Raw genomic sequence first — 112,237 nt, 5'->3', positions numbered from 1 at the left:
CCAGTCACCGGGTCCTTCATCTGCTAGACCTGACCGTTATGGAGTTGCAGATGTTGGAGGCTCGCGTCGGTGCCATCGTTGAAGCCGTAATCGCGGGCCGACAAGTCGAAGACGACCGCATCGAACTCAAGGCCCTATGGCCATCCGCTAATCATGATGTTGCTCGCCGTATCGCCGGCCACGCGAACGCTGCTGGCGGTGAATCGATTCTCTGGGTCATCGGCCTCGACGAGCGTCGTCGGCGCATCGGAAGTACCTCGGGCGTCGAACCGGCGAACTGGTGGAATGCGGTTCGAAAGCACTTTGACGGTCCATCTCCCGAGCCGACGTGGTTGCGGGTACTGGTGTCTGGCAACGCCGACGTGATGGCTCTCCAGTTCACTACCGAACGCGCTCCCTATGTTGTGAATGTCGCCAAGCCGGGGCAGGTTCATCGAGAGGTCCCGTGGCGTTCGAGTACTTCAAGTGTCGCAGTCAGCGGTCCGGGAGAACTCCGTCTTCGCGGGGAACACGTACTTGACCCCGGTGAGGGGGACCCTCTCCTTCGAGCACGGAAGATCGATCTCAATCTTCAGCTTCCTATCGACGCCAGTGCCCGAGCATCTCGGCTAGACAGCCGCCTGTCCGTCGAACCGCCTCGCGAGTTCAGCGAACGCGACATTCCCGACCAGCATGACGAGTGGCACCTCGCTAGGCGATTCACGGTTGGATCAGCGCCTCAATGGTGGTCGTAACCCAACCCTCCGTCTGGACGCGCCCAGACGCGACAAATTAAGTGACAAACTTGACCCAGACCCGCTGGTCCAGCGATCCGTGACAACCAATCTGACAATCGCGGAGTCGGGGTCTAGACGTCACTGCGGGGAACTCGGACGACAGAACCCTGGCAAAAGTGACAACCCATCTGTCAACTGTCAAGTGCGCTCCTCCACTCCCGGGCGCACCCGAACCACCCAGCGAAGCCGTGCTCGCTCCGTCCAGGCGAGCCGAGGGACGATCCGGCCTCTAGAGTCGCACGATGTTCAGGGACAACGATCACCGTCGCGTTGCTGTCGCTCGCCCTCGCCGGCTGCACCGGGTCGAACGACCCGAGTGAGAGCTCCACCAACCAGCCCGCAGACGATGCGGTCGACCTGCGGTTCGCCTACTCCGGCGTCTCCGACGAGGGAACGATCGACCAGACGCTCACGATCACCAACACGTCCAGGACCCTCTCCGCAGCTCCGACCCTGTCCTTCGTGGCACTTGACTCGGACTCGGAGCCGATGACCGATGTCTCGGTGACCACGGTGTTCGGAAGCGATCGAGGTCTGGTCGTCGCGCCGGCGAACTACGAGGTGCTCGACATCCTGCGTTTCGAGGGCCCCGGGTCCGGCGACGTGGAGGACGTCGAGGTCACGGTCGAAGGGATGCGCACCGCCGAGGACGCCGGGACGGCCTATCCCGAGGTCGACTTCCTGGATGCCCAGGGAGAGCCGGTCGACCGTCCGTACGAGGCTCGCACGGCCAGGGTGAGCAATCCCGGCAGAAGCGACTACGTGGTCCGCCTCGTGGGGATCACCTGGAACCGCCCCGCCGAGGGGGAGTCGCAACAAGCTCTCACGGTCTCCCCTGTCGGCGAGCCGACACGTCTAGCGGCTCGCAGCGAGGCCGACGTGCGTCTCGCACCGACGGACGTGGCGACGTACGACAGCGTGAAGGTCTTCATCGCCGTGGAGCAGCGCGCCTCGACCTCGGCCGAGGACGCCTGAGTCGACTCCCGCGGCGACGACACCCGACGCCTCGTCTCCCCCGCGCTCGTGGCGATCCTGCGCCGCTATCCCCCGGCGCCGACGGGTCGCACTCCGGTCGCCCGACTCATGACCCGCCTCGACGTGAGCCTGAGAAGCGCGGACGGGTAGCTCCACTCCCCCCGATGCTTTTGGCACCGAGGCGAACGCGGCGAAACTCGGTGTCGGACGTCGAATCTATGTTCGTTACATGACCTCGACGGACTCTCTCCTCGGCCTCGCGACGGATGCGTCGCGGGTGCTGTGGCGGGCCGAGGCTGCGCAGGCTGCGACGGTGCTGGCGTTCGTGGAGGGTCGTCGGTCCGACGCGGTCGCGGCCGGGCGGAGCGCTGCTTCGGCCGAGGACGCCCGCCAGGTCGCGATCCTGGAGGTCGCGGTCGAGCTCGAGGTCGCGTCGGGATTCGTCGCGCACCTGGTCGCGACGACCAGGACCCTCACGGCGGACCTGCCGACGGTGTGGGCCGCCCACAGCGACGGTGAGCTCGATCGGGCGAAGGCCCGCGCGATCGCCTCGGCCCGGTGGCGCCTGCACGAGGTCGCGTCGGTGGAGCTGCTCGACGAGTCCGTGGTCCCCTACGCCACGACCCACACGCTGTCCCAGCTCAAGGGCTGGCTGCGCCGGTTCGTGGCACGGGTCGAGGCCGAGAACGTTGCACGGCGCCGCCGCGAGGCGACCGCCCAGCGCCACGTGACCATCACGGCGATGGACGACGGGATGAGCCTGCTCCAGGCGTTCATCCCGACCCACGACGCCCTGCTGATCGAGCGCAAGCTGTCCCTGGCCGCCAAAGCGCAACGTGCCGACGACCCCGACGACGACCGACGGTTGTCCCAGGCCCGCGCCGACGTCCTGACCGACCGGCTCCTGGGTCGCACCGCGGACGCCCCCGGCCGGGGCCGGTTCCACGTCGGGATCACCGTCTCCCTGGCCACCCTGCTGGGCCTGGACGACGAACCCGCCGTCACCGGCGACGGCCAGCACGCCATCGACCCCACACTGGTCCGCGAGCTCGCCACGCAGCCCGGCACGCTGTTCAGTCGCCTCCTGACCGACGAGGCCGGCGGCATCCTCGACGTCACCGAGCTCGGCCGCTTCCCCACCGCCCCACTCCGCCGCGCCCTCGAGCTCGTCGACGGCGTCTGCGACATCCCCACCTGCGACAAACCAGCAGAAGCGTGCGACCTCGACCACCAGCAACCCTTCGACCCCGACCACCCAGACCGCGGACCCACCACCGCAGGCAACCTCCACCCACGATGTCGCCCCCACCACGGACTCAAGACCCGCGGAGCACTCCCCGTCGACCACGACGAGGACGGCACCACCCGATGGCACCTGCCCACACGCGCCGTGCCCGGACGCACCGCCTTCACCCGCGCCTGGACGAGGAGGACCGAACCCGTCGTCGTGCTCGCCGAGCACTACCCAGCCACGGGGGCCTTCGAGTACGTCGCCGCCTGACGAGGCGTCTACAGCCGACGTCAGCGCCGATGCCGACCGACGCCGCGCCGCGCCTCGGGACGTGCCGGAGGACCCTCCCCCGGCGACGCCGCGTCCACGACTGCTGGGTGAGCCGTCAGCACGTGGTGCCGAAGGACCGCGACGTCGCTCTCGTCGCACTCCAGGCGCAGCACCAGGACGCCCTCGTCACCCTCGAGCCAGCACAGCTCGACCTCGGGGGCCCGCACGAGCAGTCGCGTCGACACGCACAGGCTCGCCCCGGAGTCCGCAGGCATGTCGAAGGTCAGGACGGGCACGACGACCTCCTCGCGACCCCCGATCGATGTCATCACCCCCAACGAGCGCGCAACCCCGGAGGTCACGACCCGACGGCTCGACTCCCTGACCTGGAACATCCTCCCGGTCCCGGCGACGCCGCACCCACACCGCGATGTGACGGGGGTCACGATAGGCTCGACCCACACCGACCGAGGCGTCTCGGGGGACGTCCGCACCGAGCGGGCTACGAGTCTGTCGGGTCGGCCGGGGGGACCACGTGCTCACAGACATCTTCCTGCCCGAGGTCATGGGCACCGCCACGCTCCTGCTGCTCGGCTGCGGCGTCGTCGCGAACGTCGCGCTGGCCAAGACGAACGGCAACGCCGGCGGCTTCCTGATGGTCAGCTTCGGCTGGGGCCTGGCGGTGTTCGCCGGCGTCTACGTCGCCTACAAGTCCGGCGCGCACATCAACCCCGCCGTGACACTGGGTCTCGTCGCGTCCGGCGACGACCTCGGCGGCAACACCGCCGTCAAGGTGCTGGTGTACCTCGCCGCCCAGCTGCTCGGCGCCTTCCTCGGCGCCACGCTGTGCTGGCTGGCCTACCGCGACCAGTTCGACGCCCCGGAGAGCGATCCGGACGACAAGCTCGGCGTCTTCTGCACCGCACCGCAGATCGCGCGCACGTCCTCCAACCTCATCACCGAGATCATCGGCACCTTCGTCCTCGTGTTCGTGATCATCGCGTTCGGCAAGACGCCCACCGAGCTCGGCCCCCTGGCCGTCGCGCTGCTCGTCGTCAGCATCGGCGCCAGCCTCGGCGGTCCCACGGGCTACGCCATCAACCCGGCGCGCGACCTGGGCCCACGCATCGCCCACTTCGTGCTGCCGATCAAGGACAAGCGCGACAGCAACTGGTCCTACTCCTGGATCCCTGTCGTCGGACCCGCCATCGGTGGCATCCTCGGAGGCCTCCTGGCCGCCGCCGCGAACTACGTCTGACCCGCACCCCGACCCCACACAGAATCGAGATTCGAGCATGGCCGACAACACGTACGTCCTCGCCATCGACCAGGGCACCACCTCGACCCGCGCGATGATCTTCGACCACGCAGGATCGGTGGTGGCCGTCGACCAGGTCGAGCACGAGCAGATCTTCCCGCGAGCCGGGTGGGTCGAGCACGACGCGCTCGAGATCTGGACCAACACGCGCGACGTCATCGGCGGCGCCCTGGCCAAGGCGAACTTCAACAGCAAGAACATCGCCGCCGTCGGCATCACCAACCAGCGCGAGACCGCCCTCGTGTGGGACAAGTCCAACGGACAGCCGATCTACAACGCGATCGTCTGGCAGGACACCCGCACCCAGAAGATCGTCGACGGCCTGGCAGCCGACGGCGGGCTCGACCGCTACAAGGAGACGGTCGGGCTGCCGCTGGCCACCTACTTCTCCGGGCCCAAGGTCCGCTGGATCCTCGACCACGTCGAGGGCGCCCAGGAGCGCGCCGAGGCCGGCGAGCTGCTGTTCGGCAACATGGACACCTGGGTGCTGTGGAACCTCACGGGCGGCGCGGAGAACGACGGTGTCCACGTCACCGACGTCACCAACGCGAGCCGCACGCTGCTGATGGACCTCGAGACCCTGCAGTGGGACGAGAGCATCGCCGCCGACATGAACATCCCGCTGTCGATGCTGCCGGAGATCAGGTCGAGCTCGGAGGTGTACGGCGAGTGCAAGCCCGGCATCCTCAACGGCACCCCGGTCGCCGGCATCCTCGGCGACCAGCAGGCCGCGACCTTCGGGCAGGCCTGCCTGGAGAAGGGCGAGGCCAAGAACACCTACGGCACCGGCAACTTCATGCTGCTCAACACCGGCACCGAGGCCGTCCCGTCGGAGAACGGGCTGCTCACCACCGTCTGCTACAAGATCGGCGACGAGCCCACGGTGTACGCGCTCGAGGGCTCCATCGCGGTCACCGGGTCCCTCGTGCAGTGGGTCCGCGACAACCTCGGCCTCATCGGCAGCGCGCCGGAGATCGAGGACCTCGCGAAGCAGGTCGACGACAACGGCGGGGCGTACTTCGTACCGGCGTTCTCGGGCCTGTTCGCCCCGCACTGGCGCCCCGACGCACGTGGCGCCCTGGTGGGCCTGACGCGCTACGTGAACCGGGGCCACATCGCCCGGGCGGTGCTGGAGTCCACGGCGTACCAGACGCGCGAGGTGCTCGACGCCATGAACGCCGACTCCGGCGTCCCGCTCACCGAGCTGCGCGTCGACGGCGGCATGGTCGTCAACGAGACCCTCATGCAGTTCCAGGCCGACATCCTCGGCGTCGACGTCGTCCGCCCGAAGGTCGCCGAGACCACCGCGCTCGGCGCTGCGTACGCCGCGGGTCTGGCCGTCGGCTACTGGGAGAACGAGGACGACATCCGCACCAACTGGGGCGAGGACAAGCGGTGGACGCCGCAGATGCCCGAGGACGAGCGCGAGAAGTACTACCGCAGCTGGAAGAAGGCCGTCACCAAGACCCTCGACTGGGTCGACGACGACGTCGACTGAGGATCGGCCGAGCGGCCGGTGTCGTTCCTCCTGCCTAGAGTGGTGGCAGGAGGAACGATGTCCGACGACCCGCGGCGCCGAGCGGCGCACTACCGCCTCGGTGACGACCCGGCGCCCGACACGTCGCGCGCTCCCGACCCGGACGCCGCTGACGAGGGCGACGAGGGCGCGGGCCCCGCACGCGGGCGGCGCCCCGAGGACCAGGCTCTCTACGTCGACGGCCAGATCCGAGCCGCGATCGCCCGCGGCGACTTCGACGACCTGCCGCTGGCCGGCAAGCCGTTGCCGCCCCGGGTCTTCCGCCACGATCCCGACTGGTGGCTCAAGCAGCTGATCGAGCGCGAGAACGTCTCCGGCGTCCTGCCGCCCGCCCTGGCGCTGCGCAAGGAGGACGCCGAGCTCGACGACCTCCTCGACTCCACCGGCTCGGAGGAACGCGTCCGCGAGATGCTCGCGGACTTCAACCGTCGCGTCGTCGAGGCACGACGCCAGCTCCAGGGCGGTCCGCCGGTCATCACCCCGACCCGCGACGTCGACGACGAGGTGCGCGCCTGGCGCGAGCGCCTGCGCCGGCGGGCTGCGGCACGCCCGACCCCTCCCCCGCCCCGGCGGGTGTCGTGGCGCGATCGCCTCCGCGCCCGACGCGGCGGCGCGTGACCGACGAGGGGCTGGGCCGCACCTGGCGCAGCACCGCACCCCTCGACGTCTGGCGCACGTTGTCGACCCTGCGTCGCGGCCCCGCCGACCCCGCCTTCCGCGGCCGGGGTGCCGAGATCTGGCGCGCCACGCGACCGCCGTCGGGCCCGGCCACGCTCCACCTGCGCCAGCTGGACGCTCACGTCGTGGAGGCCGTGGCGTGGGGTCCGGGTGCGGCCGAGGTGCTCGACGAGCTGCCTGCGTGCCTCGGCGGGGACCAGCCGCACCGCCCTCCCCTGGCCCACCCCGTGGTCGCCGACGCCCATCGACGACACCCCGGGCTCCGGGTACCCCGCACCCGTCGGGTGGTCGAGGCGCTCGTCCCGGCGATCATCGAGCAGAAGGTCCTGGGTGCCGACGCCTTCCTCTCGTGGCGCCAGCTGCTCACACGGCACGGTGAGGTCCCGCCGGGTCCGGCGCCGTCGGGCATGCGGCTGCCGCTGACGGCCGAGGCATGGGCGGCGCTGCCCTCGTGGGAGTGGCACCGGGCCGGGGTCGACCCCAAGCGGTACCGGACGGTGCAGGCCGTCACGCGTCTGGGCGAGTCCCTCGAGCGACTCGCCGACCGCGAGCCCACCGACGCCTCGGCCGCCCTGCGGTCGCTGCCAGGAGTCGGCGTCTGGACCGCGGCCGAGGTCGGCTCGCGGGCCTTCGGCGACACCGACGCGGTGCCGTTCGGCGACTACCACCTGGCCAGCACGGTCGGGACCGCCCTGCTCGGTCACCGGCTCGAGCACGACCACGAGGTGGCGGAGGTGCTGGAGCCGTTCCGGCCCCACCGCTTCCTGGCGCTGCGCCTCATGCAGCTGAGCCCACACGTCCGGGTCGAGCGGCACGGGGCCCGCATGTCACGCGTCGACCACCGCGCCCGCTGAGGGATCTCACCGACGCCGCGCGTAGCGTGGCGTCGTGCCGTCCTGGTTCCGAGCCGCGCTCGCGCTCTTCGCCGTGGGATGGGGCGCGAACCAGTTCGCCGCCCTGCTGCCGGTGTACCGGGAGGTCGACGGAGCCACCGCCGGTCAGGTCACCGCGCTGTTCGGCGCCTACGCGGTGGGGCTGGTCCCCGCCCTGCTGCTCGTGGCCCCGGTCTCGGACCGGATCGGACGCGGCCGCGTCCTGCGCCCGGTGCTCGTGCTGTCCTTCGTCGCCACCGTCGTCCTGATGGTGGGCGGGCACTCGCTCACCCTGCTGCTCGTCGGTCGCCTCCTGGCCGGCGTCGCGAGCGGCGCCGCGTTCGCACCCGGCACCGCGTGGGTCAAGGAGCTGTCCGACGCCGCGCCCGGCACCGGTGCGCGCCGGGCGGCGATCGCGCTGTCGGCCGGGTTCGGCACCGGTCCGCTCGTCACCGGGGTGCTGGCGCAGTGGGCACCGGCGCCCACGGTGCTGCCGTACGTGCCGCACCTGGTGCTCACCGTCGCGGTCGCGGTGCTCCTGCGTCCGGCGCCGGAGCCCGATCCGGACGACGTCGCCACCAGCGATCCCGACGCCGCGACCCTGCGTCAGGTGCTCGGCTCGCGCCGGTTCCTGACCCAGGTCGTGCCGACGGCCCCGTGGGTGTTCGGCACGGCGACCCTCGCCTTCGCCACGCTGCCTGCGGTCGTCGACGTCCCCGGCCCGGCCTACGCGCTGGTCGGGGCGCTCGTCTTCCTGACCCTCGGCACCGGGGTCGCGCTGCAGCCGTACGGCCGCAGGCTCGCCACCGGCGTCACGCTCGCCGTGGGCATGGGAGCGGGTGTGGCCGGGTTCGGCGTGGGGGCGCTCGCCGCCACCACCGGCGCGTCCTGGCTGGTCGTCCCGGCCTGCATGCTGCTGGGCACGGCCTACGGCTTCGTCCTGGTGGCCGGACTCCGGACGGTCGAGACGATCACCCCGGCACGGGACCTGGCCACCGTGAACGCCGTCTTCTACAGCCTCACCTACGTCGGCTTCGCGGCGCCGTACCTCGCGACCCTGCTGCTGTCGTGGCTGGACGGCACCCAGACGATGCTGCTGCTCGCCGGTCTCACCGCGGCCTCCGCGCTCGTCGCAATCGCCGGTCGCCGCACCTCAGCGACCCGCTGAGCGGGCGATCCTCACCAGCTCCTCGGCGAGCTCGCTCGGTCGGGTCAGGGCGTTGAGGTGGCCGCCCGGCACCTCGGTCACCCCCAGGCCGAGCCGCTCCTGTGCGACGCGTCGTTGGAAGTCGGGCGGGAAGAGCCGGTCGTCGTCGGCGACGAGCACGACCGTGGGGACGTCGGGCCAGGCGTCGGCCGGCCAGACGGACCCGAAGGAGGCGTCGGACTCGTCGCGGTCCTGGTCAGCGACCTCGGTCAGCAGGTCGTCGGCGGCGTCATGGAAGAAGACCGCGAGCGGGTCGAAAGGAGCCTGAGGATCGCGACCGGCCGCCGCCTCGGCCTCGCGCCGGGCGCCCGAGAGGCCCACGGCCGACCACCACGCGCCGCCGGACTCGCCCGGGGACGGGATCATCGCGTTCAGCAGCACCAGCAGGTCGACCGGCTCGCGCGCGGCGGCCGCCGACGTGCTGAACCCGCCGAAGGACTGACCGACGAGCACCACGGGTCCAGGCGTCTCCCGCGCCGAGTGGATGGCGTCGACGACCAACGCCACGTAGCCGTCGAGGTCGACCGTCGGGTCCGGACCGGGGAGGTCGACGACCACGCACCGGTGGCCGGCGGCCTCGAGCAACGGGGTGAGCCGGCTCCAGCTCCACGGTGCCCCTCCCGCGCCGGGGACGAGGACGAAGGTGGCCGGTCCGCTCATCGGAAGCGGTCGGGGTCGCCGGCGCCCTCGCGGACGATCTCGGGGACGCCGTCCACGAAGTCGACCACCGTGGTGGGCTCGGCGACCACGTCGCCGGACTCCACCACCGCGTCGACGAGGTGGTCCAGCTCCTCCTTCACCAGCCAGCCCTCGGTCATGGGCTCGTCGTGGTCGGGCAGGATCAACGTGCTCGACAGGATGGGCTCCCCCAGCGACTCCAGGAGCGCGCGCACGACCACGTGGTCGGGGATCCGCACGCCCACCGTCTTCTTCTTCGGGTGCAGCATCCGCCGGGGAACCTCGCGGGTGGCCGGCAGGATGAACGTGTACGGGCCGGGCGTCGCGCTCTTGACGGCACGGAAGATCGCGTTGTCGACGTGCACCAGCTGGCCGAGCTGGGCGAAGTCCTTGCACACGAGCGTGAAGTGGTGCTTGTCGTCGAGCCGACGGATGCTGCGGATCCGGTCCAGGGCCTCCTGGTTCCCGGGCGCGGCGCCGAGGGCGTAGCCGGAGTCCGTCGGATAGGCGATCAGACCGCCGTCGCGCAGGATCGCGGTGGCCTGCTCGACCGCGCGGGGCTGGGGGTTCTCCGGGTGGATCTCGAGGTAGCGCGCCATGGCTCGACCCTACGAGCCCGGTGGCGTCCGGTCACCCCCGTCACCGCGACCACGATTGCCAAGAGATCTTTGCAAAGACTCCTTTGTGATCTAGGCTCGCGTCGTGACCGACGAGCGCGACCTCCCGACCGCCGACAGCGTCACCCCGTCCCCCACGGGACTGCGAGCCCTCAGCCACCCGCTGCGCCTGCGCCTGCTCGGTCTGCTGCGGCTCGAGGGACCCGCCACCGCGTCCGAGCTCGCCGCGCGGACCGGGACGTCGTCGGGAGCGACCTCGTACCACCTGCGCCAGCTCGCGGTGCACGGCTTCGTCGAGGACGCCGGCGACGACGTCGACGCCCGGACCCGGCGGTGGCGTGCCTCGCACCGCAGCACGTCGACCGGCAGCCCCCGCGATGCCGACGAGCTCGCAGCCGTCGACGCCTTCGCCCAGGCGGTCGCGGTCGTGCACGCCGAGCAGATGCAGCGCGCCGTCGAGGAGTTCTCTCTGCTGCCCCAGGCCTGGCGCTCGGCCTCGACCCTGAGCGACTACGTGCGGCGCCTGCGCCCCGAGACGGCCCAGCGGCTCGTCGAACGGCTGGAGGCGGTGCTCGAGGAGGTGCAGGACGAGGACCACCCCGAGGCCCGTCCCGTCGTGGTGCGCCTGCACGCCAACCCCTGGCCCGGGAGCGTGACGGGAACGTGACCAGGCGTCCGCTCACCGACCGGGGTCGGCGGGTCCTGGCCGCCTGGCTGCTCGCCGACGCCCTCGCGCTCACCGGGACGCGGCTGGCCGCGGTCGCTCTCCCCTGGCTCGCCCTCACGACCACGGGCTCCGCCACCGCGGCGGGCGTGGTGGCCTTCGCCGAGCTCGCTCCCCTCGTCGTGGCGAAGGTGCTGTCGGGGCCGGCCATCGACCGCCTCGGCGCCCGGCGCGTGGCGGTCGGCTGCGACGCCGCGAGCGCGTTCACGGTCGCCGCCATCCCCGCGCTGCACCATCTCGACGCGCTCTCCTTCCCCGCACTCCTCGTGCTCGTCGCCGCCACCGGCGCCCTGCGCGGTCCGGCCGACGCCGCCCGGCACAGCCTCGTCCCGGTGCTCGCGGAGTCCACGCGACAGCCCATGGAGCGCGTCACGGGGCTGGCGTCCACGGTCGAGCGCACCTCGAGCCTCGTGGGCGCGGCGCTGGCAGCGGGCCTGGTCGCCCTCGTGGGCGCCGCGGACGCCCTGGCCGTGAATGCCGCGGGGCTCGCGCTCGCGGCTGTCGTCCTGGGCCTCGGAGCCCGCTCGGTCGGCCGTGGCGTGCCGGCCGACGACGATCCCCACTCCTACCTCGCGCGGCTGCGCGCGGGGTGGCAGTTCCTGCGCCGCGACCCCGTGATCCTGGCGCTCACGGTCATGATCGCGTTCACCAACCTGCTGGACGTCGCGTTCACCGCGGTCCTCCTGCCCGTCTGGGCCGTCGAGACCGGGCCCGGGGTCGGCGCGGTGGGACTGCTGCTCGCGGTCATGGCGGGGACGTCGGTCGTCGGCTCGCTCGTGGCGGCCGCGTGGGCCGACCGGATGCCCCGGTTCGCCGTCTACGTCGTCGCGTTCGTGGTGTGCGGCCTGCCCCGGTTCGCCGTGCTCGCCTGGTCCGACGTCACCTCGGCACCGGTGGTCGTCATGGCCGTGGCCGGACTCGCCTCCGGGTTCCTCAACCCGGTCGTGGGAGCCGTGTTCTTCGAGCGCATCCCGCGGCACCTCGTGGGCCGGGTCGGCGCGATGTCGACCGCCGTGGCCTGGGGCCTGATGCCGTTCGGGGGTCTCGTGGGCAGCGCCCTGCTCGCCCTGCTGGACCTGCGGGCCGCCCTCCTGGTGGCCGGCGTGCTCTACCTCGTGACCACGCTGGCGCCGGTCGTGGACCGTCGCTTCCGGGCCATGGACCGCGTGCCCGTCGAGGTGTCCTAGCGCACCTGTCCACGATGCGGCGACCGCTCTCACCGCTCGGGACCCCCGCCTACGCTGGGACCATGTCCGAGACCATCCCGCCCGCGGGACCGACGCTCGCCGAGCGTCGCGCCCGTCAGGTCGCCCACGACGAGGCCCGCGTGGAGCACCACCGCACCCGCGAGGCCGTGCTCGGCCCGCGACGCGACCCGGCCACCCTGCGCGCCGTCGCCGAGCAGGCCGAGGCCCGGTTCGCCGACCAGCCGGCCGGCCCGGACGGCACCCGCGCGGTGCTCGCCTGGGTCGCGGAGGAGTTCGGGTACCGCACGGCAGTCGCGTGCTCCATGGCCGACGCCGTGCTCCCCCACGTGGTCGCGCAGCACCTGCCCTGGGTCGACACGCTGTTCCTCGAGACGGGGTACCACTTCGCCGAGACGATCGGCACCCGCGACGCCGTCGAGTCGTCGATGGAGCTCACGATCGTCGACGTCAAGCCGCGCCAGAGCGTGGCCGAGCAGGACGCCGAGCACGGCAAGGACCTCTTCGCCCGCGACCCGGGCCTGTGCTGCCACCTGCGCAAGGTCGAGCCGCTCACCCGCACCCTCGGCGCGTACGAGGTGTGGATCACGGGCGTCCGCCGCGACGAGGGCCCGACGCGTGCCGACACGCCGCTCGTCACCTGGGACGAGAAGAACCAGCTGGTCAAGGTAAACCCGCTCGCGGCGTGGACCTTCGACGAGGTGCTCGCCTACGCCGACGAGCACGACGTGATCGTCAACCCGCTCGTCAACGACGGCTACCCCTCCATCGGGTGCGCGCCGTGCACCCGGCGGGTCGCCCCGGGCGAGGATCCCCGCGCCGGCCGCTGGGCCGGCGTCGACAAGACCGAGTGCGGCCTGCACACGTGAGCACCCCCGCGCGACCACCGAGATCGAGAAGGAACGCATGACCGTCGTCGACGAGGCGCCCGGCACGGCCGGCCGCCCGACCTACCGGCTCGACCAGCTCTCCTGGTTGGAGTCGGAGGCCATCCACATCATCCGCGAGGTGGCGGCGGAGTTCGAGCGGCCCGTGCTGCTCTTCTCCGGCGGCAAGGACTCGGTCGTCATGCTGCACCTGGCCACCAAGGCCTTCTGGCCGGCGCCGGTGCCGTTCCCGGTCATGCATGTCGACACGGGGCACAACTTCCCCGAGGTGCTCGCGTTCCGCGACGCCACGGTCGAGCGGCTCGGCCTGCGCCTCGAGGTCGCGTCGGTGCAGGACTACATCGACGACGGCCGTCTTCGCGAGCGCAGCGACGGCACCCGCAACCAGCTGCAGACCCAGCCGCTGCTCGACGGGATCACCGACCACAAGTTCGACGCGGTCTTCGGCGGCGGCCGTCGCGACGAGGAGAAGGCCCGCGCCAAGGAGCGGGTGTTCAGCCTGCGCGACGAGTTCGGCCAGTGGGACCCCCGCAACCAGCGCCCCGAGCTGTGGAACCTCTACAACGGCCGCCACCGTCCGGGTGAGCACGTGCGGGTCTTCCCGCTGAGCAACTGGACCGAGCTCGACGTCTGGCAGTACATCGCCGCCGAGGACATCGCGCTGCCGGAGCTCTACTACGCGCACGAGCGCGACGTCTTCGAGCGCGACGGGATGCTCGTCAGCGTCAGCGACGTCTCGCAGCCGCGGCCCGGCGAGACCGTCGAGCGCCGACTGGTCCGCTACCGCACCGTCGGCGACATGTCCTGCACCGGTGCGGTCGAGAGCGACGCCGCCACCGTCGACGACGTCGTGGTCGAGGTCGCGGCCACGCGTCTGACCGAGCGGGGAGCCACCCGGGCCGACGACCGCGCGTCCGAGGCCGCCATGGAGGACCGCAAGAAGGAGGGGTACTTCTGATGCGCACGCTTCCCACCAAGACGCTTCCCACCAAGACGCTGCTCAGGCTCGCCACGGCCGGCTCCGTCGACGACGGCAAGTCGACGCTCGTCGGTCGACTCCTCTACGACTCCAAGTCGGTGCTCGCCGACCAGTTCGACGCCGTCGAGCGGGTCAGCCGCGACCGCGGCCTCGCCTCCGCCGACCTGGCGCTGCTGACCGACGGCCTGCGCTCGGAGCGCGAGCAGGGCATCACGATCGACGTGGCCTACCGGTACTTCGCGACCGCCGAGCGGTCGTTCATCCTCGCTGACTGCCCCGGGCACGTGCAGTACACACGCAACACCGTCACCGGCGCCAGCACTGCCGACGTCGTGGTGCTGCTCGTCGACGCCCGCAAGGGGCTGCAGGAGCAGACCCGTCGGCACCTCGCGGTCGCGTCGCTGCTGCGGGTGCCGCACGTGGTCGTGGTGGTCAACAAGATCGACCTGGTCGGCTTCGACGAGGCCACCTATGAGCGCGTCGCGCACGAGGTCGTCACCTCGGCGGCGTCCCTGGGTCTCACCGACGTCACCACGATCCCGGTGTCCGCCCTCGACGGCGACAACGTGGTGGAGCGGTCGGTGCGCACCCCCTGGTACGACGGCCCGAGCCTCCTCACGTTCCTGGAGACGCTCTCGCCCGCGGGCGAGCCGCACTCCGAGCCCCTGCGCTTCCCCGTCCAGCTCGTCATCCGGCCTCAGGCGGCCGGCGGCGAGGAGCACCGCGACTACCGCGGGTACGCGGGGCAGATCGCGTCGGGTCTCGTCCGCCCGGGCGACCCGGTCACGGTGCTGCCGAGCGGCCGCACGAGCACCGTCGCCGCCATCGACACGGCCGACGGCGAGCTGACGGAGGCCTTCGCACCGCAGTCGGTCACCCTGCGGCTCACCGACGACGTCGACGTCGCGCGCGGAGACCTCATCGTCACCTCCCGCAGCGTCCCGTCGCTCACCCAGGACGTGGACGGCACGATCGCCTGGCTCGCCGACCACTCGCTGGCGCCGCGGACGAAGGTCCTCGTGAAGCACGGCACCAGGACGGTGCAGGCGATGGTCACCGAGATCACCGGCCGGCTCGACCTCGAGACCGCCAGCCTCGACGCGGCCGACCGCCTGGAGCTCAACGACATCGGCCACGTGCGCCTGAGGTTGGCCTCGCCCGTCCCGGCCGAGGAGTACCTGCACGCCCGCGCAGGTGGCTCGTTCCTGCTCGTCGACGCCCAGGACGGCACGACCCTCGCGGCCGGCATGGTCGGCGACGCGTTGCTCGCGACCGCCTCGGTCTGATCATGCCGCTGCCGCTGACCCTGCGCCCCGAGGGACGCCGTGTGGTGGTCGTCGGGGGTGGCAACGTGGCGACCCGACGGGTCCACGCCCTGCTGGCAGCCGAGGCCGACCTCGTGGTGGTCTCCCCCACGGTGAGCGCACGCATCCGGGAGCTCGCGGTCGAGGGCCGACTGGCCTGGATCGAGCGTGGGTACCGCCCGGGCGACCTCGACGGCGCCTGGCTCGTGCAGACCGCCACCGACACCCCGGTCGACGACCAGGTGGCCGCCGACGCCGAGCAGGCACGCGTGTGGTGCCTGAAGGGGGGCGACCCCGACGGGGCGACCGCCTGGATGCCGGCGGTCGCCGCGGTCGACGACGTGCACGTCGCGGTCAGCGGCGGTGGCGACGCCCGTCGAGCCTCCACGCTGCGCGACGCCGTCGCGGCGGCCCTGCAGTCCGGCGACCTCCCGCTGCGGCACCGGACCCACCACCCCGAGGGCTTCGTGGCCCTCGTGGGCGGGGGCCCCGGCAGCGCCGACCTCCTGACCACGCGCGGGCGGCGTCTTCTCGCCGAGGCCGACGTCGTGGTGGTCGACCGGCTCGCCCCGCTCGACGTGCTCGCGGAGCTGCCGGCCGACGTCGAGGTGATCGACGTGGGCAAGCTGCCCGACCACCACCCGGTCCCGCAGGACGAGATCAACCGGCTCCTCGTCGAGCGCGCCCGCGCCGGCAAGGTCGTCGTGCGGCTCAAGGGCGGGGATCCCTACGTGCTCGGTCGCGGCGGCGAGGAGCGCCTGGCGTGCGAGGCCGCCGGGGTGGCCGTGGAGGTCGTCCCCGGGGTCACGAGCGCGATCGCCGTGCCGGCGGCTGCCGGCATCCCCGTGACCCATCGCGGCGTGGCCACGGGGTTCAGCGTGGTCACGGCCCACGACGAGCTCGGTGAGCTGCCCGTGTCCCCGGGCCACACGATCGTGATGCTCATGGGCGTGCGCCGGCTCGCCGAGAGCGCGCACAGCCTCGTCGCGGCGGGGCACGCGCCCGGCACACCGGTGGCGGTGGTCGAGCGTGGCTTCGCCCCCGACCAGCGCACGACCGTCGGCACCCTCGGCACGATCGCCGACCTCTGCGTCCAGCGGGGAGTCCGCTCCCCCGCCGTCACCGTCGTGGGCGAGGTCGTGCGGCTCTCCCCCGACTGGGCCTCCTGACACGACCCCCACCACACGTCACCATGACGACATGAGGTCCGCCCGCGTCGTCGTCGTCGGTGGCGTCGCGCTGCTCGCCGCGCTCCTCCCGGCCTGCAGCCCGGACCCGCAGGACGCTCCACTGCCCGACGGCGTGAGCGCCCTCGTCGACCAGGGCCGCATGCAGCGTCAGGACCGTGGGGCGTTCGTGCGGATCAGCAACCGCAGCGACCGCGACCTGGTCGTCTCCGACCTGGTGCTGACCTCCAGCCGCTCCCGCGCCGTCGTCTGGACCGGCACCGAGACGGTGGGAGCGGGGTACGACACCGACGTGGTCGTCACGCTCCCCCGTGGGCGGTGCGGTGGCACGACGCGTTACACCGTGACCCTGACCTACCGGGTCGGTGACGGCGGCGAACGACGATCCACCCTCGCCGTCGAGGACCGCTACGGGGCCGTGACGCGGGTCCTGGACGGCGACTGCGCCCGCGCGACGCTGGAAGGAGCCGCGCGGCTGGACGTCGGCCTGCCGGTGGAGGACGGCGGTGCACTGCGCATCCCGGTCACGCTCACGCCGCGCGACCGGGCGAGCGCGGTCCGGATCGTGGGCTACCGCCCCACGCCGCTCGTCCGGCCCACCCGTGGGTCCGCGACCGACGTGGCGGTCGGTGGCGCTCCGGTACGCGCCGACCCCGTCCTCGAGCCGGCGCGCTGCGACCCGCACGCGATCGCCGAGGACAAGGTGGGTCGCCTCGTCCCCGTCGAGGTCTCCGCTCCCGGTCTAGCCGACGGGACCACCTTCGTCCTGCCGCTCGACCGGCAGCGCCGGACCGCGATCCTCGACTACGTGCGGTCGGCCTGCGGCCTGGACTGAGCCTGGCCCGCGGTGCGGTGCAGCCACCACAGGCCCACGAACGGCAGCACCAGGGGGATGTACCCGTACCCGGCACCGAAGTCGGACCACACCGTCTGGTCGGGGAACAGCGCACCGTCGACGAGCGACAGCACACCGACGCCGAGCACCCCCACCAGCTCGAAGCCCACGGCGGCGACGGCCAGCCGGTGCCGGTCCGTCGCGAGCGCCACGGTCGCCACGACGTAGACGACGCCGGCGACGGCGGAGAGGGTGTAGGCCACCGGGGCCTCGTCCGCCTTCACGAGGAGCTGGTAGACCGACCGTGCCGTGGCCGCGACGGCGAAGACCGCGTAGACGGCGACGAGGGCGCGGCCCGGCCCGGTGGACGTGCGACCCGGCGACGGGGCGGACGACTCAGACATAGGTTCCCTTCCAGATGCCCAGGAGCCGCACCATGAGGGCGGCCACGGTCAGGAGCGCCACCACGACGACCCCCGTGCCCCAGCGACTCTTCTCGGCGATCCCCCAGAGGACGGCCGCCGGCGGGATCACCACGACGGTCACGAGGTAGGAGACGAAGAGCCCACCCGCGACGTCGCGGTCCGTGCCGGCCAGCGCCACGAAGGCCCCGACCATCACCACGAGGAGCACGACCTCCAGCACGGCGACGGCGTAGAAGAGCGGGTTGCCGAACGGGGCGTCCCGGACCGTGTGGCCCGCCGCGAACACGGCCACCACGGTCGCGAGGAGTGCCACGCCGTAGGCGATCGTGTCGGTCACGTCAGGCTGGTCCTCTGGTGGCGTCGTCGTCGTGGTCGTGGCGGCCGTCCGCCCGTGCGCCGACGATCCGCAGGACCGAGTCTTCCACGAACGCGTTCCAGGCCCGCACCCGCCGGAACATGTAGTGCCCGGCGCCGGCGAGCGACTCCCAGGTGGCCTCGGTGGCCACCCGTCGAGCACGTTCCACGAAGTCGGCGCTGAGCCGTGCCGACGTCCACCGGTCCATCGTGCCGTGCAGGACGTGCAGGGCACGTCCGGAGAGCGCGCCCACGGGCTCACCCTGCGGCAGCCACGGCGCCAGGGCCACGACACCGACCACCGAGGGGTCGTCGGCCGCGCGGCACGCGGTGCGCCCACCCATCGAGTGCCCGACGAGGACGACCGGCAGGTCGCCGTGCCGCTCGCGGAGCTCGGAGAGAGCCGAGCGCGCGTCGGCCACGGGCCACGGGCGGGCCGCGTCGTTCCATCCGCGTGCGCGGTACTGCAGCAGGTGCACCGCCAGGTGCTCTCGGCGAGCGGTGCGCGCGAACGCCTTCGACAGCAGGGCCATCCGCCACCAGCTCGCGTGCCGGTTGCGCACCGGCTCCTCGCTCTGCTGCCGGCCTCCGTGCAGCATCAGCACGACGGCCCTCGGCCGCTGGGGGACGTGCACGTCGTCCAGGCGACCCGATCGCTGCTCGGCGTCCATGCGTCCACGGTGGCACAGCGGGACCACGGTCGCAGGGCGAGCAGAGGGTCCCGCCTAGGATGTTGTGAGAACTCCTCCCCTGCACCACCCATCCGACTCGAAGGCAGCCGCGAATGGCACGTAGAAGCTTGTTCGGGAAGGAGTCGCGCATGAGCCAGTCAGCAGCCGATCGGCTCGCCGCCGTTCCCGAGTCCCAGGAACCCGTCGAGCCCGACGACCTCTTGGTCCTCGTCGCACGAGGGGACGAGACGGCCTTCGCCGCTCTCTACGACGCCCTGGGTGCCACCGTGTTCGGGATGGCCCGCCGGGTCATCCGCGACCCCGCGCGGGCCGAGGAGGTCGCCCAGGAGGTCTTCCTCCAGGTCTGGCAGACCGCCGCCCGCTTCGACCCGGCCCGTGGCAGTGCCAAGAGCTGGGTGCTGACGCTGGCCCACCGCCGCGCGGTCGACGCCGTCCGGCACGACCAGGCCGCCACCAACCGCGAGAACAGCTACGACTGGTCCCCCGGCGTCGACCACGACCAGGTGCTCGAGACCGTCACGGTGCGGCTGGAGCACGAGCAGGTGCGTCGCTGCCTGGAGGGACTCACCGACCTGCAGCGCGAGGCCGTCAACCTCGCGTACTACCAGGGATACACGTACGCGGAGGTCGCCCAGGTGCTCGACGCCAACCCGGCCACCGTCAAGACCCGCATGCGCGACGGGCTGATCCGCCTGCGCGACTGCCTCGGGGTGGAGGCCTCATGACCACCGATCTGCACGGACTCGCCGCGCCGTACGCGCTCGACGCCCTCGACCCCCACGAGCGGGGCCGCTTCGAGGCCCACCTCGACCAGTGTGCCGAGTGCAGGCAGGAGCTCCGCGGCTTCCACCTGACCGCTGCACGCCTGGCCGAGGCCGAGGCCGACAGTCCGCCGCTCGCCCTGCGCGACCGGCTCCTGGCCGAGGTGGCCACCACCGCCCAGGAGCGGCCGGTGGTCACGTCGATCGCCCAGCACAGCCGGGTGCGGCGAGCCGTGCCCCGCCTGCTGGTCGCGGCGTCCTTCCTGGTGGCCGCGGTGTCCGTCGGTGGGTACCTCGTGGAGCACGACCGGGCCGAGGAGCTGCGGGCCGACACCGCAGGCATCAGCGCGGTCATGGTGGCCGACGACGCGACCATGCTGGACGGGAGCGTGCGCACCGGGGGCACGATGCGCATCGTCGCCTCCCCGTCGCACGACGCGGCCGTCGTCATGGGCACCGATCTCGAGACGCTCGACGACGACCACGTCTACCAGGTCTGGGCGATGCACGACGGGATCCCGCGCTCCGTCGGCGTCCTCGGACGCGGAGCCGGGATGATGTACGCGAAGTCGATCAGCGGTGCCGACGCGTTCGCCGTCACCGTCGAGCCCGACGGAGGGTCGCCGGCCCCGACGACCGACCCGGTCGCCGAGATGGACGCCTGAGGCTCGACGCCCCTGCTCGACCCTGGCGGTCGGCCGGTCGGCGCGGTACGTCACGATGACGTTCGTGTCCGACCCGATCGTGCTCGTCTCCCCCGCCATGGCCGTGCCGTCGCGCTTCTACCGGCCCCTCGTCGCCGCCTTCGAGGACGTGGGGTGGCAGGCGCGCGCGCTCGGCCGACGAGGTTTCGAGCCGGACACCCCGGTCGCCTCCCGCTCGGCCGACTGGTCCTACGGCGACGAGATCGCCGACCTCGCCGACGCGGTCTCGGCCGCCCGTCGTGAGGACCCCGAGCGCCCCGTCCTGCTGATGGGCCACAGCCTCGGGGCGCAGCTCGCGATCGGCCTGCAGAGCAGCGCCGACCCCGGACGCACGGCCGACGGCCTCGTGCTCGTCGGCGCCTCCGTCCCGCACCACCGGTACTACCCCTACGGAGGGCTGCCGATGCTGGCGTTCGCCTCGGCCATCCCCGTCCTCGCCCGGGTCCTGGGGCACCTGCCCAAGCCTGCGTTCGGCGCACCCGGTGCCGCCACGCTCATGCGGGAGTGGGCGCACTTCGTGCGCACCGGCGAGCCTCCGTTCGACGCCTCGTCCAAGGTGTCGACGCCGACCTTCGTCGTGCACCTCCAGGCCGACGCCTACGCCGTGTCGGCGGCCAACAAGCGCTTCATCGAGCTGTTCTGCGAGCCGTCGGCGGTCACCCGCTGGGTGTACACGCAGGACGCCACCCCCGACGGCGGGACCACCGACCACGTGCAGTGGGTGCGTCACCCCTCCGTCGTGGTCGACCGGGTCGTCCGTTGGTGGGGCGACGCGGCCGACCGACGCTGAGGTCCCGGCGCCGTCAGGCGAAGGCCTCGATCGGCGGGCACGAGCAGGCCAGGTTGCGGTCGCCGTAGGCCTGGTCGATGCGGCCCACCGGCGGGAAGTACTTGTCCTGGGTGCTGCCGGTCGGGAACACGCCCGTGGCGATCGGGTAGGCGTGCTGCCAGTCGAGCAGCTCACGTGCGGCGTGCGGCGCCTGGGCGAGCGGGTTGTCGCCCTCGGGCCACTCCCCTGCCGCGACCTGGTCGATCTCGGCGCGGATCGCGAGCATCGCGTCGCAGAAGCGGTCCAGCTCGGCCAGGTCCTCGGACTCGGTGGGCTCGACCATCAGGGTGCCGGCCACCGGGAAGCTCATCGTGGGGGCGTGGAAGCCGTAGTCCACGAGCCGCTTGGCCACGTCGTCCACGCTCACCCCGGTCTGCTTGGCGATGCCGCGCAGGTCGAGGATGCACTCGTGGGCCACGAGCCCGGACCGTCCGGTGTAGAGCACCGGGAAGGCGTCCTTCAGCCGTGCGGCGACGTAGTTGGCCGACAGCACGGCCACCGACGTGGCGTCGGTCAGTCCCTGCGCCCCCATCATCGACACGTACGCGAACGGGATCGGCAGGATGCCGGCCGACCCGTACGGGGCGGCACTGATGGCACCGATCCCCTCACGGCGTGCCGCGACCGGGTGCAGCGGGTGGCTCGGCAGGAACGGGACCAGGTGCTCGGCCACCGCGACCGGGCCCACGCCCGGTCCGCCGCCGCCGTGCGGAATGCAGAAGGTCTTGTGCAGGTTCAGGTGCGACACGTCGCCACCGAACGTGCCCGGCTCGGCGTGGCCCAGCAGGGCGTTGAGGTTGGCGCCGTCGACGTAGACCTGGCCGCCGGCTGCGTGGACCACGTCGCACAGCTCGGTGATGCCGTCCTCGTACACCCCGTGGGTCGACGGGTAGGTGACCATGATCGCGGCGAGGTCGTCCGCGTGCTCGGCACACGTGCGGCGCAGGTCCTCGAGGTCGACCTCGCCCACCTCGGTGGCCTTGACGATGACCACGCGCATGCCGGCCATGACGGCCGAGGCGGCGTTCGTGCCGTGGGCCGAGCTCGGGATCAGGCAGACGTCGCGGGCCTCGTCGCCGTTGCTGCGGTGCCACGCCCGGATGGCCAGCAGACCGGCCAGCTCGCCCTGGGACCCGGCGTTCGGCTGCACCGAGACCGCCGCGTAGCCGGTGACGCTCGCGAGCCAGGACTCGAGCGTCTCGACCAGCTCGATCATGCCGGCGGCGTCCTCGGCCGGCACGAAGGGGTGGAGGTCGGCGAAGCCGGGCCAGCTGATCGGCTCCATCTCGGCGGTGGCGTTGAGCTTCATGGTGCACGAGCCGAGCGGGATCATCCCGCGGTCGAGGGCGTAGTCGCGATCGCTCAGCGTGCGCAGGTAGCGCAGCAGCTGCGTCTCGCTGCGGTGCTCGGAGAACACCGGGTGCGTGAGGATCGCGTCGTCGCGCAGCAGGGCGTCGGGCAGGGCTGCCGGGGCGGGCGCCGTGTGCGAGGTGTCGGCCCCGAAGGCCCGCCAGACGGTCTGCAGGTGGCCGAGGGTGGTCACCTCCGACGTGCTCACCGCCACGTGGTCGGTGTCCACGCGGCGCAGGTGCAGCCCCTCGGAGCGAGCCCGGCCGACGACGGCGTCGGCCTCGCCCGGCACACGGGCCACGACCGTGTCGAAGAACGACTCGTGGAGCACCTCGACGCCACCGGCCACCAGACCCGCCGCGAGCGTGGCAGCCGTGGTGTGCACGTGGTCGGCGATCCGCCGCAGGCCCTCCGCGCCGTGGTAGACCGCGTACATCGACGCCGTGACGGCGAGCAGCACCTGGGCGGTGCAGATGTTCGACGTCGCCTTCTCCCGGCGGATGTGCTGCTCACGCGTCTGCAGGGCCAGCCGGTAGGCGGGTCGGCCCGCCTTGTCGACCGAGACTCCCACGAGTCGCCCGGGCAGGTGTCGCTCCAGGCCGTCGCGCACCGCCATAAAGCCGGCGTGCGGTCCGCCGTAGAACATCGGCACGCCGAAGCGCTGGGACGACCCGACGACGACGTCGGCACCCAGCGACCCCGGCGAGCGCAGCAGGACGAGCGCGAGCGGGTCGGCCACGACGACGGCGAGCCCTCCGGCGGCGTGCACCGCCTCGATGGCTCGGCTGGGATCGGTCACGGCACCGTCGGCCGCCGGGTACGCGATGATCGCGCCCGCCACGTCGGCCGGCACGTCGTCGACGCCCAGGTCGACGTCGAGCAGCTCGATGTCGAGCGCCTCGGCACGCGTGCGCACCACGGCGATCGTCTGCGGCAGCAGGCGCGAGTCGAGCACGAGGGGCCGCAGGTCCTTGCCCCGAGCGGCGCGGCGCACCAGCGTCATGGCCTCGGCGGCGGCCGTTCCCTCGTCGAGGAGGGAGGCGTTGGCCGTCGACAGACCCGTGAGGTCGGCGACCATCGTCTGGAAGTTGAGCAGCGCCTCGAGCCGTCCCTGCGAGATCTCGGGCTGGTAGGGGGTGTACGCCGTGTACCAGGCAGGGTCCTCGAGGACGTTGCGGCGGATCACGGCCGGGGTGACGGTCGGGTGGTACCCGAGCCCGATCATCGAGACGCCGGGGTTGTTGCGCGTCGCGAGGGCCTTGAGGGTCGCGAGCGCCTCCGGCTCCCCCAGGGCCTCGGGCAGCGCGGGCGGAGCCGAGGCGCGGATGCTCTCCGGCACAGCGGCCCGCATGAGCGAGTCGAGGGAGTCGTGGCCGATCCGGGCCAGCATGGCCTGCTGGTCGCTCGCGCGCGGTCCGATGTGACGGTCGACGAAGTGGTCGGTGTCGCGGCGCAGGGCCGCCGGGACCGACGGCGGCCGGTCGGGGGACGCGGTGCTGTCGAGGGCGGTGCTGTCGAGGGCGGGGCGGTCAGAGGACATGAGAGGGCTCCAGGGGTCGTCGACTGGGTCCCTCCCCACCTGTCACCCCCGATGGAACGGGTGCTTCAGGGTCGCCTTGTCCGCGTGGTCCGTGGTGCCTGAGAGGTTCCGGGGAGGAATTGCCCCTTCGGCGCCGCCTGGGCGATCTCTCCCACGCGTGCTCGACAGCACGCTCACGGTACCAGCGACGGCACGGGTGAGTGGCGAGGCGGGCCCTCAGCTGGTCAGACGGGCGCGGCGACGCGCGGCGAGCTCGTCGGCCGCGGTGTCGTCGGAGACGGAGACCTCGCTCGGCAGCTCGTGCAGCGTGCCCTCGATCTCCTTCCAGACACCACCGATGGCGATGCCGAAGACGCCCTGGCCACCCTGGAGAAGGTCGATGACCTCGTCGGCCGAACGGCACTCGTAGACGCTCGCGCCGTCGCTCATGAGCGTGACCTGGGTGAGGTCGTCGGTCCCGCGCTCGCGCAGGTGCTCGACGGCCGTGCGGATCTGCTGCAGCGAGACACCCGCGTCGAGCAGTCGCTTGATGATCTTGAGCAGCAGGATGTCCTTGAAGGAGTACAGCCGCTGCGTGCCCGAGCCGGTGGCCGACCGCACGGTCGGCTCCACGAGCTTGGTGCGTGCCCAGTAGTCGAGCTGGCGGTAGGTGATGCCGGCGGCGCTGCAGGCCGTGGGGCCGCGGAACCCGGTGTTGCGGGGCAGTGGCTCGAGGTCGTCGGTGAACAGCAGACCCTGGTCGCCAGCCTGCGCAGCGGCCTCGGCGGCCTCCGCAGCAGCCGGGGCGTCGTCGCGTCGCTCGATCATGGGTCTGGCCTTCCAGATGGGGAGAAGAAAGACCACCTCGGCGAAACTACAACGGTGTTCGCTTGCGGCAGTGGTCTCACGGTAGGCCCGCGGGTGTCCCCGGTCAATCACATCGGCGTTCACCGGCGTGTCGCAACCCTCACGCGAGGGTTGAGAGTTCATCCGGTCGTCCGACCGCTCAGGCGAAGTCCTCGGGCTCGACGTCGTCCAGGAACGCACGGAACCGCTCCACCTGCTGGTCCTCGTCGGTGGTCGAGGCGATGCCGGCCTTGTCCAGCACGTCCTCGGCACACACGATCCGCGCACCCGTCCGCAGGGCGAGCGCGATGGAGTCCGACGGCCTGGCGTCGACCGTCGCGCCCGAGCCGAAGACGAGCGAGGCGAAGAAGACGCCGTCCTGCACGTCGGTGATGCGCACCTCGTCGAGCTCGTCGCCCAGCACCTCCACCACCCGCTGCATCAGCTCGTGCGTCAGGGGGCGGGGCGTCGCGTCACCCTGCTGGGCGAAGGCGATGGCCGACGCCTCGACGGCACCGATCCAGATCGGCAGGTAGCGCACGCCGTCGCTCTCGCGCAGCAGCACGAGCGGCTGGTTCGTGGGCATCTCCACCCGGACGCCGACCACGTCGAGCTCACGCACGGCGTCAGTCCCGGAGGTGGTGGCGCAGGAGAACGGTGTGCAGGCGCATGGTGAGGGCCGCGAGCTCACCGAGCTGCTCGGCAGCGGCGGCCTTGTCCTCCCGCCGACGACGCTCGGGCACCACGCGGGCCAGCAGGTCGGACTCGCGCTCGGCGGCGGTGACGACCGCGCGCAGGTGGCGCGGCTCGACCCCGAGGGCCGCCAGCCGGACCACCGCGTCGACGACGACGAGGTCGTCGCCGTCGTAGGCGCTCTGGCCGGGTCGGCGGGCCAGCAGCCCGTGCTGCTCGACCTGCTCGAGCAGCTCCTCGGTGGCGCCGGAGCTCTCGAGCACCTCCGCCCGGCTCAGCCGCACCCGGCTGCGTCCCTCCAGGAACGCCGCGGGCGTCGGCAGGCCGTCGGCGTCGCTCGAGACGTCGGGCACGCGGATGTTGCCGTCGATGTCGGTCTGCGGGACCAGACCTCGGTCCATCTCGTCGAGGGCCTGACGGATCGCGCTCAGGGGCCAGTACCGCTTCTGCTGGCGCAGCACGAAGCGCAGCCGCTCCACGTCGTCGAAGGAGAACTTGCGATAGCCCGAGGGGGTCCGCTCGGGCTCCAGCAGACCCTCGCGCTCGAGGTAGCGGATCTTGCTGATCGTGAGCGACGGGAACTCCTCGCGGAGCTCGGCGAGGACCTTGCCGATGCCGAGCCGCGCGAGCTCGGGCAGCGGCTGGGTCACGCCTGGCCTCGCTGCGCGCCGGCGAAGTAGATGAGCCGGTACTTGCCGATCTGGACCTCGTCGCCGCCGCCGAGCGTGATGTCGCCGTCGATGCGGTCGCGGTTCACGTAGGTGCCGTTCAGGCTGCCGAGGTCGCTCACGACGTAGCCCTGGCCCGCGCGGGCGAACACGGCGTGACGCCGCGAGACGCTGATGTCGTCGAGGAAGATGTCGCTGTCGGGGTGACGCCCGACCGAGACCTTCTCGGTGTCGAGCAGGAACCGTGCACCGGCACCCGGACCACGCTGGACGAGCAGCATCGCGCTGCCCAGCGGCAGGTTCTCGACCGCGGCGACGTCGGTCGACGACATCTCCTCGGTGTCGGCGTCGATCAACGGGATGTGCGTCGTCTCGTCCGGGATGTTGCCGTGCTCGGGACCGGGCGAGGACATCGGATCACTCCTGGCTGTACGTGTGCTGGGCGTGGGCTGGACGGTGGGACCATGTCTGACCCCGAGGTCGAGGTTCAGGTGTCCAACCTAGCACCCGTGGACGGTCGCCCAGGGCCCCTCCGCGAAGGTCAGGACGAGACGAGAGCGGTGTACTGCTCGGGGCCGAGCAGGGCCTCGGTGGGGTCATCGTCGGCGGGGCGGACCTTGAACAGCCAGCCCTCGCCGTAGGGATCGGAGTTGATGACCTCCGACGCCCCGTCGAGGCTCTCGTTGCGGGCCACCACCTCGCCGTCGACCGGGCAGAAGATGTCGCTGACCGACTTCGTGGACTCGAGCTCGCCCACGACGGACCCGGACTGGACGTCGTCGCCGACGTCGGGGAGGTCGACGAACACGATGTCGCCGAGCTGGTCCTGCGCGAAGTCGGTGATCCCCACGACGAGGACGTCGCCCTCGACGCGCACCCACTCGTGCTCTTCGCTGTAGTACAGGTCCTCAGGGATCACGCGTCGCTCCTGGTCAGTGCTGTCGTGGTGGGGTGGGGTCGTGGGATCAGCTGGGGCCGGTTCACGAGCCGCCGACGTCGGGACGAGCGTACTCGGGGGTCTTCACGTCAGCCAGGGCCGTGATGGTGATGGTGTCGCGCCGGGCCACCGAGGCCTGGGCGCCGCGGGCGCGGAGGATGTCGATGATGCCGCCGCGGAACGACGCCGCCTCGTCCAGGGTGCCGGGATCCCCGATGACGTCGATCACGTACGGGCTGGTGACCTGGCGACCTCCGATGCGCAGGCCGTCCTCGTCGTCGAGCACGTAGGTCTGCGCCACGACGCGGGCGGTCTCGTTCACGACGATCGCCTCGGCCCCCGCCTCGCGCAGCTCCTGGAGCACGTCGAGCACCAGTCCCGCGTCGACCACGCCGTCGGCGTCGTCGATGCTGAGCCGGACGCCGGGGCCCGTGGCACCGATCGAGCCGGCGAGCACGGCGAGCTGCTCGGCCCGCTGGCGCGCCACGTCCTCGGCCTCGCCGGAGTCGCCGCGCGAGCTCAGGAGCCGGTCGCGGGTGGCGGTCAGGTCGTCGATCTGGGCCGCGAGGCGCTCGTTCGCGACGTCCACCGACTTGAGCAGCTCGACGAGCTCGATCCCCCGCAAGGACCCGAAGTCGGTCGAGTCGTCCTGACGGACCTGGACGGTGACACCGAAGGCGAGGGCGCCCACGAGCAGGGCCACCACGGCCTGCGACGCGAACCGGTTGCCGGACTCCTGGGCGACGGGCGTGGCGTCGTCGGACTCAGGCATGGAAGATCCTGCGCCGGATGGCCGCCGCGTTGGCGAAGATGCGGATGCCCAGCACCACGATCACGCCGGTCGACAGCTGCGAGCCCACGCCGAGCTGGTCGCCGAGGAAGACCATGAAGCCGGCGATGAACACGTTGGAGATGAAGGAGACCACGAAGACCCGGTCGTCGAAGCGTCGTTCCCCGAGCGCGCGCAGCGCGCCGACGACGGCGTCGAGGGCGGCGACGATCGCGATGGGCAGGTACGGCTGCAGCCACAACGGCACCTCCGGCTGCAGGAACAGCCCGAGCGCCACGCCCACCACGAGTCCGAGCACCGGGATCATGCTCAGCCCTCCCCTCGCGCGTCGTCCGCCGACGCCGGCAGTGGCTCGGCGCGGCGCAGGCCAGTCTGCTCCTCGGGCGCGGACGGCACCTCTTCGTCGTCCGATGGTGCCATGCCCACGGAGATGCCGACGCTGTCGGCCCGACCCGCGAGGTACCGTCCCGCCGGGTTGGACTCCAGCCGGGAGCGCAGGGAGGCCCCGTCGCCCAGGGCGACGATGCGCACCGGGACCTCGATGCGCGAGAAGTTGACGGTGAGGTTGCCGTCGATGCTGCTGATCGCCGACTCCGACGTGAGGCGCTGGCCACCCACCGAGATCGCCTCCGCACCGGCGTACCAGAGCCCGTTCACCACGGTCAGCAGGTCCTGCACCGTCAGGCGACCCGCGCGCTCGCCGTCCGGGCTGCCCGCCATGGTCACCACGAGCGCCGTGCCGCGCAGCGCCCTGCCCCCGGCGAGCACCGTGTCGGAGGCGACGTCGGTCGACGTCTCGGGGCCGGCGCCGCCCTGGAGCGCTGCGACCTGGTCGCGCAACGCCTCGGCGGCACCCTGGCGGGCGGCCAGGACGTCACGCCGGTCGGCCACGTCGGCGGCGAGGGTGCGCCGCTCGAGGTCGGACCCGGGCCGGTCGTTCTGCGTCTGGACCGCCGTGATGGTCAGCAGCGCCGCGAGGACCGCCACCACGACACCGACCGCGGGTGTCGTCGCGGAGCGGTCGCCGTACGGCTCCCCCGCCCGCACGACGTAGTAGTCGTCGTCGAGCGCGTTCTCGGCCACCTGCTCCAGCAGGTTCTCGGCGGGACGGACGGCGGACACCCAGCGACCTCAGCGCGGGACGCGCTCGGTGGTGGCCAGCAGCCGGCGCACCTGAAAGGCGTACAGCACCCCGCCCCACCAGTAGAGACCCACGCCCCAGATGGCGAAGGCCCAGCCGAAGACGTCGGCGAGGTCGGCGACCGTGCCGCTGCCGTCGCCCAGCAGCAGGAGCGGGAAGGCGTAGAGCAGACCCGCCGTGGCGGCCTTCCCGAGGAAGTGCACCGGCAGGGAGCTGTAGCCCCGGGTGCGCAGGAACGGCACCAGGCTGAACAGGAAGACGTCGCGCAGGGGCAGCATGACCGCCAGCCACCACGGGATGATGTCGCGCAGCGCGAGCCCGACGACGACGGCGAGGATGTAGAGCCGGTCGGCGACGGGGTCGAGGATCGCGCCGATCTTCGAGGTCTGGTTGAGGCGCCGGGCGAGCTTGCCGTCGAGGTAGTCGGTGATGCCGGAGACCACGAGCACGAGCAGGGCCAGCACGTCGGCCTCGGGCACGAGCACCAGCCAGAGGAAGACCGGCAGCAGGACGATCCGAACCACGCTGAGCAGGTTCGGGATCGTCAGAACCCTGTCCTCACCCACGTCGATCCTCCTGCTGCTCCGTCATCGCGGGGATCAGCCTAGGGCATCGCACCGCACGGACGGGGACGTCCCGGACCGGCGCGACGAAAGCTCCCCGCGTCCGCATGGCGGGCCGCTCTTGCGCGTGCGGGAGCGACTGACAGACTGAACGAGCACGACCAGATTCGAAACCGCGGGCACCACGTGTGCCCCGACCTAGGAGGACGCGTGGCCGACTACACCCTGCCCGAGCTGCCCTACGACTACGGCGCACTCGATCCGCACATCTCCGGCAAGATCATGGAGCTGCACCACAGCAAGCACCACCAGAACTACGTGAACGGCCTCAACACGGCCCTCGAGAAGCTCGAGGAGTCCCGCGCGGCGGGGTCGTACGACACGATCAACCTGCTCGAGAAGAACCTCGCGTTCAACCTCGGTGGTCACATCAACCACTCGATCTTCTGGAAGAACCTGTCCCCCGAGGGCGGCGACAAGCCGACCGGCGAGCTTGCCGCGGCCATCGACGACAACTTCGGCTCGTTCGACGCCTACCGGGCGCAATTCGAGGCCACGGCCCTGGGCATCCAGGGATCGGGCTGGGCCATCACGGCCTGGGACACGCTCGGTCAGAAGCTCGTCATCGTGCAGCTGTACGACCAGCAGGCCAACATCCCGGCCACGCTGATCCCGGTCTCCCAGCTCGACATGTGGGAGCACGCGTTCTACCTCGACTACCTCAACGTCAAGGGCGACTACGTCAAGGCGTTCTGGAACATCGCGAACTGGGCCGACGCCCAGGAGCGCTTCACGGCAGCCACGAGCGGCGGCCAGGTCATCTTCTGAGGACCTGTTCCCCCTCGTCACCGGGGCCCCGCACCGAGGTCGGTGCGGGGCCCCGGTGCGTCCGGGTCGGTGCGTCCGGGCCGAGCGCGGGGCGTCAGGCGTCCGGGTCGCGCCGCTTGCCGTGGGCGGCGAGGTCCTGGAGCCGGGCGTTGTACGCCGCGAGCTCGGCGTCGCCGTCGCGGTCGGCCGCCCGGTCGAGGCGCCGGGCCTCCCGCTGGTCGGAGCGGAACCACTGCGCGAGCAGGGCGATCATCACCAGGATCAGCGGGACCTCGCCGAGCGCCCACGAGATGCTGCCGCCGAGGTACTGGTCGGCCAGCAGGTCGGTGCTGTAGGGCCGCTCGAGCGTCGTCCAGTACGACTGGGCGAGGACGGTCGCCGACGACATGATCGCGATCGAGAAGAACGCGTGGAACGGCAGCGTCACGAGCATGACGCCGAACCGCGCGAGCGGCGGGAGGCGTCGCGGCGAGGGGTCGACGCCGATGATCACGTAGTAGAACAGCGAGCCCACCAGCAGGAAGTGCACCTCCATCGCCGTGTGACCCCAGTGCTCGCGCATGAGGAACCCGAACAACGGGGTGAAGTACAGCGCGTAGAGGCTGCCGACGAACAGGGCCGGACCCACGACGGGGTGGGTCAGGAACGCCATGAGCCGTGAGTGCAGGAACGACGTCAGCAGGGTGCGTGGCGAGACGTCACCCGGCTGGCGCGGGCCCGGGAGGGTGCGCAGGGCGAGGGTCACCGGCGCGGCGAGCACCAGGAAGATCGGCGCCACCATGGAGAGCAGCATGTGGGAGACCATGTGGGCGCTGAACAGCACGTGCGAGTACTCCCCCAGCCCTCCGACGGTGCTCCAGGCCACGACGAGCAGCCCGACGAACCAGGAGATCGTGCGGCCCACCGGCCAGTGGACCCCACGACGGCGCAGCGTCCACAGACCACGGAGGTACAGCGCGGCGCCGAGCGCGACGATCGTCAGTCCGAGACCGTTGGCGGACCACCCCCAGGCGAGGCGCAGCGCGTCGGGAGCCGGCGGCAGCGGTCCGCCGAGCAGCTCCTGCGCCGGGGAGGTCAGCACGTCTCCGACCGGGGTCGGGGTGCGCGACAACGCCACGGCCAGCCCGATCGTCGCCGCCATCAGCAGCACCTCGGAGGCGGCGATCGGCAGGAACCCCGCGTCGCGGTCCGCGAGGCGTCGCCGCTGGACCCAGCCGAACCAGCCGAGCAGCACGAGCGCCACGACCTTGGCGATGACGAGCTGCCCGTACCCGGTGCCGACGACGTCGGAGACGCTGCGCAGACGGACGGCGGCGTTCACCACGCCCGAGACCCCGACGATCACGAAGGCCCACAGCGCGAGGCTGGAGAAGCGACGGAGCGCGGGCGTGAGGCGCTTGCTCCCCCGCCACGCCACCCAGGTCAGGGCGACGAGGCCGCCGACCCACAGGCAGACGCCGACCAGGTGGAGCAGCAGGCTCAGGGCCGCGAGGTCGTGGGACCCCGACTGCGCCGAGTGACCCGCGAAGGAGACGGGCACGAGGGAGGCGAGGACGATGCCGAGGCCGACCGCCAGGGCACGGACGGAGATCGTCCACCGCAGGACGCCCCAGGCCACGGCACCGACCACCACCTGGAGCAGGACCACGCCGCCCGTGGACGTGGTCGCCAGCTCGGTGAGCAGAGGGAAGGTGATCGACCCGATCGTGCGGGCGAAGACGTCCGCGACGGTGAGGACGTACAGCGCGACACCCACGACCGACCACGCCGCGGCTGCGCGGGCGGCCCCACGGACGGCGTCGACGCTGAGGCCCTGCACGACGTCGCTCGACGACGGCAGGAGGAACACTGCGGCGAGCAGCAGGCCGATGAGCACGACCAGCAGGGCGTCGGAGACGACGCTGAGCAGCGGCAGGCCCCACCCGACCAGCTGCCCGGGGTCGGGCAGACCCTCGGGCACGGGCTGGGGCGCGCCGCCGCCCAGGCTCAGGGCGGCGACGCAGGCCGCGGCGGCGACGAGGAACGCCGCCGCGCTCGACCGCAGGACGCTCACGAGTCGACCTCGCTGCGTCGGCGGAGGAGCGGCCACAGGATGAGGCCGACGGCCACCAGGCCACCACCGACGGCCCACCAGAGGTGCTCGGCGTGACGGTGCAGGAACGACTCGTCGTCCTGCACCTGGTCCACCTGCTCGACGGCCCGGCCCGACGTGGTCTCGAACTCCGACGTCCCGGCGATCGGGTGCCCGTCGGCCGAGACCACCCGGAACGCGATGGTGTACGTGCCGCGCTGGGCCTCGGCGTCCGCGCCGACGCTGCCGGTCACCTCGCGGTCGCGCGCGGACACCTCGAGGGGCACGCGCGACCCGTCGGGCGCGGTCAGCACGAGCTCGGAGCGGGTCACCGGCTCGTTGAACTCGAGGGTGACCGACGCCGGCGCCGTCTCCAGCACGGCGCCGTCGCGCGGGTCCGTGCCGACGAGCGCGGCGTGCGCGCTCGCCGGCAGGGGCACCGCGACCACGAGGGCCGCGACGAGCGCCGCGAGGAGAGGACCGACAGATCTACGCACGGCGTCGATCCTGCCGCACGACACCCAGCAGGGCGAGCGCGGCGACGGCGAGCGCTGCAGCGGAGAGCACCCTGCTCCATGTGTCGGGGCCTCCCTGGTCGTCGCTCGCGCTCGAGGCCTCGTCGGTGTCTGCACCCGCCCCGTGGCCACCGGAGCCGTGGGCGTCGGCGGAGGCCGCGAGGAGGGTGAGGGTCGGGGCGGGCTTCTCGGGCTCCTCGTCGCCCTGCTGCACCTGGTCCCAGTCGACGACCTCGCCGTCGTCGTACGTCTGCTCGGCGGCGAACCGGACCGAGTCGGCGTCGGGGAAGGGGCCGCCGGAGAGGGCGAACTCGTCGAACTCACCGGGTGCGATGCCGTCACCCTCGGCGGTCCAGGTGACCGTGCGGACGGCCTCGGTGATCTCGGTGCCGTCGACCTCCACGGGCTCGGGCAGCGTGCCCTCCTGCATGGAGACCTTCCACCCCGGCTTGGGCTGCGCGGTGAGGTGGAGGAACGGGGTGTCGGCGGGGAGGGTGACGACGAGCTTCGTGGTGTCGGCCGTGTCGGACTCGGTGGGGACGCGGAACACGACCTTGCCGTACCCCTCGCGCGCGGCGTCGGGCGAGGAGACGGACACGTGGGCCGAGGCCGGTCCCGCGAGGGCGAGGACGGCGGCGGCGGTCAGGAGTGGAGCGGCGGTCAGCCGGGCAGGCAGACGCGAGTGGTGCATGGACATGAAGGAACCTCCGGGTGGTGCAGGAACGGGTGGTGCAGGACGGTCGGGTCGGTCACGCCGCCGAGGGCGGCGCGCGACTCCTGACCGTCCGGACCACCCGACGACCGCGGTGGACGGTCGTCGTCACCCGGACGACGTGGTCGACGACAGGCACGGGCAAGACCTGCGGGACGGCCAGCACGTCGCCGACGGCGTCGGCCAGACGCCACCAGAGGTCCTCGGCGTGGCGCAGCGCCAGCAGGCTGACGCCCGTGGCCACCACGTGCGTGAGGACCATCGAGGCGTCGTGCGGACCCGATCCGGACCCCAGGACGTGAAGGCCCACCTGGCCGAGCGCCAGCAGACCGACGAGCTGGCCGGTCGTGAGCCGACGTCCGGCCAGGAGTGCGGTGGTCGCCGAGGCGACGACCGCGACCGTGAGCAGGGCTCCTGCCCCGACCTCTCCCCCGGCACCCACGTGCGCCGTGGCGCCGCACAGGGCCACGGTCAGGCCCACCAGCACCGACCGGAGCGCACGCACGGCGGCGCCCCGCGGGCTGACGGTGGGCATCATCGACACGGCACGACCCTAGGCCAGGGGCATCGGCGACCTGGCGGCGGCCGTTACCGTGGTGGCCATGTCCGACACGCAGACCACCGCAGGGATCATCGCGCTCGACGACCAGTGGGGGGCGCACAACTACCACCCGCTGCCCGTCGTGATCGCCGAGGCCGAGGGCGCCTGGGTCACCGACGTCGAGGGCACGCGCTACCTCGACTTCCTCTCCGGCTACTCGGCTCTCAACTTCGGTCACCGTCACCCCGACCTCGTCCGGGCCGCGCACGAGCAGATCGACCGGCTCACGCTCACCTCGCGGGCCTTCCACAACGACCAGTTCGGGGCGTTCTGCCGCGAGCTCGCCCAGCTCACCGGCACCGAGATGGTGCTCACCATGAACACGGGCGCCGAAGCGGTGGAGTCGGCCATCAAGGTGGCCCGCAAGTGGGCGTACGAGGTCAAGGGAGTGGCCTTCGACGCCGCCGAGATCATCGTGGCCACGAACAACTTCCACGGTCGCACCACCACGATCGTCTCGTTCTCCGACGACCCGGCCGCGCACGACAACTACGGTCCCTTCACCCCCGGCTTCGTCACGGTGCCCTACGGCGACGCCCAGGCGGTGCGCGACGCGATCGGCCCGAACACGGCGGCCGTGCTCATGGAGCCGATCCAGGGCGAGGCCGGCGTGGTGGTCCCGCCCGAGGGATTCTGGGCCGACGTCCGCGAGGCGTGCACCGAGAACCAGGTGCTGCTGATCGCCGACGAGATCCAGTCGGGCCTGGCCCGCACCGGACGCCTGTTCGCGCTGGACCACGAGGACGTCCGCGCCGACCTCTACACGCTCGGCAAGGCGCTCGGCGGAGGGATCATCCCGGTCTCGGCCGTGGTCGGCCGCGCCGACGTCCTGGGAGTGCTCAAGCCCGGCCAGCACGGCTCGACCTTCGGCGGCTACCCGGTGGCCTGTGCCGTCGGGCGCGCCGTCGTGCAGCTGCTGGCGTCCGGGGAGTTCCAGGAGCGTTCCGCCGACCTCGGTCGCCACCTGCACGACCGCCTGCAGGCCCTCGTCGGCCAGGGCGTCGCCGAGGTCCGGGGCCGCGGACTCTGGGCGGGCGTCGACATCGACCCGATGGCCAAGACCGGACGCGAGGTGTCCATGGCGCTGCGCGACGAGGGCGTGCTGTGCAAGGAGACGCACGAGCGGACCCTGCGCATCGCTCCCCCGCTGGTCATCACGCGCGACGAGATCGACCACGCGGTCGACGCGCTCGAGCGCGCGCTCAAGGCCTGAGCGGACCGGCATGGACGTCCTGCTGACGGTGCTCGGCCTGGTGGCAGGTCTCGTCCTGCTGCTGGTCGCGGCGGCCGTCGTCCGCGTGGTGCGTCTGCGCCGCCAGCACCGGCGTCGGGTGGCCGAGCTCCGCCCCGAGCACACGGAGCAGGCCGTCCTCTTCGCCGTGGCGTCGGACCGTCAGACCCAGGTCCGTGGCATCGGCTCGCTGCTGCTCGGGCCCGAGCACCTGGCGTTCGTCACCCTCGTGGCCGGCCGCGACGTGGTGGTCCCGCGGGACACCGTCACGTCCGCGTCCGTCTCACGGACGTTCATGGGCCGCTCGTCCGGCCAGGACCTGCTGGTGGTCACGTGGGAGCGCGAAGGGCTCGGCGACGCCGCCGCCTTCCAGGTGGGCGATCCCGCCGCGTGGCGCGAGCGGCTCGTCTGAGCACTCCTCGGGGCGTCAGGAGAAGAACGTCGCCCCGCCGGGCGGTGCGGGTGAGGGCTCGGTGCGCTCGTCGGTGAAGGCCTCTCCCCCGGCGAGCCTGTCCCGGACCTGCGCGGTGTCGAGGACCCGGTAGGGGAACGGCGAGCTGGCCGCACGACGCGAGAGCGGGCCCGGATCGACCGGGCACCGGGACGCGACCACCAGCACGTTGCCGTGGCGTCGTCCCTTCAGGGTGGCCGGCTCGGCGCTCACGAGCAGGTGCGGGAGCGATGTCTCGATCGCCCGCAGCGCGTTGCGCACGAAGCCGAACGGAGCCCGGTCGGCGAGGTTCAGCAGGACGATCCCGCTGGAGCCCGCCACGCGCGCGACGTCGGCGTACCACTCGCGGGTCACCAGGTCGGCCGGCACGCGGGCGCCGTCGAAGGCGTCGACCACCACCAGGTCGTAGGCCTCGTCGCGCAGGCTGGCCACGCCGGCGCGACCGTCCTGCGGCCGCACGCGGATGCCGCTGCGCTCGGGCAGCGGCAGCTCGCGGCGCACCAGCTCGGTGAGGGCGGCGTCGGGCTCGAGCACCAGCTGGCGCGAGCGGGGGCGGGTGACGGCCACGTACCGCGCGAGCGTCATGCCCGCTCCCCCGACGTGCAGCGAGCGCACCTGCTCGCCGGCCGGCCACGAGGTGTCGACGACGTCGGCCATGCGACGCACGTAGTCGAACTCCAGGCGGGTGGGATCGTCCAGGTCGACGTACGACTGCTCCGTGCCGTCGACGCGCACGGTGGCGGCGCCGGGCCGGTCCCGGTCCGCGACGACCTCCACGGTGCGGCTCACCAGGGCACGTCGACGTCGCCGTCGCCGGAGCCCGTCTCGACACGCAGCACCCGCGCACCCTGCGGGGTCGCGATCGTCACCACCGAACCGGCGTGCAGCTGACGTCCGCGCCGGGTCTCGACCTCGCCGTCGACGCGCACGTCGCCCGAGGCGACCAGCTCACCGGCCTGGGCCCCCGACTCGGCGACGTCGGCGAACTTCAGCAGCTGCCCGAGCCGGATCATCTCGCCGGCGATCTCGATGGTCTCCGCCTCGTCGGGTCGTGTCATGGCTTTAGCCTAGATCCCGGGATCTACGCTGGACGGGTGGAGCCGACGAGCGTGCGCGCCGACGTGTGGGTGTGGTCGGTGCGGTTGTTCGCCTCGCGGTCGGCCGCCACGACCGCCTGCAAGGGCGGCCAGGTGCACGTCAACGGCAAGCGCGCCAAGCCGTCGCAGGCCGTGCACGTCGGTGACCGCGTCGAGGCCACCACGCCCGGCGGTCCCCGTGTCGTCGTGGTCCGCAGGGTGCTGCTCAAGCGGGTCGGTGCGGCCGTCGCCGTCGAGTGCTACACCGATCACTCGCCTCCCCCTCCGCCCCGCGAGGAACGCCTCGTGATGCCCCGACGTGAGCGAGGGGCCGGTCGCCCGACCAAGCGTGAACGCCGCGAGATGGACCGCTTCCGGGGCCGGTGAGCCCGACCGGCTCAGAGCCCCCGGACCAGCCACGGCAGGAGGTGGTCCGACGCCAAGGGAGCGAGCGCGACGTCCGGGTCGGCGGGGTCGACCCACCGCGCCTCCTCGATCTCTGCGGCCGCAGCGTGCCGAGGATCGTCCAGACGCAGCGTGAAGCAGTGCGCGAGGAGGTCGTGACCGGGCTCGTTGGCCGCCACGGTTCGGATCGTGGCGAGGGGAACGAGGTCGCCGGCGGCCACGTCGAGCCCCAGCTCCTCGGCCAGCTCGCGGCGCAGTGCCGCCACGTGCGCCTCACCCGGCTCGGGCTTGCCGCCCGGGTTCATGAACAGACCCGTGCCGCGCTTGCGCACGAGCAGGGTACGGCCGTCCGGACCGCTCACGAGCGCCGCGACGACCTCGATGACGGGTCGGTCGGGCGGTGACGGAGACAGGTCGCTCACGGCGTCGGGGTCGGCAGCGCGCCGCCCCACTTGTCGGTCCAGCCCGGCGGCTCGGCGAGGCGGGCGAGCAGGCGCTCCAGGTCGTCGTCGACCGTGACGATGTCCTGCTGCTCCGGGCGGACGAAGCCCTCGGCGACCATCCGGTCGAGCATCAGGCGGATCGGGGACCAGAAGCCGTTGACGTCGAGGAAGCCGCACCGCTTCGCGTGGATGGTGAGCTGGGCCCACGTCCACTGCTCGGCGATCTCCTCGAGCGTGCCGGCGCCGCCGGGGAGGGCGAGGAACGCGTCGGCCAGCTCGGACATCCGCAGCTTGCGCTCGTGCATCGTCTCGACCACGTGCAGCTCGGTGACGCCCGTGTGCGCGAGCTCTCGCGCGTGCAGCGACTGCGGGATGACGCCGACCACCCGGCCACCGGCGGACAGCGCGGCGTCGGCCACGACCCCCATGAGTCCCACCCGGCCACCGCCGTAGACCACCGTGACGCCGCGCTCGGCGAGCGTGCGGCCCACCTGGGCGGCCGCGTCGCCGTACGCCGCGTCGGACCCGAGGCTGGATCCGCAGAACACCGCGACGGCTCGCTCCGCACGGGCCCCGGCCGTCACGGCGCCGCCTCCAGCGCGTCTCGGAGGGCGGTCACGCTCCGGCGCCCACCGGCCACCGACCAGGTGAGCCCGTCGACCGCCACCTGCTCCGCCACGCCACCAGCACCCCTGGCGAGCGCGGCACCGGGCAGCCAGTCCCACGCGGGGGTGCTGTGCTGGAACCAGGCACCGAGTCGTCCGGTCACCACGCCGACGAGGTCCATCGACCCCGAGCCGTGCATGCGCAGGGTGGCCGGGAGCGCCGCGGCACGCAGGAACGGGTCGCGCACGTGCGCGTCGCCCACGTTCCCCGGGTGCAGGTAGGTGGCCGCGCCGACCAGGCGGATCTCGTCGTCGGCCATGGGTCCGACCTCGCGACCGTTCCAGGTGGTGGGCGTCCCGGGACCTCCGACGAGCACCCCGTCCCGCGCGTGGGCCACCGCTCCGAGGAGCAGCTCGTCGCCGTCGACGAGGGCGACGGCGGAGCACCAGTAGTCCGAGCCACTGGCGAAGTTGTAGGTGCCGTCCACGGGATCGATCACCCAGCGGCGGCCGGACGAACCGGTCTCGTCCGTGCCCTCCTCGCCCAGCAGCCCGTCGTCCGGCCGCTCCGCCCGCAGCGCCTCGACGACGAGCGCCTCGGCGGCGTGGTCGGCCGCCGTGACCACGTCGGAGACGGAGGTCTTGCTGCGCACGTCGAGGTCGGAGCCCGCCCGCATCCGGGCGGCCAGCGCGGCGGCCTCCGTGACGAGCCTGACAGCGAGGTCTGCATCGGCGGCGAGTTCACTCACGCGACCATCCTGCCGTCCGACGCCGCCCGGACGCGGCGCGGGTCAGGCTTCGCGGGGTGCGTACATGATCACCGCGACCCCCACGAGACAGACCGTGGCACCGAGCACGTCCCAGCGGTCGGGCCGGAAGCCGTCGACGAGCATGCCCCACAGCAGCGAGCCGGCCACGAACACGCCGCCGTACGCGGCGAGGATCCGGCCGAAGTTCGCATCGGGCTGCAGGGTCGCCACCAGGCCGTAGATCCCCAGCGCGACGAAGCCGGCACCGATCCACAGCAGGCCGCGGTTCTCGCGGACGCCCTGCCACACCAGCCATGCACCGCCGATCTCGGCGACGGCCGCCAGGACGAAGAGGACGACGGACCGGACGAGGTCGAGGCGCTCGGGCTCCATGCGCTCAGGCTCCCGCGGCCGCGCTCAGGCGCTCCCGCACGGTGCCGACGAGCCGCCGCAGCATCACGAGGTCGGCCTCGCTCATGTCGAGGATCTCGGCGCCGTGGGCGTAGATGCGCGCAGCGAGGGGCCTCAGCGCGGCGCCCTCCTCGGTGAGGGTCACGAGGGTGGACCGCTCGTCGGCGGGGTTGCGCGCGCGCACCACGCGTCCGTGCGCCTCCAACCGCTTCACCAGCGGCGACAGCGTGCCGTAGTCGAGGTGCAGACGCGCCGCCAGGTCCTTGACGCTCTGTCCGTCCCGCTCCCACAGCGCCAGCAGGACCAGGTACTGGGGGTACGTCAGGTGGTGCTCGTCCAGGATGGGCCGGTACGCGGCCGTCATCTGGCGCGAGGTGGAGTACAGGTCGAAGCAGAGCAGGTCGGACACCGTGGGATCGGTCATCGGGCCAGATTACATCGCGGACGATGCAATATGGGCCGTGCGCGCGCTCCGTCAGTCGAGCGAGACGCGCACCAGCACCGGGTTGTGGTCGGAGACCAGCGGCGCGGCGTAGCGGGTCCCCGCCATCGGCGCCGCGTTCTCCCAGCGGCTCACGACCGACCGACCGGGCACGACCCACACCTTGTCGACGTGGTCACCCCAGGTCACCGACGTGGTCGGGGAGGTCTCCCAGTCGTTGTAGCTGTTGTGGTGCTGACGGCCCACGCTGCGGGCGAGGTCGAAGGCGTCGCGATACCCCGCTGCGCGGAGCACCGAGGCCTGCCAGTCGTTCGACCGGTTGCGGTGGCTGTTCCAGTCACCCGCCAGCACGACGGGCAGACCGTCGGGATTGGCCTTCGCGACAGCGTCGACCAGCCTGGTCACCTCGGTCCGGCGCGTCCTCGCTGCCGCGTCGCTCTTGCCGCTCGTGAGGTGCACGCTCACGTAGATCACGTGCTGGCCCGTGGCCAGGTCCTCGACCTCGGCCCACACCGCGTACTTGCCTCCACCGAGCGAGAAGCAGCCGTACCGTCCGTCGTCGGCCTCGCGGCACTCGCGCAGGGTGCCATCGATCTCGTCGCGGGTGGTGTCGCCCTTGGTCACCACGCCGTAGACGGAGGAGTCCAGGAACAAGGACTTGCTGGAGTAGTAGGCCGCGCGGGTGTAGTCGGGCACGGCGGTCGGACGTCCGGAGGCGAGCACCTTGGACTCCTGGAGGGCGAGCACGGAGGGCTTGCGGGCCTTCACGAAGGCCTGGAAGGCCGCCTGGCGACGCGACCACGCTCCGCCTCCGGAGACACAGCCCGACTTCTCCGTGCACAGGTTCCACGTCGTCACGCTCCGAGGCGCGTGGGCGCCGGATCCCTGCGAGACGATCGTCGTCCGTCCCACCCGCGAGGCGCGGGCGCCCTTCGTCGAGCCGTTCACGCCGCGGACGGTGATGAAGTACGTCGCGCCCCGCTTCAGTCCCGCGAGGGTGATCGACGTCTTGCTGGTGCGCTTGTAGACCTTGGCCTTCAGCACGCCGCTGTAGGACGGCGAGATGAACAGCTCGTACGACCTGGCGTTGCGGGCCGCGGGCCAGCGCAGCGAGAGCGACGCCTTGGTCCCGCTGAGGCTCGCACCCGTGAAGGTGATGAGCCCGACCTTCGACGGCTTGGCGGCCGCCTCCGCGGGCACGCCGAGCAGTCCCACCACGAGCACGGCTCCCACGACGGCAGCGCTGACACGACTCCACACGATGATCTCCCGTGACGCCTCTCCCAGTGCCTCCCGGCACGACGTCGGTGCGAGCCTAGGCGAAGGTCCCGGGCGCTGCAGGACTTTCGTCACTTTCGCCGCGACGGTCGCCCCGCTGCGCCCCCGCGGTGACGTACCGCTCCCGCCAGTCGCGCCGCCGCACCTTCCCGGTGTCGGACCGGAGCGACTCCGTGACGACCTCCCATGAGCGTGGGCGCTTCTCCCGGTCGAGCCGACCGGCGACCCACCTGGTCAGCTCCGCGACGCTCGCGGTGGTCTGCACGACGGCATGCACCACCTCGCCGCGCTCCTCGTCGGGACGTCCGACGACCACGGATCCAGCCACGTCCGGGTGGGCATCGAGCACTTGCTCGACGTCGGCGGGCTGCACCGGTCCCCCGGCCGTCACGATGACGTCGTCCAGGCGGTCGCCGACGTAGAGGTACCCGTCGGCGTCGAGGTGGCCGCTGTCGCGCAGGGTGTGCCAGCCGTCGCGCACCTGCGGTCGGGCGCCGACGTACTCGTACGTGGGCGCGTCCCGACGCATGACGATCTCGCCGACCTCGCCGGGGTCGCAGTCCGACCCGTCCGGCCGGACCACGCGGAACCGGGAGCCGCCGCAGCCCCGACCGACCGACCCCGGGTGGTCGAGCCACTCCCGTCCCGAGATCGTCGCGATCCCCTGGGACTCGGTCCCGGCGTAGACCTCGACGACCCGGTCGGGCCCCAGCCAGTCGATCCAAGCGCGCTTGAGCCAGGGCGCACACCGCGCCCCGAGGTGCAGCACCGAGTCCAGCGACGAGACGTCGGCGGCGTCGAGACGGTCCTGACCCAGTCGGTGGATGCGGTGCATCATCGTCGGGACGAGCATCCCCCAGGTCACCCGGTGCTCGGCGACGAGGGAGAGCCACGCGTCGGGGTCGAAGCCCGACATCAGCACCACCTCGTGACCCGTCATCAGGCCCCGCATCGCGTAGACGAACGGGGCGGCGTGGGTCAGCGGGCCGGCGACCAGCTGCACGGCGTCGCGCGGGACGAACTCGGCGACCGGCCCGTGCGGGTCGACGGTGCCCGCTGCGGCGGCGCGCACGAGCTTCGGACGACCGGTGCTCCCGCTCGAGACCGGGGCCTTCCACGACGCCGCGACCCGGTCCGGCACGGGGGCGTCGTCGCCGTCCACGACGCCGATCGGCTGGTCGACCACGAGTGCCGGCCCGGCCAGCTCGAGGACGCGGTCACGCTCCTCCGCCCCGATCGTGGTCGACAACGGCTGTGGGGTCGCACCGAGCTTCCAGGCGGCGAAGCAGGCCCGCACGAAGTCGAGGCCGTTCGGCAGCGCGACGGTGACCAGGTCGTCCTGGCCCACCCGGTCGGACCACCGGCGCGCCAGGCGCGTGGTGTCGAGGTCCAGCTCGCGTCGGGTCATGGTGACGTCGCCGTGCCGGACGGCCACGGCGTCGGGTGCCTCCTGGGCCAGCACGTCGAGGGCGCGACCGATGCTGACCGTCATGCCCGCCCTGCGTGTCGCGCGTAGAGGTCGAGATGGGCGGACGCGGCCGCCTCCCACGACGACGAGCGCGCCAGGACCCGACCGGTCTCCGGGTCGGGCGGGTTCTCGAGCACGTCTGCGAGCGATCCCGCGATGCTCATCAGGTCCGAGGCGAAGACGACGGCGTCACCGAAGACCTCGCGGAGCACCGGCAGGTCGCGGGCGACGACCGGCACCCCGGCGGCCAGCGCCTCCATCGCGGCGAGACCGAAGCCCTCCTTGGTCGACACGAACGCCATGGCCGACGCCGCGGCCACCAGGGACGGGAGCTCGTCGTCGTCGACCACGCCGAGCAGGGCGGGCTGCAGGTGGAGCTCGGACGCCCGCCGGTCGAACGCGGCGCGGTAGTCGCGGTAGTCGAACAACGTCTCGCCGCCCGCGAACACCAGGCGCATCTCGGGGCGTCGGCGGCGGATGAGCGCGAAGGCCTCCAGCAGGTCGATGCTGCCCTTGCGGGGCTCGATGCCGCCGAGCGCGAGCACGTACGGTCCGAGCTCCTCCTGCCACCGACCTCGAGAGGCGGCGGCGTCCGGCCCGGCCGCGCGAGCGAAGCGCGCGGCGTCGACGCCGTTGGGGATGACCACCGGTCGCACGCCGAACTGCGCCGCGACCTCCATCGCCACCGTCTCCGACACGCAGACGTGCCCGCTCGGCTCGACGACGGCGCGGTCGTGGCAGGCCACCAGCTCGGGGGTGGTGAAGGTGTCGAGGTGGTGGATCGTGCGCAGGCAGGGCAGCCCGGCGGCCAGCACGGCGTTGGCGCTGATGCAGTCCTGGGCGTGGACCACGTCGTAGGAGACGTCGGCGAGCGCGGCGGCCAGCGTGTCGATCGAGCGGACGATGCGGGCCCCGACGCCCTCCGCCGGCACCTCCGGGAACGGCACCGCGTGGACGCCGACGGCCGGGTCGACGGATCGGAAGAAGGTCCGGTCACCTCCGCGCGCCAAGGTCCAGACGTCGACGTCGCAGCCCTGGCGGGCCAGCGCCTCGGCCAGGGCGAGGGTGTGCACCACGCCGCCGCGGGGCTTGGTCGAGTAGGTGAGCAGAGCGACGCGCATCAGCGTCCCCGACGATCGGTGACGTAGCTGCTCGGCGTCAGCTCCTCGAGGTGGTGGAGGATTCGGCGTGACCGGGCGATCTCGTGCTGGACGTCGACCTCGGCGACCGCCAGGGCACCCTTCGACCAGGTGCGGGCGAGCACGTCCCCGCCCGGGCCGACGACCTTGGCCTGGCCGAGGAACCGCAGGCCGCCCATGACCCCCGTCTGGTTCGAGGACACCCACACGACCTGATTCTCGGCGGCCCGCGCGCTGTCGTACAGGTCGAACAACCGTGACTGGCGGTCCTGAGGCAGACGGGACGCGCGGTCCGTGATGCTCGCCGGCCAGGCCGAGAGGCAGGCGACGACGTCGGCGCCGTCGAGGGCGAGCGACCGGGCCGACTCGGGGAACGTCTTGTCGTAGTCGATCACCATGCCGAGCCGGCCGACCGGGGTGTCGAACGCACCGAACCGCTCCCCCGCCCGGTAGGCCAGCGCCTCGCCCGCGGGCTGGTGCACCTTGCGGTGACGTCCGAGCACCCCGTCGCCGGTCACGCAGAGCGCCGCGTTGTGGTGGACGACCTCCTCGCCCCGCGTCGTCTCCTCGGTGTAGCCGAAGCAGACCACCATGTCGCCCGCCATCTCCACGACGCGGGCGATCTGCCAGGCGTCCTCGCGCAGGGCGGGCGGCATCGCGTCGGCGGACGGGTGCCGCAGGTCGGTGAGGTAGCCACCCAGGGTGGCGTCGGGGAACACGAGCAGCTCCACGCCGCTCGTCCGGGCGTCGTCGACGATCCGCTGCATCTTCTCGAGGCCCCGGTCGAGGTCGCGCCCGAAGTGGGCGGCGACCGCGCCGATCCGCACGTCAGGCCTCCTGCACCACCGGGCGGAGGGCACCCGTGATGCAGTCAGCCACGTGACCGGCGTCGGCCGCGACGCCGAGGAAGCGCCCGGACCCCCAGGTGTGCATCCACGGGAGGCCGACGAAGTGCAGGCCGGGCACCGACGTCACGCCCCGCGTGTGGGTGGGTCGTCCCGTGCCGTCGAACACCCCGACGCGGAGCCAGCGGTAGTCGGGCCGGTAGCCGATGGCCCACACGACGGACGTGATCCCCTCGGCGGCGAGGTCCAGGGACGTCGGGTCCTCGGCGGGCGCCCAGGGAGGCGCGTACGGATCCTCGACGGGGGCGTCGATGCCCTCGCGCTCGATGTAGCGATCGATGTCCCGCTGGATGGAGGTGTACACGGCGTCGGCCGCGTCGAGCGAGGCCGTCAGGGTCGGCGCGACGTCGAGGGAGGTGCCACGGGCGTCGACGACGGCACCGTAGAGACGCATGCCCTCGCGTGCGAAGACGCGCAGGTCGATGTCCCGCCCGCCGTCGCGTCCGGTGACGTAGTGGTTGGTCTTCTCGCGCGCGGCGAGCCCGCCCGGGTACTGCTGCACGGCCGTGTCGTAGAGCCCCATGTCGGCGAGCCAGGTCATGCAGTCGCGACCGCGGTAGGTCCGTGCCACCCGGGGTGCGTTGCCGAGTGCGAGGTGGACCTGGCGGCCCTCGAGGTGGAGGTCTTCGGCGATCTGTGCACCGGACTGGCCGGTCCCCACCACCAGCACGGCACCGGCCGGCAGCTGGTCGGCCCGCATGTACTCCTGCGAGTGCAGCTGGACGATGGACGGGTCGATGGCCCGGGCGAACGCCGGCTCGATCGGACGGTGGTAGCCGCCGGTGGCCACGACGACGTCCTGCGCCTCCATCGACTCCGGGCCGTCGGGGGTCTCGAGGTCGAGGACGAACCCGCCCCCTTCCCGCTCCCGGACCTCCACGACGCGGGTGTGGTCCCGGACGGGTGGGTCGAACGAGCGCACGTACCCGTCCAGCCAGGCGACGACCTCGTCGCGGGTCATGAACCCGTCCGGGTCGGGCCCGTCGTACGCGTAGCCCGGGAGACGGCAGTGCCAGTTGGGGGTCACCAGGGTGAAGTTGTCCCACCGGCTGTCCGCCCACTCGTGGGCGGGCGTGCCGGCCTCGAGGAGCACGTGCTCGACGCCCCGCGCCATGAGGTGGTGGCTGACGGAGAGCCCGGCCTGCCCGGCTCCGACGATCGCGACGGGGATGGTCATGCGGGTCCTCCTGGCAGGGGCGGGTGCATCGCGACGACCTCGACGCTCGCGTCGGGGGCGAACGCCGACGCGGCGTTCTCGATGCGCTCGCGCGAGGCGTCGGACGCGCTGCAGGCGAAGCCGTACCGCGCCCGGACCCGCTCGCTCGCGACCGAGAGCGCCTCGGAGGAACGTCGGACGAACTCCTCCACGGCGTAGGTCCGGCCGACCTCGAGGTGGTCGTGCACCACGAGCGAGGGCGAGTAGCACGGCTCGATCCGTCCGTCGGGCCAGCGCACCGAGAACGTCATCTCAGGCATGGACGGGCTCCCGGTAGGTCTCCGGACGCCGGTCACCGAGGTGGAACATGGCCCGTCGTGCACCCTCGAGCTCGGCACGGACGTCGAGACTCGCGACGGCCGTGCCGCCGTCCGTCCCCGTCGTCGCCCGGACGTCGCCGCCGGGACCGACGATCTTCGCGCTCCCGACGAACCGCAGCGAGCCGAAGGTGCCGACCTGGTTCGAGGCCACCCACACGATCTGGTTCTCCAGGGCCCGCGCGCTGTCGAACAGGTTGAAGCGGTGCGTCCAGCGATCGTCGGCGAGGTCGTCCGCCGTCGCCGTCCGGGAGGCCGGCCAGGCGGAGATGCAGGCCACGACCTCCGCCCCGTCGAGGGCCAGGGCGCGCGCCGCCTCGGGGAAGGCCTTGTCGTAGCAGATCAGGGCGCCGAGGCGGCCGACCGGCGTCGAGAACGCCTCGAAGGTCTCGCCCGCCGCGTAGAAGGAGCCCTCGCCGAGGGGTTGGTGCACCTTGCGGTGCACGCCGAGCACCCCGTCCCCCGTGACGATCGCCGCACTGTTGTACCGGGTGGCCCCGTCGGACTCGCAGAGGCCGACGACGAGGGTCATGTCGCCGGCGATCTCGGCGACACGACGCAGCTCGGGACCCTCCACGTCCATGACGGGCGGCAGCGACTCGGGCTGCTCGTCGTGGCTGCCGTCCCGGCCCCGGCCGAGCACGGACAGGTAGCCGCCGAGGCAGGCCTCCGGCAGGGCGAGCAGGTCGACCCCGCGTCCGCGGGCGGACGCTGCGAGCTCGGCGATGCGCCTGAGGTTCTGGTCGACGTCGCGCCCGAAGTTCTCCGAGACGGCTGCGAAGGTGGTCATGCTGCTCCCATTCCGGTGACGGGACCGCGGACGGCCTCCGTCACCACTCCGTCGGGCCAGCGCAGCCCGACCCCGGCCCCGGCGGTGATCTCGCCGCAGACCTCTGAGGTGACGAACCCGGGCAGGTCGCCCGCGTCCGCCGTCGGTCGATCCGTGGTGACCATCGCGAAGCCGGGGAAGCAGGTGAACCAGTCCCCGTGCGTGGCGCCCCGCGGTGTCGGCACGCGCTCGACGTCGACCAGGGCGCGGACACCGCTGGCCTCGGCGAGCATGCCCGTGCTGCCGACGAGGCCGGACATGCTGACGTCCTTCGCCGCCGTCGGCGCGAGGGAGCCGACGACGCCACCCAGGGCTCGCAGCTGCTCGCCGGTGCGGTGCGACGAGGAGTCCCACTGGGCTCCCGTGTAGCCAGGTCGCCAGCCTCCGCCGAGGTCGGCCGTCAGTCGCAGCGCCTCGCCGGGGCTCGCTCCCCCGCCGGGCACCGGGCGCGACGTGCGTCCGAGGGCGGTGACCGACAGGGCGGCCGGCACCCCGAGCTGGGTGTGGCCCCCGAGCACGGGCACCTCCCACGCCTGGACCGCGGAGCGGAGCCCGGCCACGATGCGTTGCGCGAACGAGGCGTCCCGGGCGCCCACGGCGTCGAGCAGACCGACCGGTGCGGCGCCCATCGCCGTCAGGTCGTTGAGGTTGACCAGCGCCGCACACCAGCCGGCCCACTCGGGGTCGCGCTCGACCATCGAGGGCAGGATCGCGTCGCACGCGGCGACCAGGTCCGAGCCCGGCACGGGGACGCCGTCGTCCCCGCGGAACCCGGCCGGCCCGTCGAGCCCGGCCAGGAGGGCACCGAGCGGCGCCTTCGTGGCGGTCGCGAGCCTCTGGACCCGACCGATGGGCCAGTCGACGAGGACGTGCGGCTGCCCCAGCAGGTCGACGTCGCCCCGGACCTCCCACCCGAGCCGCGTGAACAGCGCTGCGTGCCGGGCCTGGACCTGCGCGTCGAAGCGCAGGGCGCCTGCCGCCTCGGCGCGGGCACAGGCGGCCCGCACCAGTGCGGCACCGACGCCGACGCCGTGACGCGCCGCCGGCAGCACGGCGAGGCGGCTCCCGCGCCACCAGCCGATGTCGCGGCCGGCGGTCGACGCGTGCGGCGCCGGGTGCAACCGCACGCCGCCGAGCACCTCGCCGTCCGTCGTGCGGGCGACGAGGACGACGGTGCGGGGGTCGTCGTCGGCGTCGTCGCGGTCGTGGCCCTCGAACAGTCCCTGCTCGCGGACGAACACCTCGCGTCGCAGCCGTCGGTACGCGTCGATCTCCGGCGGGCCGGCCTCGACCACGATGAAGGCCTCCGTGGCCGCCACGGGGACACGGCGGATGCCGGTGAGGATCCCGTTGTCGACGGTCATGTCAGGCCCCCTCGCAGCTGAGGGCGGAGCACGCGCCGCACGCGGCGCAGCCTGCGGCCTGGTCGGACCCGGCCATCCCGGAACGACGCAGCGCCGCCGCCACGCGGATCGTCACCGAGCCGACCTTCGACGCGGCCGGTGCCGGGGCGTGGTCGACGTCGGTGGCGAGCGTGCCCGCGAGCGGACGGAACGGGACGACGAAGGGGTAGACACCCATGTCGATGAGCTCCTGCGCCGCGGCGACGAGCTCGTCGGGGTCCTCGCCGAGCCCCACGAGCAAGTAGGTGGAGACCTGGTTGTGCCCGAAGACGCGCACGGCCTCGCGCCAGGCTGCGCGGTACTCGTCGATCGACACCGTGGCCTTGCCCGGGGTCCAGCGCCGCCGCACCTCGTCGTCCATCGACTCGACGTGGATCCCGATGGACCGGGCGCCCGCGTCGTACAGCTGGGTGATCGACGCGAGGTCGGCCGGCGGTTCGATCTGCACCTGGATCGGCAGGTCCGGCAGGACCTCGCGGACCGCCCGGACGCAGCGGGCGAGGTGGGTCGCACCTCGGTCGCGTCCTCGGGAGGTGCCGGTGGTCATGACCATCTGGGTGATGCCGTCGAGGTCGTGGGCGGCCTTCGCCACCTCGGCGACCTGCTGCGGCGTCTTCACCGCGATCGTCGTGCCCTGCTCCAGCGACTGCTCGATCGCGCAGAAGCGGCAGCGGTCCGACTCGTCGTACCGCATGCAGGTCTGCACGACCGTCGTGGCGAGCACGTTCGCGGCGTGGAGACGGGCGATCTTCTCCATGCTTGTGCCGTCGGAGGTCGTCAGGTCGTAGAAGGCCGGCCTGGACACCGCCTCCACACCGAGCCCGGTGTCGGCGCCGTCGAGCAGCAGACGTCCTCCGTCGACGGAGTAGGGGCTGCGGGGGTTGAGCGGGATGGCCGCACCGATCCCGTCGAGGAGCACGTGCCCGTCGGCGCTCGGGCCCGCGCCGTTGGGGCGGGTGAGCGGGGCGTCGAGCAGGCGGATGCCCTGGATCGCGACGTCGACCCGCGTGCTGGTGCGCGTCTCCTCGGAGGACGGTGCGGTCATCCCGGCCGCCTCAGAGGTTGTACGTCGAGTTGATGATGGCGCCCTTGCGGGCGTAGTGGATCAGCGCGTCCTGCACGTCGAGCGGGTGCGCCGGGATGACGCCCTCGATCAGGTCCTCCTCGCGGAGTCCGTGCAGGGCCAGCCCGAAGCGACAGCAGTAGACCGTGCCGCCCTCCCCGATGAACGTCTCGAGCGAGGCGTTCATGTTGAGCTCGCCCGGGAAGCCGGCGTCCCCGGTCGTCGGGAAGCCGCGGGTGGCCATGCAGGCGAGCGTGCCGGGTCCGTAGAAGTACATCGCGGAGTCGAAGCCCTTCCGCAGGGCGCGCGTGGCCTGCAGGATCGCGACGAAGCTGACCGACGACTCGTGCGGGATGCCGTGCACGAGCGTGAAGTACGACTCGCCGTCCTCGGCCTGGTAGTCGGGGAACAGCTTGGTCGAGCCGTAGAGGTTCGTGCCCTTCGGCTGCGAGGGGTGCGGGATCTCGGCGAGCGACTTGGCGATGTTCTCGGCGATCTGGTCGTCGATGTCGGTCATGCGGGTTCTCCTGATGATCGGTGCTGCGGTCGGGTCCTGCGGTCGGTCGTGCACTGGCGCCACGTCGGTGTGGTCCAGGGACTGGGGGCTAGGTGCCGTAGAGCGCCTCGAAGTTGCGGCGGAAGAAGTGGTCGGCGAGCTCGCCGTCGCCGGCCGCGGCGGACAGGCGCGCGTGCTCGCCCTCGAAGTCGCCCCACGGGGCGTCGGTGGCGAACAGGATGCGGTCGTGGCCGACGCCGCGCCTCTCGATCTCCTGGACCAGCCAGGCGGGCGCGAAGCCGATGGTCCACGACGTGTCGGTGTAGACCTGCTTGCCCGCCTCGATCCAGTCGAAGAGACGACCGCCGATCAGCTTCATGTGGCCGCTCATGCCACCACCGAGATGGACCAGGTGGATCTTGGTGTCGTCGCCGTACCGCTCCACGAGCGTGCCGACCTCGTCGACGTCGGACGCCGCGCCCGGCGACGTGTGCACGTGGACCACGAGGTCGTGGGCCGCTGCCGTCGTGAAGATGCGGTCGATCTGCTCGGCGCAGTCGGGGTCGGACGGGCTGCCTCCGAGCAGGAAGCTCGTCTTGAGCGCCTTCACGCCCTGCTCCCCCACCAGCGCGAGCGCGGCGTCGTTGCGGGTGGCGTCCGAGGCCTTCGGCGAGACCCAGAGGCCGCAGCTGATGCGGTCGTCCTTCTGGGCGGCCTCGATCGCGAGGGGGTTGAGGTCGAAGGCCGCGTCGGGGACGGGGACGCCGTAGTTGGGCAGGACGAGCGCCCGATCCGTGCCCTCGGCGTCGAGGGTGGCGACGAACTCGGCGACGGTCGCCTTCGCCGTGACGTCGGCGCGGATCGCCGGGCCCCCGTAGAACGGGTAGGCCGGCAGCGCACCGATGTGGCGATGGGAGTCGAGCTGCGAGCGGGCCATGACTCAAGTCAGCCTGGCTGTCGTTTCAGGCTGGTCACGTCCGGAACAAAGCCGCGATAAGCGGTGATGTCGTTCCTGTTTCGACGCCCTCGCAGCTCCGTCGTGCGCGGAGTGCCCTCACCCGGGCCGGGCGTCACCGGGCGAGTGAATCACCCGTCGAGGAAGTCGTCCCGGCCGCTGGGATCGCCGGCGCGCTGCAGGTGGACGCGCCGCGCAAGTCGGATGAGCGGCCGCGCGAGCAGCTCCACGCTCCCGGCCACGAAGAACCAGGTCCCGATCGTGGTGGTGGACTCCCAGAGGAACAGGATGCTCCCGACCAGGAACCAGAGGGCGACGAGGACGTCGTTGACGATGCTCAACGTCTCGTAGCGCTGGCGGATCACCAGCGTCTCCCGGCCCACGGTCAGCGTGAGGTCGTCGTCCTTGGTCATCGTCCACTCCCTCTCGATGTCCCGTGCCGGCGCAGGAACGGGCTGAGAACGAGGCAGAGGCCGCCCCCGCGACGAGCGGGAACGGCCTCTGGCCTGCGGTTTCCTCGGTCGGGCTGACAGGATTTGAACCTGCGACCCCCTGACCCCCAGTCAGGTGCGCTACCAAGCTGCGCTACAGCCCGATGAACCTCCGCAACCCTACCCCACACGGCACGGCGCCCCGGCGCGAGGTCATCGGTCGCCGACGGTCAGCGGCAGGCTCCGGTGACTCGTGAAGGTCCGTGGCTGCTCGTCGACCGGGTCGTCGAAGGACAGCGTGTGGGCGAGGAGCTGCAACGGCGTGCTCATGTCGTCGACGGGCAGGTCGAGCACGTCGGGGTAGAGCGGGTCCCCGACGATCGGGACACCCAGCCCACACAGGTGCAGGCGCAGCTGGTGGGTGCGGCCCGTGGCCGGGCTCAGGCGGTAGACCGCGAGCCCGCCGCGGACCTCGTCGAGGTCGACGTGGGTCACCGCGTTCACCGGGGCGTCGGGCACCACCTCGGCACGCAGGGTGCCCCGGTCCTTGCGCACGTGGTTGCTCACGGTCAGCGGGAGCGAGAGCCCGGGGTCGTGCCGAGCGAGCGCCAGGTAGGTCTTCTGCACCTCCCGGCGGGCGAACAGCGACTGGTAGGCGCCCCGCCAGCGCCGTTCCTTGACCAGCACGAGGACCCCGGACGTCACCCGGTCCAGCCGGTGCGCGGGCGTCAGCTCGGGCAGGCCGAGCTGGTCGCGCAGTCGGACCACGACGCTCTGGCGCACGTGGCGCCCGCGCGGGATCGTGGCGAGGAAGGCCGGCTTGTCGACGACGAGCAGCCGGTCGTCCTCGTGGAGCACCGGCATGTCGCCCGGCACCTCGGGCTCGTCGCGCAGGTCGCGGTGGAACCAGACGAACGTGTGCGGGCGGTAGGGCTCGTCACCGACGAGCGGTGTGCCGTCGCCCAGCACGAAGCGACCCGCCTCGAGCATCGCCTCGACGTCGACCCGCTCGGGCAACCGGTCGCGCAACCACGCGCCCAGCGTCGGCGCGGGGGCCGGAGAGGTGCGGTCGTGGTCGGGCGTGCGCACCCAGGCCGCACCGAGCCCGTGGCGTGGCGGCAGGGGTGAGCGCGGCGGCACCTCGGGTCAGCGCCTGCCGCGCTTCTCGCGAGGACGCTGCTGGATGTGGATGGGCGTACCGACGAACCCGAACTCCTCGCGCAGCCGACGCTCGACGAACCGGAGGTAGCCGGCCTCGAGCTTGCCGGACGTGAAGAGGACGAACGTGGGCGGCGCCGTCGACGCCTGGGTGCCGAACAGGATCTTGGCCTGCTTGCCACCACGCACCGGGTGCGGGTGCTCGGCCACGAGGCGGCCGAGGAACGCGTTCAGCGCACCGGTGCCGATGCGGGTCTCCCACCCCTCCAGCGCGGCGTCGAGCGCCCGCACCAGACGGTCGACGTGCCAGCCCGTGCGGGCCGCGAAGTTGATCCGCGGCGCCCACTGCACCTGCACGAGCTCACGCTCGATCTCGCGCTCCAGGTAGTAGCGCCGCTCCTCGTCGACGAGGTCCCACTTGTTGAAGGCCACGACGAGGGCCCGGCCGGTCTCCGCCACCGACGTGACGATGCGGATGTCCTGCTCGGTGAACGGCTGGCTGGCGTCGACGATCACGACGGCCACCTCGGCGCGCTCCACCGCGGTGGACGTGCGCAGGCTGGCGTAGTACTCGTGTCCGGAGGCCTCGCGGACCCGACGGCGGATGCCGGCGGTGTCGATGAAGCGCCACTCGCGACCGCCCAGCTCGACGAGCTCGTCGACCGGGTCGACCGTGGTCCCCGACGCGTCGTCCACGACGACGCGGTACTCCCCCGCCAGCTGGTTCAGCAGGCTGGACTTGCCGACGTTGGGCTTGCCGACGATGGCGACGCGACGCGGGCCACCGAGCTCGGGGTCGCGATCCGGCGGCGCGTCGGGCAGGACGGCCAGGATGGCGTCGAGCATGTCGCCGCTGCCACGACCGTGCAGGGCCGAGACGGGGTAGGGCTCGCCCAGGCCGAGGTTCCAGAGCGATGCGGCCTCGAGCTCGCTGCGCTGGTCGTCGACCTTGTTCGCCGCGAGCACGACCGGCTTCTTGGCCGCCCGCAGGATCTTGACGACGGCCGCGTCGGCGTCGGTGATGCCGACCGTGGCGTCGACGACGAACAGCACGGCGTCGGCGGCCTGGACGGCCACCTCGGCCTGGGCGGCGATGCGCTCGGCGAGTCCGCGTGCGTCGGGGTCCCAGCCGCCGGTGTCGACGACCGTGAAGGCCTTGCCGTTCCACTCCGCGTCGTAGGGCACGCGGTCGCGGGTGACGCCGGGGACGTCCTCGACGACGGCCTCGCGGCGTCCGATGATGCGGTTGACGAGGGTCGACTTGCCGACGTTCGGACGGCCGATGATCGCGAGGACGGGCAGAGCGGGGTCGACCGGCTCGCGGGCGGGGGTGTCAGACATCGGTACTTCCTCGGGGCAGGGGGCCGGGCAGCTGCAGGTGCCCGGTGGCCGCGGCCCACTCGACGTGGTGCCGCAGGTGCTCGGTGATCCGACGCCCGACCTCGGCCACGTGGGCCCGCGTGCGGGGCCACGGGACGGGCGTGATCCGTAAGGGTTCACCGTAGACGACATCGATGCGAGAACCACGCTCGGGCCTGCTCTCGGAGGGCTCACCCGGGGCTCGGGTGCCGAAGATCGCGACCGGCACCACCGGGGCGCCGCTCACCATCGCGAGCCAGGCGACGCCGTCCTTCGTCCGGGCCACGTCACCGGCCCCGCGCAGGCCCTCGGGGTACACGACGACCGACTGGCCGCTCGCGAGCGCCTGCGCCGCGGTCCGCAGGGCCCCGACGTCGCGTCGGAACCGGTCCAGCGGGATCTGCCCGGCGAACCGCAGCAGGCGTCCGGTTCGACCTTCGAACGCCTCGACCTTCACCAGGGCGTGGGCCGGCCTGGGGGTGCACAGGATGAGCAGCGGACCGTCGAGCCACCCGATGTGGTTGCTCGCGTAGATCACGGGACCGTCGTCGGGCACCCGGTGCTCACCGCGCTGACGCACGTCCCACCGGCGGTCCAGGTACCGCCGCGCGAGCGGTCGGAGCACCCGCAGCCCGGTCTCCGGGAGGCCCTGTGGAGGGCGACTCCCCCGCGCTGCGGAGAGGAGGTGCTCGCTCACGCCGTCCGGGCCTCCTCCACCAGGGCGGCGACGGCGTCGACGACCTCCTCCAGGCTCAGGTGGGTGCCGTCGATCTGGACGGCGCCGTCGGCGCGGGTCAGGGGCGACGTGGCGCGCGTGGAGTCGATCCGGTCGCGGGCGGCGAGCGAGGCGGCCGTGGCCTCCTGGTCCGCGCCCCCGCGCTCCGCGGCCCTGCGGGCCGCCCGTGCCTCGGCGTCGGCCACCAGGTAGACCTTCACGGCCGCGTCGGGCGCGACGGTGGAACCGATGTCGCGTCCCTCGACGACGATGCCCTGGTCCGCCGACGCGATGACCCGGCGCTGCAGCTCGACGAGGAGCGTCCGCACCTGCGGGACCGCCGCGACGGGACTCACGTGCGCCGTGACGTCGTCCTCGCGGATGGCCTGCGACACGTCGGTCCCGTCGGCCGTGATGGTGGGGGCCTGCGGGTCGGTGCCCGAGACGATCTGGACGTCGGCCGCGTCGCGGGCGATGGCGTCGGGGTCACCGAGGTCGGTGCCGCGCTGGAGCAGCGCCCACGTGACGGCGCGGTACATCGCCCCGGTGTCGAGGTAGGCCAGCGACAGTCGCGTCGCGACTCCCCGCGCGGTGCTCGACTTGCCCGAGCCGGACGGTCCGTCGACGGCGACGACGAGGGTGCTGCTCACAGGGGATGACTCCTTGGGGTGCTGGTTCGTGGTGAGGGACGAGGTGGGACGGGTCAACGGTAGGCCGACCAACCCTGGTCGGCGAGGCGCTCCACCAGGGTGTCGGCCCGATCGGCCGCGACGGAGATCTCGACGAGGCCGACCGGACGACCGAGCTCGTGGTCGATGCGCAGGTCCTCGATGTTGACGCCCGACTCCCCCACGTGCGCGAAGAGCCGCGACAGCGCCCCCGGCGTGTCGGGGATCTGGACGTTGACCACGACGAGCTCGACGGGATCCCCGCCGTGCTTGCCGGGGATGGACCGGGTCCCGGCACGACCGGCCTCGAGCACCGTGCCGACGGCGTCGCGGTCGTCCAGCGCCGCGATCATGGCGTCGAGGTCGTCGCGCACGGCACCGAGGACCTGGCCGATCTCGGCGGCGTTCGTGGAGATGATGTCGCGCCACAGCGCGGGGTCGCTGCCGGCGATGCGGGTCACGTCGCGCAGCCCCTGGCCGGCGAGGGCCAGGTGCGCCGGCGGCGCGTCGACGAGGCGTGCCGCCGCCAGTGTCGACAGCACCTGGGGCACGTGCGAGACGAGCGCGACCGCACGGTCGTGGGCGTCGGCCTCCATGACGATCGGGACCGCACCGAGCATGACGGCGACCTCCTCGACCAGCCGGACGGCGGCGTCGCTCGCCCCGTCGACGGGGGTGATCACCCACGGACGGCCCTCGAAGAGCCGCGCCGAGGCGGCCAGCGGACCGGACCGTTCGCTGCCGGCCATCGGGTGGCTGCCGACGTAGCGGTCGATCCCACCCGTCCGGTCGAGCGCGCGGACGACGCTGCCCTTGACGCTCGCCACGTCGGTGACCACGGCCTCGGGGAAGGTCTCCAGCGCCTCGCGGACCGCAGCCGCGGTGGCACCGGGCGGCACGGCCACGACCACGAGGGCGGGGTCGCGCACGGGCTCCGGACTGCCTGCACCCCGCTCGACGGCGGCCGCGACGTGCTCGGGGTCGCGGTCGGTGAGGTGCACGTCGATCCCGTGCTCACGCAGCGCGAGAGCCACGGAGGTGCCGATGAGGCCACAGCCCACGACGAGGGTGGGGGGCAGCGACGTCATGGGGCCACGCTATCGAAGAGGTCCCCCAGCTCCTCGCGTGACAGCTCGCGCGACCGACCGACCGCCAGACCGCCCAGACGCACCGGTCCGAAGCTGGTCCGCGTGAGCTCCACGACCGGGTGCCCGACGGCGTCGAGCAGCCGCCGCACGATCCGGTTGCGCCCCATGTGCAGGTCGAGCTCCACGAGCGAACGGCCCCGCCCGCGGTCCTTCACCACGAAGCGGTCGACCGAGGCGGCCCCGTCGTCGAGGTCCACCCCGGCACGCAGCCTCCGACCCACGGAGTCGCCCACGGCGCCCTCGACGAGCGCCACGTAGGTCTTGGTGATCTCGAACGAGGGGTGGGCCAGCCGGTGGGCGAGGTCGCCGTCGTTGGTCAGCAGGAGCAGCCCCGACGTGTCCGTGTCGAGACGGCCGACGTGGAACAGGCGTTCCTCGCGGCCGGCCACGAACTCCGTGAGGTCCCGGCGCCCCTGCTCGTCGGCCATGCTCGAGACGACGCCGCGCGGCTTGTTGAGCACGAGGTACACGTGGTCCGACGGCGGAGGGATGCGTCGGCCGTCGACGCGCACCACGTCGGCGAGCGGATCGACGCGGACCCCCATCTGCGTCACGACCTCGCCGTTGACCTCCACCCGGCCGGTGGCCATGAGCTCCTCGCAGCGACGCCGACTGCCCACGCCGGCCTGCGCGAGCACCTTCTGCAGGCGCACGCCCTCGACCTCACCGCTGCTCATGCGGCACCTCGTCGGACTCGGGGGCGGGCGCGCCGTCCTGCTCCTCGGGCTGCGGGTCGTCGATCGCGTCCTCGGGTCCAGCAGCGTCCGCAGGGGCCGTCACGGACACGACCTCGTCGTCCATCTCCTCGATCTCGGGCAGCATGGGCGCGATGTCGGGGAGCTCGGCGAGGGAGGCCAGCCCCATCCGCTCGAGGAAGTAGCTGGTCGTGCGGTAGAGGAAGGCGCCGCTCTCGCTGTCGGTGCCGGCCTCCTCGAGCAGTCCGCGCGTCACGAGGGTGCGGACCACGCCGTCGACGTTCACGCCGCGGATCGCCGAGATGCGCGACCGGCTGATCGGCTGCCGGTACGCCACCACGGCCAGGGTCTCGAGCGCCGCCTGGGTGAGCCTGGCCTGCTGGCCGTCGAGCACGAAGCGCTCCACCGCGGGGGCGAACGTCTCACGGGTGAAGTAGCGCCACCCTCCGCCGACGTTGCGCAGCTCGAAGCCGCGCGCCTGCTCGTCGTACTCCGCGGCGAGCGCCCCCAGCGCCGCCTCGACCTCGGCCGGCGGGTGGCCGACGGCCTGCGCGAGCGTCAGGTGGTCGAGTGGCTGGTCGGCGACCATGAGCACGGCCTCCAGGGCCGGCCGCAGCTCCAGCAGCTCGAGCTCCAGCTCGTGCGGGCCTCGGGGCAGCGACGGGTCCGAGGCCGGGCTCCCCGGCTCCGGGGCCTCACGGCCCCCGTCGTCGGTCCCGTCCTGCGTGGAGGTCTCCAGCGGGGTCTCGGTCGTGTCCTCAGACATCGTCGTCCTCCGGGGTGGTCGGTGCGGTGGGCTCCTCGACCGGGCCGCCGTCGAACTCGTCGCCGACGTCGATGTCGACGTCCGCGTCGTCGGTGCCGGTCCAGCGCAGGTGCAGGTCGCCGAGCGGGGTGGCCTGCTCGAAGCCGACCACACCCTCGCGGAACAGCTCCAGCAGGGCCAGGAAGCGCGCCACGGTGGTCATCAGGTCGGCGTCGGCCGTCAGCGCTCGGAAGGTGGTGCTCCGCTCGCGGCGCAGCCGGTCGACCACGAGGTGGGCCTGCTCCCGCACGCTCACGGTGGGCGCGTGCAGGTGGGCGAGCGAGACGATCGGTTCGGGCCTCGGCTCGAGCGCCCGCGCGGCCAGGGCGGCCAGCTCGTCCGGCCCGACGGACACGATCACCTCGGGCAGCAGTGCCGCGAAGCGCGGCTCGAGACCGACCTGGCGGGGGTGGCGGCGCCCCTCGGTGGCCAGCCGGTCCGCGACGAACCGCGCCACCTGCTTGAAGGCCCGGTACTGCATGAGGCGGGCGAACAGCAGGTCGCGCGCCTCCAGGAGGGCGAGGTCCTCCTCGTCCTCCACGTCGGCCTGGGGCAGGAGTCTCGCGGTCTTGAGGTCGAGCAACGTCGCGGCGACCACCAGGAACTGCGTGGTCTGCTCGAGGTCGCCGCCCAGCTCGCGCACGTAGCCGATGAACTCGGACGTCACGGTCGAGAGCGCGACCTCGGTGATGTCGAGCTGGTGCTTGGAGATGAGCGAGAGCAGGAGGTCGAACGGTCCCTCGAAGACCCCGACGTCGACGTGGAAGCCCTTCCCCTCGTCGACCCCGTCCGTGCCGTCCGTGTCGAGGCCGGCCTCGTCGACCGGCAGGCTCATGCGGAGCCGAGGCGACGGGCGAGGTCGCTCTCCTCGCCCCGAATCTCGAGGTCCTCCAAGGCCAGCGCGATGGCGGCACGCACGAGTCGGCCGCGGTCGACGTTGCGCCCCACGGTGCCGCGCAGCCCGAGCCGCGCCTGCTCGATCGCCAGCAGCTCGGCCGACGTCACGTACACCGTCATCTTCTCGTCGTGCTTGACCCGCCCGCTGTCACGCGGCGCGGCCTGCGACGCGTCGTCCCGCCCCTGTGCCGGCGGGCCGTCCGCACCCCCGCCGGTGGGCTTGCGTGCCTGCGACGCGGGGGCGGTGGGGCGGAACAGCTCGTCCGCCCCGGGCATGCTCACGCGTCGGGGCATCGATGCAGCACCTCCTGGGCCAGCTGGCGGTACGACGCGGCACCCGGGGACCCGCCCGCGAACTCGGTGATCGGCAGACCCGCGACCGTGGCGTCGGAGAACTTGACGGTGCGCCGGATGACGGTGTGGAAGACCAGGTCGCCCCACCCCTGCACGAGCGTCTGCAGCACCTCGCGGCCGTGGAGGGTGCGCCCGTCGTACATGGTGCCGAGCAGACCGATGATCTTGAGGTCGAAGTTCGTGCGGTCGCGCACCTTCTCGATGGTCTCCTTGAGCAGCGCCACGCCCCGGAGCGCGAAGTACTCGCACTCGAGCGGGATGATCACGCCGTCGGCCGCCGTGAGGGCGTTCACCGTGAGCAGGCCGAGCGACGGCTGGCAGTCGATGAGGACCACGTCGTAGTCGTGCAGCACGGGGTGCAGAGCACGGGCGAGCACCTGCTCACGACCGACCTCGGTCACCAGGCGCATCTCGGCGGCCGAGAGGTCGATGTTGGCCGGGACGAGGTCGAGGCCGGGTACCGCGGTCTCGAGGACGATGTCCTTGAGCGTGAGCTCGCGGTCCATCAGCACGTGGTAGATCGACTGCTCGAGCTCATGGGCGTTGAAGCCGAGCCCGACGGTGAGCGACCCCTGCGGGTCGAAGTCGAGCAGCAGCACCCGACGGCCGGCCTCGACGAGGGCGGCACCCAGGTTGATCGTGGTCGTGGTCTTGCCCACGCCGCCCTTCTGGTTGCACATCGCGATGATCTGCGCAGGCTGCCCACCGCGGCGGGGGGACGGCTCGGGGAAGTCCGGTCGTGGGCGTCCGGTGGGCCCGAGGTCGTCGCTCATCTGTCTCCTTCACACCGCGTTGGTCGCCTGCCCGGCGATCGTCGTGTCACTGTATCGCGATCCGCGGGTGGCTCTCGGCAGCCGGCGCCCGAAGACCGGCGCACCGTGACCGGCACTCGGTCACCAGCACTCAGTAGCCAGCGCGGGGGTGCGACGTCGCGTAGACCTCGCGCAGCCGGTCGACCGTCACGAGCGTGTAGATCTGCGTGGTCGTCACCGAGGCGTGCCCGAGCAGCTCCTGCACCACGCGCACGTCGGCGCCCCCGTCGAGCAGGTGGGTGGCGAAGGAGTGGCGCAGGGTGTGCGGCGAGACGTCGACCCCGACGCCGGCCGCGCGGGCGGCGCGCACCAGGACCGTCCAGGCGCTCTGCCGGCTCAGCCGTCCACCTCGCGCGTTGAGGAACAGGGCTGCGCCACCGGTGCCCGTCACCGAGACGAGCCCCGGCCGCGCGACGGTCAGGTAGTCGGTGATCGCACCTCTGGCGAAGGATCCGACGGGCACGAGCCGCTGCTTGCCACCCTTGCCGCGCAGCAGGGCGGCGCCCTCCTCGAGGTCGACGTCGTCGACGTCCAGACCGACGGCCTCGGAGATGCGGGCCCCGGTCCCGTACAGGACCTCGAGCAGGGCTCGGTCGCGCTTGGCCAGGCTGGTGCCCGCCGCACCGGAGGCCTCGAGGATCGCCTCGACGTCGGCCAGCGGGAGCGCCTTGGGAAGCCTGGAGGCCGGTCGCGGCGGCTTGACCGCGGCCGTGACGTCCTGCGCCACCAGCTGCTCACGCAGGCAGAACTTGTGGAACCCCCGGACGGCCACCACGGCGCGCGCCGCACTGGAGGCGCCCAGGGGTGGATGCTCGTCGTTCCCGGTGCGCAGGGCCGCCAGGAAGGCCAGCACGTCGGTCTCGGTGACGTCGGCGACGTCGTGGACGTCGGCACCGTGGAGGTGCTCGCGGTACCGCCGCAGGTCACGGCGGTAGCTGGCCAAGGTGTTGGCGGCCAGGCCGCGCTCGACCCCCAGGTGGCTCACGTAGTCCAGGATCGAGCGGTCGAGGTCGCCGGTCCCGGTCGTGGACCCGTCGCTCATCGGGACCGACGGTGGGCGGCCTCGGCGAGCACCGCGGCGCACATCGTCGCGTCGCGCACGCTCCCGTCGAGCACGGCGTCGACGACCTTCTCGAAGGGCACCCACCACTGCTCCATGCCGGCCTCCTCGGCCCGCCGCTCGGTCCGCTCGTCCTCGGGGACCGCGCTGAGACCGCTGGCCCGGAAGATCTGGCAGGCCTCGCTCGTGTACCCGGCGCTCGACAGCAGCGAGATCAGCGGCGCCCACTCGGCGGCCACCACGTCGGCCTCCTCCGCGAGCTCGCGAGCCGCAGCCTCCTGGGGCTCCTCCCCCTCGACGTCGAGGGTGCCGGCAGGGAGCTCGACCAGCCGTGCGGCCACGGGGTGTCGGTACTGCACGACGAGCAGCAGTCGGTCGTCCTCGTCGAGCGCCAGCACGCCGACGGCGCCGTTCGGGCGCACGACGGCGCGTGAGTGCTCGTCCCCCTGCGGGTCGACGATCACGTCGACGTCGACGTCGAGGTACGCGCTGCTGTAGACCCGATCGCTGGAGGCCACCGGCCACGTGGCGGGTCGATCGGCGACGTCGTCGACCAGCTCTCCCGGCAGGGTCGGGTGCGCGCTCACGAGAGGGTCATCCGGTCAGGCCGTCGGGGCGCCTGCGTCGGCCTCGACGCCGTGCGCGGCGGGCTCGTCGACGGGCAGCCGGGTCTCGCGCTGGCGCTGGAGGGCGGCCTTCACGAGACCGGCGAAGAGCGGGTGCGGGCGGGTGGGACGCGAGCGCAGCTCGGGGTGCGCCTGCGTGGCGACGTAGAACGGGTGCACGTCGGCCGGCAGCTCGACGAACTCCACGAGCGTGCCGTCGGGCGAGGTGCCGCTGAAGACCAGTCCGGACTGCTCGAGCTGGTCGCGGTAGCCGTTGTTGACCTCGTAGCGGTGCCGGTGGCGCTCCTCGACCTTGTCGGCGCCGTAGACGCCCGCCACGATGCTGCCGGGCGCCAGGGCGGCCTCGTACAGGCCGAGCCGCATGGTGCCGCCCAGGTCGCCGGCGCCCTCGACGAACGCGTGCTGCTCGGCCATGGTGGCGATCACCGGGTCGCTCGCGTCGGGGTCGAACTCGGTGGAGCTCGCCCCGGGGATGCCGGCCACGTTCCGGGCGTGCTCGATCACGATGCACTGCAGGCCCAGGCAGAGGCCGAGGGTCGGGATGCCGCGGGTCCGGGCGAGGTGCAGCGCACCGATCTTGCCCTCGATGCCACGGATGCCGAAGCCGCCGGGCACGCAGATGCCGTCGACGTCGCCGAGGTGCCGTGCCGCACCCGACTCGGTCGCGCACTCGTCGGACGGCACCCAGCGCAGGTTCACCTTCGCGTCGTTGGCGAAGCCACCGGCCCGCAGCGCCTCCGCCACCGAGAGGTAGGCGTCGGGCAGGTCGACGTACTTGCCGACCAGCGCGATGGTCACCTCGTCGGCGGGCTGGTGGACCCGGCGCAGCAGCGCGTCCCACTCGGTCCAGTCGACGTCGCGGAACGGCAGGTCGAGACGGCGCACGACGTAGGCGTCGAGACCCTCGCGGTGGACCACCTTGGGGATGTCGTAGATCGAGGGGGCGTCGCTCGCGGTCACGACGGCCTCGGTGTCGACGTCGCACATGAGCGAGATCTTGCGCTTGACCGACTCGGGGATCTCGCGGTCGGAGCGGCAGACGATGGCGTCGGGCTGGATGCCGATCGAGCGCAGCGCCGCGACCGAGTGCTGCGTGGGCTTGGTCTTCAGCTCACCGGACGGGCCGATGAACGGCACCAGCGACACGTGCAGGAAGAACACGTGCCCGCGGCCGATCTCGTGGCGCACCTGGCGGGCCGACTCCAGGAACGGCTGGCTCTCGATGTCGCCGACCGTGCCGCCGATCTCGTGGATCACGACGTCGACGTCGGGCCCGCCCATGGCGAGCATCCGGTCCTTGATCTCGTTCGTGATGTGCGGGATGACCTGCACGGTGTCGCCGAGGTAGTCGCCGCGGCGCTCCCGGGCGATGACCTCGGAGTACACCTGTCCGGTGGTCACGTTCGCGCGACCCACGAGGTCCTCGTCGAGGAAGCGCTCATAGTGGCCGATGTCGAGGTCGGTCTCGGCCCCGTCGTCGGTGACGAACACCTCGCCGTGCTGGAACGGGTTCATCGTCCCGGGATCGACGTTGAGGTAGGGGTCGAGCTTCTGCATCGTGACCCGCAGACCGCGGGACTTCAGCAGTCGGCCGAGCGACGAGGCGGTGAGCCCCTTGCCGAGCGAGGAGGCGACCCCGCCGGTGACGAAGACGTGCTTGGTGACGGCGCTGCCCTGCAAGGTGACTCCCGTGGTCGTGGGCCTGGATGCGGCGCAGCGAGGGTGTCGGACGATCCGTGCGGGCCGGCCGGGGCCGTCACTGCTCCACGGGATTCCAGTGTAGCCGCTCCCGACCCCGCCCGTGACCAGCCCGGGCGCGACGCGCCGCGCGGGTCCGTGCTACTCGGGGACGGGTCCGTCGTTGCTGCGCGACGTGCCCCAGGAGCCCGTCTCGCCGTCGGCGGCCCGCGCCAGCGCGAGAGCCGTGACCGCGCGCCCGGCCGCGGAGTCGATCACGTCGATGGTGGAGACCTGCGAGGCCTCCCGCCGCACCACGTCGACGGCCCCGCCCTCGCGGCTCGCCGACGACGGGCCCGCGACGAGGGCACCGGAACCGGAGCCCGCGATCGACCGGACCAGTCCCGACAGGACCTCGGCGGCGTCACCGACGCGCGACGGACCGGTGACGACGACGGCCAGGTCGGCGAAGGCGTCGGGCGCCTCCTCGGCGGCCGTGAGTCCACCTTCGTCGAAGGCGGACGCCACGGTGCGCGCCGTCTCGTCGAGCTCGCCGCCGGCATCGCCCAGCACCGAGCTGCCGAGCGCCGCGCCTACCCGCGTGTACCCCTCGCCGCTGGCGTCGGGGGCCGCCTCCTCGGCGACGCTCTCGGCGAACTGGCGGTTGCCCGGGTCGATGAGCTTCGCGGTCAGGCCCACGGTCCCGGTCACCGTGGCACCGGCCCGCTCGAGGTCCCGGCGCACACCGGCGACCTCGTCGTCGCGTGCGCCGGGAAGCGTCAGCACGACCACCGAACGGTCGTCCAGCGACCCGTCGATGAGGCCGGACGAGGTCCGGGCCGCGTAGCCGTCCTCGAAGGAGGCCAGCGCGGCGTCGCCGCCGGTGCTCGCGCTGCCGTCCTCGGGTGCCGAGAGCGACTCGTCGAGCACGCCCGCTCCGAGTGCGACACCGGCGGCCAGTGCGAGGAGCACGGCCGCGATCGAGACGAGGTGGTACCGGAAGGTGATCATCTACAGCAGTCCTTCGAGCCAGGTTCGGAGATCGCCCAGGCTGTCGCCCAGCGCGTCGTACCAGTCGCGACCGGTCGGGGTGACGCCGATCGCCGCGACGACGGCCAGCACCCCCGCGACCAGGACGAGCAGCACGGGCCAGGCGGGCATGGTGCGTCGGGTGAAGTGGGCCACGGCACGCGCGTCGACGAGCGTGCTCGCCGCGCGCAGCCGGGTGACGAACGAGCTGGCGACCTCGGCGGTGCCCCGCTCGAGGAACTCCACCAGCCCGCGGGGTGCGCCGACCTCGACGATGACGGGTGCGTCGTTGGAGTCGGCCAGCAGGATCGCGAGGTCGCTCGGCGCACCGGAGGCGGTGAACGTCGCGACGTCGACACCGGCTCGCTCGAACCGCTCGTGCCCCTCGCTGCGTCCCGAGGACGTCACGACCACGACGTCGGCCCCGCTGCGCAGGGCCCGGTCGGAGAGGTCGTCGAGGTGGCCGATGACGACGTCGGGCGTGATCTTGGCGTCGATCAACGCGTCGGCTCCCGCCGTCACGCCGACGACGACGGCGCCGGAGTCCCTGATCCAGCGTCGGATCCGCTTGAGGTCGTCCTGCCATCCGTACGTGCGCGAGACCACCACGACCGGCCGACCGCGCAGGCGGGTCGGGAGTCGCGGGATGCGCGCACCCTCGAGCAGCAGCTCGCGCTCGCGCTCGAGGTGGTCCGAGGCGTTGGCGGTGAGGGACCCCAGGCGGGTGGCGAGGTCGCGCTCGGCGACGCCGAGCCGCTGGGAGCGGGTCGCGTCGTCGACCATGTGGCCCTGCGCGACGAGGACCTCGTCCTTGAAGACCTTGCCGTCCGCGATCCGCACCGTGTCGCCGCTGCGCAGACGCGACCAGATGCCGGCGCCCACGTGGTCGATGAGGGTGACGCCGGCGTCGGCCAGGACCTGGGGGCCGAGGTTCGGGAAGCGGCCCGTCGAGGACTCCGCCGCGTTGAGGACCGCGCGGACGTTGCGGGCCACGAGGGCCTCGGCCTGGCCGCGGTCGAGGTCGGGCAGGTCGACGACGGCGATGTCGCCGTCGCGCAGCGCCTTGGAGGAGGCGTCACCGGTGCGGGCGAAGCGCACGACGCCGACGATGTCGTCGGTCGTGTCGTCGGCTGCACCTTCGGAGGGGCGGGTTCGTCGAGACATCGTCGTCCATCGTGGCACGGGGACCCGCCTCGGCCGCGCAGCGCAGGCCCGGCGCGTCCCCGGCCCACCACCGCGTCGGCTACTGCTGCCGCGCCAGGTCCAGCAGCTCGCGTGCGTGGGCCTGGGCGGCCTCGGAGTCGTCCTGGCCGGCCAGCATGCGGGCGAGCTCGTCGACGCGCGCCTGGCCGTCCAGACGCACCACGCTGCTGGACGTGACGTTGCCGTCGTCGTCCTTGGTCACGTGGAAGTGGTGGTGGGCGAAGGCCGCCACCTGGGGCAGGTGGGTGACCGCGAGCACCTGGGGGCCGCGCGAGAGACGGGCCAGCCGGCGGCCCACCTCGACCGCGGCGCGACCGCCGATGCCCGCGTCGACCTCGTCGAAGACGAGCGTGGGGACCGTGGTCCGGTCGGCGAGCACCACCTCGAGCGCCAGCATGAGTCGCGACAGCTCACCGCCACTGGCTCCCTTGGCCAGCGGCCGCGGCGCGGCACCGTTGTTGGCGGCGAACAGCAGCTCGACCTCGTCGAGGCCGTGCGCGGACAGGACGGCGTCGTCGGCCACGCGGACCGCCACCTCGAGTCGGGCCGACGGCATGGCGAGCTGGGCGAGCTCCTCGCACACCAGGGCGCCCAGCCGCTCCCCCGCCTCGCACCGGACCTCGCTCATCCGCCGCGCGAGGTCGTGGACCTGCGGGGTCAGTCGTGCGATCTCGTCCTCGAGCTCGGCGATGGCCTGGTCGTCGTGGTCCAGGTCCTCCACGCTCGTGGCGGCCTTCTGCTGCCACGCGAGCACGTCGGCGACGCCGGGCCCGTACTTGCGCTGCAACGAGACGATCGCCGCCCGGCGCTCCTGGACGGCCGCGAGCCGTGCCGGGTCGACCTCCACCCCGTCGGCGTACGCACTCAGGTCGGCGGACACCTCGTCGAGCAGGATCCCGACCTCGCGCAGCCGCGTCGTGAGGTCGTCGAGCGTCGGGTCGTGGCCGGCGACGTCCTGGAGGGCCGCGGTGGCGACGGCCACGACGTCGCGCGCGGCCGTCCCGTGGTCGCCCGCCAGGCCTTCGTGCGCCGCGAGGGCGGCCCGGGCGAGTGCCTCGGCGTGGGCGAGGCGCCCCTCCTCGGCGACGAGCTGGTCGTCCTCGCCCTCGAGCGGCTCGACCGCCTCGATCTCGGCGAGCCCGTGGCGCAGGAGGTCGAGCTCGCGGGCACGCTCCTGGGCGTGCTCCGTGAGCTCGCGCACCCGAGCGTGCGCCGCCTTCAGCCGGGCGTGCTGCGGGGTGTACTCCGCGAGCAGGTCCGCGAGCGGCTCACCGGCGAAGGCGTCCAGAGCCGCGCGCTGGGCCGGTCCGCGCAGCAGGCGGTGCTGGTCCGACTGCCCGTGCACCGCGACCAGCTCGTCGGTGATCTCCGCCAGCAGGGCTGCGGGCACGGTCGCTCCGCCGGCGAAGGCCCGCGACCGTCCCTGCGCCGACAGCACGCGACCCAGGACGACCACGTCGTCGTCGACCGCTCCCCCGGCGTCGTCGACGATCCGACCCACCGTGGAGCCGGGCGCGACCTCCACGCTCGCCTCGACACGCGCCTGACGCTCTCCGTGACGCACGAGCCCGAGGTCGGCGCGACCACCACGCAGCAGGCCGAGTGCCGTGACGACCATCGTCTTTCCGGCACCGGTCTCACCGGTGATGACGGTGAAGCCGGAGTCGAGCTCGAGCTCGGCGGACTCGATGACGCCGAGGGAGCTGAGCCGCAGGTGCTGCCACATCAGCGACCCCCGCCCCGTCGCTCGACCCCGCGCTGCTCGGCGGCGCCGCGCCAGCCCGCGACCGGGAGGTCGAACTTGCGCACCAGCCGGTCCGCGAACGGCGCCTCGTGCAGCCGGGCGAGGCGCGCCGGCGTACCGCTGCGACGGACCTCGACCCGAGCGCCCTGCGGCAGGTCGGCGGCGCGGCGGCCGTCGCACCACAGCACCCCCGCGGTGGTCTCCCCCACGACCTCGATCGCCAGGGTCGAGGCGGGCGAGACGACGAGCGGGCGGGCGAAGAGGGCGTGGGCGCTGATCGGCACGAGCAGCAGTGCCTCCACCTCGGGCCACACGATGGGGCCCCCTGCGCTGAAGTTGTACGCGGTCGAGCCGGTCGGGGTCGCGCAGACCACGCCGTCACACCCCCACCGGGAGACCGGTCGGTCGTCGATCTCCACGACCAGCTCGAGCATGCGCTCCCGGGAGGCCTTCTCGACGGTGGCCTCGTTGAGGGCCCAGTTCGTGGCGACGACCTCGCCCCCGACCGTGACCTCGACCTCCACCGTCAGCCGCTCCTCGACCCGGTAGGACCGCTCGACGACGCCCTGGACCACGGCCTGGAGGTCCTCGACGTCGGCCTCGGCCAGGAAGCCCACGTGGCCCAGGTTCACGCCCAGGACGGGCGTCAGGGTGCCACGGCAGATCTCGGTGGCGCGCAGGATGGTGCCGTCACCGCCCAGGACGATCGCGAGCTCGCACCCGGCGGCCGCGCCCTCGGTGGCCGGGATCACTCCGACCTCCCCGATGCCGGCGGCCTGCAGCTCGTCGAGGTCGGACTCCAGCACGCAGACGGCCAGCCCGGCCCCTCGTAGGTCGGTCGCCAACCGGGCAGCGAGCGAGGTGGCCTCGGCGCGGGCGGTGTGCACGATGAGCAGGATGCGGCGCTCGCTCATCCGTCGACCTCGTCGCCGGGACGGGAGCCGAGCGGCCCGGCGGCGATCACGTCCATCACGTCGGAGCGTGCCGGCGCAGCGGCATCGGGGTCGTGCCGCAGCCAGCAGAAGTACTCGACGTTGCCGGCCGGACCGGGCAGCGGGCTCGCGGCGAGTCCCTGCGTGCCCCACCCCTGCTCGCGCGCCGAGGCGCTCACGCGCAGCACCGCGTCGGCGTGCAGGTCCGGGTCGCGGACGACGCCGTTCTTTCCCAGGTTCCCGCGTCCGACCTCGAACTGCGGCTTGATCATCAGCACGATGTCACCCTTCTCGTCGCACACGGCGGTCAGCGCGGGCATGACCACGGTAAGGGAGATGAACGACAGGTCCGACACGACCACGTCGACGGGGCCGTCGATGTCGTCGCGGGTCAGGGCGCGCACGTTGGTGCGGTCGTGCACCTGGACCCGTGGGTCGTCCCGCAGCCTCCAGATCAGCTGGCCGTAGCCGACATCGACCGCCACGACCTCCCGGACGCCACGTCGCAGCAGGACGTCGGTGAAGCCACCGGTCGAGGCACCGGCGTCGAGGCAGCGTCGACCTGCCAGCTCGAGTCCTCCGGGCTCGAAGGCAGCCAGGGCACCCAGGAGCTTGTGGGCTCCGCGGGAGGCCCAGCCGGCGTCGTCGCCGTCCTTCACCACGACGGGCTGGTCCGTGCCCACCTGGGTGGCCGGCTTCGTGGCGCGCTGACCGCCGACGCGCACGCGGCCGTCCTCGATCAGCTGCGCCGCGTGGTCCCGGGAGCGGGCCAGGCCGCGTCGCACGAGCTCGGAGTCGAGCCGGACGCGGCGGGTCACGATCGCGGGTCCGGCCGTCCCGCGCCGGCGAGCACCTCGCGCAGCGTGCGGTGCGCGGCGTCGAGCACCTCGGGTCGGCGTGACAGCTCGACCTCGTCGAGCCGGTCGAGGTGGTCCAGCTGCTCGAGGAGCTCGGGGTGGCCGGAGCACGCCTCGCGGGCCCGCGCGACGAGGTCCGCCACCGGATCGCCGGCGGGATCGACGTCGGGTGCCTCGTCGCCGTGGGACGCGACGGTCGGGCGGTCGCTGTGCTCGCTCACCTCGTCATCCTCCCAGACCGTCGACGAGTCGGAGGTCGGCGTCGCTCCCTCGGGTGTCGCGCGTCGCCCAGGCGAGTCCGAGGAGGGCGCGGACCGACGCGGTCTCGGCGGGGTCGCCGTCGGTCAGCCGGATCACGTCGCCGTCGAGGCGGGCCGCAGCCCGACCGCACCGCGCCACGTCACCGTCGACGGCCACGTGCTCGTGGGTCTCCACGAGACCCCGCAGGTCCGTCGCCACGTAGGTGGGACGACGCCGCGGGTCGAGGCCGGCGATCTCCTGGAGGTCGCTGACGCCGGTGAGCACGGCGAGGGACGGGATGTCGAGCGCGGTGGCGCCGTCGATGTCGGTGTCGATCCGGTCGCCGACCATGAGGGGTCGACGTGCCCCCGTCCGCCGGACCGTCTCGTCGAACAGGGGCCGCTCGGGCTTGCCGGCGACGACCGGCTCGAGGCCGGTCGCGTTGGCGACCGCCTGAACGAGCGAGCCGTTGCCCGGCGCGGTCCCGCGCGGCGTGGGGATGCTGAGGTCACGGTTGCTCGCGTACCACGGCAGGCCGCGGCCGACGGCGTAGGCGACCTCCGCGAGGTCCGACCAGCCGATGTCGGGGTGGAACCCCTGGACGACGGCGACCGGCTCGCCGTCGGGACCGTCGACCGGCACCAGACCCTCGGACTCCAGCGACTCCCTCAGCCCGGGGCCACCGACCACGAGGACCCGTGCTCCCGGCGCGAGATCGGCGGCCATGAGACGGGCCACCGCCTGTGCGGACGTGACCACGTCGGCGTCGTCCGGGACCGGCATGCCGATCCGTCGCAGGTGGTCGGCCACCACGGTGGCCGGCCGGGACGCGTTGTTCGTCAGGTAGGCCGGTCGGAGGCCCCGCTCGACGGCCGTCTGCAGGGCCGTGGCGGCGCCGTCGACCGCGTCGGCCCCCACGTAGACCACCCCGTCGAGGTCGAGCATCACGACGTCGTGCAGGTCGCAGAGCGGGACGTCGGTGCTCCGGAGCGGCATGGCACGAGCCTACTGAGCCGCCGGCGACCGGGAGCACGTGGTCAGCTCGACGGCGTACCAGCTCTGGGCGCCGCCGGACCCGCGCTGGAACCGGCGACGCAGCTCGCCCGTGACCGAGACGACCGCGCCGTCCGGCAGCCGCGCGCAGGTCCGACGCAGGCGCGACGACCAGGCCACGCACTCGATCGTGTCGACGGTCTGCGCCGACCGGGCCGTGCCGCGCCGCGGCCTCGTGCGACGGACGACGAGGCGGAAGGTGACGATCTCGTCGCCACTCGGCAACGTGCGTGCCTCCGGGGTCCCCGACACCCGCCCGGTCAGGGCCACGTGGTTGTGGTGCTGTGGTTCAGTCATCCCCCCAGCGTGGCCGCGTCGGCGTCGCGGGCCGAGCCATCCGGCGAGCCCTGTGGACGACGAAGGGCCGGGCGCATCGTCCCTGTGGACGACGGCCCGGCCCTGCGGTGCGCTCGCGCGCAGAGGTCACGACAGCGCGGAGAGGCGCTCCTCGGCATCGGTGATCTTGTTGCCGTCGACCGCCACGACCCGGTGGAACCACTCGACGGCCTCCTCCTGGCGGCCGGCCGCCAGGAGCGTGTCCGCGTACGCGTAGCGCAGGCGAGCGACCCACTCGGACCGGTTCTTGCTGTTCAGCGACTCGGTCTCGAGCAGACGGAGCGCAGCGTCGACCTGACCCAGGTCGCGTCGGGCGCCCGCGACCACGATGGTCAGCTCGACGCCGCCGGCGTCGTCCAGCGCGGCCCGGATGTCCGGGGTGTCGTAGGCCAGCGCCTTCTCCGGTCGTCCCATGGCACGCTCGCAGTCAGCCATCATGGGCGCGTAGAGCAGCTGTCCGTTCATGCGACGCGCAGCGCGCAGCTCCGACAGCGCCTCGGCGAACTTGCCGGCGGCGTACGCGGTCTCGCCGCACGCCTCGCGGACGAGGCCGTTGCGCTGCGCTCGGGCCCGAGCCGCAAGCGCGTGCTTGTAGGCCGTCTCCGGGTCGGTGGCGACGAGCAGCCCCGCCATCACGAGGTGGCGCGCGACCCGGTCGGCGAGCTTGGCCGGCAGGTTCTGCAGCTGGTCGCGGGCGTACCGGTCCAGGTCCTTCGCCGACACGTCGTCCGGGATCGGCGGACCGTCGTAGACGACCTGGTCGACCGTGCGCTCCTCGCGCTCGGGACGACGGCCGGTGCCGCCCGTCCCGGGTCGCCCCCGGGTGTCACGACGCTCCGGGCGCCCTGCACCGTCGCCTCGCCGCCCTCCGTCCGAACGCCCCTGTCCAGGACGCCCACCACGGGGGCTCTCGTCACGACCACGGCCGCCCGAGCCCGACCGACCGCCGGCACCGGGCCGACCGCTCGATCCGCCTCGACCACCGGTCGATCCACGTCGGCCGTCTCGACCTGCGCCCCCACCACGGGGGCCCTTCTGCTCACTCATTCCGACTCCTGCTGAAATGCAGCGAGGCCGCTCCCTGAAGGGAGCGGCCTCGCGCTAATGATTGTCCGGCGGCGTCCTACTCTCCCACGCAGTCTCCCACGCAGTACCATCGGCGCTGAAGGGCTTGACTTCCGGGTTCGGAATGTCACCGGGTATTTCCCCTTCGCCATGGCCGCCGAAACTCTATGGAGATATCAATCGATCTACCCGAACAAGCCCCGGCGGGGACCTGATCGAGCATGTTCCCGACTCATATCTCGGGAACCTCACAGTGGACGCGCAGTAATCTTGTAAGAAACAAGCCCTCGGCCTATTAGTACCGGTCAGCTCCATGCATTGCTGCACTTCTACTTCCGGCCTATCAACCCAGTGGTCTGCTGGGGGCCTTACCTGGATAAACCAGTGGGAAACCTCATCTTGAAACGTGCTTCCCGCTTAGATGCTTTCAGCGGTTATCACTTCCGAACGTAGCCAACCAGCCGTGCTCTTGGCAGAACAACTGGCACACCAGAGGTTCGTCCATCCCGGTCCTCTCGTACTAGGGACAGCCTTTCTCAAGTTTCCTACGCGCGCGGCGGATAGGGACCGAACTGTCTCACGACGTTCTAAACCCAGCTCGCGTGCCGCTTTAATGGGCGAACAGCCCAACCCTTGGGACCTGCTACGGCCCCAGGATGCGACGAGCCGACATCGAGGTGCCAAACCATCCCGTCGATATGGACTCTTGGGGAAGATCAGCCTGTTATCCCCGGGGTACCTTTTATCCGTTGAGCGACGCCGCTTCCACATGCCAGCGCCGGATCACTAGTCCCGACTTTCGTCCCTGCTCGACTTGTCAGTCTCACAGTCGCCTCCCTTGTGCACTTACACTCGAAACCTGATTGCCAACCAGGCTGAGGGAACCTTTGGGCGCCTCCGTTACATTTTAGGAGGCAACCGCCCCAGTTAAACTACCCATCAGGCACTGTCCCTGATCCAGATAATGGACCTAGGTTAGATATCTAGTTCAATCAGAGTGGTATTTCAACGATGACTCCACCCGAACTGGCGTCCGGGCTTCACAGTCTCCCACCTATCCTACACAAATTGAACCAAACACCAATACCAAACTATAGTAAAGGTCCCGGGGTCTTTCCGTCCTGCCGCGCGTAACGAGCATCTTTACTCGTAGTGCAATTTCGCCGAGTTCATGGTTGAGACAGCGCCCAAGTCGTTACTCCATTCGTGCAGGTCGGAACTTACCCGACAAGGAATTTCGCTACCTTAGGATGGTTATAGTTACCACCGCCGTTTACTGGGGCTTAAGTTCTGTGCTTCGCTTGCGCTAACACGTCCCCTTAACCTTCCAGCACCGGGCAGGAGTCAGTCCGTATACGGCGTCTTTCGACTTAGCACGGACCTGTGTTTTTAGTAAACAGTCGCTTGGGCCTGGTCTCTGCGGCCTTCAACGCTTCGTGGAGCAAGTCCACTCACGAATCCGGCCCCCCTTCTCCCGAAGTTACGGGGGCATTTTGCCGAGTTCCTTAACCATGATTCACTCGATCACCTTAGTATTCTCTACCTGACCACCTGAGTCGGTTTGGGGTACGGGCGGCTCTGAAACATCGCTAGATGCTTTTCTCGGCAGCATAGGATCACTCACTTCGACTAAATCGTCTCCCCATCAGCTCTCAGGCACATGAACGGCGGATTTGCCTACCGTTCGCCCTACGACCTTGGCCGCGGTCTACCATCGCCGCGGTTGAGCTACCTTCCTGCGTCACACCATTGCTTGCCTAGTACCAGTTCGGGTCATGCGCTCTGCTAGCCAATGCTCCCGAAGGAGCTGGAGGCTAGTTTCGGGCACTTAGCATCACTGGATTCAGCAGGGTCGCTTCAGTGCCGGTACGGGAATATCAGCCCGTTGTCCATCGACTACGCCTGTCGGCCTCGCCTTAGGTCCCGACTTACCCAGGGAAGATTAGCTTGACCCTGGAACCCTTGGTCATTCGGTGGAGGAGTTTCTCACTCCTCATTCGCTACTCATGCCTGCATTCTCACTCGTGTGGCGTCCACGGCTGGGTCACCCCGCCGCTTCGCTCGCCACACGACGCTCCCCTACCCATCCGCACACCTGGACCCCAAAGGGCCGGGTACATGTACGAATGCCATAGCTTCGGTGGATTGCTTGAGCCCCGCTAAATTGTCGGCGCGAAATCACTTGACCAGTGAGCTATTACGCACTCTTTCAAGGGTGGCTGCTTCTAAGCCAACCTCCTGGTTGTCTCTGCGACTTCACATCCTTTTCCACTTAGCAATCTCTTTGGGACCTTAGCTGATGGTCTGGGCTGTTTCCCTCTCGACTACGGAGCTTATCCCCCGCAGTCTCACTGCTGCGCTCTCACTTACCGGCATTCGGAGTTTGGCTGAGTTCAGTAAGTTGTAGGCCCCCTAGCCCATCCAGTGCTCTACCTCCGGCAAGAAACACGCAACGCTGCACCTAAATGCATTTCGGGAGAACCAGACTATCACGGAGTTTGATTGGCCTTTCACCCCTATCCACAGGTCATCCCCCAGTTTTTAACCTAGGTGGGTTCGGTCCTCCACGCGGTCTTACCCGCGCTTCAACCTGCCCATGGATAGATCACTCCGCTTCGGGTCTAGATGGTGCAACTCAAACGCCCTATTCGGACTCGCTTTCGCTACGGCTACGGCCCTCGCCTTAACCTCGCTACACCACGCTAACTCGCAGGCTCATTCTTCAAAAGGCACGCTGTCACCCTTCACAAGGAAGAGCTCCAACGGATTGTATGCACATGGTTTCAGGTACTCTTTCACTCCCCTCCCGGGGTACTTTTCACCTTTCCCTCACGGTACTAGTCCGCTATCGGTCATCGAGGAGTATTTAGGCTTAACGGGTGGTCCCGCTAGATTCACACCGAATTTCAGGGGTTCGGTGTTACTCGGGGTAACGCAAAAGAGCCATGAGCTTACGTGTACGGGGGTCTCACCCTCTACGCCACGACTTTCCAGTCGGTTTCCACTTCACTCATGGTTTGTGACTCTTCGCTGATTCGGCAGAACCAGCATTGCGGCCCCACGACCCCCCAGTGACAACGCCTGCCGGCTATCACATCACTGAGGTTTAGCCTCTTCCGGTTTCGCTCGCCACTACTTCCGGAATCACGGTTGTTTTCTCTTCCTGCGGGTACTGAGATGTTTCACTTCCCCGCGTTCCCTCCAGCTGCCCTATGTGTTCAGGCAGAGGTACCTGGACTTTCCTCCAGGTGGGTTTCCCATTCGGACATCCCCGGATCACAGGTCGGTTGTCACCTTCCCGGGGCTTTTCGCAGACTCCAACGTCCTTCATCGGCTCTCGATGCCAAGGCATCCACCATGTGCACTTAGTAGCTTGTTGTTGCTACAAGATGCTCGCGTCCACTGTGAAGTTCTCAAGATACGTTCGGTCCCGCACCCGAATCGACGCCTGCTCACCAACAGCGAGCGGTTCGTCGGTAGGTACGGTCCGAGGAATACAGCCGAAGCTGATCCCTCAGGACCCAACAGTGCGCCAAGCCAAACTGCGTCCTCACGTCGAGGTTCCGTTCTCCCAAGGGAGATGTACTGACGACGATCGATCCACAGCCGGCCAAATAGTCGACGTCCACTAGTGAGCTGCACTGCGCAGAACATTCGCCTGCGAACAGTGCAATGGACTCCCCCGGACAAGCCGGACAGCCAAGTGCTCCTTAGAAAGGAGGTGATCCAGCCGCACCTTCCGGTACGGCTACCTTGTTACGACTTCGTCCCAATCGCCAGCCCCACCTTCGACGGCTCCCTCCACAAGGGTTGGGCCACCGGCTTCGGGTGTTGCCGACTTTCATGACGTGACGGGCGGTGTGTACAAGGCCCGGGAACGTATTCACCGCAGCGTTGCTGATCTGCGATTACTAGCGACTCCGACTTCATGGGGTCGAGTTGCAGACCCCAATCCGAACTGAGACCGGCTTTTTGGGATTCGCTCCACCTTACGGTTTCGCAGCCCTTTGTACCGGCCATTGTAGCATGCTTGAAGCCCTGGACATAAGGGGCATGAAGACTTGACGTCATCCCCACCTTCCTCCGAGTTGACCCCGGCAGTCTCCTATGAGTCCCCACCATGACGTGCTGGCAACATAGGACGAGGGTTGCGCTCGTTGCGGGACTTAACCCAACATCTCACGACACGAGCTGACGACAGCCATGCACCACCTGTATACCGACCACAAGGGGGGCTACATCTCTGCAGCTTTCCGGTATATGTCAAACCCAGGTAAGGTTCTTCGCGTTGCATCGAATTAATCAGCATGCTCCGCCGCTTGTGCGGGCCCCCGTCAATTCCTTTGAGTTTTAGCCTTGCGGCCGTACTCCCCAGGCGGGGCGCTTAATGCGTTACCTGCGGCACGGAGACCGTGGAAGGTCCCCACACCTAGCGCCCAACGTTTACGGCATGGACTACCAGGGTATCTAATCCTGTTCGCTCCCCATGCTTTCGCTCCTCAGCGTCAGGTAATGCCCAGAGAACCGCCTTCGCCACCGGTGTTCCTCCTGATATCTGCGCATTCCACCGCTACACCAGGAATTCCGTTCTCCCCTGCATACCTCTAGTCTGCCCGTATCGGAAGCACGCTCAGGGTTGAGCCCTGAGTTTTCACTCCCGACGCGACAGACCGCCTACGAGCCCTTTACGCCCAATAATTCCGGACAACGCTCGGACCCTACGTATTACCGCGGCTGCTGGCACGTAGTTGGCCGGTCCTTCTTCTGCGGGTACCGTCACTTTCGCTTCGTCCCCGCTGAAAGAGGTTTACAACCCGAAGGCCGTCATCCCTCACGCGGCGTTGCTGGATCAGGCTTTCGCCCATTGTCCAATATTCCCCACTGCTGCCTCCCGTAGGAGTCTGGGCCGTGTCTCAGTCCCAGTGTGGCCGGTCACCCTCTCAGGCCGGCTACCCGTCGTCGCCTTGGTGGGCCATTACCCACACCAACTAGCTGATAGGCCGCGAGCCCATCCCTCTCCGCCGGAGCTTTCCACTTCCAATCATGCAAAAGGAAGTCATATTCGGCATTAGACGTCGTTTCCAACGCTTATTCCGAAGAGAAGGGCAGGTTGCTCACGTGTTACTCACCCGTTCGCCGCTCGTGTACCACCGAAGTGGCCTTACCGCTCGACTTGCATGTGTTAAGCACGCCGCCAGCGTTCGTCCTGAGCCAGGATCAAACTCTCCGTTGAAAATGCACCCCCAAAGGGAGCTACATCACTACATGGTTTGATTCCTGAGAACTGACTGCTGACAGTCAATTGTCGGAATTTCAAAACTCGCCACAGCATCAAGACCACAAGGGCCCCGACACCACAGACGAGGGTTACTACTGATTATCTCGTCGACTTTTGGCACACTGTTGAGTTCTCAAGGATCAGACGCACACCAGTGGTTCGGCCCGTGCGGGCCTGCCCCACCGGGGCAACTCGTCTAACTTACATGGCCCCGAACCGCGGGTCAAACCCGGGTCGTGCCACTCGCTCTCCGTTGTCGGCGGCCAGTCTCCGGGCAGTGATGCCCTGGCGTTGACCGTTTCGGTTCGAGCGGCTGCTCCGCCCCGGGCGCCCGGCCTGTCGGCCTTGCTCCCCGTCGTGCGGTGCAACATGAGAACCGTACAAAAGCGCGTCTCGACGGGTCAAATCGACGCCGTGTGACGAGGCCCACGTCGCTCAGGCGCGCAGCTTCACGCCTGCGATCTGGCGCTTTCCGCGTCGCAGGACGAGCCACGAGCCGTGCACGGTGGTCAGCTCGCCGAGGGCCTGCTCGGGGTCGGTGACGCGCTCGTTGTTGACGTAGGCGCCGCCGTCGGCGACGGCGCGGCGAGCGGCAGAGCGGGACTCGACGAGTCCCGCGGCCAGGAGCGCGTCCGTCACCGAGTCCGACGGGTCGTGCTCCACGACGCCGGCCTCCCCCAGGGCTGCGGCCAGCGTGTGCTCGGGAAGGTCGGCGAGCTCGCCCCGGCCGAACAGGGCCGTCGAGGCCAGCTCGGCGGCCGCCACCTCGTCGGGGCCGTGCACCAGCGCGGTCACCTCGGCTGCGAGCCGACGCTGCGCCAGCCGCAGCCCCGGTCGCTCGGCGTGCTCGGCCTCGAGCGACGCGATCTCCTCGACGTCCAGGAACGTGAACTGGCGCAGGTACTCCCCCACCTTGGCGTCCTCGGCCTGGATCCAGGACTGGTAGAAGGCGTAGGGGCTCATGAGCTCGCGGTCCAGCCAGACCGTGCCGCTCTCGGTCTTGCCGAACTTCGTCCCGTCGGCCTTCGTGATGAGCGGCGTGGCCACGGCGTGCACACGTCGCCCCTCGGACCGCCGCACCAGCTCCACCCCGGCCGTGATGTTGCCCCACTGGTCGCTGCCTCCGGTCTGGAGCACGCAGCCGTGCCGGCGGAACAGCTCGAGGTAGTCCAGCGACTGCAGGAGGACGTAGCTGAACTCGGTGTAGCTGATGCCGCTCTCGAGCCGGCTGCTCACGACGTCGCGGGCGAGCATCCGGTTGACCGGGAAGTGCTTGCCGACGTCGCGCAGGAAGTCGATCGTCCCGAGCGACTCGGTCCAGTCGAGGTTGTTGACGAGGATCGCGCCGCGATCACCGTCGAGGTCGACGAACCGGCTCACCTGCTCACGGATGCGCTCGACCCACCCGGCAACCGTCTCGCGGGGGTTCATGACCCGTTCCCCTGCCTCCTTGGGGTCCCCGATCAGGCCGGTCGAGCCGCCGACCAGCAGGATCGGCCGGTGGCCGGCTCGCTGGAGTCGCCGAGCGGTGAGGACCTGAAGGAGGTTGCCCACGTGCAGGCTCGGCGCCGTGGGGTCGAACCCGACGTAGTAGACGATCGGACCGGCGTCCATCTCGGCTCGCAGCGCCTCGAGGTCGGTCGAGTGCGCGACGAGGCCGCGGGCGATCAGGTCGTCGAGGACGGATCCTCCGGCAGTGGTCACGGAACAGCTCCTGGGAGGTCGAACGGGTGGGTCCGGGCCCATTGTCCCCGGCTCGCCGTCGTCGACTGCACCCGCGTCCGCCCTCGGCCGCCTGTGGGAGACTCGCGGCCATGGCTCAGGGACGCGTTCACTCCTTCGACCGACTCCGGGTCCTCGCCACCGTCGGCGTCGTCCTGCTGCACGGCGGAGCGGGCGTCATCGGCCCACGTCTGGGCGAGCAGACCGCGTTCCTCTCCGACGTCAACGCCGCGAACGTGTACGACTCGGCCGGGCGGTTCGCCGTCAACTGCTTCTTCATGATCTCCGCGGCCCTGCTCCTGGTGCCGGAGCGCTCCTTCGACCTGGTGCGCCAGACCCGCAAGGTCGCCGTGCCCCTGCTGACCTGGAGCCTGGTCTACGTCGGCTTCGCGGTGTGGGCCTCGCGAACCGGCGACGCCGAGCTGATCAACGGGTCGGCCGGCGAGCCCGACCCGTCCGCGCCCGTGCAGATCGTGCGCGACGCCCTGGGCGGACCGGTCGCCTACCACCTGTGGTTCGTGTACGTCCTCGTCGGCCTGTACCTGTTGACACCGCTCCTGCGACCGATCGCCGCCCGGCCGGCGGCCGAGCGCCGCCCCCTCCTGGTCTACGCGGTGGCGCTGATCCTCGGCATCGAGCTGCTCCAGCGGTTCCTCCCGCTGCTCTGGTCGGGCACGCCGACCGTGTACGGAGGCTTCATCGACGTCGTCCCCACGGGCTACGTCGGCGTGTTCCTGCTGGGTTTCCTGCTCTACCACCACGCACCCCGCGTCCCTGCCGTCGTGCCCGCGGGGGTGGCGCTCGTGGGATTCGTCTGGGTGGTGCTGGCGGTGTGGCGCCAGCAGGCCGAGCCCGAGCCGTCGCTGTGGGGCTACGACAACCTGAACCTGCCCGTCCTCCTCTTCTCGGCGGGCGTCTTCACCTTCATGACGCGTCCGTCCACGCGGACGAGGCCTGCGCCACGGTGGATCGGGATCTTCTCCGCGGTGAGCTACCGCATCTACCTGGTGCACGCCCTCGTCCTGCACCTGGTGCGCACCGAGGGACCGACGGGCCGTCTGTACCAGGACTCGCCGGTCATCGGCATCCCGGTGGCCGTCGTCATCACGCTCGTGGTGTCGTTCGCGATCGCCTGGCTGATGGACCGGGTCAAGCCGCTGCGATCGATCTGGTGAGGGAACATCCGACGCTCCGACGTCGTTGACGCGGCCATGACCGTGGACGTGCAGATCTGGTCCGACGTGGCGTGCCCCTGGTGCTACGTCGGGAAGCGCCGCTTCGAGCAGGCCGTCGAGCGCTTCCGCGCCGAGGGCGGCGACGTGTCGGTGACCTACCGCAGCTTCGAGCTCTCCCCCGAGACCCCCGTGGACTTCGAGGGCGACGAGGTCGACTTCCTCGCGCGGCACAAGGGGATGCAGCGGGACCAGGTCGTGGCCATGCTCGACCAGATGACGGTCGTGGCGGCCGACGAGGGTCTCGCCTACGACTTCGCCGCCCTGCAGCACACCAACACGGTCCTGGCGCACCAGCTCCTGCACCTCGCCTGGTCCCACGGGCAGCAGGCGGCCATGAAGGAGCGGCTGCTCGCCGCCTACTTCGTCGAGGGACGCCACGTGGGTCGGGTCGGCGACCTGGCCGACCTGGCGGCGGAGGTCGGCCTGGACCGCGAGGAGGTCGTGGCGGCACTGGAGAGTGGCGCCCACCTCGACGACGTCCGCGCGGACCAGCAGCGTGCCCTCGAGCTCGGCATCCGTGGCGTCCCCTTCTTCGTGCTCGACGACCGGCTCGGCGTCTCCGGCGCCCAGGACCCCGAGGTCCTCCTCGGCGCCCTGCGCCAGGCGGCGGAGGGCTCGGCGTGAGCGGGCCGCTGCAGATGGTGGGTGCCGACGACGCGGCGACCTGCGAGGACGGCGTGTGCGCCCTGCCGGACGCCCCCGTGGCCGACCCGTCGCACGAGTGACCCCAACGGGCCGCGCGCGTCGCGCCGTGCCGCGCGGTCCGCGACCAGGACCTTCTCCCGCAAGGTGAGCACGGGGCGCCGGACCTCCGGCGCCCCCGACCGCACACGCGGACCGACGGCTCAGTCGCGCGGCTTGACCGCCAGGACCGGGCACCGCGCGTCGAGCAGGATCCGCTGCGACACGCTGCCCATGAGGGCCTTGCCGACGGGCGAGCGGTGCCGGATCCCGACCACCACGAGCTCGGCGTCGCGCTCCTCGGCGACGCGGACCACCTCGCCCCCGACGTCGGAGACGACCTCCTGGAGCACCTCGACCTCGCCCAGCCGCTCCCGCAGGCGGGCGACGGTGTCGGCGTCGGCGAAGTGCGGGTCGACGTAGGCGTCGCCCCGCGTCGCGTTGACGACGACCAAGGGGACACCTCGCCGTCCCGCCTCCTCGGCGCCGGCCTCGAGGGCCGCCTCGCCGTACTCGTCCGGGCTGTAGGCCACCACCACGGTCGACGTCATGCCGACACCTCCTGCTTCTCGGGACGGCGAGCGGACCGGCCGCGGACGGTCGAGACCGCCAGGGCGACCAGCGCGAGCGCCAGGACCACGTACACGATCTTCGCGACGGGCTCGCTCCACAGCGTCGAGACCTCGCCGCCGGACAGGGCCAGCGCCTGCGTGAGCTGGTTCTCGAGCGACGGGCCGAGGATGACACCCACGATGAGCGGCAGGACCGGGAGCCCGAAGCGTCGCATGGCAACGCCGAGGAAGCCCAGCACGAGCAGGAGGGCGAGGTCGAACGGCTCGAAGCTCACGCTGTAGGCGCCCAACGAGGCGAAGAAGAGGATGCCCGCGTAGAGGTAGGGCCGGGGCACCCGCAGCAGCTTCGCCCAGACCGGCGCCAGCGGCAGGTTGAGCACGAGCAGCAGGGTGTTCGCCACGAACAGGCTGGCCAGGAGCGTCCAGACGAGCCCTGGTTCGTTGGCGAACAGCTGCGGTCCGGGCTGGATGCCGTAGGACTGGATGGCGTTCAGCATGATCGCGGCCGTGGCCGTGGTCGGCAGGCCGATGGCGAGCAGCGGCACCATGGTGCCGGCCGCCGACGCGTTGTTGGCGGCCTCCGGGCCGGCCACACCCTCGATGGCGCCCTGGCCGAACTCCTCCGGGTGCTTGGAGAGCTTGCGCTCGGTGATGTAGGACAGGAAGGTCGGGACCTCGGCGCCACCGGCCGGCAGGGCGCCGAACGGGAAGCCGAACGCCGTGCCGCGCAACCACGGCTTCCACGAGCGGCCCCAGTCCTTGCGGTCCATCCAGGGACGGCCGACGGGAATGACCTGCAGAGGACGTCGGCGCAGGTGCGCCGCGACCCACAGGGCCTCGCCGATCGCGAAGATCGCCACCGCGACGACGACCACGTCGAGCCCGTCGGCGAGCAGAGGACTGCCGAAGGTCAGGCGCGCCTGTCCGGTCGACGTGCCCACCAGGGCGATCGTGAGGCCGAGGAAGAGGGCGATGAACCCACGCATCTTCGACGAGCCGAGCACCGCGGAGACGGCGAGCAGGGCCAGCAGCAGGATCGCGAAGTAGGACGGCGCCCCGAGGTCGACGACCCAGGAGGAGACCTTCGGCGCGAACAGCACGAGCAGGGCGGTGGCGATGGTGCCGGCGACGAACGACCCGATGGCCGCGGTCGCGAGTGCCTGCGCGGCCCGGCCGCGCTTGGCCATCTGGTTCCCCTCGATGGCCGTCACCACCGACGAGGACTCCCCCGGTGTGTTGAGCAGGATCGAGGTCGTCGAGCCGCCGTACATGCCGCCGTAGTAGATGCCGGCGAACATGATCAGCGCGCTGTCGACCGGCACCGTGTAGGTGATCGGGAAGAGCAGGGCCAGGGTCATCGCCGGGCCGATGCCGGGCAGGACGCCGACCATCGTGCCGAGCAGCACGCCGATGACGGCGTAGAGCAGGTTCTCGGGCGTCAGCGCGTTGGCGAGCCCGTCCATGAACATGTCCATCAGAGCACCCCGTCCAGGACACCGGCCGGGATCGGCAGACCGAGGCCCACGTAGAAGCCGTACCAGGTGAGCAGCGACAGGGCGGCTCCGATCGCGACGTCCTTGAGGAGCGTGCGACTGCCGAGCGCCCAGGCGCAGCCGGCGAACAGCATGGCGCCGGTGATGGCCCAGCCGAGCACGCCGATCAGCAGGATGTTGGCGAGGAAGACGCCGGCGAGCTTGGCAACGGTCACCCAGTCGCTGGGCTCGGTGAGGTCGATGTCCTCACCGCCCTCCGGCTCGGCGACGGAGCCACGACTGGTGGCCACGGCCAGGGCGACGGCCAGCACGACCAGGGCCGTGCCGACCACGTAGGGGAACAGCGACGGCTGCACCGGCTGGTCGGCGAAGCCGGGTCGCAGGCCCGTGGCGTCGACCACGACGACGACACCGACGACGGCGAGGAAGGCCGCCAGCCCGTACTGGGCACGGTCGACGAGCCGGGGACCGTCGGGGCCCGTCGCCGTCTCATGGGTGGTGGTCATGACAGCCCCAGCTCCTTCAGCGTCGACTCGACGCGCTCGTCCTGCTCCGTCAGGAAGGTCTCGAAGTCCTCGCCCGTGGCGAAGGCGTCGATCCATCCGTTGCGCTTCAGCGCCTCGCGCCACTCCTTCGTGCCGTGCATCTCGGTGAGCAGCTCGGTCAGGAGAGCGCGGGTCTCGTCGTCGATCCCGGGAGGCGCGAGCATCCCGCGCCAGTTGGTGAAGACCAGGTCGATGCCGGACTCGGTGAGCGTCGGGGCGTCGATGCCCTCGAGCCGGTCGTCGCCGGAGACCGCGAGCACGCGCAGCGAGCCGTCGTCGATCTGACCCTGGAACTCGCCGAGGCCCGACGTGCCGACCTGGATCTTCTCGCCCAGGAGGGCGGTCGTGAGCGGGCCACCGCCGTCGTAGGCGATGTAGTTGACGTCGTTCGGGTCGATGCCCAGCTCCTGGGCCAGCTGCATCGGGAACAGGTGGTCGGGACCGCCGGGCGACGAGCCGCCGCCGACGGTCACGGACCGCGGGTCGGCCTTCCACGCCTCGACCAGGTCGTCGACGGTCTCGAACGGCGAGTCGGCCGGGACGAGCAGTCCCTCCTGCTCCTCGACGAGCTTCGCGATGGGCGTCGCGTCGGAGACGCGAGCACGCGAGTCGTTGGTGTAGGTCGCGCCCACCACGCCCAGCCCCATGAGCATCATGAGGTCGTCGGCACCGCGCTCGTTGAGCAGCCGCTGCATGGCGACGGTGCCGCTGGCGCCGATGACGTTGGTGATCTCGAACCGACCGGTGAGGCCGTCCTCCTCGAGGACCTGGGCCGCGGCACGGCCCGTGAGGTCGTACCCACCTCCGGGGCTGTTCGGGATCATCATGCGCAGCCGCCGGTTGTCGGGGTCGTCGCCGCCGCGCGTCACGCCGCAACCGCTGAGCGCGGTGACGATCGCGAGCACGAGGGCCACGAAGACCGCCGAGCGGCGGCGTCGGTCCGGTGTCCTGCGGGGGCGACGTGCGGGTCGTCGCTGACCTGTGTCGGCCATCACACCTCCTGGTGGGTCGACCCGAGCATGGACGCAGACGTGGCCTGCGTCACGATTGGGTGCGCAAAGGAGGTTGTGTTCGTTGTGGTCGCCGCGACCGGGTCGACGTACGTTGGCCGGTCAGTTCCTCGTCCTCCAGCTCGCCGTCGTCGCGCTCGTGCTGGTGATCGTCGGCGTGCTCTCCTTCCAGCAGGCCACCCGGTCCTTCGAGGACGACCGCGGGGCGCGGCTGCGGTCCGCCGCCGAGTACCTCGCCAACGTGGCGGTCGTGCGGGACCGGGTCGGGTCGACCGACGCGGCGCGCGAGCTCGCTCCGGCGGTCGACCGGGCGGTCTCGCTCTCCGGTGCCGACGTGGCCTCCGTGGTCGACCGGCGGGGGAAGGTGGTGGCGTCCACGCGACCGGCTCTCGTCGGGACGACCGCCGCGCTCGGCGACAGCAGGGTCCTCGAGGGACGCGGCTGGACCGGGTCGGTGACGACCGACCGTGCCCGCGTGCTGACCGGGCACGCACCCGTCCTCGACGACGAGGGGACCTTCGCCGGAGCCGTGCTGGTCGAGCAGACGTACCCCTCCTCCTGGCAACGGGCCAGCAACGCGGCACCGGACCTCGCGCTGTTCCTCGGCGTGGGCGCCGGCCTCGGCATCCTGGGGTCCTGGGCCGTCTCCCGCATCGTCCGTCGCCGCACGCGCGGACTCGGGACCCGCGACTTCGCGAGGCTCGCCGACCACCGCCAGGCCCTGCTGCACAGCATCCGCGAGGGTGTCCTCGGTCTCGACCCGGCCGGCCGGGTGACCATGGTCAACGACGCGGCCCTGGAGCTGCTCGGGCTGCACGATGCCTCCCTCGGCCGCTCGGTGGGCGACCTCGGGCTCGAGCCGCACCTCGCGCAGCTGCTCGTCGATCCCGCCGACGCCAGCGACCTCGTGGTGGTCACCGGCCAACGCGTCCTGGTGCTGAACCGACGTCGCGCGGCGACCCGTGACGAGGGGGTCGGCAGCGTCGTGACGATGCGCGACCGCACCGAGCTCGTGGCGGTGCAGCAGCAGCTGGGTTCCAACCTGTCGATCACGGACGCTCTGCGCGCCCAGACGCACGAGTTCGCGAACCAGCTGCACACGATCTCCGGACTGCTGGAGCTGGACGAGCCGGACGAGGCGCGGGCCCTGGTGACCCGCATCGTCGGCGTCCGCGCCGACCGCGAGAGCGACGTCGCCGACCACGTCGAGGACCCGGCGACGGCCGCGTTGCTCATCGCCAAGAGCAGCCAGGCCGACGAGGCGGGCGTGCTGCTCGAGATCGCGCCGGACTGCGAGGTCCCGCCGCTGCCTCCCGACCTCTCGGCCGACACGACGACGATCCTGGGCAACCTGGTCGACAACGCCATCGACGCCTGCCGGGGCCGGACCCAGGCCCGCGTCCGGCTCGACGCACGCGCGGACGACACCGCGCTCGTGATCGAGGTCGAGGACTCCGGCGACGGGGTCCCCCGCGACCTGCGCGAGACCGTGTTCGTCCGAGGGTTCTCGACGAAGCCGGAGGTCCTCGGCGGCCGCGGGATCGGCCTCGCGCTGGTGCGTCTGCTGTGCGAGCGACGGGGCGGGTCGGTGACCATCGACGAGGCGCGGCCTAGCCTGTTCCGCGTGGTGCTGCCCTGGGAGTCCTCGTGACGTCGGTCCTCGTCGTCGACGACGACTTCATGGTGGCCCGTCTGCACGCCCGGTTCGTGGAGCTGGCGGACGGGTTCGAGGTGGTGGGCGTCGCCGCCAACGGCCAGGAGGCGTTGCGGCTCGCCGCGGACCTGGACCCCGACCTGGTGCTGCTCGACGTCCACCTCCCCGACCTGGGCGGACTCGAGGTGCTGGCGCGGCTGCGCGAGGAGGGCAGTCGCGCCGGGGTCGTCATGGTGACGGCCGAGCGGGAGGCCGACACGGTGCGGGCCGCACTCGCCGGCGGTGCCATGCAGTACGTGGTCAAGCCGTTCGAGCAGCAGGACCTCGTGGAGCGCCTGCACCGCGTGCGAGGCGCACTGCGCGCTCTCGGCGACGGGGAGACCGACCAGGAGGCGATCGATCGGGCCTTCGGCGCGGCGCGCGCCTCCTCGGGCGCGGCCGCGCTGCCCAAGGGGCTGAGCCGCGAGACGGCCCGACTCGTGGAGGGGCTGCTCGACGGGAGCGACGACCTGTCCGCGACCGACGCGGCCGAGCGGCTGGGGCTCGCCCGCGTCACCGCCCGTCGCTACCTCGAGCACTTCGTCGGCACGGGCCAGGCGCAGGTCAGGTTGCGCTACGGCGGTGCGGGTCGGCCGGAACGCCGCTACCGGCGGGCCTGACGGCCTGCTCGAGGGTCGCACGCGGGACCTTCGACCCAGGTCAGTCGGGCCTTTCTCCTTCCCAATGCCGAGGACCTGTGGCAGGCTTCACCGCATGCAGCCCGTCGCCACGCTCCCCCGGACGCAGGTCGTCGCGCGTCCGCACGCCGGCTGGTCCGTCGTCAGCGCGATCTTCGTCGGGGCCTTCGTCGCCCTCGACCGGCTGCTCGAGCGCCTCGGTCACTGACGCGAGCAGAACCCGGCAGGACCGTCCTCGATCACGGCCGCGGGGCACGCGGGGAACGCCGGTAGGCCGAGACCGTCGGGTCCCCCGCGATCCAGAACCGCCACGGCACGTCGGCCGCCTTCGCCACGCCCACGCGCGGCCCCTGCGCCACGTCGATCTCGACGCCGCGCTCCGGCCCCAGGTGCACGCCCGACGACGGGTCCAGCAGGTCGCTGCCCAGGTCCGCGGCGCTGATGCCCAGGGCCCGGGCCAGGTTCCCCGGTCCGCGGGCGAGCCGATGATCGGCCACCTCGCCCCGTCGCCGTCTCGCCACGTCCGTGCCGTGGACGACCTCGCCGGCCCGCACCAGCACCGCGGCGGCCTGCTCCGTCGGACCGGTCACGACGTTCGCGCACCAGTGGATCCCGTAGGACCGGTAGACGTAGAGCCGCCAGGGCGGGCCGTACATGATCTCCGAACGCTCCGTCCGGGTGTAGGCGTGCGACGCGGGGTCCAGCACGCCCCCGTAGGCCTCGACCTCGGTGATGCGCACCGTCACGTCGTGCCCGTGGAGCTCACGTCCCAGCAGGCCCACGGCCCGTGCGCCGACGTCGTCCGTGCCGCTCACGGCAGGTCCGGGAGGTCGGTGCCTCTCACCCAGGCGTCGAACAGGTCGGTGCGGGGCGAGCCGGTGACGTCGGTGACGACCTGCTCGAGGTCGGCCGTGGTGGCGTTGGAGTACCGGAACCGGTCGGTCCAGGTGCGCAGGACGTCGAAGAACGCGTCGTCGCCGACGGTCCTGCGCAGGGCGTGCAGGGCGAGGGCGCCGCGCTTGTAGAGGCGGTCGTCGAACATGAGGTCCGGGCCCGGGTCGGCGAGCAGGAGGTCCTGGTCCTTCTCGGCGAGCCTCGCGTGGTGGTGCGCGGCCTGCTCGTCGGCGCTCTCGCGCCCGGACTCCTCCGACCACAGCCACTCGGCGTAGCAGGCGAAGCCCTCGTGCAGCCAGATGTCGTTCCAGTGGCCGAGGGTGACGCTGTTGCCGAACCACTGGTGGGCCAGCTCGTGCGCGATGAGCCGTTGGGCGTCCCAGCCGTCGTGCAGCAGGTTCGGCCCGAAGATCGAGAGTCCCTGCGCCTCGAGCGGGATCTCGAGGTCGTCGGGCGTCACCACCGCGAGGTAGCGGCCGAACGGGTACGGCCCGAAGACGCCGTGGAAGTAGGCCGCCATCGCCGGCTGGTCGGCGAGCGCGGCCACGGCCTGCTCGCGGCGGTCGGGCGGGACCACGATGCCCACGGGCACCGGCGACGTGGCCTGGTCGACCTGGACGAAGTCGCCCACGTGCACCGTGGCGAGGTAGGTGGCCATGGGCTCGGGCTGGTCGAAGACCTGGACCGTGCGTCCGGCGGTGCGGCGGGTCTCCCCCGGCAGGCCGTTGGCGACGACGCTGAAGGCCTGCGGCACCGAGAGCTCCATCCGGAACGGCGCCTTGACCGACGGCAGGTCGTTGCACGGGAACCACGAGGGCGCGCCGTGCGGCTGCGACGCCACGATCGATCCCTCCTCCAGCTCCTCCCAGCCGGCGTCGCCGTCGAGGCCTCGCATGGGGTGCGGACGGCCGCCGTAGGCGACGAGCACCTCGGCCTCCTCGCCGGCGGCCAGCTCGTGGCCGACCTCGACGGACACCCAGGCCCGGTGCTGCCGGTACGTGGCGCGGACGCCGTCGACCAGCACCTTCTGCACGCGCAGGTCGTTGAGGTCGAGACGCAGCCGCCGCAGCGGCTCCACGGCCCGGACCTGGAGGACGGCGGTGCCGGTCAGGCGGTTGGACTCGGGCACGTAGTCGACCACGAGGTCGTAGTGCGTGACCGTGTACGTCGGGTCGCCGTGGTGCGGGACGTAGCGCTCGTCGACGGATCCGTCGCCGGAGCCGCGCTTCACGCGGGTGCCGTCGCGTCGGTCCAGGGCCCGATCGGGTTGCCGACCCAGCTGGTCCCGGCCGGGACGTGCTCACCGCGCATCACCAGCGATCCCGGCCCGACGCGGGCGTGGCGCCCGATCCGCGCAGCAGGAAGCACCACGCCGTGGGGGCCGAGCGTGGCCCCTGCATCCAGCCGCACCTCGTCCATGCTGAGTATCCGATCATGGAAGAGGTGGGTCTGCACCACGCACCCCCGGTTGACCGTCGCACCGTCGCCGACCGTCACCAGGTCGGGCTCGGGCCACCAGTACGTCTCGCACCAGACACCGCGTCCGACCCGGGCGCCGAGGCTGCGCAGCCACCACGGCAGCGCCGCGGTCCCGAGGGCCCATCGGCAGAACCACGGCGCGGCCACGACCTCCACGAACGTGTCGGCCAGCTCGTTGCGCCACACGAACCCGCTCCAGAGCGGGTGCTCGGTGACCCGGACGCGGCCCACCAGGATCCACTTGGCCGCCGTCGCCACGGCGGCCGCGACGAGGCCCACGACCAGCAGCACCGGACCGGCCACCAGCACGGCCGGCCACCAGCCCGCGGTGTCGGCCACGAGCAGGAGGGCAGCGGCGGCGGTGAGGCCGAGCGCGGCCGACGCCACGACGGCCAGCACGCGGCAGAGCTCGAGGGCGCCCCGCGCGACGCGCAGACGTCGGCCCGGTTCGTAGGTGCGGCCCTCGTCGACGTCGCCGACGACCCGCCGCAGCTTGGTGGGCGGGCTCCCGAGCCAGGAGGACCCCTTCTTCGCCTTGGCGCGCCGCGGTGCCGCCGACAGCACCGCCACGAGGCCGCGGGCGGGGACCTTCCGGCCGGGTGCGGCCATGCCGGAGTTGCCGACGAAGGCACGCCGGCCGACCTTGACCTGCTCGACGCGCAGCCAGCCGCCTCCCAGCTCGTACATGCCGAGCATCGTGTCGTCGGCGAGGAAGGCACCGTCACCGACCGACGTGAGCGTCGGCAGCATCAGGACCGTCGAGGCCTCGACGTCGCGACCGACGTCGGCGCCGAGCGCCCGCAGCCACGCCGGGGTCAGGCTGCTCGAGTACAGCGGGAACAGCCACTCGCGGGCACTGTCCAGCACGCGCAGCACCGTCCAGGCGCTCCACGCGGCTCGGCCGTGGATCGGGTGCACCCCCGCGACCACCCCGCGCGAGGCCAGCCTGACGACGGCCCACACGAGTCCGGCCAGCACCGGGAGGGACAGCACCGCCACGAGCGGGAGCAGCAGGGCGAGCTGCGTGAGCGCCGCGACCAGGCCGTCCGGCCGGCCGCCGACCGTCCAGGCCGCACCCACGACGGCGACCGCGGTGAGCCCGACCGCGACCACCGGCACGGCCGACAGGGCCGCCCCGGTGAGCGCGTAGGCGGTGGGCCAGCCGCGCCGGCGCGGGGCCGTGTGACGCTCGGCCGGACCACGCGCCTCCCCGACGCGCACGGACGGCGCGCCCGAGACGTAGACGTCGTCGGGGACGTCCGCGAGCACCGTGGACCCCGCGCCGACCTCGGCGCCCCGTCCGACCACGACACCCGGACCCAGGGTGCTGCGGACGCCGACGCGCGCCTCGGCCCGCACGCGCACCGGGCCGACGACCAACCGGTCGCCGTCGACCCAGTGGCCCGACAGGTCCGTCTCCGGCTCGACGGTGGATCCGCGCCCCAGGGTCAGCAGCCCGGTGAGGGACGGCATGGCGTGCAGGTCGACGCCCTCCCCCACCTTGGCGCCGAGCAGGCGCGCGAACAGGCTGAGCGCCCCGACGCCGGCGAGCGACCCGACGCGCAGCTCCTCGACGACGAGCTCGGCGGCCCAGAGTCGACGGTGGACACGCCCGCCACGCGGATGGGTGCCGGGCGTGAGCGGACGCAGCAGGAGCCGCACCAGCCCTGCGGCCAGCAGCGCCCGCACGGGCGGGAGCAGCACCAGGACCGCGCAGGCCGCCGCCGGCCAGCCCGGCTCCGGCCACCAGGGTGCGCCGGTGCCGACCGCGAGCACCTGGACGCCGACGAGGAGCCAGGCGATCCAGACGAGCCCGCCTAGCGCCCGCAGGGGCAGCAGGAGCAGCAGCTGGGCGAGCGCGGACCGGCGCGGCACGGGACGCACCTCGCGCGCCTGCACGACCGCCGGGGTCGTCAGGGTGTCCAGCCGGGCGGCGAGCGCACCCACGGTCGGGGCCTCGTACACGTCGGCGACGGTCACCTCCGGGTGTGTCTCGCGCAACCGGGCCACGAGCTGGGCCGCCGTCAGGCTCGACCCTCCGGCCTCGAAGAAGTCGTCGCCGGGCCCGCCGACGGCCGAGCCGAGGATCCGGGTCCAGGCGTCGGCCACCAGCGCGGCCGTCCCGTCGAGGGCCGTGGTCGTCGTCGACTCCAGCGGCCACGGCAGCGCGTCGCGGTCGACCTTCCCCGAGGTGCGGACGGGGATCGCGTCGACGACGGCGATCCGCGGCACGGACGCGGCAGGGAGCCGCTCGCGCAGCAGCGGCCGGGAGGCCTTGGCGTCGAAGCCCGCGTCGGCCACCACGTAGCCCACGAGCACGCTGTTGCCGGCCTCCGAGCGGCGGACGGCCGCGGCCGCCGCCTCGACGCCGGGCAGGGCCAGCAGCGCGTTATCCACCTCGCCCAGCTCGATCCGACGGCCGCCGATCTTGACCTGGTCGTCGGCCCGTCCGGCGAAGAGCAGACCGTCCTCGTCGAGCACGACGCGGTCACCGCTGCGGTAGGCGCGCTCCCAGCCGAGCGAGGGCATCGGCGCGTAGGTGGCGGCGTCCTTCTCGGGGTCGAGGTAGCGGGCGAGCCCGACCCCACCGATGACGAGCTGCCCGGTCTCCCCCGGCGGCACGGGCTGCTCCTGGTCGTCGACGACCGCGAGGTCCCATCCCTCCAGCGGCAGTCCGATGCGCACGGGCTCGCCGGGCTGCAGGCGCGCGCCGCACGCCACCACCGTGGCCTCCGTCGGTCCGTACGTGTTCCACACCTCGCGCTCGGCGGTGGCGAAGCGCTCGCCGATCTCCGGTGGGCACGCCTCGCCGCCGAGGATCAGCAGCCGCACCGCGTCGAGGGCCGACGGCGGCCACATGAGCACGAGGGTGGGCACGGTGGACACCACGCTGACGTCGTTGGCGACCAGCCACGGGGCGAGGTCGGCGCCGCTGCGGACGAGCGAGCGCGGCGCAGGGACGAGGCACGCGCCGTGCCCCCACGCCAACCACATCTCCTCGCAGGAGGCGTCGAAGGCGACGGACAGGCCGGCCATCACGCGGTCGCCGGGACCGAGCGGGGCGTCCTGGCAGAACAGCACCGACTCGGCGTCGACGAACGCAGCGGCGGAGCGGTGCGTGACGGCGACGCCCTTCGGCGTGCCGGTGGAGCCCGACGTGAAGATGATCCAGGCGTCGTCCTCGAGCCGCGGCGGCTCGACCGCGCCGGACCCGCGCACCTCGTCCCGGAGGCGGCGCACGACGAGGCCGTCGGTCACGACCGCGTCGGCCTGGGCCTCGCGCAGCACCGTGGCCGCGCGCTCCGGCGGGTCGTCGACGTCGATCGGCACGTAGGCCGCCCCCGCGAGGAGGACGCCCAGGATGGCGACGTGCAGGTCCGTCGTCCCCGAGGACACGCGCACCCCGACCCGGGCTCCGCGGCCGACACCGACCGAGCCCAGCTCGTCCGCGAGGGCACCGGCGGTCTCGAGCAGCTGGTCGTAGGTCAGCACGACGTCGCCGCACGCGAGGGCGGGCTCGCTGCCGTGGGCGTCGGCCGTCGCGGTCAGGACGTCCACGAGGGTCCGAGGAGGTGCGGCGCGGCCCGACCGCAGGAACGTGGCCGGGACCCTCACGCTGTCGAGCACCCGCGCATGCTGCCGGACCCCCGTGAACGGTCGGTGAACGACGTGGACCCGGCGAGCGGGACCTCGATCAGGCGCGGGGCGAGCCCCGCTCCGCCCGGGCGTGCAGTACGTCGAGGTGGGCGTCCACGGCGCCCATGTCGTAGCCCTGGCGGAGTCGCACGGGGGTGAAGCGCGCCTCGCGGATCAGGGCGGCGACCGAGCCGTCCGCTCGGCCGGTCACCCTCGGCTCGACGTCGGCGAGGAAGGCGTCCACCTCCCCCGCGTCGTACCCCTCGCGGAACCGGACGAGCGGGAAGCGCGGGGCCGTCACTGCGCCACCCGCGCCCGGACCTCGGCGAGCTGCTCCGTGACCCGGACGAGCGCGGTGCCGCCGCGGCCGTCTCGCGAGGAGATGGAGCCCTCGAGCGACAGGACGCTGCGCACGCCGGGCGTGAGGTGGGGCGAGATGCGGGCGAAGTCGTCGTCACTGAGGTCCCACAGCTCGATCCCTCGGCGCTCGCACTCCTGCACGCACGCCCCCGAGAGCTCGTGCGCGACGCGGAACGGCACACCCTCACGGACGAGCCACTCGGCGACGTCGGTGGCCAGCGCGAACCCCTGGGGAGCCAGGGCGGCCATGCGCTCGGTGTGGAACGTGAGCGTGCGGACCATGCCGGTGAAGGCGGGCAGCAGGACCTCGAGGGTGTCGACGGAGTCGAAGACCGGCTCCTTGTCCTCCTGGAGGTCGCGGTTGTAGGCCAGCGGCAGGGCCTTCAGCGTGGCCAGCAGCCCGGTGAGGTTGCCGATCAGCCGACCGGCCTTCCCGCGGGCGAGCTCGGCGATGTCGGGGTTCTTCTTCTGCGGCATGATGCTCGACCCCGTCGAGTACCCGTCGTCGAGCGTGACGAAGTCGAACTCCTTGGTGTTCCAGAGGATGATCTCCTCGGCCAGCCGGGAGACGTCGACACCCACCTGGGCGAGGACGAAGGCCAGCTCCGCCACGAAGTCGCGTGCGGCCGTGCCGTCGATCGAGTTGGCGGTGGAGCCGGTGAACCCCAGGCTCGCCGCGACCTTCTCGGGGTCCAGCCCGAGCGAGGACCCGGCCAGCGCGCCCGACCCGTACGGCGAGTCGTCGGCCACGCGGTCGTCCCAGTCGGCGAGGCGGTCGAGGTCGCGCACCAGCGGCCACGCGTGCGCCAGGAGGTGGTGCGACAGCAGGACCGGCTGGGCGTGCTGCAGGTGGGTGCGTCCCGGCATGGGCGCACCGAGGTGCTGCTCGGCCTGGTCCGCCAGGGCGGTCACCAGGTCCCGGAGCAGGTCGCCGATCCGGTGGGCGTGCTCGCGCAGGTAGATCTTGAACAGCGTGGCGACCTGGTCGTTGCGGGAGCGACCCGCCCGCAGGCGTCCGCCGAGATCGGGCCCGAGTCGCTCGACGAGCCCGCGCTCCAGCGCCGAGTGCACGTCCTCGTCACCCGGGTCGGCCGTGAACGCGCCCGAGGCGACGTCGGCGTCGAGCGCGTCGATCCCCTGGAGCATCGCGGCCAGGTCGTCGTCGGTCAGCAGGCCTGCGGCGTGCAGCACCTGGGCGTGCGCCCGCGAGCCACGCAGGTCGTACGGAGCGAGCCGCCAGTCGAAGTGCGTCGAGCGCGAGAGCTCGGTCAGCTCCGGCGACGGGCCGCCGGCGAAGCGACCGCCCCACAGGCGGGAGTCTCCCGTTCCGGCGTCGTCGCCCGCGGCTGGGCGGGTCAGGTCGTCGTCGGTGTCGCTCATGGTGTCCCCTCGCTCGTGGATCGGGTGTCGGTGGGGAGCTCGGCGAGCTCGGTGAACCGGGCCGCGACGGCGGCGCCGCCGTCCGGGTCACGGCAGATCATCATGACCGTGTCGTCGCCGGCGATGGTGCCCAGCACGTCGGCCTGCCCGGTGTGGTCGACGGCGGAGGCCAGGAACTGCGCCGCGCCGGGCGGCGTGCGCAGCACGACCAGGTTGGCCGACGCCTCGGCCGACACGAGCAGCTCGCGCAGCAACCGCGAGAGGCGCTGCTGCGACGCCGGCCCGTCCTCGGCCGCGCGCGGTGTGCGGTCGCCCCCCTCGGCCGGCACGGCGTACACCAGCGCTCCCGCGGAGTTGCGCACGCGGACGGCGTCGAGGTCGACGAGGTCGCGCGAGACCGTGGAGGCCGTCGCCGTGACGCCGTGCTCCTGCAGCAGCGCGACCAGCTCGGCCTGCGAGCGCACCGCCGTCCGCCCGAGCAGGTCGATGATGAGCCGCTGGCGCGCGGGCTTGGTGTCGGGGATGCTCACGGCCACGCGCTCCTCAGGACCGCTCCAGCAGGAAGGCGAGCAGCGCCTTCTGAGCGTGCAGACGGTTCTCGGCCTCGTCCCACACGACGCTGCGGGGTCCCTCCAGCACGTCCTCGGCGATCTCGAGGCCGCGGTAGGCCGGCAGGCAGTGCATGACGATCGCGTCGGGGTCGGCGTGCTCGAGCAGCGCACCCGTGACGGCGTACGGACCGAAGATCGCCTGCCGCTCGGCCTTCTCTGCCTCGTGGCCCATGGAGACCCAGGTGTCGGTGATGACGACGTCGGCACCGGCGACGGCCTCGGCGGGGTCGTCGGTGAGCAGGATCGATCCCCCGGTGGACGCGGCGACCTTCTCGGCGTCCGCGACGACGTGCGCGGCCGGCGCGTACCCGTCGGGCGCACCGATCCGCACGTGCATGCCCGCCACGGCACCGCCCAGCACGTAGGAGTGGGCCATGTTGTTCTCGCCATCCCCGACGTAGGCCACCGTCAGGCCCGCCAGCGGACCCTTGTGCTCGAGCACGGTGAGCCAGTCGGCCAGCAGCTGGCACGGGTGGAAGTCGTCGCTCAGCGCGTTCACGACGGGCACGCCGGCATGCCGGGCCATCTCCTCCAGGCCCGCCTGCGCGTACGTGCGCCACACGACGGCGTCGACCATGCGGCCCAGCACCCGGGCGGTGTCCGCCACCGGCTCGCCCCGGCCCGCCTGAGTGGTGGCCGCGTCGAGGATGACGCAGTGCCCACCCATCTGGGCCACGCCGACGGAGAACGAGACGCGGGTCCGGGTGGACGACTTGTCGAAGACCACCGCGACGGACCGCGGGCCCTCGAGCGGTCGGTGGGCGAAGGGCTCGGCCTTCATCCGCAGCGCGAGCTGCAGCACCTCGGCCTGCTCGGCGGGCGTCAGGTCGTCGTCGCGCAACAGGTGGCGGGTCATGCCAGCACCTCCGCGAGCACCGCCGACAGCGTCGTCGCCGCGTGGGCCGCCTCGGCCTCGGTGAGCACGAGCGGCGGGACGATGCGCAGCCGGTCGGGCGTGGGTGCGTTCAGGACGAGCCCGGCGTCGAGTGCGGCCTTCTGCACGTCGGCCGCGCGGGGCTCGGTGAGCACCACGCCGCGCATGAGGCCGCGGCCGGTGACCTCGACGACCCGGGGGTGCTGCTCGAGCACGGACGCCAGCTGGTCGCCTCGCGCCACGGCGTGCTGGAGCAGTCCATCGGCCTCGATCGTGTCGAGCACTGCGAGCGCCGCGGCGCAGGCCACCGGGTTCCCGCCGAACGTCGTGCCGTGGTTGCCCGGACCGAGGAGCGTGGCGGCCTCGCCGACGCCGATGCACGCACCGATCGGGAACCCGCCGCCGAGACCCTTGGCCAGCGTCACGAGGTCGGGGACGATGCCGGACTCCTGGAACGCGAACCACGCGCCGGTGCGCCCGACACCGGTCTGCACCTCGTCGATCCACAGCAGCGCGCCGTGCTCGTGCGTGACGGCGCGGGCGTGCGCCAGGTACCCGTCGGGCGGCACGACGACGCCCGCCTCGCCCTGGATGGGCTCCAGGAGCACGGCGGCCACGGTGTCGTCGACCGCTGCGGACAGGGCCTCGGCGTCGCCGTAGGGCACCCAGCGCACGTCGCCGGGCAGCGGCTCGAACGGCTCGCGGTAGGCGGCCTTCGACGTGAGCGCGAGCGCGCCCATCGAACGGCCGTGGAAGCTGCCCTCCGCCACGACGACCGTGGTGCGGCCCGTGCGACGGGTCGCCTTGAAGGCGGCCTCGTTGGCCTCGGTGCCGGAGTTGGCGAAGAACGTGCGCACGGGAACGCCGTCGCCCGCGTCGAGCAGGGCGGCGAGGCGCTCGGCGAGGCGCACCTGCGGCTCGGTGGTGAAGAAGTTCGACACGTGGCCGAGGGTGCCCAGCTGCTCGGTGACGGCCTTCACGATCGCCGGGTGGGCGTGTCCGAGGGCGTTGACGGCGATGCCCGCGAGCAGGTCGAGGTAGTGGTTGCCGTCGACGTCCCAGACCGTGCTGCCCTCACCGCGCACGAGCACCCGCTGGGGGTCGCCGAAGGTGTTCATCACCGCGCCGCGGTAGCGCTCGGTCCAGGAGTCGCCGCTCTCGGGGCGACCCTGCGAGGCGAAGGGGAGGTCGGCCCGGGCCGACGTCTGGTCCTGCTGTCCGGTCACGAGGGCTCCTTCGGTGCGCTCGTGGAGTACAGCGCGGTACGGATGCGGGTCTCGACGCCGGGCAGCACCTGGGTGCCGACGCCCTCGTCGGTGAAGATCTCGAGCAGGACGGCGTGCGGCTCGCGGCCGTCGACCACGGTGGCGCCCTTGACGCCGCCCTCGACGGCCTTCAGGCAGGCCGTCATCTTGGGGATCATCCCCGACGCGAGCCCCGGGAGGATCTCGCGCAACGCCTCCGGGGAGATCTCGCCGATGACGTCGGTGCTGTCGGGCCAGTCCCGGTACAGCCCCTCCACGTCGGTGAGCACGAGCATCTTCTCGGCGCCGAGCGCGACGGCCAGGGCGGACGCCGCGGTGTCGGCGTTGACGTTGTGGACCTGGCCCGACGCGTCGGGCGCGACGGTGGAGACGACCGGGATCCGCCCGGCGTCGATGAGGTCCTGCACGGCCTCCGGGCGCACGTGGGTGACCTCGCCGACGAGTCCGATGTCGGTCTCGACACCGTCGATCACCGGACGGGTGGTCGTCGCGGTGAACAGACCGGCGTCCTCGCCGGAGAGGCCGACCGCGAGGGCGCCGTGCCGGTTGAGCAGGCCGACGAGCTCACGTCCGACCTGGCCCGTGAGCACCATGCGCACGACGTCCACGGACTCCGGCGTGGTGACCCGCAGGCCACCGCGGAACTCGGACTCGATGCCGAGCCGGTCGAGCATGGAGCTGATCTGCGGTCCGCCGCCGTGGACGACGACCGGCTTGAAGCCGGCGAGGCGCAGGAACACGATGTCCTCCGCGAACGCCTGCTTCAGGGACTCGTCGGTCATGGCGTTGCCGCCGTACTTCACCACCACGACCTTGCCGTGGTAGCGCTTCAGCCACGGCAGGGCGCCGGCGAGGGCGGCGGCCTTCTCGGTGTGCTCCTGCCACTCCTCGCGGCTGTGACCGGCCTCGGGCTCGGCGTCGGCCTGGGTGGCGTCGTCGGTCTGGGGGGTGTCGTCGGGTGTCGTCATGGTGGTCCTCAGGAGGAGTAGGCCGAGTTCTCGTGCACGTAGGCGTGCGTCAGGTCGTTGGTCCAGACCGTGGCAGTGCTCTCGCCCGACTTCAGGTCGATCGTGACCGTCACGGCGCGGTCCTCGAGCGAGACCGCGTCGGGGGACTCGCCCGGACCGCTGTCGCGGCAGACCCAGACGCCGTTCAGCGCGACGTCGAGGTCGGCAGGGTCGAACGCCGCGCCGGTCGTGCCGACGGAGGCGAGGATGCGGCCCCAGTTGGGGTCCTTGCCGAAGATCGCCGTCTTGAACAGGTTGCTGCGCGCCACCGAGCGCGCGACCTCGACAGCGTCGTCCTCGGTCGCGGCGTTGAGGACCTCGATGGCGATCTCGTGGTCGGCACCCTCGGCATCGGCCAGCAGCTGCAGCGCGAGGTCGTGGCACACCGCCGTGACCTGCTCGGTGAGCGCCTCGACGGAGGGCGTCGCACCCGAGGCGCCGCTGGCGAGCAGCAGCACCGTGTCGTTGGTCGACTGGCAGCCGTCGGAGTCGAGCCGGTCGAAGGTCACCCGCGTCGCACCGCGCAGCGCGGTGTCGAGCGTGGCGGCGTCGACGTCGGCGTCGGTGGTGACGACCACGAGCATGGTCGCCAGGGCCGGCGCCAGCATGCCGGCTCCCTTGGCCATGCCGCCGACCGTGAAGGTCCGCCCCTCGGCGTCGCTGCCCTCCGCCGCGGCCTGCTTCGAGACCGAGTCCGTGGTCATGATCGCCGTCGCGGCCGCCGCTCCCCCGTCGTCGGACAGCTCGGCGTGCGCCGCGCGCACGCCGGCCAGCAGGTCGTCGCGGTCGTTCAGCAGACCGATCAGGCCGGTCGAGCACACCTGCACGTCGATGGCCCCGACGGCGCCGTTCTCCGCCCGCGGCCCGGAACCCCCGTCGGACAGGAGCTCCGCGACCAGCTCGGCGGTGGCGTGGGTCAGCTGGAACCCCTCCGCGCCGGTGTAGCAGTTCGCTCCGCCGGAGTTGAGCACGACGGCCCGTGCCGACCCGGTGCGGATCGCCTCGGCGCTCCAGATCACGGGGTTCGCGCGGCAGCGGTTGCTCGTGAAGACGGCGGCAGCGGCGGTCGACGGGCCGTCGTTGACGACCAGCGCCACGTCGGGCGCGCCGGTGGACTTCAGGCCGGCAGCCACGCCGGCTGCCCGGAAGCCTTGCGCACGCGTCACGCTCATGCCGCCACCCCCGAAGGAAGAGCACGGTACGAGAGTGCCGGCATGAGGTGCTCCTCGTTCACGCCCCCAAGCACTCCGCTTCGCTCCGTGCAGGGTGGTGCCCCCAGCTGACGCTCGCTCATGGTGCGACCCCCGTGGTCGTCAGGCCCGTGGTCTCGGGGAGACCCAGGGCGAGGTTCATGGACTGGATGGCGCCGCCGGCGGTGCCCTTGACCAGGTTGTCGATGACGCTCGTCACGACGAGCCGGCCGGCTGCCTCGTCGACGGCGACCTGCAGCTGCGCCGTGTTCGCGCCGAGCGTCGCGGCCGTGGTGGGCCACTGGCCCTCGGGCAGCAGGTGGACGAACGGCTCGCCCTGGCCCGGGCCGCCGTAGGCCTCTTCGTAGACGGCCCGCACCCGAGCCGCGTCGACGCCGTCGGCGAGCCGCGCCGTGGACGTGGCGAGGATGCCGCGGGCCATCGGGACGAGCGTGGGGGTGAACGAGATCGTCACGCCCTCGCCGCCGGCCTTCGTCAGGTTCTGCACGATCTCGGGCACGTGCCGGTGCACACCGCCGACGCCGTAGGGCGAGGCGGCACCCAATCCTTCGGAGGCGAGCAGGTGGGCCTTGGGCGCCTTGCCGGCGCCGGAGAAGCCGTTGGCGAGCACCGCCACGAGGTCGTCGGCCGCCACGATCCCGGCGGAGACGGCCGGCTGCAGGCCGAGGGTCACGGCGGTGACGTTGCAGCCGGGGACGGCGATGCGGCGGACACCGGCGAGGTGGTCACGCTGGCGGCCGGTGCCCACGAACAGCTCGGGCAGGCCGTAGGGCCACGTGCCGGCGTGCTCGCTGCCGTAGAACGCGGTCCAGTCCTCCGCGCTCTCCAGACGGTGGTCGGCGCCGCAGTCGATGACGAGCACGTCGTCACCGAGCTCGGCCGCGATGCGTCCGGACTCGCCGTGCGGCAGGCCGAGGAACACGACGTCGTGCCCGCCGAGCGTGGAGGCGTCGGTCGGCTGGATCACGCGGTCGGCGAGCGACACCAGGTGCGGCTGGTGCTCGCCCAGGCGCGACCCGGCGCTCGACGCGGCGGTGACCGCACCGATCTCGACGTCGGGATGGGCGCTGAGGAGCCGCAGCACCTCGCCGCCGGCATAGCCGCTGGCTCCGGCCACGGCTGCTGTGAAGGTCGTCATCGGTCCACCTTGTCAGGTTCGATCGGTCGGGTGGGCGCGTCGGTCAGTCGGTGCCGAGCTCCATGGCGGCCGCGTCGAGCGCCTGCTCGGTGTCGGACCCGGCCGCCGGGTTGGCCTCGATCCGCATCGCACCACCGGCGGGGAGCTCGCCGAAGAGCGTGCCGTTCTCCACGAGCACCTGGCCCTGGTCGAGCGGCTGACCGGCGTACATCTCGAGCTTCGCGCGAGAGTCGGCGATGTCGAGGTTGCGCATCGTGAGCTGCCCGATCCGGTCGGTCGGACCGAAGACCGCGTTGTCGGTGCGCTCCATCGACAGCTTGTCGGGGTGGTAGGAGAAGTTCTCGCCCTGCGTGTCGAGGATCGAGTAGTCCTCGCCCCGGCGCAGCCGCAGGGTGACGCTGCCGGTGACCAGCGAGGCGATCCAGCGCTCCACCGACTCGCGCAGCATCATCGACTGCGGGTCGAGCCAGCGTCCCTCGTACATGAGCCGCCCGAGCCGACGTCCGTGCGCGTGGAAGTTGGCGATGGTGTCCTCGTTGTGGATCGCGTTCACGAGCCGCTCGTAGGCGATGTGCAGCAACGCCATGGCCGGGGCCTCGTAGATGCCGCGGCTCTTGGCCTCGATGATCCGGTTCTCGATCTGGTCGGACATGCCGAGCCCGTGGCGGCCGCCGATCGTGTTGGCCGCGTGCACGAGGGCCACGGGGTCGCCGCCGAAGGTGTCGCCGTCGATCGCGACGGGACGCCCGGCCTCGAAGGTGACGGTCACGTCCTCGGTGTCGATGTCGACCGACGGGTCCCAGAACTTGACGCCCATGATCGGCTCGACCGTCTCGAGCGAGACGTCGAGGTGCTCGAGCGTCTTGGCCTCGTGGGTGGCGCCCCAGATGTTGGCGTCGGTGGAGTAGGCCTTCTCCTGGCTGTCCCGGTAGGGCAGGTCCCGCTCGGTCAGCCACTGGCTCATCTCGGTGCGTCCGCCCAGCTCGTGCACGAACTCGGCGTCCAGCCAGGGCTTGTAGATCCGCAGCGCGGGGTTGGCCAGCAGGCCGTACCGGTAGAACCGCTCGATGTCGTTGCCCTTGAACGTGGACCCGTCGCCCCAGATGTCGACGCCGTCCTCGTGCATGGCGCGCACGAGCAGCGTGCCGGTGACGGCACGCCCGAGCGGGGTGGTGTTGAAGTACGTGCGACCGCCGGAGCGGATGTGGAACGCACCGCAGGCGAGCGCCGCCAGGCCCTCCTCGACGAGCGGCTTCTTGATGTCGATGGCCCGGGCCAGCTCCGCGCCGTACTGCATCGCGCGGCCGGGGATGCCCGAGATGTCGGGCTCGTCGTACTGGCCGATGTCGGCGGTGTACGTGCAGGGCACGGCGCCCTTGTCGCGCATCCAGGCGACCGCGACGGAGGTGTCGAGCCCTCCGGAGAAGGCGATGCCGACGCGCTCGCCGACGGGCAGGGACGTGAGGACCTTGGACATGCCTCACATTCTTGCACAGGTCTGCAAGGTCTTGCAGTGGGGGTGGGCGCGGTGCCGCTGCGGCTCTCACCGGCCTGCGGGTGCGCTGCCTCGACACTTCGTGGCCCGGTCTCCGAAAGGCCTCGACCGGACGGACGGTCTGGGGCCGTCCGAGCTCTCGGGCTGCGGGTCTCTCGGCCGTCAGAGGTAGGTGGCACGCGGATCCTGGTCGCCAGAGGTAGGTGGCGCGTCGATTGAAGGCCCCATTCGGCGCGTCACCTACCTCCGCTCCTACGATTCCGCGCGCCACCCACCTCCGCCCCATCCACCGCGCCCGGCCGGATCCCGAGAGCTCGATCGAGCACCGCCCAGCCATCGGTCGAGGCCTTTCGGAGGCCGGGCCCGGGCGAGGCCGTGCCGACGCAGCCGCAGGACGAGACCGACCCAGACCGACGCGACCGCAGGACGGGCCTCAGCGCAGCACGCCCCCCAGCGACTCCCCCGCCGCGACGAGCGCAGCACGGGCCTCGGCGATCTCGGCGTCCTTGAGGGTGCGGTCCGGGGCGCGCAGCCGCACTGCGAAGGCGAGCGACTTCTGCCCCTCGGGCACCGGTGCCCCGGTGTACACGTCGAACAGTCGCACCGACTCGACCACCTCGTGGGCCGCGGCGAGCGCGGAGCGCAGTGCCTCGGCCGTCACGCCGGCGTCGACGATGAAGGCGAGGTCCTCCTTGGCCACGGGGTAGGTCGAGAAGTCCGGGCGCGGGCCGACCTCGGGCGACGCCGCGAGCAGCGCGTCGAGGTCCACCTCTCCCGCCACCGATCGCGCCGGGAGTCCGTACTCCTTGAGCACCGACGGGTGGAGCTCACCCGCGTGCCCGACCACGCGACCGTCGAGCACCAGAGCAGCGCAACGTCCCTGGTGGAACGGCGCGACCTGGGCCTGCTCGACCGTGAGGTCGACGTGCAGGGCGTCCGCGAGTCGGCGCGCCACCGCGACGGCGTCCGCCCAGGTGGCCGCCCGCCCCGGTCCGGCCCAGCCGGAACGCTCCCGCTCCCCGGCCAGGACCCACCCGGCATGGAACGGCTGGTCGGGCAGGGCCGCGTCGAGCGCGGCGATCTCGTCGCTCGTCGGCCTGCGGTCCGTGCCGTAGATCGGCGCTGCGGGAGCGCCGGGGCGTGGGTGGAAGACACGGCCGATCTCGCTGATCTGCACGGCCTCGTGACCGCGGCCGACGTTGAGCGCGGCCGAGCGGAGCAGGCCGACGAGGAGCGTGGTCGTGAGGCCGGGCTCCTGCGCCGACAACGGGTTGGCCAGCCGCACCTGACGGCGACGGACGTCGTCGGCGGGGAGCGCCAGCCGGTCGAGGTCCGCCTCGCCCACGAAGGGCAGGGTGGTGACCTCCACCAGTCCGGCGCCGGCCAGCACGTGGCCCACGCGCCGACGCAGCTCCTGGTGGCGGGTCAGGCCACGACCGCCGGTGGGCGTCGGCAGGACCGACGGCACCTGGTCGTAGCCTGCGGTCCGCAGCGCCTCCTCGACGAAGTCGTAGGGGTCGTTCAGGTCGAAGCGCCAGCTGGGCGGGGTCACGTGGAGGACGTCGCCCTCCCGCTCGACCGTGCAGCCGTTGCGCTCGAACGTGCGCTGGGCGTCGTCGACCGAGATCGGCACGCCACTGATGCGGGCGGGCAGGTCGACGGGGACCGTGACGGCCGTGCGCGCCGGCGGCTCGCCGACCATGGTGGCGCCGGGCTCCAGGGTGCCGCCCCCGAGCTCCACCAGCAGCTCGGCCACGCGGGCCGCCCCGACGAGCGTGAGCTCGGGGTCGACGCCGCGCTCGTAGCGCTTGGCGGCCTCCGAGGGCAGGCGGTGCCGCTTGACGGCCCGGAAGATGGTCACCGGGTCCCAGTACGCGGCCTCGACGACGACGGACGTGCTCGTGTCCGAGAGCTCGGTCGAGGCGCCGCCCATGACACCGGCCAGACCGATGGGACCGGAGTCGTCGGCGATCACGAGGTCCTCGGGCGTGAGCGTGCGCTCGACGTCGTCGAGCGTCGTCAGCGTCTCGCCCGCCTGTGCGCGCCGCACGACGATGTCGCCGCGGACCGTGTCGCGGTCGTAGCAGTGGTTGGGCTGGCCCAGCTCGAGCATCACGTAGTTGGAGACGTCGACGGCCAGGGAGATGGACCGCATGCCGGCGTCGGTGATGCGACGGGCCATCCACGCGGGCGTGGGACGAGTCGGGTCGACGCCCGTGACGACCAGCGTCGTGAAGACCGGGCAGCCCTCGGAGTCCTCGACCCGCACGGGGTACGCGGGCACGTCGGCCGCAGGCATCGGGCGGTCGGCGGGGTCGGTGAACGGCACGTCGAACGCGAGCGCGGCGTCGCGGGCCACGCCGCGCAGGCTGAGGGCGTACGCGCGGTCGGGGTTGACCTCGAGGTCGAGGGTCTGGTCGCCCAGGCCCAGCAGCGCCACGGCGTCGTCGCCCGGCTGCGCCGACCCCTCGGCCAGGACGAGGATGCCGTCGGCGGTGGTCTCGTCGTCGGGCAGGCCGAGCTCCCTGGTGGAGCAGATCATGCCGTCGGAGACGTGGCCGTAGGTCTTGCGCGAGCCGATCTCGAAGCCCAGCTCGGGCAGGTAGGTGCCCGGCAGCGAGACGACCACCAGGTCACCCACGCCGAAGTTGTGCGCACCGCACACGATGCCGCGCGAGGGGACGTCCTCGCCCGGTGCGTCGGGCACCGACGGCTCGTTCCGCTCGGGGCCGACGTCCACGCGGCACCAGTTGATGGTCTTGCCGTTCTTCTGCTCCTCGGGACGCACCTCGAGCACGCGCCCGACCGTGAGCGGCCCGGTGATGCCGCCGCCCACGATCTCCTCGAGCTTGAGGTCGTACATCGTCAGCCGGTCGGCGATCTGCTCGGTCGTCACGGCAGGCGGCAGCTCGACGAGCGACCGCAGCCACTCCACAGGGACACGCATGTCTACAGACCAACTCCGAACGGCTGGGTGAAGCGGATGTCGCCGTCCCACAGGTCGCGCAGGTCGGCGATGTCGTACCGGCTGGTGATGGTGCGGTCCAGCCCCATCCCGAAGGCGAAGCCCGAGTACTCCTCGGGGTCGACGCCGCAGGCGACCAGGACGCGCGGGTTCACCACGCCGCAGCCGCCCCACTCGATCCAGCCCTCGCCGCGGCACGTGCCGCAGTCGGCGACGGCGTCCGCGGCGTTGTGACAGACGTAGCAGAGCAGGTCGACCTCGGCGCTCGGCTCGGTGAACGGGAAGTAGGACGGGCGGAACCGCGTGGTCATCCCCGGCCCGTAGACCGCGGCGGCGAAGTGGTCGAGCGTGCCCTTGAGGTGCGCCATCGACAGGCCGCGGTCGATCGCCAGGCCCTCGACCTGGTGGAAGACCGGCATGTGCGTGGCGTCGGCCTCGTCGGTGCGGTAGACGCGGCCGGGGCAGACGACGTAGATCGGCGGGGTGCGGGTGAGCATCGTGCGCGCCTGGACCGGCGACGTGTGCGTGCGCAGCACCAGCGCGGCACTCTCCGGCTCGACCCAGAACGTGTCCTGCATCGTGCGCGCCGGGTGGTTCGGGCCCAGGTTGAGCGCGTCGAAGTTGAGCCACTCGGCCTCGACCTCGGGGCCCTCCGCGACCTCCCAGCCCATCGCGACGAAGATGTCGGCGACGTGCTCCTGGATGGTGGTGATGGGGTGCCGGGCGCCGATCGGCTCGACGTCGGTCGGCAGCGTCACGTCGACGGTCTCCTCGGCGAGACGCCGCTCCTCCTCGAGCGACTCGAGCTCCGTGGAGCGAGCAGCCAGGGCCTGGTTGACGGCCCCGCGCGCCTGTCCGATCCGCTGCCCCGCGTCCTTGCGGGCCTGCGGCGGGAGCGCGCCGATCTCGCGGTTCGCGAGCGCGAGCGGGGAGCGGTCGCCGGTGTGGGCGATGCGCACCTGCTTGAGCGCGTCGAGGGAGTCGGCGGCGGCGATCGCGGCGAGGGCGGCGTCGCGCACGCGCGCGACCTCGGCCTCGCCCAGCGCGGCGACCTCGACGGGGTCGTAGTCGGAGTTCGGGGCGGACACGCGAGCAGTCTAGTGAGCCGGCCGTCCAGCGGGACCGGCCCGGGTCGCGGTGGCCGGGCCCGGATCGGTCGCGACGGGTCAGTCGGTCAGGGCGTCGGGCTCGTTCACGGGCACCCACACCCGGATGCAGGCGCCACCACCCTCGGCATCGCCGATCTCGATGCGGCCGCCGTGCTCCTCGACGATGCCGCGCACGATGTACATGCCGAGCCCGCTGCCCGCCCCGGGACCGGAGCGCCAGAAGCGGCTGAACACGCGCTGGCGCATCTCCTCGGGGATGCCGGGCCCCTGGTCGTGGATCTCCAGCACCGCTCCCCCACCTCCGGCGACGGCGTCGTCCTCGCCCAGGTGCTCGACCACGACCTTCCGGAGACCGTGCCCGTGCCGCATGGCGTTCTCGATCAGGTTGGTGGCCACCTGGGTCATCCGGTCGGCGTCGCCCCACACCAGGTGCGGCTCGCCGATCGTGGAGAGCTCGAAGGGCTCACCACCGGCCGAGGCGCTGCGCAGGACTCCCCTGACGACCTCGTCGAGCTTCACGGGTCCGCGACGCAGGGTGAGCCGGCCTGCGTCGATGCGGGCGGCGTCGAGGAGCTCGGTGATGAGTCGACTGAGGCGGTCCGCGTCGGAGTCGACCGTCTCGAGCATGAACTGGCGCTGCTCCTCGGAGAAGCGGTCCCACTTCGACAGGAGGGTGGCGGTGAAGCCCTTGATGCCCGTGAGGGGCGACCGCAGCTCGTGGGCGACGGTGGCCACCAGGTCCGACCGCTCACGGTCCCGCTGGTTGCGCACCTTCGCGTTGCGCACGCTCGCGATGACCTTGACCACCGTGCCGCCGGGCCGGTCACGCACCAGCCGGGCCGTCACGAGGTACTCGCTGCCCCGCGGCGAGTACCAGGACTGCTCGGAGAGCCGGTTCCGGATGTTCAGCCCGTCGTAGGGGTGGGTGGAGTCGTACCAGCTGTTGCCGTTCAGGTCGTCGAACGGCATGGCGTCGGACAGGTGCATCCCGAGCATCTCGCCCGGCGCGGCCCGCGCCATCTTCTCGATGCGTCCGTTGACGTACTCGACGATCCCGTCCGCACCGGCGATGACCACGCCGTCGGGGAAGTCGTCGAGGTCCATGGAAGGAATCTAGTACGAATGAACTACTCGCGACGAGCGCCGCGTGCCGACGCGAGCTCCACGAGCGCGAGGTTGCCGTCGACGTGCTCGCCGTCCGGGCCCTCGACGACGTCCTCCAGCCCGATGCGCGTGGAGACCCCGAGCTCGACCGCGAGGTCCAGCATCGGCCAGGCCGAGCGGCCCTCCCCGTGCAGCAGGACCGGGATGCCGGTCGGACGCACCAGCTCCAGGAGCGCCTCGGCCGTCTCGCGCTGGTCGGGGGCGTCGGCCAGCTCGAGCAGCACCACCGACGTGTGCTCGCGCCACGTGGAGGCGAGCCAGTCGCGGGCCGCGTCCTCGGTCCAGAGGCCGGCACTCAGCTGGACGCCGCGGTCGACGAGCGCCGCCGCGAGGTCGACGGCGTCGCGCTCGTGCCAGTTGACCGACGCGTGGTCGGGCAGCACCGTCCACGCGGCCACGGCGCGGGCCGGCGAGGTCCCACCGGTCCAGGCCCACGCACCCGTGGTGACCCCCACCGGGACGTCGACGACGGCGCGGACCGCCTCGACCCAGTGCGCGACGTCGGCCGGCTCGAGGCTGTCGCGTCCGTCGCCCGTGCGCGGGTGCACGTGCAGGTCCTGGGCGCCGGCGGCGACGACGGCGGCGGCGTCGGCGGCGCAGGACTCGGCGGTGACCGGCACCCCGGGGTGCTCGTCGACGTCGCGGGACCCGTTCAGGCAGCACTGCAGGACGGTGGTGGTCATCGATCTCCCTGGGCACGCGCACTGGCGTAGAGGCACACCGCGGCTGCGGTGGCCAGGTTCAGGCTCTCGGCGCGGCCGAGGATCGGCACGGCCACGGCGAGGTCGGCGGCGTCGCGCACCTCGGCGGGCAGTCCCTGGGCCTCGTTGCCCATGACCCAGGCCGTCGGGGCGGCCAGGTCGAGACCCGAGCCCTCGCGATCGGCGTCGAAGAGGTCGACGTCGGCGTCGCCGTCGGTGGCGAGCACCTGGAGACCGCGTGCCCGAAGCGCCTCGAGCACCTCGCCGTGGTCGCGGTGGACCACGACGGGGAGGTGGAACAGGCTGCCGGCACCGGCCCGGACGGCCTTCGGGTTCGTGGGGTCCACGCTGTCGGCCGACAGCACCACGGCGTCCGCGCCGGCGGCGTCGGCGCACCGGATGACCGCACCGGCGTTGCCGGGGTCGCGCATGTCGTGGCACACCACCACGAGACGCGCCTCGTCCGGCACGGCCTCGAGGCCCCTGACGACCGTGCGGCACACGGCCACGATGCCCTGGGGCGTGGTGGCGTCGGCGACCTCGGCGAGCACCTCGTCGTCGACCACCGTCCAGGTGACGGAGGCGGCGTCGGCCGCCTGGTGCAGGAGCGGGTGCCTCTCCTGCGCCGCGGCGGTGGCGAAGACCTCGAGCACCACGTCGGGCACGGCGAGGGCCTCGCGCACGGCCTGCGGGCCCTCGGCGAGGAACTCGCCGGTCTCGGCCCGGAAACGCCGCGTGGCAAGCCGTCGAGCACGCTTGATCCGTCCGCTGCGGACGGTCACGGTGTGCTCGGGGCTTGCCACGGGCGTCGGTGCGAGGGCGGTCAGGCCGTCGCGTCTTCCTTGGGCGCGTTCACGTCGGCCGGAAGGTTGTCCTTCGCGACCTGGACGAGGGCGCTGAACGCGGCCGGCTCGTTGACGGCCAGCTCGGCGAGCATCTTGCGGTCGACCTCGACACCCGCGGCCTTGAGGCCCTGGATGAAGCGGTTGTACGTGAGGCCCTCGGCGCGGACGGCAGCGTTGATGCGCTGGATCCAGAGACGACGGAAGTCGCCCTTCTTGGCCTTGCGGTCACGGTAGTTGTAGACCAGGGAGTGAGTGACCTGCTCCTTGGCCTTGCGGTACAGGCGCGAGCGCTGGCCACGGTAGCCGGACGCCCGCTCGAGGGTCTCGCGGCGCTTCTTCTGCGCGTTGACGGAACGCTTGACGCGTGCCATAGGGGTTCTCCTTCGGGTGGGGTGCGGTCAGCGACCGAGCAGCTTCTTGACCATCTTGGTGTCGGCCTTGGACACGTCGACCGTGCCGTCGAGACGGCGCGTGCGGGTGCTGGGCTTGTGCTCCAAGAGGTGCCGGCGGCCGGTCTGCTCGCGACGGAGCTTGCCCTTGCCGGTGATCTTGACGCGCTTCTTCATGCCCGAGTGGGGCTTGAACTTCGGCATCTCATGCCTCCATGTCTGGGTCGAGGTTCTCGCTTCGACGCCGGGGCTTCTTCGGCGTCGCAGTCTTCTTCTGGGCCTCGCGGTGCGCCTTGTCGGCGGCCGCCTCGGCTTCACGCTCCGCGGTCTTCTCAGCGGTGGTCTTGGCCTTCTCGGCCTTGACCTCGGCCTGGGCCTCGGACTTCTTCTTCAGCGGCGCGAGCACCATCGTCATGTTGCGGCCGTCCTGGCGCGGGTGCGCCTCGACGACGCCGAGGTCAGCCACGTCCTCGCCCAGCTTCTGCAGCAGGCGGTACCCGAGCTCGGGTCGGTGCTGCTCGCGGCCGCGGAACATGATCGTGATCTTGACCTTGTCGCCCGCCCTCAGGAACCGCACGACGTGACCCTTCTTGGTGTCGTAGTCGTGCTGGTCGATCTTCGGACGAAGCTTCATCTCCTTGATGATGGTGTTCGTCTGGTTGCGTCGTGACTCGCGTGCCTTCTGGGCGGCCTCGTACTTGAACTTGCCGTAGTCCATGAGGCGGCACACCGGGGGGCGGGCCGTCGGGGCGACCTCGACGAGGTCGAGGTCGGACTCGGCAGCGAGGCGCAGGGCGTCCTCGATGCGAACGATGCCGACCTGCTCACCGCCGGGTCCGACGAGCCGGACCTCGGGTACGCGGATGCGGTCGTTGACGCGCAGCTCTGTGCTGATGGATCCTCCTGTGGTCTGTGTCCAGGAGGCCCACGACAATGGCCCCCGTCCGACAGGACGGAGGCCACCGATGCACGCCGTCGGTGCGAACCGAACAGCGTCGCTCGGCCGGGCGTACCGGCCGAGGTACCCCCCGATCCGCGGATCGAGCAGGTGGGAGGTGGGCCTCCACTTCTCCCCCAGGATAGCAAACCCTCGCGCCCTCGTGAAAATCGGCGCGCCGGCACCCCTCGGCCGCGGTCCGGAACAGCCGACATCCGGGCGAAACACGGCGGACGTCGACGGGCAACACCGGCCGCCCAGCATGGGCGCAGGAGGTGTCGAGATGAGGTGGAGGGTCAGGGCCACGTTCCCGGATCGGCCCGGTCTGCTGGGCCGGATCGCACTGGCGTGCGGCGAGGCCGACGTGAACATCGTCGGGATGCAGGTCTTCTCGACCCGTCCCACGGTCACCGACGAGTTCGTCGTGGAGGCCGGCGACGACTGGACCGACGTCGGCCTCGCGGAGCTCTTCGTCGGGGCCGGGGGCACCGCCGTCGCGGTCACCCGTGCCGACGAGGACGCCGTGCTGGACACGCCGACGCGCTACCTGGACGCCGTCCACCAGGTCCTGGAGGAGGGACGTGACGTCGAGGACGTGCTCGCCGAGCTGCTCGCCACCGAGCCGCCCGACGTGGCCGACTACGCGGGCCACGACGTGCTGGACCTGCGGCGCCGCAACGGCAGCGCCCTGCGGATCAGCCGGGCTGTCCCCTTCACCGCGGTCGAGCGGGCGCGCGCGCAGGCCCTGCTGTCGCTCGTGAGCGACGCCGGCGTCGACGTGCCCCTCATCGCACCCTCGCCCCGCCACCCGATGCCGCTGGTCCGCCTGGCCGGACTCGCCGACATCGAGGCCGTGGCGGCACTGCACGAGCGGTGCAGCGTCGACACCCTCTACACCCGCTACCAGGTCCCTCTGCGCATGCCGATGACGACGCGGATGGCACGGCGGCTGGTGACTCCCGAGCGTGGCCTCGCGATCGTCGTCCAGGTCGGTCTCGACCTGGTGGGTCACGGGGTGCTCGAGCCGCTCGAGGACCGACTGGTCTTCCAGCTGCTGGTCGAGGACGCCTGGCAGGGGCGCGGCTTCGGCACGTTGCTGGTCAAGCACGCCGCACGGCACGCCAAGGCGCAGGGCGCCGAGCACCTCACGTTCGTGTCCGCGGGATCGAACGACATGCTGCTGCGTGCCGTGGGCGCGGCGGGCTTCGTCGCCCGGGTGGAGCGGCACGACGCCGCCGTGCACATCACCGTCCCGCTCGCCGGGGTTCGGGCGGCCGAGAGCGCGTGAGGAGGTCCTGCTCGCTGCTGCCCTGCCTCGGCTCGCCCCGCCGCTGCGCTGCCGCAGAGGTCTCGACCCACCGGGGCAGGACCCGTGCGACACCGCACCGGAGGATCAGTCGCCCGCGGCAGCGCACCACCAGGACGACAGCCGCCGCACCGGCGCACCGGCCGTCGCGACCTTCGTCAGCCTCCGGTCACCCACGCGTGGCCGACGTCGGTGGAGACCAACCGGTCCCCCGCCGCCAGGTGCCGCAGGTCGTCGGTCTCCACGACCTGGAAGTGCGGGGAGCCGAGGTCGAGCAGCAGCGCCGTGGCGCCCTCGGACTGCGCCGCCACGGCGGCCGCCTGGCCCCACACGGGAACCGGTCGGGCCTGCGGGTTCCACCGTGCCATCGCATCGAGGCTGCTGAACGTCAGAAGCGCCTGGCGGCCGTCGGCGCCGGTCATCAGCACCGCGGCCATGTCGGCGTCCTTGTCCCCGCTGGTCAGGGCCTCGGGGCCGGCGGCCTGGCTCGCGGCGCCGAGCGTGGCGACCACGGGCACGAAGACGCGCACGGAGCCGAGGACCGCCAGGACGGCCACCGTGTCGCCCAGGGCAGCGCCG

At 71.9% G+C, this 112,237-nt stretch carries 114 protein-coding genes, 1 tRNA gene, 3 rRNA genes and 1 riboswitch (1 of these 119 only partly in view); of the genes, 27 read left to right on the top strand and 91 right to left on the bottom strand.

Going from position 1 to position 112,237, the window contains the following annotated elements; all coding sequences use genetic code 11:
• Positions 1-1,046 precede the first annotated feature (1,046 nt).
• A complete protein-coding gene (locus NBW76_RS10590; protein ID WP_056554688.1) occupies positions 1,047-1,751 on the top strand; it encodes a hypothetical protein in 705 nt (234 codons plus the stop codon).
• Between the two features lie 229 nt (positions 1,752-1,980).
• Positions 1,981-3,252, top strand: coding sequence for an HNH endonuclease signature motif containing protein (locus NBW76_RS10585; protein ID WP_055968303.1), 1,272 nt, complete (start codon positions 1,981-1,983; stop codon positions 3,250-3,252).
• 20 nt (positions 3,253-3,272) lie between these two features.
• Here NBW76_RS10585 and NBW76_RS10580 read toward each other — a convergent pair whose 3' ends face one another.
• Positions 3,273-3,548 (bottom strand): hypothetical protein, encoded by a 276-nt coding sequence (locus NBW76_RS10580; RefSeq protein ID WP_156364793.1) that lies wholly within the window; start codon positions 3,546-3,548, stop codon positions 3,273-3,275.
• A 239-nt stretch (positions 3,549-3,787) separates the two neighbouring features.
• Here NBW76_RS10580 and NBW76_RS10575 point away from each other — a divergent pair, with 239 nt between their 5' ends.
• From NBW76_RS10575 to NBW76_RS10555, 5 genes are read left to right on the top strand one after another with little or no spacing between them, the layout of a single operon-like run.
• Positions 3,788-4,510 (top strand): MIP/aquaporin family protein, encoded by a 723-nt coding sequence (locus NBW76_RS10575; protein WP_255353967.1) that lies wholly within the window; start codon positions 3,788-3,790, stop codon positions 4,508-4,510.
• A gap of 37 nt (positions 4,511-4,547) precedes the next feature.
• Positions 4,548-6,068 carry a glycerol kinase GlpK gene (gene glpK / locus NBW76_RS10570; RefSeq protein ID WP_056554692.1) on the top strand — a complete coding sequence of 507 codons (1,521 nt, stop codon included), beginning with the start codon at positions 4,548-4,550 and terminating at the stop codon, positions 6,066-6,068.
• Between the two features lie 57 nt (positions 6,069-6,125).
• Positions 6,126-6,725, top strand: coding sequence for a DUF1992 domain-containing protein (locus tag NBW76_RS10565; RefSeq protein ID WP_056554695.1), 600 nt, complete (start codon positions 6,126-6,128; stop codon positions 6,723-6,725).
• Positions 6,722-7,639: a DNA-3-methyladenine glycosylase gene (locus NBW76_RS10560; RefSeq protein WP_056554698.1), complete on the top strand. Its 918-nt coding sequence runs from the start codon at positions 6,722-6,724 to the stop codon at positions 7,637-7,639. Before NBW76_RS10565 ends, NBW76_RS10560 begins: the two co-directional genes overlap by 4 nt.
• 34 nt (positions 7,640-7,673) lie before the next feature.
• Entirely contained in the window at positions 7,674-8,825 is a 1,152-nt protein-coding gene (locus NBW76_RS10555) for an MFS transporter (protein WP_056554701.1), read from the top strand.
• On the opposite strand, the gene NBW76_RS10550 is transcribed toward NBW76_RS10555, so the two are convergent.
• On the bottom strand, positions 8,811-9,524 hold the full coding sequence (locus NBW76_RS10550) for an alpha/beta fold hydrolase (RefSeq protein ID WP_056554704.1): 714 nt from the start codon (positions 9,522-9,524) through the stop codon (positions 8,811-8,813). The two genes, NBW76_RS10555 and NBW76_RS10550, sit on opposite strands and share 15 nt — an antisense overlap.
• Entirely contained in the window at positions 9,521-10,141 is a 621-nt protein-coding gene (locus NBW76_RS10545) for an L-threonylcarbamoyladenylate synthase (RefSeq protein WP_055968315.1), read from the bottom strand. Before NBW76_RS10545 ends, NBW76_RS10550 begins: the two co-directional genes overlap by 4 nt.
• 103 nt (positions 10,142-10,244) lie before the next feature.
• On the opposite strand from NBW76_RS10545, the gene NBW76_RS10540 reads away from it, so the two are divergent.
• From NBW76_RS10540 to NBW76_RS10510, 7 genes are all read left to right on the top strand, one after another.
• Complete coding sequence (locus NBW76_RS10540; protein WP_056554707.1) at positions 10,245-10,826, top strand: winged helix-turn-helix domain-containing protein; 582 nt, start codon at positions 10,245-10,247, stop codon at positions 10,824-10,826.
• Positions 10,823-12,070, top strand: a complete 1,248-nt coding sequence (locus NBW76_RS10535; protein ID WP_056554710.1) for an MFS transporter — start codon at positions 10,823-10,825, stop codon at positions 12,068-12,070. Before NBW76_RS10540 ends, NBW76_RS10535 begins: the two co-directional genes overlap by 4 nt.
• 62 nt (positions 12,071-12,132) lie before the next feature.
• Positions 12,133-12,957 (top strand): phosphoadenylyl-sulfate reductase, encoded by an 825-nt coding sequence (locus tag NBW76_RS10530; protein ID WP_082481945.1) that lies wholly within the window; start codon positions 12,133-12,135, stop codon positions 12,955-12,957.
• A gap of 37 nt (positions 12,958-12,994) precedes the next feature.
• Positions 12,995-13,933: a sulfate adenylyltransferase subunit CysD gene (gene cysD, locus NBW76_RS10525; protein ID WP_055968321.1), complete on the top strand. Its 939-nt coding sequence runs from the start codon at positions 12,995-12,997 to the stop codon at positions 13,931-13,933.
• Positions 13,933-15,240 carry a sulfate adenylyltransferase subunit 1 gene (locus NBW76_RS10520; RefSeq protein ID WP_055968323.1) on the top strand — a complete coding sequence of 436 codons (1,308 nt, stop codon included), beginning with the start codon at positions 13,933-13,935 and terminating at the stop codon, positions 15,238-15,240. The genes cysD and NBW76_RS10520 overlap by 1 nt, the downstream gene beginning before the upstream one ends.
• A 2-nt stretch (positions 15,241-15,242) precedes the next feature.
• Positions 15,243-16,427 carry a uroporphyrinogen-III C-methyltransferase gene (cobA, locus tag NBW76_RS10515; RefSeq protein WP_056554714.1) on the top strand — a complete coding sequence of 395 codons (1,185 nt, stop codon included), beginning with the start codon at positions 15,243-15,245 and terminating at the stop codon, positions 16,425-16,427.
• A gap of 31 nt (positions 16,428-16,458) precedes the next feature.
• Positions 16,459-17,280: a hypothetical protein gene (locus NBW76_RS10510; protein ID WP_056554718.1), complete on the top strand. Its 822-nt coding sequence runs from the start codon at positions 16,459-16,461 to the stop codon at positions 17,278-17,280.
• On the opposite strand, the gene NBW76_RS10505 is transcribed toward NBW76_RS10510, so the two are convergent.
• The 3 genes from NBW76_RS10505 to NBW76_RS10495 are packed head-to-tail and all read right to left on the bottom strand — an operon-like array spanning position 17,250 to position 18,730.
• Positions 17,250-17,684: a hypothetical protein gene (locus tag NBW76_RS10505; RefSeq protein WP_055968329.1), complete on the bottom strand. Its 435-nt coding sequence runs from the start codon at positions 17,682-17,684 to the stop codon at positions 17,250-17,252. The genes NBW76_RS10510 and NBW76_RS10505 overlap by 31 nt on opposite strands.
• Positions 17,677-18,042 (bottom strand): hypothetical protein, encoded by a 366-nt coding sequence (locus tag NBW76_RS10500; RefSeq protein WP_056554721.1) that lies wholly within the window; start codon positions 18,040-18,042, stop codon positions 17,677-17,679. The genes NBW76_RS10505 and NBW76_RS10500 overlap by 8 nt, the downstream gene beginning before the upstream one ends.
• Position 18,043: 1 nt before the next feature.
• Positions 18,044-18,730: an alpha/beta hydrolase gene (locus NBW76_RS10495; protein WP_056554724.1), complete on the bottom strand. Its 687-nt coding sequence runs from the start codon at positions 18,728-18,730 to the stop codon at positions 18,044-18,046.
• A gap of 149 nt (positions 18,731-18,879) precedes the next feature.
• Between NBW76_RS10495 and sigK the strand changes: the two genes are divergently transcribed.
• The 3 genes from sigK (at position 18,880) to NBW76_RS10480 (ending at position 21,006) form a co-directional block, all read left to right on the top strand.
• A complete protein-coding gene (sigK, locus tag NBW76_RS10490) occupies positions 18,880-19,476 on the top strand; it encodes an ECF RNA polymerase sigma factor SigK (RefSeq protein ID WP_055968337.1) in 597 nt (198 codons plus the stop codon).
• Complete coding sequence (locus NBW76_RS10485) at positions 19,473-20,177, top strand: anti-sigma factor domain-containing protein (RefSeq protein WP_055968339.1); 705 nt, start codon at positions 19,473-19,475, stop codon at positions 20,175-20,177. Before sigK ends, NBW76_RS10485 begins: the two co-directional genes overlap by 4 nt.
• A gap of 64 nt (positions 20,178-20,241) precedes the next feature.
• Positions 20,242-21,006: an alpha/beta fold hydrolase gene (locus NBW76_RS10480; protein ID WP_235492971.1), complete on the top strand. Its 765-nt coding sequence runs from the start codon at positions 20,242-20,244 to the stop codon at positions 21,004-21,006.
• 13 nt (positions 21,007-21,019) lie between these two features.
• Here NBW76_RS10480 and gcvP read toward each other — a convergent pair whose 3' ends face one another.
• The 10 genes from gcvP to NBW76_RS10430 form a co-directional block, all read right to left on the bottom strand.
• Complete coding sequence (gene gcvP, locus NBW76_RS10475) at positions 21,020-23,785, bottom strand: aminomethyl-transferring glycine dehydrogenase (protein ID WP_235492988.1); 2,766 nt, start codon at positions 23,783-23,785, stop codon at positions 21,020-21,022.
• Positions 23,786-24,010: 225 nt separating this feature from the next.
• Positions 24,011-24,099: riboswitch (glycine riboswitch) on the bottom strand.
• A 52-nt stretch (positions 24,100-24,151) separates the two neighbouring features.
• Positions 24,152-24,742, bottom strand: coding sequence for a MerR family transcriptional regulator (locus tag NBW76_RS10470; protein WP_055968345.1), 591 nt, complete (start codon positions 24,740-24,742; stop codon positions 24,152-24,154).
• A 178-nt stretch (positions 24,743-24,920) separates the two neighbouring features.
• Entirely contained in the window at positions 24,921-25,382 is a 462-nt protein-coding gene (locus tag NBW76_RS10465) for a bifunctional nuclease family protein (RefSeq protein WP_056554728.1), read from the bottom strand.
• A 4-nt stretch (positions 25,383-25,386) separates the two neighbouring features.
• A complete protein-coding gene (locus NBW76_RS10460; RefSeq protein WP_055968348.1) occupies positions 25,387-26,103 on the bottom strand; it encodes a MerR family transcriptional regulator in 717 nt (238 codons plus the stop codon).
• Positions 26,100-26,534 (bottom strand): FHA domain-containing protein, encoded by a 435-nt coding sequence (locus NBW76_RS10455; RefSeq protein ID WP_055968350.1) that lies wholly within the window; start codon positions 26,532-26,534, stop codon positions 26,100-26,102. The genes NBW76_RS10460 and NBW76_RS10455 overlap by 4 nt, the downstream gene beginning before the upstream one ends.
• Before the next feature lie 128 nt (positions 26,535-26,662).
• A complete protein-coding gene (gcvH, locus tag NBW76_RS10450) occupies positions 26,663-27,040 on the bottom strand; it encodes a glycine cleavage system protein GcvH (RefSeq protein WP_055968352.1) in 378 nt (125 codons plus the stop codon).
• A 61-nt stretch (positions 27,041-27,101) separates the two neighbouring features.
• The gene (locus tag NBW76_RS10445) at positions 27,102-27,830 is read right to left on the bottom strand and encodes a DUF881 domain-containing protein (RefSeq protein ID WP_056554731.1); all 729 of its coding nucleotides are present in this window, start codon (positions 27,828-27,830) and stop codon (positions 27,102-27,104) included.
• Positions 27,823-28,155: a small basic family protein gene (locus tag NBW76_RS10440; RefSeq protein WP_055968355.1), complete on the bottom strand. Its 333-nt coding sequence runs from the start codon at positions 28,153-28,155 to the stop codon at positions 27,823-27,825. The genes NBW76_RS10445 and NBW76_RS10440 overlap by 8 nt, the downstream gene beginning before the upstream one ends.
• Positions 28,156-28,157: 2 nt before the next feature.
• A complete protein-coding gene (locus NBW76_RS10435) occupies positions 28,158-28,970 on the bottom strand; it encodes a DUF881 domain-containing protein (protein ID WP_055968357.1) in 813 nt (270 codons plus the stop codon).
• A 9-nt stretch (positions 28,971-28,979) separates the two neighbouring features.
• Positions 28,980-29,555: a CDP-alcohol phosphatidyltransferase family protein gene (locus tag NBW76_RS10430; protein WP_235492973.1), complete on the bottom strand. Its 576-nt coding sequence runs from the start codon at positions 29,553-29,555 to the stop codon at positions 28,980-28,982.
• Positions 29,556-29,762: 207 nt separating this feature from the next.
• On the opposite strand from NBW76_RS10430, the gene NBW76_RS10425 reads away from it, so the two are divergent.
• The gene (locus NBW76_RS10425) at positions 29,763-30,380 is read left to right on the top strand and encodes a superoxide dismutase (protein ID WP_056554734.1); all 618 of its coding nucleotides are present in this window, start codon (positions 29,763-29,765) and stop codon (positions 30,378-30,380) included.
• A gap of 94 nt (positions 30,381-30,474) precedes the next feature.
• On the opposite strand, the gene NBW76_RS10420 is transcribed toward NBW76_RS10425, so the two are convergent.
• Genes NBW76_RS10420 through NBW76_RS10405 form a run of 4 tightly spaced genes read right to left on the bottom strand, consistent with a single transcriptional unit; the run spans position 30,475 to position 34,222 of the window.
• Positions 30,475-32,433 carry a cytochrome c oxidase assembly protein gene (locus tag NBW76_RS10420; protein ID WP_056554737.1) on the bottom strand — a complete coding sequence of 653 codons (1,959 nt, stop codon included), beginning with the start codon at positions 32,431-32,433 and terminating at the stop codon, positions 30,475-30,477.
• Complete coding sequence (locus NBW76_RS10415; protein ID WP_162239218.1) at positions 32,430-32,948, bottom strand: copper resistance CopC family protein; 519 nt, start codon at positions 32,946-32,948, stop codon at positions 32,430-32,432. The genes NBW76_RS10420 and NBW76_RS10415 overlap by 4 nt, the downstream gene beginning before the upstream one ends.
• Positions 32,941-33,663 carry a YcnI family protein gene (locus NBW76_RS10410; RefSeq protein ID WP_156364794.1) on the bottom strand — a complete coding sequence of 241 codons (723 nt, stop codon included), beginning with the start codon at positions 33,661-33,663 and terminating at the stop codon, positions 32,941-32,943. Before NBW76_RS10410 ends, NBW76_RS10415 begins: the two co-directional genes overlap by 8 nt.
• A gap of 52 nt (positions 33,664-33,715) precedes the next feature.
• Positions 33,716-34,222: a hypothetical protein gene (locus NBW76_RS10405; RefSeq protein WP_156364795.1), complete on the bottom strand. Its 507-nt coding sequence runs from the start codon at positions 34,220-34,222 to the stop codon at positions 33,716-33,718.
• 58 nt (positions 34,223-34,280) lie between these two features.
• Here NBW76_RS10405 and rocD point away from each other — a divergent pair, with 58 nt between their 5' ends.
• Positions 34,281-35,492, top strand: a complete 1,212-nt coding sequence (gene rocD / locus NBW76_RS10400; protein WP_055968371.1) for an ornithine--oxo-acid transaminase — start codon at positions 34,281-34,283, stop codon at positions 35,490-35,492.
• Between the two features lie 10 nt (positions 35,493-35,502).
• Complete coding sequence (locus tag NBW76_RS10395; RefSeq protein WP_055968373.1) at positions 35,503-35,922, top strand: hypothetical protein; 420 nt, start codon at positions 35,503-35,505, stop codon at positions 35,920-35,922.
• A 15-nt stretch (positions 35,923-35,937) separates the two neighbouring features.
• Here the strand turns inward: NBW76_RS10395 and NBW76_RS10390 are convergent, their stop codons facing one another.
• Positions 35,938-36,750 (bottom strand): spermidine synthase, encoded by an 813-nt coding sequence (locus NBW76_RS10390; RefSeq protein ID WP_200914363.1) that lies wholly within the window; start codon positions 36,748-36,750, stop codon positions 35,938-35,940.
• On the bottom strand, positions 36,747-37,019 hold the full coding sequence (locus tag NBW76_RS10385; protein ID WP_056554742.1) for an RNA-binding S4 domain-containing protein: 273 nt from the start codon (positions 37,017-37,019) through the stop codon (positions 36,747-36,749). The genes NBW76_RS10390 and NBW76_RS10385 overlap by 4 nt, the downstream gene beginning before the upstream one ends.
• A 36-nt stretch (positions 37,020-37,055) precedes the next feature.
• Between NBW76_RS10385 and NBW76_RS10380 the strand changes: the two genes are divergently transcribed.
• Positions 37,056-37,424 (top strand): RNA-binding S4 domain-containing protein, encoded by a 369-nt coding sequence (locus NBW76_RS10380; RefSeq protein ID WP_056554745.1) that lies wholly within the window; start codon positions 37,056-37,058, stop codon positions 37,422-37,424.
• Between the two features lie 11 nt (positions 37,425-37,435).
• Here NBW76_RS10380 and NBW76_RS10375 read toward each other — a convergent pair whose 3' ends face one another.
• The 44 genes from NBW76_RS10375 to tyrS all read right to left on the bottom strand — a co-directional run bounded on the left by NBW76_RS10375 (position 37,436) and on the right by tyrS (position 79,049).
• On the bottom strand, positions 37,436-37,864 hold the full coding sequence (locus NBW76_RS10375; protein WP_235492974.1) for an NUDIX domain-containing protein: 429 nt from the start codon (positions 37,862-37,864) through the stop codon (positions 37,436-37,438).
• Complete coding sequence (locus NBW76_RS10370; RefSeq protein WP_056554748.1) at positions 37,861-38,469, bottom strand: TIGR00730 family Rossman fold protein; 609 nt, start codon at positions 38,467-38,469, stop codon at positions 37,861-37,863. The genes NBW76_RS10375 and NBW76_RS10370 overlap by 4 nt, the downstream gene beginning before the upstream one ends.
• Positions 38,466-39,239 carry an inositol monophosphatase family protein gene (locus NBW76_RS10365; protein ID WP_056554751.1) on the bottom strand — a complete coding sequence of 258 codons (774 nt, stop codon included), beginning with the start codon at positions 39,237-39,239 and terminating at the stop codon, positions 38,466-38,468. The genes NBW76_RS10370 and NBW76_RS10365 overlap by 4 nt, the downstream gene beginning before the upstream one ends.
• A 42-nt stretch (positions 39,240-39,281) precedes the next feature.
• Entirely contained in the window at positions 39,282-39,632 is a 351-nt protein-coding gene (locus NBW76_RS10360) for a YnfA family protein (RefSeq protein WP_055968382.1), read from the bottom strand.
• Positions 39,633-39,636: 4 nt separating this feature from the next.
• Positions 39,637-40,074, bottom strand: coding sequence for a MarR family winged helix-turn-helix transcriptional regulator (locus tag NBW76_RS10355; protein WP_055968384.1), 438 nt, complete (start codon positions 40,072-40,074; stop codon positions 39,637-39,639).
• 51 nt (positions 40,075-40,125) lie between these two features.
• A complete protein-coding gene (locus tag NBW76_RS10350; RefSeq protein WP_156364796.1) occupies positions 40,126-41,352 on the bottom strand; it encodes an endonuclease/exonuclease/phosphatase family protein in 1,227 nt (408 codons plus the stop codon).
• A 55-nt stretch (positions 41,353-41,407) separates the two neighbouring features.
• Positions 41,408-42,862 carry an AMP-binding protein gene (locus tag NBW76_RS10345; RefSeq protein WP_082481926.1) on the bottom strand — a complete coding sequence of 485 codons (1,455 nt, stop codon included), beginning with the start codon at positions 42,860-42,862 and terminating at the stop codon, positions 41,408-41,410.
• A complete protein-coding gene (locus tag NBW76_RS10340; RefSeq protein ID WP_056554757.1) occupies positions 42,859-43,959 on the bottom strand; it encodes an MSMEG_0565 family glycosyltransferase in 1,101 nt (366 codons plus the stop codon). The genes NBW76_RS10345 and NBW76_RS10340 overlap by 4 nt, the downstream gene beginning before the upstream one ends.
• On the bottom strand, positions 43,959-44,804 hold the full coding sequence (locus NBW76_RS10335; protein WP_055968391.1) for a carbon-nitrogen hydrolase family protein: 846 nt from the start codon (positions 44,802-44,804) through the stop codon (positions 43,959-43,961). The genes NBW76_RS10340 and NBW76_RS10335 overlap by 1 nt, the downstream gene beginning before the upstream one ends.
• A 1-nt stretch (position 44,805) precedes the next feature.
• Complete coding sequence (locus tag NBW76_RS10330) at positions 44,806-46,059, bottom strand: MSMEG_0569 family flavin-dependent oxidoreductase (RefSeq protein ID WP_055968394.1); 1,254 nt, start codon at positions 46,057-46,059, stop codon at positions 44,806-44,808.
• Positions 46,056-46,358 carry an MSMEG_0570 family nitrogen starvation response protein gene (locus NBW76_RS10325; RefSeq protein ID WP_055968396.1) on the bottom strand — a complete coding sequence of 101 codons (303 nt, stop codon included), beginning with the start codon at positions 46,356-46,358 and terminating at the stop codon, positions 46,056-46,058. The genes NBW76_RS10330 and NBW76_RS10325 overlap by 4 nt, the downstream gene beginning before the upstream one ends.
• Complete coding sequence (locus NBW76_RS10320; protein ID WP_055968398.1) at positions 46,351-47,205, bottom strand: carbon-nitrogen hydrolase family protein; 855 nt, start codon at positions 47,203-47,205, stop codon at positions 46,351-46,353. Before NBW76_RS10320 ends, NBW76_RS10325 begins: the two co-directional genes overlap by 8 nt.
• The gene (locus NBW76_RS10315) at positions 47,202-48,608 is read right to left on the bottom strand and encodes an MSMEG_0567/sll0787 family protein (RefSeq protein ID WP_055968401.1); all 1,407 of its coding nucleotides are present in this window, start codon (positions 48,606-48,608) and stop codon (positions 47,202-47,204) included. Before NBW76_RS10315 ends, NBW76_RS10320 begins: the two co-directional genes overlap by 4 nt.
• A 1-nt stretch (position 48,609) precedes the next feature.
• Positions 48,610-49,692, bottom strand: a complete 1,083-nt coding sequence (locus tag NBW76_RS10310; RefSeq protein ID WP_055968403.1) for an MSMEG_0568 family radical SAM protein — start codon at positions 49,690-49,692, stop codon at positions 48,610-48,612.
• Between the two features lie 10 nt (positions 49,693-49,702).
• On the bottom strand, positions 49,703-50,227 hold the full coding sequence (locus NBW76_RS10305) for an MSMEG_0572/Sll0783 family nitrogen starvation response protein (protein ID WP_055968405.1): 525 nt from the start codon (positions 50,225-50,227) through the stop codon (positions 49,703-49,705).
• 88 nt (positions 50,228-50,315) lie between these two features.
• The gene (locus NBW76_RS10300; RefSeq protein WP_055968407.1) at positions 50,316-51,143 is read right to left on the bottom strand and encodes an amidohydrolase family protein; all 828 of its coding nucleotides are present in this window, start codon (positions 51,141-51,143) and stop codon (positions 50,316-50,318) included.
• Between the two features lie 149 nt (positions 51,144-51,292).
• On the bottom strand, positions 51,293-51,574 hold the full coding sequence (locus NBW76_RS10295) for a YrhK family protein (protein ID WP_056554760.1): 282 nt from the start codon (positions 51,572-51,574) through the stop codon (positions 51,293-51,295).
• A 108-nt stretch (positions 51,575-51,682) separates the two neighbouring features.
• Positions 51,683-51,756 (bottom strand) — tRNA-Pro (locus NBW76_RS10290).
• A 49-nt stretch (positions 51,757-51,805) separates the two neighbouring features.
• Complete coding sequence (locus NBW76_RS10285; protein ID WP_369797017.1) at positions 51,806-52,621, bottom strand: pseudouridine synthase; 816 nt, start codon at positions 52,619-52,621, stop codon at positions 51,806-51,808.
• A gap of 117 nt (positions 52,622-52,738) precedes the next feature.
• Positions 52,739-54,091 (bottom strand): ribosome biogenesis GTPase Der, encoded by a 1,353-nt coding sequence (der, locus tag NBW76_RS10280; RefSeq protein ID WP_055968413.1) that lies wholly within the window; start codon positions 54,089-54,091, stop codon positions 52,739-52,741.
• Entirely contained in the window at positions 54,084-54,806 is a 723-nt protein-coding gene (locus NBW76_RS10275; RefSeq protein WP_082480204.1) for a 1-acyl-sn-glycerol-3-phosphate acyltransferase, read from the bottom strand. The genes der and NBW76_RS10275 overlap by 8 nt, the downstream gene beginning before the upstream one ends.
• Positions 54,803-55,474, bottom strand: coding sequence for a (d)CMP kinase (gene cmk / locus NBW76_RS10270; RefSeq protein WP_055968417.1), 672 nt, complete (start codon positions 55,472-55,474; stop codon positions 54,803-54,805). The genes NBW76_RS10275 and cmk overlap by 4 nt, the downstream gene beginning before the upstream one ends.
• A gap of 53 nt (positions 55,475-55,527) precedes the next feature.
• Positions 55,528-56,580 carry a prephenate dehydrogenase gene (locus NBW76_RS10265; RefSeq protein ID WP_055968419.1) on the bottom strand — a complete coding sequence of 351 codons (1,053 nt, stop codon included), beginning with the start codon at positions 56,578-56,580 and terminating at the stop codon, positions 55,528-55,530.
• Positions 56,577-57,317 carry a pseudouridine synthase gene (locus NBW76_RS10260; protein ID WP_055968421.1) on the bottom strand — a complete coding sequence of 247 codons (741 nt, stop codon included), beginning with the start codon at positions 57,315-57,317 and terminating at the stop codon, positions 56,577-56,579. Before NBW76_RS10260 ends, NBW76_RS10265 begins: the two co-directional genes overlap by 4 nt.
• Positions 57,304-58,101, bottom strand: a complete 798-nt coding sequence (gene scpB / locus NBW76_RS10255; protein ID WP_082481927.1) for an SMC-Scp complex subunit ScpB — start codon at positions 58,099-58,101, stop codon at positions 57,304-57,306. The genes NBW76_RS10260 and scpB overlap by 14 nt, the downstream gene beginning before the upstream one ends.
• A complete protein-coding gene (locus tag NBW76_RS10250; protein WP_055968423.1) occupies positions 58,094-58,975 on the bottom strand; it encodes a ScpA family protein in 882 nt (293 codons plus the stop codon). Before NBW76_RS10250 ends, scpB begins: the two co-directional genes overlap by 8 nt.
• Positions 58,972-59,313: a hypothetical protein gene (locus NBW76_RS10245; protein ID WP_369814994.1), complete on the bottom strand. Its 342-nt coding sequence runs from the start codon at positions 59,311-59,313 to the stop codon at positions 58,972-58,974. The genes NBW76_RS10250 and NBW76_RS10245 overlap by 4 nt, the downstream gene beginning before the upstream one ends.
• Before the next feature lie 2 nt (positions 59,314-59,315).
• Positions 59,316-60,164: a ParA family protein gene (locus tag NBW76_RS10240; RefSeq protein ID WP_055968427.1), complete on the bottom strand. Its 849-nt coding sequence runs from the start codon at positions 60,162-60,164 to the stop codon at positions 59,316-59,318.
• 130 nt (positions 60,165-60,294) lie between these two features.
• Positions 60,295-61,245: a site-specific tyrosine recombinase XerD gene (gene xerD, locus NBW76_RS10235; RefSeq protein WP_056554950.1), complete on the bottom strand. Its 951-nt coding sequence runs from the start codon at positions 61,243-61,245 to the stop codon at positions 60,295-60,297.
• A complete protein-coding gene (locus tag NBW76_RS10230) occupies positions 61,242-61,850 on the bottom strand; it encodes an NUDIX domain-containing protein (RefSeq protein WP_055968429.1) in 609 nt (202 codons plus the stop codon). Before NBW76_RS10230 ends, xerD begins: the two co-directional genes overlap by 4 nt.
• 15 nt (positions 61,851-61,865) lie before the next feature.
• Positions 61,866-63,569 carry a CTP synthase gene (locus NBW76_RS10225; RefSeq protein WP_056554764.1) on the bottom strand — a complete coding sequence of 568 codons (1,704 nt, stop codon included), beginning with the start codon at positions 63,567-63,569 and terminating at the stop codon, positions 61,866-61,868.
• 159 nt (positions 63,570-63,728) lie between these two features.
• Positions 63,729-64,577 carry a copper transporter gene (locus tag NBW76_RS10220; RefSeq protein ID WP_056554768.1) on the bottom strand — a complete coding sequence of 283 codons (849 nt, stop codon included), beginning with the start codon at positions 64,575-64,577 and terminating at the stop codon, positions 63,729-63,731.
• Positions 64,578-65,759, bottom strand: coding sequence for a putative cytokinetic ring protein SteA (gene steA, locus NBW76_RS10215; RefSeq protein ID WP_056554771.1), 1,182 nt, complete (start codon positions 65,757-65,759; stop codon positions 64,578-64,580). It abuts the gene before it with no gap.
• Between the two features lie 79 nt (positions 65,760-65,838).
• Entirely contained in the window at positions 65,839-67,524 is a 1,686-nt protein-coding gene (recN, locus tag NBW76_RS10210) for a DNA repair protein RecN (RefSeq protein ID WP_056554774.1), read from the bottom strand.
• On the bottom strand, positions 67,524-68,456 hold the full coding sequence (locus tag NBW76_RS10205) for an NAD kinase (protein WP_056554777.1): 933 nt from the start codon (positions 68,454-68,456) through the stop codon (positions 67,524-67,526). Before NBW76_RS10205 ends, recN begins: the two co-directional genes overlap by 1 nt.
• The gene (locus tag NBW76_RS10200; protein ID WP_056554780.1) at positions 68,453-69,292 is read right to left on the bottom strand and encodes a TlyA family RNA methyltransferase; all 840 of its coding nucleotides are present in this window, start codon (positions 69,290-69,292) and stop codon (positions 68,453-68,455) included. The genes NBW76_RS10205 and NBW76_RS10200 overlap by 4 nt, the downstream gene beginning before the upstream one ends.
• On the bottom strand, positions 69,289-69,552 hold the full coding sequence (locus NBW76_RS10195; protein WP_055968442.1) for a hypothetical protein: 264 nt from the start codon (positions 69,550-69,552) through the stop codon (positions 69,289-69,291). The genes NBW76_RS10200 and NBW76_RS10195 overlap by 4 nt, the downstream gene beginning before the upstream one ends.
• Positions 69,553-69,556: 4 nt before the next feature.
• Positions 69,557-70,567, bottom strand: coding sequence for an HAD-IIA family hydrolase (locus NBW76_RS10190; protein WP_056554783.1), 1,011 nt, complete (start codon positions 70,565-70,567; stop codon positions 69,557-69,559).
• A gap of 9 nt (positions 70,568-70,576) precedes the next feature.
• Positions 70,577-70,921, bottom strand: coding sequence for a single-stranded DNA-binding protein (locus NBW76_RS10185; protein WP_056554787.1), 345 nt, complete (start codon positions 70,919-70,921; stop codon positions 70,577-70,579).
• A 126-nt stretch (positions 70,922-71,047) separates the two neighbouring features.
• The gene (locus tag NBW76_RS10180) at positions 71,048-71,683 is read right to left on the bottom strand and encodes a tetratricopeptide repeat protein (protein ID WP_235492975.1); all 636 of its coding nucleotides are present in this window, start codon (positions 71,681-71,683) and stop codon (positions 71,048-71,050) included.
• Positions 71,684-72,070: 387 nt separating this feature from the next.
• Positions 72,071-72,187 (bottom strand): 5S ribosomal RNA (gene rrf / locus NBW76_RS10175).
• 113 nt (positions 72,188-72,300) lie between these two features.
• A 23S ribosomal RNA gene (locus tag NBW76_RS10170) occupies positions 72,301-75,404 on the bottom strand.
• Between the two features lie 335 nt (positions 75,405-75,739).
• Positions 75,740-77,258: ribosomal RNA gene (locus tag NBW76_RS10165) — 16S ribosomal RNA — on the bottom strand.
• Together the 16S, 23S and 5S rRNA genes form the textbook arrangement of a ribosomal RNA operon.
• Positions 77,259-77,738: 480 nt before the next feature.
• Positions 77,739-79,049: a tyrosine--tRNA ligase gene (gene tyrS, locus NBW76_RS10160; protein WP_055970319.1), complete on the bottom strand. Its 1,311-nt coding sequence runs from the start codon at positions 79,047-79,049 to the stop codon at positions 77,739-77,741.
• 68 nt (positions 79,050-79,117) lie between these two features.
• Here tyrS and NBW76_RS10155 point away from each other — a divergent pair, with 68 nt between their 5' ends.
• Together NBW76_RS10155 and NBW76_RS10150 are read left to right on the top strand one after the other, a co-directional pair.
• Positions 79,118-80,200: an acyltransferase gene (locus tag NBW76_RS10155; protein ID WP_055970322.1), complete on the top strand. Its 1,083-nt coding sequence runs from the start codon at positions 79,118-79,120 to the stop codon at positions 80,198-80,200.
• Between the two features lie 36 nt (positions 80,201-80,236).
• Complete coding sequence (locus NBW76_RS10150; protein WP_056554953.1) at positions 80,237-80,884, top strand: DsbA family protein; 648 nt, start codon at positions 80,237-80,239, stop codon at positions 80,882-80,884.
• A 221-nt stretch (positions 80,885-81,105) separates the two neighbouring features.
• Here NBW76_RS10150 and NBW76_RS10145 read toward each other — a convergent pair whose 3' ends face one another.
• From NBW76_RS10145 to NBW76_RS10130, 4 genes are read right to left on the bottom strand one after another with little or no spacing between them, the layout of a single operon-like run.
• On the bottom strand, positions 81,106-81,492 hold the full coding sequence (locus NBW76_RS10145; RefSeq protein WP_055970329.1) for a universal stress protein: 387 nt from the start codon (positions 81,490-81,492) through the stop codon (positions 81,106-81,108).
• Positions 81,489-82,988 (bottom strand): tripartite tricarboxylate transporter permease, encoded by a 1,500-nt coding sequence (locus NBW76_RS10140; protein WP_082481947.1) that lies wholly within the window; start codon positions 82,986-82,988, stop codon positions 81,489-81,491. Before NBW76_RS10140 ends, NBW76_RS10145 begins: the two co-directional genes overlap by 4 nt.
• Positions 82,988-83,512, bottom strand: coding sequence for a tripartite tricarboxylate transporter TctB family protein (locus NBW76_RS10135; protein WP_055970334.1), 525 nt, complete (start codon positions 83,510-83,512; stop codon positions 82,988-82,990). The genes NBW76_RS10140 and NBW76_RS10135 overlap by 1 nt, the downstream gene beginning before the upstream one ends.
• The gene (locus tag NBW76_RS10130; RefSeq protein ID WP_055970337.1) at positions 83,509-84,543 is read right to left on the bottom strand and encodes a tripartite tricarboxylate transporter substrate binding protein; all 1,035 of its coding nucleotides are present in this window, start codon (positions 84,541-84,543) and stop codon (positions 83,509-83,511) included. Before NBW76_RS10130 ends, NBW76_RS10135 begins: the two co-directional genes overlap by 4 nt.
• A gap of 112 nt (positions 84,544-84,655) precedes the next feature.
• Between NBW76_RS10130 and NBW76_RS10125 the strand changes: the two genes are divergently transcribed.
• From NBW76_RS10125 to NBW76_RS16875, 3 genes are all read left to right on the top strand, one after another.
• The gene (locus NBW76_RS10125) at positions 84,656-86,212 is read left to right on the top strand and encodes an ATP-binding protein (protein WP_162239220.1); all 1,557 of its coding nucleotides are present in this window, start codon (positions 84,656-84,658) and stop codon (positions 86,210-86,212) included.
• Positions 86,209-86,874: a response regulator gene (locus tag NBW76_RS10120; RefSeq protein WP_082480850.1), complete on the top strand. Its 666-nt coding sequence runs from the start codon at positions 86,209-86,211 to the stop codon at positions 86,872-86,874. Before NBW76_RS10125 ends, NBW76_RS10120 begins: the two co-directional genes overlap by 4 nt.
• A 94-nt stretch (positions 86,875-86,968) precedes the next feature.
• Positions 86,969-87,100 carry a hypothetical protein gene (locus tag NBW76_RS16875; protein ID WP_255353835.1) on the top strand — a complete coding sequence of 44 codons (132 nt, stop codon included), beginning with the start codon at positions 86,969-86,971 and terminating at the stop codon, positions 87,098-87,100.
• A 31-nt stretch (positions 87,101-87,131) separates the two neighbouring features.
• Here NBW76_RS16875 and NBW76_RS10115 read toward each other — a convergent pair whose 3' ends face one another.
• The 20 genes from NBW76_RS10115 to infC all read right to left on the bottom strand — a co-directional run bounded on the left by NBW76_RS10115 (position 87,132) and on the right by infC (position 110,349).
• Positions 87,132-87,707, bottom strand: coding sequence for a DNA-3-methyladenine glycosylase (locus NBW76_RS10115; RefSeq protein WP_055970341.1), 576 nt, complete (start codon positions 87,705-87,707; stop codon positions 87,132-87,134).
• On the bottom strand, positions 87,704-89,017 hold the full coding sequence (locus tag NBW76_RS10110; protein ID WP_056554955.1) for a M1 family metallopeptidase: 1,314 nt from the start codon (positions 89,015-89,017) through the stop codon (positions 87,704-87,706). The genes NBW76_RS10115 and NBW76_RS10110 overlap by 4 nt, the downstream gene beginning before the upstream one ends.
• Positions 89,014-92,892: a Pls/PosA family non-ribosomal peptide synthetase gene (locus NBW76_RS10105; protein ID WP_056554958.1), complete on the bottom strand. Its 3,879-nt coding sequence runs from the start codon at positions 92,890-92,892 to the stop codon at positions 89,014-89,016. Before NBW76_RS10105 ends, NBW76_RS10110 begins: the two co-directional genes overlap by 4 nt.
• A gap of 67 nt (positions 92,893-92,959) precedes the next feature.
• Positions 92,960-93,202, bottom strand: a complete 243-nt coding sequence (locus NBW76_RS10100) for a DivIVA domain-containing protein (RefSeq protein ID WP_056554961.1) — start codon at positions 93,200-93,202, stop codon at positions 92,960-92,962.
• Positions 93,199-94,641, bottom strand: a complete 1,443-nt coding sequence (gene argH, locus NBW76_RS10095; RefSeq protein WP_082481949.1) for an argininosuccinate lyase — start codon at positions 94,639-94,641, stop codon at positions 93,199-93,201. Before argH ends, NBW76_RS10100 begins: the two co-directional genes overlap by 4 nt.
• Entirely contained in the window at positions 94,638-95,177 is a 540-nt protein-coding gene (locus NBW76_RS10090) for an arginine repressor (RefSeq protein ID WP_055970349.1), read from the bottom strand. Before NBW76_RS10090 ends, argH begins: the two co-directional genes overlap by 4 nt.
• 7 nt (positions 95,178-95,184) lie before the next feature.
• Positions 95,185-96,108, bottom strand: a complete 924-nt coding sequence (argF, locus tag NBW76_RS10085) for an ornithine carbamoyltransferase (RefSeq protein ID WP_055970352.1) — start codon at positions 96,106-96,108, stop codon at positions 95,185-95,187.
• Positions 96,105-97,352 carry an acetylornithine transaminase gene (locus NBW76_RS10080; protein WP_082480848.1) on the bottom strand — a complete coding sequence of 416 codons (1,248 nt, stop codon included), beginning with the start codon at positions 97,350-97,352 and terminating at the stop codon, positions 96,105-96,107. The genes argF and NBW76_RS10080 overlap by 4 nt, the downstream gene beginning before the upstream one ends.
• On the bottom strand, positions 97,349-98,359 hold the full coding sequence (gene argB, locus NBW76_RS10075; protein ID WP_082480847.1) for an acetylglutamate kinase: 1,011 nt from the start codon (positions 98,357-98,359) through the stop codon (positions 97,349-97,351). The genes NBW76_RS10080 and argB overlap by 4 nt, the downstream gene beginning before the upstream one ends.
• An 8-nt stretch (positions 98,360-98,367) precedes the next feature.
• Positions 98,368-99,570 carry a bifunctional glutamate N-acetyltransferase/amino-acid acetyltransferase ArgJ gene (gene argJ / locus NBW76_RS10070; RefSeq protein WP_056554964.1) on the bottom strand — a complete coding sequence of 401 codons (1,203 nt, stop codon included), beginning with the start codon at positions 99,568-99,570 and terminating at the stop codon, positions 98,368-98,370.
• Between the two features lie 118 nt (positions 99,571-99,688).
• Positions 99,689-100,747 carry an N-acetyl-gamma-glutamyl-phosphate reductase gene (gene argC / locus NBW76_RS10065; RefSeq protein ID WP_056554967.1) on the bottom strand — a complete coding sequence of 353 codons (1,059 nt, stop codon included), beginning with the start codon at positions 100,745-100,747 and terminating at the stop codon, positions 99,689-99,691.
• 43 nt (positions 100,748-100,790) lie between these two features.
• Positions 100,791-102,224, bottom strand: coding sequence for an argininosuccinate synthase (gene argG / locus NBW76_RS10060; RefSeq protein WP_055970358.1), 1,434 nt, complete (start codon positions 102,222-102,224; stop codon positions 100,791-100,793).
• A 451-nt stretch (positions 102,225-102,675) separates the two neighbouring features.
• Positions 102,676-105,189, bottom strand: coding sequence for a phenylalanine--tRNA ligase subunit beta (gene pheT, locus NBW76_RS10055; RefSeq protein WP_056554970.1), 2,514 nt, complete (start codon positions 105,187-105,189; stop codon positions 102,676-102,678).
• Positions 105,190-105,191: 2 nt separating this feature from the next.
• A complete protein-coding gene (gene pheS / locus NBW76_RS10050) occupies positions 105,192-106,295 on the bottom strand; it encodes a phenylalanine--tRNA ligase subunit alpha (protein ID WP_056554973.1) in 1,104 nt (367 codons plus the stop codon).
• A gap of 78 nt (positions 106,296-106,373) precedes the next feature.
• The gene (locus NBW76_RS10045; protein ID WP_056554976.1) at positions 106,374-107,420 is read right to left on the bottom strand and encodes an ATP-binding protein; all 1,047 of its coding nucleotides are present in this window, start codon (positions 107,418-107,420) and stop codon (positions 106,374-106,376) included.
• Between the two features lie 23 nt (positions 107,421-107,443).
• The gene (locus tag NBW76_RS10040; protein ID WP_056554978.1) at positions 107,444-108,163 is read right to left on the bottom strand and encodes a 3-keto-5-aminohexanoate cleavage protein; all 720 of its coding nucleotides are present in this window, start codon (positions 108,161-108,163) and stop codon (positions 107,444-107,446) included.
• Positions 108,160-108,963, bottom strand: coding sequence for an RNA methyltransferase (locus NBW76_RS10035; protein WP_235492994.1), 804 nt, complete (start codon positions 108,961-108,963; stop codon positions 108,160-108,162). Before NBW76_RS10035 ends, NBW76_RS10040 begins: the two co-directional genes overlap by 4 nt.
• 41 nt (positions 108,964-109,004) lie before the next feature.
• Positions 109,005-109,397, bottom strand: a complete 393-nt coding sequence (gene rplT / locus NBW76_RS10030; protein ID WP_055970368.1) for a 50S ribosomal protein L20 — start codon at positions 109,395-109,397, stop codon at positions 109,005-109,007.
• Positions 109,398-109,424: 27 nt separating this feature from the next.
• Positions 109,425-109,619: a 50S ribosomal protein L35 gene (gene rpmI / locus NBW76_RS10025; protein ID WP_055970371.1), complete on the bottom strand. Its 195-nt coding sequence runs from the start codon at positions 109,617-109,619 to the stop codon at positions 109,425-109,427.
• 1 nt (position 109,620) lies between these two features.
• Positions 109,621-110,349, bottom strand: a complete 729-nt coding sequence (gene infC, locus NBW76_RS10020; RefSeq protein ID WP_055970373.1) for a translation initiation factor IF-3 — start codon at positions 110,347-110,349, stop codon at positions 109,621-109,623.
• Positions 110,350-110,635: 286 nt separating this feature from the next.
• Between infC and NBW76_RS10015 the strand changes: the two genes are divergently transcribed.
• The gene (locus tag NBW76_RS10015; RefSeq protein WP_055970375.1) at positions 110,636-111,640 is read left to right on the top strand and encodes a GNAT family N-acetyltransferase; all 1,005 of its coding nucleotides are present in this window, start codon (positions 110,636-110,638) and stop codon (positions 111,638-111,640) included.
• 176 nt (positions 111,641-111,816) lie between these two features.
• Here the strand turns inward: NBW76_RS10015 and NBW76_RS10010 are convergent, their stop codons facing one another.
• Positions 111,817-112,237, bottom strand: partial view of an SseB family protein gene (locus NBW76_RS10010; RefSeq protein ID WP_055970377.1) — the 3' portion only. It continues 65 nt past the right edge of the window; only the last 421 of its 486 coding nucleotides appear in the window; the start codon falls outside the window, past its right edge; its stop codon occupies positions 111,817-111,819.

Origin of the sequence: Aeromicrobium sp. Leaf245 (assembly GCF_942548115.1) — a bacterium.
GTDB lineage: Bacteria > Actinomycetota > Actinomycetes > Propionibacteriales > Nocardioidaceae > Aeromicrobium.
The sequence above is the reverse complement of the archived record's forward strand: the minus strand, read 5'-3'. Positions and strand labels throughout refer to the sequence as shown.

Bases quoted from the DNA above. Each gene is read 5' to 3' on its own strand.
- NBW76_RS10205 (WP_056554777.1), bottom strand. From the start codon at position 68,456: ATGAGCGAGCGCCGCATCCTGCTCATCGTGCACACCGCCCGCGCCGAG.
- NBW76_RS10220 (WP_056554768.1), bottom strand. From the start codon at position 64,577: ATGATCACCTTCCGGTACCACCTCGTCTCGATCGCGGCCGTGCTCCTC.
- NBW76_RS10295 (WP_056554760.1), bottom strand. From the start codon at position 51,574: ATGACCAAGGACGACGACCTCACGCTGACCGTGGGCCGGGAGACGCTG.
- NBW76_RS10250 (WP_055968423.1), bottom strand. From the start codon at position 58,975: ATGAGCCTGCCGGTCGACGAGGCCGGCCTCGACACGGACGGCACGGAC.
- steA (WP_056554771.1), bottom strand. From the start codon at position 65,759: ATGTCTCGACGAACCCGCCCCTCCGAAGGTGCAGCCGACGACACGACC.
- NBW76_RS10300 (WP_055968407.1), bottom strand. From the start codon at position 51,143: ATGGCCCGCTCGCAGCTCGACTCCCATCGCCACATCGGTGCGCTGCCG.
- argH (WP_082481949.1), bottom strand. From the start codon at position 94,641: ATGAGCGACACCGACGACGACCTGACCCGCCCAGCCGCGGGCGACGAC.
- NBW76_RS10410 (WP_156364794.1), bottom strand. From the start codon at position 33,663: ATGTCCATGCACCACTCGCGTCTGCCTGCCCGGCTGACCGCCGCTCCA.
- NBW76_RS10340 (WP_056554757.1), bottom strand. From the start codon at position 43,959: ATGCGCGTCGCTCTGCTCACCTACTCGACCAAGCCCCGCGGCGGCGTG.
- NBW76_RS10585 (WP_055968303.1), top strand. From the start codon at position 1,981: ATGACCTCGACGGACTCTCTCCTCGGCCTCGCGACGGATGCGTCGCGG.
- argG (WP_055970358.1), bottom strand. From the start codon at position 102,224: ATGTCCAAGGTCCTCACGTCCCTGCCCGTCGGCGAGCGCGTCGGCATC.
- NBW76_RS10305 (WP_055968405.1), bottom strand. From the start codon at position 50,227: ATGACCGACATCGACGACCAGATCGCCGAGAACATCGCCAAGTCGCTC.
- NBW76_RS10495 (WP_056554724.1), bottom strand. From the start codon at position 18,730: ATGGACGCCGAGCAGCGATCGGGTCGCCTGGACGACGTGCACGTCCCC.
- argB (WP_082480847.1), bottom strand. From the start codon at position 98,359: ATGACGACACCCGACGACACCCCCCAGACCGACGACGCCACCCAGGCC.
- NBW76_RS10565 (WP_056554695.1), top strand. From the start codon at position 6,126: ATGTCCGACGACCCGCGGCGCCGAGCGGCGCACTACCGCCTCGGTGAC.
- NBW76_RS10520 (WP_055968323.1), top strand. From the start codon at position 13,933: ATGCGCACGCTTCCCACCAAGACGCTTCCCACCAAGACGCTGCTCAGG.
- argJ (WP_056554964.1), bottom strand. From the start codon at position 99,570: ATGAGCGTGACGCGTGCGCAAGGCTTCCGGGCAGCCGGCGTGGCTGCC.
- NBW76_RS10140 (WP_082481947.1), bottom strand. From the start codon at position 82,988: ATGGACATGTTCATGGACGGGCTCGCCAACGCGCTGACGCCCGAGAAC.
- argC (WP_056554967.1), bottom strand. From the start codon at position 100,747: ATGACGACCTTCACAGCAGCCGTGGCCGGAGCCAGCGGCTATGCCGGC.
- tyrS (WP_055970319.1), bottom strand. From the start codon at position 79,049: ATGGGCCCGGACCCACCCGTTCGACCTCCCAGGAGCTGTTCCGTGACC.
- scpB (WP_082481927.1), bottom strand. From the start codon at position 58,101: ATGTCTGAGGACACGACCGAGACCCCGCTGGAGACCTCCACGCAGGAC.
- NBW76_RS10185 (WP_056554787.1), bottom strand. From the start codon at position 70,921: ATGACTGAACCACAGCACCACAACCACGTGGCCCTGACCGGGCGGGTG.
- NBW76_RS10445 (WP_056554731.1), bottom strand. From the start codon at position 27,830: ATGCCTGAGTCCGACGACGCCACGCCCGTCGCCCAGGAGTCCGGCAAC.
- pheT (WP_056554970.1), bottom strand. From the start codon at position 105,189: ATGCGTGTCCCTGTGGAGTGGCTGCGGTCGCTCGTCGAGCTGCCGCCT.
- der (WP_055968413.1), bottom strand. From the start codon at position 54,091: ATGTCTGACACCCCCGCCCGCGAGCCGGTCGACCCCGCTCTGCCCGTC.
- NBW76_RS10260 (WP_055968421.1), bottom strand. From the start codon at position 57,317: ATGAGCAGCGGTGAGGTCGAGGGCGTGCGCCTGCAGAAGGTGCTCGCG.
- NBW76_RS10455 (WP_055968350.1), bottom strand. From the start codon at position 26,534: ATGTCCTCGCCCGGTCCCGAGCACGGCAACATCCCGGACGAGACGACG.
- NBW76_RS10440 (WP_055968355.1), bottom strand. From the start codon at position 28,155: ATGATCCCGGTGCTCGGACTCGTGGTGGGCGTGGCGCTCGGGCTGTTC.
- NBW76_RS10190 (WP_056554783.1), bottom strand. From the start codon at position 70,567: ATGCCGCTCCGGAGCACCGACGTCCCGCTCTGCGACCTGCACGACGTC.
- NBW76_RS10155 (WP_055970322.1), top strand. From the start codon at position 79,118: ATGGCTCAGGGACGCGTTCACTCCTTCGACCGACTCCGGGTCCTCGCC.
- recN (WP_056554774.1), bottom strand. From the start codon at position 67,524: ATGTGGCAGCACCTGCGGCTCAGCTCCCTCGGCGTCATCGAGTCCGCC.
- NBW76_RS10135 (WP_055970334.1), bottom strand. From the start codon at position 83,512: ATGACCACCACCCATGAGACGGCGACGGGCCCCGACGGTCCCCGGCTC.
- glpK (WP_056554692.1), top strand. From the start codon at position 4,548: ATGGCCGACAACACGTACGTCCTCGCCATCGACCAGGGCACCACCTCG.
- rocD (WP_055968371.1), top strand. From the start codon at position 34,281: ATGTCCGACACGCAGACCACCGCAGGGATCATCGCGCTCGACGACCAG.
- NBW76_RS10395 (WP_055968373.1), top strand. From the start codon at position 35,503: ATGGACGTCCTGCTGACGGTGCTCGGCCTGGTGGCAGGTCTCGTCCTG.
- gcvP (WP_235492988.1), bottom strand. From the start codon at position 23,785: ATGCTGGCCCGGATCGGCCACGACTCCCTCGACTCGCTCATGCGGGCC.
- NBW76_RS16875 (WP_255353835.1), top strand. From the start codon at position 86,969: ATGCAGCCCGTCGCCACGCTCCCCCGGACGCAGGTCGTCGCGCGTCCG.
- NBW76_RS10245 (WP_369814994.1), bottom strand. From the start codon at position 59,313: ATGCCCGGGGCGGACGAGCTGTTCCGCCCCACCGCCCCCGCGTCGCAG.
- NBW76_RS10485 (WP_055968339.1), top strand. From the start codon at position 19,473: ATGACCACCGATCTGCACGGACTCGCCGCGCCGTACGCGCTCGACGCC.
- xerD (WP_056554950.1), bottom strand. From the start codon at position 61,245: ATGAGCGACGGGTCCACGACCGGGACCGGCGACCTCGACCGCTCGATC.
- NBW76_RS10355 (WP_055968384.1), bottom strand. From the start codon at position 40,074: ATGACCGATCCCACGGTGTCCGACCTGCTCTGCTTCGACCTGTACTCC.
- NBW76_RS10150 (WP_056554953.1), top strand. From the start codon at position 80,237: ATGACCGTGGACGTGCAGATCTGGTCCGACGTGGCGTGCCCCTGGTGC.
- NBW76_RS10315 (WP_055968401.1), bottom strand. From the start codon at position 48,608: ATGACCGTCGACAACGGGATCCTCACCGGCATCCGCCGTGTCCCCGTG.
- NBW76_RS10330 (WP_055968394.1), bottom strand. From the start codon at position 46,059: ATGACCATCCCCGTCGCGATCGTCGGAGCCGGGCAGGCCGGGCTCTCC.
- NBW76_RS10015 (WP_055970375.1), top strand. From the start codon at position 110,636: ATGAGGTGGAGGGTCAGGGCCACGTTCCCGGATCGGCCCGGTCTGCTG.
- rplT (WP_055970368.1), bottom strand. From the start codon at position 109,397: ATGGCACGCGTCAAGCGTTCCGTCAACGCGCAGAAGAAGCGCCGCGAG.
- NBW76_RS10510 (WP_056554718.1), top strand. From the start codon at position 16,459: ATGAGGTCCGCCCGCGTCGTCGTCGTCGGTGGCGTCGCGCTGCTCGCC.
- NBW76_RS10470 (WP_055968345.1), bottom strand. From the start codon at position 24,742: ATGATCGAGCGACGCGACGACGCCCCGGCTGCTGCGGAGGCCGCCGAG.
- cobA (WP_056554714.1), top strand. From the start codon at position 15,243: ATGCCGCTGCCGCTGACCCTGCGCCCCGAGGGACGCCGTGTGGTGGTC.
- NBW76_RS10325 (WP_055968396.1), bottom strand. From the start codon at position 46,358: ATGCCTGAGATGACGTTCTCGGTGCGCTGGCCCGACGGACGGATCGAG.
- argF (WP_055970352.1), bottom strand. From the start codon at position 96,108: ATGACCCGCCACCTGTTGCGCGACGACGACCTGACGCCCGCCGAGCAG.
- NBW76_RS10265 (WP_055968419.1), bottom strand. From the start codon at position 56,580: ATGACGTCGCTGCCCCCCACCCTCGTCGTGGGCTGTGGCCTCATCGGC.
- NBW76_RS10045 (WP_056554976.1), bottom strand. From the start codon at position 107,420: ATGGACCTCGACGACTTCCCCGACGGCGTGGTCATCGCCGGTGCGGAC.
- NBW76_RS10345 (WP_082481926.1), bottom strand. From the start codon at position 42,862: ATGACGGTCAGCATCGGTCGCGCCCTCGACGTGCTGGCCCAGGAGGCA.
- cysD (WP_055968321.1), top strand. From the start codon at position 12,995: ATGACCGTCGTCGACGAGGCGCCCGGCACGGCCGGCCGCCCGACCTAC.
- sigK (WP_055968337.1), top strand. From the start codon at position 18,880: ATGAGCCAGTCAGCAGCCGATCGGCTCGCCGCCGTTCCCGAGTCCCAG.
- NBW76_RS10310 (WP_055968403.1), bottom strand. From the start codon at position 49,692: ATGACCGCACCGTCCTCCGAGGAGACGCGCACCAGCACGCGGGTCGAC.
- NBW76_RS10530 (WP_082481945.1), top strand. From the start codon at position 12,133: ATGTCCGAGACCATCCCGCCCGCGGGACCGACGCTCGCCGAGCGTCGC.
- NBW76_RS10550 (WP_056554704.1), bottom strand. From the start codon at position 9,524: ATGAGCGGACCGGCCACCTTCGTCCTCGTCCCCGGCGCGGGAGGGGCA.
- NBW76_RS10040 (WP_056554978.1), bottom strand. From the start codon at position 108,163: ATGACCACCACCGTCCTGCAGTGCTGCCTGAACGGGTCCCGCGACGTC.
- NBW76_RS10545 (WP_055968315.1), bottom strand. From the start codon at position 10,141: ATGGCGCGCTACCTCGAGATCCACCCGGAGAACCCCCAGCCCCGCGCG.
- NBW76_RS10505 (WP_055968329.1), bottom strand. From the start codon at position 17,684: ATGTCTGAGTCGTCCGCCCCGTCGCCGGGTCGCACGTCCACCGGGCCG.
- NBW76_RS10240 (WP_055968427.1), bottom strand. From the start codon at position 60,164: ATGAGCGACGACCTCGGGCCCACCGGACGCCCACGACCGGACTTCCCC.
- rpmI (WP_055970371.1), bottom strand. From the start codon at position 109,619: ATGCCGAAGTTCAAGCCCCACTCGGGCATGAAGAAGCGCGTCAAGATC.
- NBW76_RS10360 (WP_055968382.1), bottom strand. From the start codon at position 39,632: ATGGAGCCCGAGCGCCTCGACCTCGTCCGGTCCGTCGTCCTCTTCGTC.
- NBW76_RS10385 (WP_056554742.1), bottom strand. From the start codon at position 37,019: ATGACACGACCCGACGAGGCGGAGACCATCGAGATCGCCGGCGAGATG.
- NBW76_RS10130 (WP_055970337.1), bottom strand. From the start codon at position 84,543: ATGGCCGACACAGGTCAGCGACGACCCGCACGTCGCCCCCGCAGGACA.
- NBW76_RS10145 (WP_055970329.1), bottom strand. From the start codon at position 81,492: ATGACGTCGACCGTGGTGGTGGCCTACAGCCCGGACGAGTACGGCGAG.
- NBW76_RS10320 (WP_055968398.1), bottom strand. From the start codon at position 47,205: ATGACCACCTTCGCAGCCGTCTCGGAGAACTTCGGGCGCGACGTCGAC.